Source organism: Tardiphaga sp. 172_B4_N1_3 (assembly GCF_052076035.1).
Lineage (GTDB): Bacteria > Pseudomonadota > Alphaproteobacteria > Rhizobiales > Xanthobacteraceae > Tardiphaga > Tardiphaga robiniae.
This window is the reverse complement of record NZ_CP197238.1, coordinates 3,358,068-3,470,446: the sequence shown is the minus strand read 5'-3', so window position 1 is coordinate 3,470,446 and position 112,379 is coordinate 3,358,068. Positions and strand designations below refer to the sequence as shown.

The 112,379-nt window shown below is 62.1% G+C and carries 110 protein-coding genes (1 of these 110 only partly in view); 70 read left to right on the top strand and 40 right to left on the bottom strand.

From position 1 onward, the window contains the following. The 3 genes from AB7783_RS16415 to AB7783_RS16405 form a co-directional block, all read right to left on the bottom strand. A protein-coding gene (locus AB7783_RS16415) for a hypothetical protein (RefSeq protein WP_439072814.1) crosses the window boundary here: on the bottom strand, window positions 1-48 show its 5' end (the start). The gene continues 312 nt to the left of window position 1, outside the view; only the first 48 of its 360 coding nucleotides appear in the window; it begins with the start codon at window positions 46-48; the stop codon falls past the left edge of the window. 395 nt (window positions 49-443) lie between these two features. Next, window positions 444-1,220: an SDR family oxidoreductase gene (locus AB7783_RS16410; protein ID WP_441278228.1), complete on the bottom strand. Its 777-nt coding sequence runs from the start codon at window positions 1,218-1,220 to the stop codon at window positions 444-446. Window positions 1,221-1,245: 25 nt separating this feature from the next. After that, a complete protein-coding gene (locus tag AB7783_RS16405) occupies window positions 1,246-1,944 on the bottom strand; it encodes a GntR family transcriptional regulator (protein ID WP_441278227.1) in 699 nt (232 codons plus the stop codon). Between the two features lie 181 nt (window positions 1,945-2,125). Between AB7783_RS16405 and AB7783_RS16400 the strand changes: the two genes are divergently transcribed. The 5 genes from AB7783_RS16400 to AB7783_RS16380 all read left to right on the top strand — a co-directional run bounded on the left by AB7783_RS16400 (window position 2,126) and on the right by AB7783_RS16380 (window position 8,827). After that, a complete protein-coding gene (locus AB7783_RS16400; protein WP_441278226.1) occupies window positions 2,126-3,382 on the top strand; it encodes an ABC transporter substrate-binding protein in 1,257 nt (418 codons plus the stop codon). A 121-nt stretch (window positions 3,383-3,503) separates the two neighbouring features. Next, window positions 3,504-4,382 carry a branched-chain amino acid ABC transporter permease gene (locus tag AB7783_RS16395; RefSeq protein ID WP_068734877.1) on the top strand — a complete coding sequence of 293 codons (879 nt, stop codon included), beginning with the start codon at window positions 3,504-3,506 and terminating at the stop codon, window positions 4,380-4,382. 10 nt (window positions 4,383-4,392) lie between these two features. After that, window positions 4,393-6,912 carry a branched-chain amino acid ABC transporter ATP-binding protein/permease gene (locus AB7783_RS16390; protein ID WP_441278225.1) on the top strand — a complete coding sequence of 840 codons (2,520 nt, stop codon included), beginning with the start codon at window positions 4,393-4,395 and terminating at the stop codon, window positions 6,910-6,912. A gap of 8 nt (window positions 6,913-6,920) precedes the next feature. Further along, entirely contained in the window at window positions 6,921-7,868 is a 948-nt protein-coding gene (locus AB7783_RS16385) for a 3-hydroxyacyl-CoA dehydrogenase (RefSeq protein WP_441278224.1), read from the top strand. 35 nt (window positions 7,869-7,903) lie between these two features. Beyond that, window positions 7,904-8,827, top strand: a complete 924-nt coding sequence (locus AB7783_RS16380) for a 3-keto-5-aminohexanoate cleavage protein (protein ID WP_068734883.1) — start codon at window positions 7,904-7,906, stop codon at window positions 8,825-8,827. Window positions 8,828-9,220: 393 nt separating this feature from the next. On the opposite strand, the gene AB7783_RS16375 is transcribed toward AB7783_RS16380, so the two are convergent. Both AB7783_RS16375 and AB7783_RS16370 read right to left on the bottom strand, forming a co-directional pair. Further along, complete coding sequence (locus tag AB7783_RS16375) at window positions 9,221-9,394, bottom strand: hypothetical protein (RefSeq protein WP_170849569.1); 174 nt, start codon at window positions 9,392-9,394, stop codon at window positions 9,221-9,223. Between the two features lie 281 nt (window positions 9,395-9,675). Continuing rightward, entirely contained in the window at window positions 9,676-10,704 is a 1,029-nt protein-coding gene (locus tag AB7783_RS16370) for a LacI family DNA-binding transcriptional regulator (RefSeq protein ID WP_439079979.1), read from the bottom strand. Between the two features lie 107 nt (window positions 10,705-10,811). Between AB7783_RS16370 and AB7783_RS16365 the strand changes: the two genes are divergently transcribed. The 6 genes from AB7783_RS16365 to AB7783_RS16340 are packed head-to-tail and all read left to right on the top strand — an operon-like array spanning window position 10,812 to window position 15,758. Continuing rightward, window positions 10,812-11,702 carry a dioxygenase family protein gene (locus AB7783_RS16365; protein ID WP_439078121.1) on the top strand — a complete coding sequence of 297 codons (891 nt, stop codon included), beginning with the start codon at window positions 10,812-10,814 and terminating at the stop codon, window positions 11,700-11,702. Window positions 11,703-11,709: 7 nt separating this feature from the next. After that, window positions 11,710-12,456: an SDR family NAD(P)-dependent oxidoreductase gene (locus tag AB7783_RS16360; RefSeq protein ID WP_441278223.1), complete on the top strand. Its 747-nt coding sequence runs from the start codon at window positions 11,710-11,712 to the stop codon at window positions 12,454-12,456. Window positions 12,457-12,475: 19 nt separating this feature from the next. Beyond that, a complete protein-coding gene (locus tag AB7783_RS16355; RefSeq protein ID WP_441279708.1) occupies window positions 12,476-13,360 on the top strand; it encodes a 3-keto-5-aminohexanoate cleavage protein in 885 nt (294 codons plus the stop codon). 20 nt (window positions 13,361-13,380) lie between these two features. Further along, window positions 13,381-14,400, top strand: coding sequence for a quinone oxidoreductase family protein (locus AB7783_RS16350; RefSeq protein ID WP_175366265.1), 1,020 nt, complete (start codon window positions 13,381-13,383; stop codon window positions 14,398-14,400). Window positions 14,401-14,404: 4 nt separating this feature from the next. Beyond that, window positions 14,405-14,755, top strand: a complete 351-nt coding sequence (locus AB7783_RS16345; protein ID WP_089265520.1) for a cupin domain-containing protein — start codon at window positions 14,405-14,407, stop codon at window positions 14,753-14,755. A gap of 34 nt (window positions 14,756-14,789) precedes the next feature. Continuing rightward, window positions 14,790-15,758, top strand: coding sequence for a Bug family tripartite tricarboxylate transporter substrate binding protein (locus tag AB7783_RS16340; RefSeq protein ID WP_175366263.1), 969 nt, complete (start codon window positions 14,790-14,792; stop codon window positions 15,756-15,758). Window positions 15,759-15,803: 45 nt separating this feature from the next. Here AB7783_RS16340 and AB7783_RS16335 read toward each other — a convergent pair whose 3' ends face one another. The 5 genes from AB7783_RS16335 to AB7783_RS16315 are packed head-to-tail and all read right to left on the bottom strand — an operon-like array spanning window position 15,804 to window position 20,877. Beyond that, window positions 15,804-16,778: a sugar ABC transporter substrate-binding protein gene (locus AB7783_RS16335; protein ID WP_441278222.1), complete on the bottom strand. Its 975-nt coding sequence runs from the start codon at window positions 16,776-16,778 to the stop codon at window positions 15,804-15,806. Between the two features lie 55 nt (window positions 16,779-16,833). Beyond that, entirely contained in the window at window positions 16,834-17,814 is a 981-nt protein-coding gene (locus AB7783_RS16330) for an ABC transporter permease (protein ID WP_441278221.1), read from the bottom strand. Beyond that, complete coding sequence (locus AB7783_RS16325; RefSeq protein WP_441278220.1) at window positions 17,811-18,788, bottom strand: ABC transporter permease; 978 nt, start codon at window positions 18,786-18,788, stop codon at window positions 17,811-17,813. The genes AB7783_RS16330 and AB7783_RS16325 overlap by 4 nt, the downstream gene beginning before the upstream one ends. Continuing rightward, on the bottom strand, window positions 18,785-20,356 hold the full coding sequence (locus AB7783_RS16320) for a sugar ABC transporter ATP-binding protein (protein ID WP_441279707.1): 1,572 nt from the start codon (window positions 20,354-20,356) through the stop codon (window positions 18,785-18,787). Before AB7783_RS16320 ends, AB7783_RS16325 begins: the two co-directional genes overlap by 4 nt. 56 nt (window positions 20,357-20,412) lie before the next feature. Further along, window positions 20,413-20,877, bottom strand: a complete 465-nt coding sequence (locus AB7783_RS16315; RefSeq protein ID WP_158550404.1) for a RidA family protein — start codon at window positions 20,875-20,877, stop codon at window positions 20,413-20,415. A gap of 165 nt (window positions 20,878-21,042) precedes the next feature. On the opposite strand from AB7783_RS16315, the gene AB7783_RS16310 reads away from it, so the two are divergent. Beyond that, complete coding sequence (locus AB7783_RS16310; protein ID WP_093756896.1) at window positions 21,043-21,561, top strand: MarR family winged helix-turn-helix transcriptional regulator; 519 nt, start codon at window positions 21,043-21,045, stop codon at window positions 21,559-21,561. Window positions 21,562-21,652: 91 nt separating this feature from the next. On the opposite strand, the gene AB7783_RS16305 is transcribed toward AB7783_RS16310, so the two are convergent. After that, window positions 21,653-22,804, bottom strand: a complete 1,152-nt coding sequence (locus AB7783_RS16305) for a LacI family DNA-binding transcriptional regulator (protein ID WP_441278219.1) — start codon at window positions 22,802-22,804, stop codon at window positions 21,653-21,655. 190 nt (window positions 22,805-22,994) lie between these two features. Between AB7783_RS16305 and AB7783_RS16300 the strand changes: the two genes are divergently transcribed. From AB7783_RS16300 to AB7783_RS16255, 10 genes are all read left to right on the top strand, one after another. Continuing rightward, window positions 22,995-24,074, top strand: coding sequence for a maleylacetate reductase (locus AB7783_RS16300; protein ID WP_441278218.1), 1,080 nt, complete (start codon window positions 22,995-22,997; stop codon window positions 24,072-24,074). Then, window positions 24,071-25,438 carry an amidohydrolase family protein gene (locus AB7783_RS16295; protein ID WP_093756893.1) on the top strand — a complete coding sequence of 456 codons (1,368 nt, stop codon included), beginning with the start codon at window positions 24,071-24,073 and terminating at the stop codon, window positions 25,436-25,438. The genes AB7783_RS16300 and AB7783_RS16295 overlap by 4 nt, the downstream gene beginning before the upstream one ends. Beyond that, window positions 25,435-26,352, top strand: coding sequence for an NAD(P)-dependent oxidoreductase (locus tag AB7783_RS16290; protein WP_441278217.1), 918 nt, complete (start codon window positions 25,435-25,437; stop codon window positions 26,350-26,352). Before AB7783_RS16295 ends, AB7783_RS16290 begins: the two co-directional genes overlap by 4 nt. A 9-nt stretch (window positions 26,353-26,361) precedes the next feature. Beyond that, window positions 26,362-27,246 carry an intradiol ring-cleavage dioxygenase gene (locus tag AB7783_RS16285; protein ID WP_441278216.1) on the top strand — a complete coding sequence of 295 codons (885 nt, stop codon included), beginning with the start codon at window positions 26,362-26,364 and terminating at the stop codon, window positions 27,244-27,246. Between the two features lie 59 nt (window positions 27,247-27,305). Continuing rightward, window positions 27,306-28,706 (top strand): FAD-linked oxidase C-terminal domain-containing protein, encoded by a 1,401-nt coding sequence (locus AB7783_RS16280; RefSeq protein WP_439064700.1) that lies wholly within the window; start codon window positions 27,306-27,308, stop codon window positions 28,704-28,706. After that, window positions 28,703-30,241, top strand: a complete 1,539-nt coding sequence (locus tag AB7783_RS16275) for a sugar ABC transporter ATP-binding protein (protein WP_441278215.1) — start codon at window positions 28,703-28,705, stop codon at window positions 30,239-30,241. The genes AB7783_RS16280 and AB7783_RS16275 overlap by 4 nt, the downstream gene beginning before the upstream one ends. Continuing rightward, window positions 30,234-31,184: an ABC transporter permease gene (locus tag AB7783_RS16270; protein ID WP_441278214.1), complete on the top strand. Its 951-nt coding sequence runs from the start codon at window positions 30,234-30,236 to the stop codon at window positions 31,182-31,184. The genes AB7783_RS16275 and AB7783_RS16270 overlap by 8 nt, the downstream gene beginning before the upstream one ends. Beyond that, entirely contained in the window at window positions 31,181-32,155 is a 975-nt protein-coding gene (locus tag AB7783_RS16265; RefSeq protein ID WP_089265507.1) for an ABC transporter permease, read from the top strand. Before AB7783_RS16270 ends, AB7783_RS16265 begins: the two co-directional genes overlap by 4 nt. Before the next feature lie 36 nt (window positions 32,156-32,191). Next, window positions 32,192-33,163 (top strand): sugar ABC transporter substrate-binding protein, encoded by a 972-nt coding sequence (locus tag AB7783_RS16260; RefSeq protein WP_441278213.1) that lies wholly within the window; start codon window positions 32,192-32,194, stop codon window positions 33,161-33,163. Window positions 33,164-33,228: 65 nt separating this feature from the next. After that, window positions 33,229-33,516 (top strand): YciI family protein, encoded by a 288-nt coding sequence (locus AB7783_RS16255; protein WP_441278212.1) that lies wholly within the window; start codon window positions 33,229-33,231, stop codon window positions 33,514-33,516. 150 nt (window positions 33,517-33,666) lie between these two features. On the opposite strand, the gene AB7783_RS16250 is transcribed toward AB7783_RS16255, so the two are convergent. Then, a complete protein-coding gene (locus AB7783_RS16250; RefSeq protein ID WP_120293265.1) occupies window positions 33,667-35,304 on the bottom strand; it encodes an isocitrate lyase in 1,638 nt (545 codons plus the stop codon). A 147-nt stretch (window positions 35,305-35,451) separates the two neighbouring features. On the opposite strand from AB7783_RS16250, the gene AB7783_RS16245 reads away from it, so the two are divergent. After that, a complete protein-coding gene (locus AB7783_RS16245) occupies window positions 35,452-36,891 on the top strand; it encodes a helix-turn-helix domain-containing protein (RefSeq protein WP_320445268.1) in 1,440 nt (479 codons plus the stop codon). A 6-nt stretch (window positions 36,892-36,897) separates the two neighbouring features. Here AB7783_RS16245 and AB7783_RS16240 read toward each other — a convergent pair whose 3' ends face one another. Then, window positions 36,898-38,397, bottom strand: a complete 1,500-nt coding sequence (locus AB7783_RS16240) for an ATP-binding protein (RefSeq protein ID WP_315843361.1) — start codon at window positions 38,395-38,397, stop codon at window positions 36,898-36,900. 385 nt (window positions 38,398-38,782) lie between these two features. Here AB7783_RS16240 and AB7783_RS16235 point away from each other — a divergent pair, with 385 nt between their 5' ends. From AB7783_RS16235 to soxA, 8 genes are read left to right on the top strand one after another with little or no spacing between them, the layout of a single operon-like run. Then, the gene (locus AB7783_RS16235) at window positions 38,783-39,232 is read left to right on the top strand and encodes a (2Fe-2S)-binding protein (RefSeq protein ID WP_093756882.1); all 450 of its coding nucleotides are present in this window, start codon (window positions 38,783-38,785) and stop codon (window positions 39,230-39,232) included. Window positions 39,233-39,243: 11 nt separating this feature from the next. Next, the gene (locus tag AB7783_RS16230; RefSeq protein ID WP_439059562.1) at window positions 39,244-41,418 is read left to right on the top strand and encodes a molybdopterin cofactor-binding domain-containing protein; all 2,175 of its coding nucleotides are present in this window, start codon (window positions 39,244-39,246) and stop codon (window positions 41,416-41,418) included. 43 nt (window positions 41,419-41,461) lie between these two features. Further along, entirely contained in the window at window positions 41,462-41,749 is a 288-nt protein-coding gene (locus AB7783_RS16225) for a c-type cytochrome (RefSeq protein WP_089265733.1), read from the top strand. A 1-nt stretch (window position 41,750) separates the two neighbouring features. Beyond that, window positions 41,751-43,031: an FCSD flavin-binding domain-containing protein gene (locus AB7783_RS16220; protein WP_441278211.1), complete on the top strand. Its 1,281-nt coding sequence runs from the start codon at window positions 41,751-41,753 to the stop codon at window positions 43,029-43,031. Window positions 43,032-43,065: 34 nt separating this feature from the next. Beyond that, the gene (gene soxX / locus AB7783_RS16215) at window positions 43,066-43,488 is read left to right on the top strand and encodes a sulfur oxidation c-type cytochrome SoxX (protein WP_244528001.1); all 423 of its coding nucleotides are present in this window, start codon (window positions 43,066-43,068) and stop codon (window positions 43,486-43,488) included. A 12-nt stretch (window positions 43,489-43,500) separates the two neighbouring features. Beyond that, on the top strand, window positions 43,501-43,977 hold the full coding sequence (locus AB7783_RS16210; RefSeq protein WP_441278210.1) for a SoxY-related AACIE arm protein: 477 nt from the start codon (window positions 43,501-43,503) through the stop codon (window positions 43,975-43,977). Further along, a complete protein-coding gene (soxZ, locus tag AB7783_RS16205; RefSeq protein WP_441278209.1) occupies window positions 43,977-44,297 on the top strand; it encodes a thiosulfate oxidation carrier complex protein SoxZ in 321 nt (106 codons plus the stop codon). The genes AB7783_RS16210 and soxZ overlap by 1 nt, the downstream gene beginning before the upstream one ends. Next, window positions 44,294-45,073, top strand: a complete 780-nt coding sequence (soxA, locus tag AB7783_RS16200; protein WP_441278208.1) for a sulfur oxidation c-type cytochrome SoxA — start codon at window positions 44,294-44,296, stop codon at window positions 45,071-45,073. The genes soxZ and soxA overlap by 4 nt, the downstream gene beginning before the upstream one ends. A gap of 38 nt (window positions 45,074-45,111) precedes the next feature. Here soxA and AB7783_RS16195 read toward each other — a convergent pair whose 3' ends face one another. Both AB7783_RS16195 and carA read right to left on the bottom strand, forming a co-directional pair. Beyond that, window positions 45,112-45,606 (bottom strand): PaaI family thioesterase, encoded by a 495-nt coding sequence (locus AB7783_RS16195; RefSeq protein WP_441278207.1) that lies wholly within the window; start codon window positions 45,604-45,606, stop codon window positions 45,112-45,114. 188 nt (window positions 45,607-45,794) lie between these two features. Continuing rightward, entirely contained in the window at window positions 45,795-46,985 is a 1,191-nt protein-coding gene (gene carA / locus AB7783_RS16190; protein WP_175366242.1) for a glutamine-hydrolyzing carbamoyl-phosphate synthase small subunit, read from the bottom strand. A gap of 424 nt (window positions 46,986-47,409) precedes the next feature. On the opposite strand from carA, the gene AB7783_RS16185 reads away from it, so the two are divergent. The 3 genes from AB7783_RS16185 to AB7783_RS16175 all read left to right on the top strand — a co-directional run bounded on the left by AB7783_RS16185 (window position 47,410) and on the right by AB7783_RS16175 (window position 50,809). Further along, window positions 47,410-48,921 carry a glycosyltransferase family 39 protein gene (locus AB7783_RS16185; RefSeq protein WP_441278206.1) on the top strand — a complete coding sequence of 504 codons (1,512 nt, stop codon included), beginning with the start codon at window positions 47,410-47,412 and terminating at the stop codon, window positions 48,919-48,921. Window positions 48,922-49,063: 142 nt separating this feature from the next. Further along, window positions 49,064-49,519: a GatB/YqeY domain-containing protein gene (locus AB7783_RS16180; protein ID WP_089265497.1), complete on the top strand. Its 456-nt coding sequence runs from the start codon at window positions 49,064-49,066 to the stop codon at window positions 49,517-49,519. Between the two features lie 117 nt (window positions 49,520-49,636). Further along, entirely contained in the window at window positions 49,637-50,809 is a 1,173-nt protein-coding gene (locus tag AB7783_RS16175; protein WP_441276790.1) for an IS481 family transposase, read from the top strand. Window positions 50,810-50,898: 89 nt separating this feature from the next. Here AB7783_RS16175 and AB7783_RS16170 read toward each other — a convergent pair whose 3' ends face one another. Then, window positions 50,899-51,249 carry an endonuclease domain-containing protein gene (locus AB7783_RS16170; protein ID WP_120293285.1) on the bottom strand — a complete coding sequence of 117 codons (351 nt, stop codon included), beginning with the start codon at window positions 51,247-51,249 and terminating at the stop codon, window positions 50,899-50,901. Window positions 51,250-51,338: 89 nt separating this feature from the next. Further along, a complete protein-coding gene (locus AB7783_RS16165) occupies window positions 51,339-52,967 on the bottom strand; it encodes a fatty-acid--CoA ligase (RefSeq protein WP_093756872.1) in 1,629 nt (542 codons plus the stop codon). 163 nt (window positions 52,968-53,130) lie between these two features. Between AB7783_RS16165 and AB7783_RS16160 the strand changes: the two genes are divergently transcribed. Next, window positions 53,131-54,126 carry an extensin family protein gene (locus tag AB7783_RS16160; RefSeq protein WP_441278205.1) on the top strand — a complete coding sequence of 332 codons (996 nt, stop codon included), beginning with the start codon at window positions 53,131-53,133 and terminating at the stop codon, window positions 54,124-54,126. A gap of 271 nt (window positions 54,127-54,397) precedes the next feature. Here AB7783_RS16160 and AB7783_RS16155 read toward each other — a convergent pair whose 3' ends face one another. After that, window positions 54,398-55,084: a L,D-transpeptidase gene (locus tag AB7783_RS16155; RefSeq protein ID WP_068734945.1), complete on the bottom strand. Its 687-nt coding sequence runs from the start codon at window positions 55,082-55,084 to the stop codon at window positions 54,398-54,400. A 443-nt stretch (window positions 55,085-55,527) separates the two neighbouring features. Between AB7783_RS16155 and AB7783_RS16150 the strand changes: the two genes are divergently transcribed. Further along, window positions 55,528-56,508: a magnesium transporter CorA family protein gene (locus tag AB7783_RS16150; protein WP_089265493.1), complete on the top strand. Its 981-nt coding sequence runs from the start codon at window positions 55,528-55,530 to the stop codon at window positions 56,506-56,508. A 1,107-nt stretch (window positions 56,509-57,615) separates the two neighbouring features. On the opposite strand, the gene AB7783_RS16145 is transcribed toward AB7783_RS16150, so the two are convergent. Both AB7783_RS16145 and pdxH read right to left on the bottom strand, forming a co-directional pair. Then, a complete protein-coding gene (locus AB7783_RS16145; protein WP_089265492.1) occupies window positions 57,616-58,335 on the bottom strand; it encodes an SDR family NAD(P)-dependent oxidoreductase in 720 nt (239 codons plus the stop codon). Between the two features lie 65 nt (window positions 58,336-58,400). Further along, window positions 58,401-59,051: a pyridoxamine 5'-phosphate oxidase gene (gene pdxH / locus AB7783_RS16140; RefSeq protein ID WP_441278204.1), complete on the bottom strand. Its 651-nt coding sequence runs from the start codon at window positions 59,049-59,051 to the stop codon at window positions 58,401-58,403. Window positions 59,052-59,173: 122 nt separating this feature from the next. Between pdxH and AB7783_RS16135 the strand changes: the two genes are divergently transcribed. The 3 genes from AB7783_RS16135 to AB7783_RS16125 all read left to right on the top strand — a co-directional run bounded on the left by AB7783_RS16135 (window position 59,174) and on the right by AB7783_RS16125 (window position 61,612). Then, window positions 59,174-59,587, top strand: coding sequence for an RT0821/Lpp0805 family surface protein (locus AB7783_RS16135; protein WP_441278203.1), 414 nt, complete (start codon window positions 59,174-59,176; stop codon window positions 59,585-59,587). A 140-nt stretch (window positions 59,588-59,727) separates the two neighbouring features. After that, window positions 59,728-60,702 carry a DnaJ C-terminal domain-containing protein gene (locus AB7783_RS16130; RefSeq protein WP_093756869.1) on the top strand — a complete coding sequence of 325 codons (975 nt, stop codon included), beginning with the start codon at window positions 59,728-59,730 and terminating at the stop codon, window positions 60,700-60,702. 202 nt (window positions 60,703-60,904) lie between these two features. Continuing rightward, window positions 60,905-61,612 (top strand): hypothetical protein, encoded by a 708-nt coding sequence (locus AB7783_RS16125; RefSeq protein WP_441278202.1) that lies wholly within the window; start codon window positions 60,905-60,907, stop codon window positions 61,610-61,612. A 97-nt stretch (window positions 61,613-61,709) separates the two neighbouring features. Here AB7783_RS16125 and AB7783_RS16120 read toward each other — a convergent pair whose 3' ends face one another. Beyond that, window positions 61,710-62,483: an anti-sigma factor family protein gene (locus tag AB7783_RS16120; RefSeq protein WP_441278201.1), complete on the bottom strand. Its 774-nt coding sequence runs from the start codon at window positions 62,481-62,483 to the stop codon at window positions 61,710-61,712. Window positions 62,484-62,501: 18 nt separating this feature from the next. Next, complete coding sequence (locus AB7783_RS16115; RefSeq protein ID WP_089265487.1) at window positions 62,502-62,990, bottom strand: RNA polymerase sigma factor; 489 nt, start codon at window positions 62,988-62,990, stop codon at window positions 62,502-62,504. Window positions 62,991-63,215: 225 nt separating this feature from the next. Between AB7783_RS16115 and fabI the strand changes: the two genes are divergently transcribed. The 4 genes from fabI (at window position 63,216) to AB7783_RS16095 (ending at window position 67,051) form a co-directional block, all read left to right on the top strand. Next, window positions 63,216-64,037, top strand: a complete 822-nt coding sequence (fabI, locus tag AB7783_RS16110) for an enoyl-ACP reductase FabI (RefSeq protein ID WP_093756866.1) — start codon at window positions 63,216-63,218, stop codon at window positions 64,035-64,037. Between the two features lie 11 nt (window positions 64,038-64,048). Beyond that, window positions 64,049-64,648 (top strand): histidine phosphatase family protein, encoded by a 600-nt coding sequence (locus tag AB7783_RS16105; RefSeq protein WP_439059550.1) that lies wholly within the window; start codon window positions 64,049-64,051, stop codon window positions 64,646-64,648. A 75-nt stretch (window positions 64,649-64,723) separates the two neighbouring features. Then, entirely contained in the window at window positions 64,724-65,809 is a 1,086-nt protein-coding gene (gene aroC, locus AB7783_RS16100; RefSeq protein WP_441278200.1) for a chorismate synthase, read from the top strand. A gap of 51 nt (window positions 65,810-65,860) precedes the next feature. Further along, window positions 65,861-67,051 (top strand): adenylate/guanylate cyclase domain-containing protein, encoded by a 1,191-nt coding sequence (locus AB7783_RS16095; protein ID WP_175368409.1) that lies wholly within the window; start codon window positions 65,861-65,863, stop codon window positions 67,049-67,051. Window positions 67,052-67,053: 2 nt separating this feature from the next. Here the strand turns inward: AB7783_RS16095 and AB7783_RS16090 are convergent, their stop codons facing one another. The 3 genes from AB7783_RS16090 to AB7783_RS16080 form a co-directional block, all read right to left on the bottom strand. Then, entirely contained in the window at window positions 67,054-67,809 is a 756-nt protein-coding gene (locus AB7783_RS16090) for a hypothetical protein (RefSeq protein ID WP_441278199.1), read from the bottom strand. 90 nt (window positions 67,810-67,899) lie between these two features. Beyond that, the gene (gene clpS / locus AB7783_RS16085; RefSeq protein ID WP_120291842.1) at window positions 67,900-68,211 is read right to left on the bottom strand and encodes an ATP-dependent Clp protease adapter ClpS; all 312 of its coding nucleotides are present in this window, start codon (window positions 68,209-68,211) and stop codon (window positions 67,900-67,902) included. 48 nt (window positions 68,212-68,259) lie between these two features. Further along, entirely contained in the window at window positions 68,260-69,576 is a 1,317-nt protein-coding gene (locus AB7783_RS16080) for a tetratricopeptide repeat protein (protein ID WP_441278198.1), read from the bottom strand. A 220-nt stretch (window positions 69,577-69,796) separates the two neighbouring features. Here AB7783_RS16080 and AB7783_RS16075 point away from each other — a divergent pair, with 220 nt between their 5' ends. Continuing rightward, window positions 69,797-70,642 (top strand): DUF1194 domain-containing protein, encoded by an 846-nt coding sequence (locus AB7783_RS16075; protein ID WP_092145074.1) that lies wholly within the window; start codon window positions 69,797-69,799, stop codon window positions 70,640-70,642. 6 nt (window positions 70,643-70,648) lie between these two features. On the opposite strand, the gene AB7783_RS16070 is transcribed toward AB7783_RS16075, so the two are convergent. The 5 genes from AB7783_RS16070 to AB7783_RS16050 all read right to left on the bottom strand — a co-directional run bounded on the left by AB7783_RS16070 (window position 70,649) and on the right by AB7783_RS16050 (window position 76,557). Continuing rightward, window positions 70,649-71,968, bottom strand: coding sequence for a cobyrinate a,c-diamide synthase (locus AB7783_RS16070; RefSeq protein ID WP_441278197.1), 1,320 nt, complete (start codon window positions 71,966-71,968; stop codon window positions 70,649-70,651). Further along, on the bottom strand, window positions 71,965-73,290 hold the full coding sequence (locus tag AB7783_RS16065; protein WP_441278196.1) for a type II toxin-antitoxin system HipA family toxin: 1,326 nt from the start codon (window positions 73,288-73,290) through the stop codon (window positions 71,965-71,967). Before AB7783_RS16065 ends, AB7783_RS16070 begins: the two co-directional genes overlap by 4 nt. Then, entirely contained in the window at window positions 73,290-73,541 is a 252-nt protein-coding gene (locus AB7783_RS16060; RefSeq protein WP_441278195.1) for a helix-turn-helix domain-containing protein, read from the bottom strand. Before AB7783_RS16060 ends, AB7783_RS16065 begins: the two co-directional genes overlap by 1 nt. Window positions 73,542-73,667: 126 nt before the next feature. After that, the gene (locus AB7783_RS16055) at window positions 73,668-75,212 is read right to left on the bottom strand and encodes an acyl-CoA synthetase (protein ID WP_441278194.1); all 1,545 of its coding nucleotides are present in this window, start codon (window positions 75,210-75,212) and stop codon (window positions 73,668-73,670) included. 172 nt (window positions 75,213-75,384) lie between these two features. Continuing rightward, window positions 75,385-76,557, bottom strand: coding sequence for an acetyl-CoA C-acetyltransferase (locus AB7783_RS16050; protein WP_441278193.1), 1,173 nt, complete (start codon window positions 76,555-76,557; stop codon window positions 75,385-75,387). A 131-nt stretch (window positions 76,558-76,688) separates the two neighbouring features. Here AB7783_RS16050 and AB7783_RS16045 point away from each other — a divergent pair, with 131 nt between their 5' ends. From AB7783_RS16045 to AB7783_RS16010, 8 genes are all read left to right on the top strand, one after another. Further along, on the top strand, window positions 76,689-77,354 hold the full coding sequence (locus AB7783_RS16045) for a TetR family transcriptional regulator (RefSeq protein WP_439087924.1): 666 nt from the start codon (window positions 76,689-76,691) through the stop codon (window positions 77,352-77,354). Window positions 77,355-77,584: 230 nt separating this feature from the next. Continuing rightward, entirely contained in the window at window positions 77,585-78,343 is a 759-nt protein-coding gene (locus AB7783_RS16040) for an SDR family NAD(P)-dependent oxidoreductase (RefSeq protein WP_231079680.1), read from the top strand. A gap of 207 nt (window positions 78,344-78,550) precedes the next feature. Then, a complete protein-coding gene (locus tag AB7783_RS16035; RefSeq protein WP_441278192.1) occupies window positions 78,551-79,357 on the top strand; it encodes an enoyl-CoA hydratase/isomerase family protein in 807 nt (268 codons plus the stop codon). A gap of 78 nt (window positions 79,358-79,435) precedes the next feature. Next, complete coding sequence (locus AB7783_RS16030) at window positions 79,436-81,310, top strand: AMP-binding protein (RefSeq protein ID WP_441278191.1); 1,875 nt, start codon at window positions 79,436-79,438, stop codon at window positions 81,308-81,310. Window positions 81,311-81,341: 31 nt separating this feature from the next. Further along, window positions 81,342-82,469, top strand: a complete 1,128-nt coding sequence (locus AB7783_RS16025) for an acyl-CoA dehydrogenase family protein (protein WP_441278190.1) — start codon at window positions 81,342-81,344, stop codon at window positions 82,467-82,469. Window positions 82,470-82,481: 12 nt separating this feature from the next. After that, window positions 82,482-83,726 carry an acyl-CoA dehydrogenase gene (locus AB7783_RS16020; protein WP_441278189.1) on the top strand — a complete coding sequence of 415 codons (1,245 nt, stop codon included), beginning with the start codon at window positions 82,482-82,484 and terminating at the stop codon, window positions 83,724-83,726. Window positions 83,727-83,789: 63 nt separating this feature from the next. Continuing rightward, window positions 83,790-85,031: an acyl-CoA dehydrogenase gene (locus AB7783_RS16015; protein ID WP_089265469.1), complete on the top strand. Its 1,242-nt coding sequence runs from the start codon at window positions 83,790-83,792 to the stop codon at window positions 85,029-85,031. A gap of 144 nt (window positions 85,032-85,175) precedes the next feature. Next, on the top strand, window positions 85,176-85,853 hold the full coding sequence (locus tag AB7783_RS16010; RefSeq protein ID WP_120291820.1) for a nitroreductase: 678 nt from the start codon (window positions 85,176-85,178) through the stop codon (window positions 85,851-85,853). Between the two features lie 195 nt (window positions 85,854-86,048). On the opposite strand, the gene AB7783_RS16005 is transcribed toward AB7783_RS16010, so the two are convergent. After that, window positions 86,049-86,855 carry an enoyl-CoA hydratase/isomerase family protein gene (locus AB7783_RS16005; protein ID WP_441278188.1) on the bottom strand — a complete coding sequence of 269 codons (807 nt, stop codon included), beginning with the start codon at window positions 86,853-86,855 and terminating at the stop codon, window positions 86,049-86,051. A 200-nt stretch (window positions 86,856-87,055) separates the two neighbouring features. On the opposite strand from AB7783_RS16005, the gene AB7783_RS16000 reads away from it, so the two are divergent. The 4 genes from AB7783_RS16000 to AB7783_RS15985 all read left to right on the top strand — a co-directional run bounded on the left by AB7783_RS16000 (window position 87,056) and on the right by AB7783_RS15985 (window position 89,724). Next, on the top strand, window positions 87,056-87,715 hold the full coding sequence (locus AB7783_RS16000) for a Crp/Fnr family transcriptional regulator (protein WP_089265467.1): 660 nt from the start codon (window positions 87,056-87,058) through the stop codon (window positions 87,713-87,715). Between the two features lie 15 nt (window positions 87,716-87,730). Beyond that, window positions 87,731-88,576, top strand: a complete 846-nt coding sequence (locus AB7783_RS15995) for a DUF6537 domain-containing protein (protein WP_441278187.1) — start codon at window positions 87,731-87,733, stop codon at window positions 88,574-88,576. A gap of 170 nt (window positions 88,577-88,746) precedes the next feature. Then, a complete protein-coding gene (locus tag AB7783_RS15990) occupies window positions 88,747-89,151 on the top strand; it encodes a DUF3307 domain-containing protein (protein WP_068735395.1) in 405 nt (134 codons plus the stop codon). Window positions 89,152-89,307: 156 nt separating this feature from the next. After that, on the top strand, window positions 89,308-89,724 hold the full coding sequence (locus AB7783_RS15985; protein ID WP_089265465.1) for a hypothetical protein: 417 nt from the start codon (window positions 89,308-89,310) through the stop codon (window positions 89,722-89,724). A gap of 11 nt (window positions 89,725-89,735) precedes the next feature. Here AB7783_RS15985 and AB7783_RS15980 read toward each other — a convergent pair whose 3' ends face one another. After that, the gene (locus tag AB7783_RS15980) at window positions 89,736-90,065 is read right to left on the bottom strand and encodes a YkgJ family cysteine cluster protein (RefSeq protein ID WP_441278186.1); all 330 of its coding nucleotides are present in this window, start codon (window positions 90,063-90,065) and stop codon (window positions 89,736-89,738) included. Between the two features lie 60 nt (window positions 90,066-90,125). Continuing rightward, a complete protein-coding gene (locus AB7783_RS15975; RefSeq protein WP_441278185.1) occupies window positions 90,126-90,824 on the bottom strand; it encodes a helix-turn-helix transcriptional regulator in 699 nt (232 codons plus the stop codon). A gap of 104 nt (window positions 90,825-90,928) precedes the next feature. On the opposite strand from AB7783_RS15975, the gene AB7783_RS15970 reads away from it, so the two are divergent. Together AB7783_RS15970 and AB7783_RS15965 are read left to right on the top strand one after the other, a co-directional pair. After that, complete coding sequence (locus AB7783_RS15970; RefSeq protein ID WP_093756851.1) at window positions 90,929-91,132, top strand: hypothetical protein; 204 nt, start codon at window positions 90,929-90,931, stop codon at window positions 91,130-91,132. A gap of 58 nt (window positions 91,133-91,190) precedes the next feature. Next, the gene (locus AB7783_RS15965) at window positions 91,191-91,916 is read left to right on the top strand and encodes a glutathione S-transferase family protein (RefSeq protein ID WP_441278184.1); all 726 of its coding nucleotides are present in this window, start codon (window positions 91,191-91,193) and stop codon (window positions 91,914-91,916) included. Between the two features lie 13 nt (window positions 91,917-91,929). Here the strand turns inward: AB7783_RS15965 and AB7783_RS15960 are convergent, their stop codons facing one another. Further along, window positions 91,930-92,556, bottom strand: coding sequence for a pyridoxamine 5'-phosphate oxidase family protein (locus tag AB7783_RS15960; protein ID WP_439072723.1), 627 nt, complete (start codon window positions 92,554-92,556; stop codon window positions 91,930-91,932). A gap of 124 nt (window positions 92,557-92,680) precedes the next feature. Here AB7783_RS15960 and AB7783_RS15955 point away from each other — a divergent pair, with 124 nt between their 5' ends. Continuing rightward, entirely contained in the window at window positions 92,681-93,580 is a 900-nt protein-coding gene (locus AB7783_RS15955) for a LysR family transcriptional regulator (RefSeq protein ID WP_441278183.1), read from the top strand. A gap of 6 nt (window positions 93,581-93,586) precedes the next feature. Here AB7783_RS15955 and AB7783_RS15950 read toward each other — a convergent pair whose 3' ends face one another. Then, the gene (locus tag AB7783_RS15950; protein ID WP_441278182.1) at window positions 93,587-94,006 is read right to left on the bottom strand and encodes a PaaI family thioesterase; all 420 of its coding nucleotides are present in this window, start codon (window positions 94,004-94,006) and stop codon (window positions 93,587-93,589) included. A 115-nt stretch (window positions 94,007-94,121) separates the two neighbouring features. After that, on the bottom strand, window positions 94,122-95,294 hold the full coding sequence (gene pobA / locus AB7783_RS15945; RefSeq protein ID WP_441278181.1) for a 4-hydroxybenzoate 3-monooxygenase: 1,173 nt from the start codon (window positions 95,292-95,294) through the stop codon (window positions 94,122-94,124). A gap of 206 nt (window positions 95,295-95,500) precedes the next feature. Here pobA and AB7783_RS15940 point away from each other — a divergent pair, with 206 nt between their 5' ends. The 10 genes from AB7783_RS15940 to AB7783_RS15895 all read left to right on the top strand — a co-directional run bounded on the left by AB7783_RS15940 (window position 95,501) and on the right by AB7783_RS15895 (window position 106,515). Further along, window positions 95,501-96,523, top strand: a complete 1,023-nt coding sequence (locus tag AB7783_RS15940) for a TRAP transporter substrate-binding protein (RefSeq protein ID WP_089265456.1) — start codon at window positions 95,501-95,503, stop codon at window positions 96,521-96,523. Between the two features lie 265 nt (window positions 96,524-96,788). Then, window positions 96,789-97,283, top strand: coding sequence for a TRAP transporter small permease (locus AB7783_RS15935; RefSeq protein ID WP_231081064.1), 495 nt, complete (start codon window positions 96,789-96,791; stop codon window positions 97,281-97,283). Window positions 97,284-97,288: 5 nt separating this feature from the next. Further along, the gene (locus AB7783_RS15930; protein WP_441278180.1) at window positions 97,289-98,599 is read left to right on the top strand and encodes a TRAP transporter large permease; all 1,311 of its coding nucleotides are present in this window, start codon (window positions 97,289-97,291) and stop codon (window positions 98,597-98,599) included. Window positions 98,600-98,603: 4 nt separating this feature from the next. Then, complete coding sequence (locus AB7783_RS15925) at window positions 98,604-99,068, top strand: DUF3237 domain-containing protein (protein ID WP_231079692.1); 465 nt, start codon at window positions 98,604-98,606, stop codon at window positions 99,066-99,068. Window positions 99,069-99,248: 180 nt separating this feature from the next. After that, entirely contained in the window at window positions 99,249-100,181 is a 933-nt protein-coding gene (locus AB7783_RS15920) for a cyclase family protein (protein WP_231079693.1), read from the top strand. 164 nt (window positions 100,182-100,345) lie between these two features. Next, on the top strand, window positions 100,346-101,137 hold the full coding sequence (locus AB7783_RS15915) for a crotonase/enoyl-CoA hydratase family protein (protein ID WP_441278179.1): 792 nt from the start codon (window positions 100,346-100,348) through the stop codon (window positions 101,135-101,137). Between the two features lie 65 nt (window positions 101,138-101,202). Beyond that, window positions 101,203-103,086, top strand: coding sequence for a feruloyl-CoA synthase (locus AB7783_RS15910; RefSeq protein ID WP_441278178.1), 1,884 nt, complete (start codon window positions 101,203-101,205; stop codon window positions 103,084-103,086). A gap of 48 nt (window positions 103,087-103,134) precedes the next feature. Next, the gene (locus tag AB7783_RS15905; protein ID WP_441278177.1) at window positions 103,135-103,896 is read left to right on the top strand and encodes an SDR family NAD(P)-dependent oxidoreductase; all 762 of its coding nucleotides are present in this window, start codon (window positions 103,135-103,137) and stop codon (window positions 103,894-103,896) included. Between the two features lie 129 nt (window positions 103,897-104,025). Then, window positions 104,026-105,174, top strand: coding sequence for an ABC transporter substrate-binding protein (locus tag AB7783_RS15900; RefSeq protein WP_441278176.1), 1,149 nt, complete (start codon window positions 104,026-104,028; stop codon window positions 105,172-105,174). A 192-nt stretch (window positions 105,175-105,366) separates the two neighbouring features. Beyond that, complete coding sequence (locus tag AB7783_RS15895; protein ID WP_441278175.1) at window positions 105,367-106,515, top strand: ABC transporter substrate-binding protein; 1,149 nt, start codon at window positions 105,367-105,369, stop codon at window positions 106,513-106,515. 65 nt (window positions 106,516-106,580) lie between these two features. Here the strand turns inward: AB7783_RS15895 and AB7783_RS15890 are convergent, their stop codons facing one another. From AB7783_RS15890 to AB7783_RS15880, 3 genes are read right to left on the bottom strand one after another with little or no spacing between them, the layout of a single operon-like run. Further along, on the bottom strand, window positions 106,581-107,312 hold the full coding sequence (locus AB7783_RS15890) for an ABC transporter ATP-binding protein (protein WP_441278174.1): 732 nt from the start codon (window positions 107,310-107,312) through the stop codon (window positions 106,581-106,583). Further along, window positions 107,309-109,084 (bottom strand): branched-chain amino acid ABC transporter ATP-binding protein/permease, encoded by a 1,776-nt coding sequence (locus AB7783_RS15885; protein ID WP_441278173.1) that lies wholly within the window; start codon window positions 109,082-109,084, stop codon window positions 107,309-107,311. Before AB7783_RS15885 ends, AB7783_RS15890 begins: the two co-directional genes overlap by 4 nt. 5 nt (window positions 109,085-109,089) lie before the next feature. Beyond that, window positions 109,090-110,130, bottom strand: coding sequence for a branched-chain amino acid ABC transporter permease (locus AB7783_RS15880; RefSeq protein ID WP_184511522.1), 1,041 nt, complete (start codon window positions 110,128-110,130; stop codon window positions 109,090-109,092). A gap of 184 nt (window positions 110,131-110,314) precedes the next feature. On the opposite strand from AB7783_RS15880, the gene AB7783_RS15875 reads away from it, so the two are divergent. Next, window positions 110,315-110,821 (top strand): MarR family winged helix-turn-helix transcriptional regulator, encoded by a 507-nt coding sequence (locus tag AB7783_RS15875; RefSeq protein WP_081421958.1) that lies wholly within the window; start codon window positions 110,315-110,317, stop codon window positions 110,819-110,821. A gap of 153 nt (window positions 110,822-110,974) precedes the next feature. On the opposite strand, the gene AB7783_RS15870 is transcribed toward AB7783_RS15875, so the two are convergent. After that, complete coding sequence (locus tag AB7783_RS15870) at window positions 110,975-112,255, bottom strand: glycerate kinase type-2 family protein (protein WP_441278172.1); 1,281 nt, start codon at window positions 112,253-112,255, stop codon at window positions 110,975-110,977. Between the last annotated feature and the right edge of the window lie 124 nt (window positions 112,256-112,379).

The following is a 112,379-nucleotide window of genomic DNA, read 5'->3' as shown; positions in this document are numbered from 1 at the left end:
CTGCCGGTGGTGCTGGTCGACGATATCCGCCCGCGGGCGGCCGGGCATTCGTTGTCCCGGCAAAACTCAGTCAACATTCGCAAATTGTTGGTATCGACGTTGGTAGCGTCTCGGATCAACCTAAAAAATCATGTGTCTTGTCAATATTATAGCTTTGCAATGCGGAGCCGCCCCTGGGCACCATCTCATTGAAGATATCTTTCCCTTCAATAAGTTAAACCCTATCAGTGCGTTGCGCTTGCCCGACTGCCTAACAAGGGTGCGCAACGATGCTGTTTCGGGCGGTACGTCCAATGAAGCGGAAAAGCTCGCGTTCTGCCTATTTCGTGCAGTGCGCTCCGGCCGACATAAAGCATCGGCTTCGCGGTGTCCGTACCTGACCCACTGCGAACTTAGTTTTGCAGTCTCGTCAGTTGGCTTGCTCGAGTCTTGAGCGTCGACGGCTAGCCCAGCATTTGGGTGTCGCCGCAGATCGAAATAGCCTGGCCCGAGATCGTGCGCCCGCGCGGGCTGGCCAGGAACAGGATCTGGTCGGCGATCTGCTCTGGCGTGACGTAATCCTTGATCGACGTATAGGAGAACGCCGTTTTCTCCATCTCCGCAAAGGAAATGCCGCGCTGCTGCGCCTTGGCTTCCAGCACGCGTCGCTGGCGATCGCCGGCGACGAGGCCAGGCAGGATCGCGTTGACGCGGATGTTGTCGGGGCCGAGCTCGATGGAGAGCGATTTCGTGAAGCCGATGACGCCCCATTTCGCTGCGGCATAGGGCGAGCGCATCGCGAAGCCCACGCGGCCAGCCGCCGAGGACAGGTTGACGATGGAGCCATTGCTGCTCTGGCGTAGCAGCGGCACGGCGAGGCGCGTGCAGTTGAATTGCCCGGTCAGGCAGATGTTCAGGCAGCGATCCCAGTCATCGGGGTGCATCTCTTCGACCTTGGCGGTCGGGCCTGCGACGCCGGCATTGTTGACGAGGACATCGAGGCCGCCGAGTTTGGCTGTTGCCTCATCGAACAGCCTTTGAACTGACGCACGATCAGCAACGTCGCAATGGGTCTGGGTGATTGTGGGATCACTCGCTGTGAGTGTGGCAAGAGCAGCCTGGTCCACATCGCAGACATGAACGCGTGCGCCTTCACCGGCAAAGGCGCGTGCGATGGCCAGGCCGATTCCGTTGGCGCCCGCGGTAACGATGACGCGCAAACCCTTGATGTTGAGATCCATGGTGGCTCCGGGGACTTTGTGAGGACTAGGCGGCGAGGCCGCCGCGCGACAGGATGAAATTGGCAGCGCTGGTGATATCGGCAGCGATCCCGACTTTGGCAGCTTCGGCATCACCGATCTCGATCGCCTTGCGAACGTCCGCATGAAACCGGATGGCTTCACCCTTGGCGAGACGATCGGGATTGCCGCGCAGATCGAGATTGATGACGGGGCCAGCCTTGAGCCAGAGCGCACGGATGATCTCGACCAGGATCGGCGACTGCGCGGCCTCGTAAACGGCAAAGTGAAACGTCTTGTTGAGTTCGACGGCGCGCGGCAGGTCGGGTGCCTTCATTTCGCTTTCTGCGCGCATGGCCGCTTCTGCGATCGCGATGGAAGCGAGATTGCTGTCGCCACGTAGTCGCGCTGCTTCTGCTGCGGCATGACCCTCGATAGCGATACGTACCTTCGTCAGATCGCGAAACTGCGTGGCCGACATCACGGGCACGCGCACGGCACGGTTTGCCGCGACTTCCAATGCCTTGTCGGCGACGAGTCGTGATACCGCCTCGCGCACCGGCATGATCGACACGCCGAGCACCTCGGCGGCCATACGCAATGACAGCTTTTCGCCAGGCGCGAGCCTGCCCGAGATGAGCAAATCCGCCAGTTGCGCGTAAGCGCGCTCGCCAAGCGTCTGGCGGTCGAGCGGCTCCACAAGGGTCAGCGCAGTCGGCAGGTTCAACGCAGTCTCCGGGTATCGTCGCGAAATTACAGGGAGGGACTCGACAAAGTCCGTGTCTTTTGCAACTCTAACTGTGATCACAGATCACGGCAAGCGGACAAAGCCCTCTCGACAGAAGAGTGCGGCGCCTGCCGGAGGGGAAACAGCCGCGCCGCGCGGCCGTATCAGGGAGACGAATCTGATGTCGAACACCAATCAATTCACCCGCCGCAGTCTGCTGAAGACCGCGGGTGGTCTCGCACTTGCTTCCGGCCTCTCTGCGCCATCGGTCCTGAGCGCGCAGACCTCCGACGTCATCCGCATCGGCCATCTCACGCCGCGTACCGGCTTTCTCGGCCCGCTCGGCGAATATGGCGTGATGGCCATCGATCTCGCTGTTGAGGAGATCAATGCCGCTGGCGGCATGATGGGGCGCAAGGTTGAACTGCTCAAGGAGGACTCGATCAATCCTCAGACGGCCTCGACCAAGGCGGAGCGCATGATCGAGCGCGACAAGGTCGCCTGTATCATCGGCGAAATTTCTTCGGCATCGTGTCTGACCATCGCGCAGGTCGCCACGCGCAACAAGACGCTGTTCATCAACACCGGCGGAAATTCCGATGCGCTACGCGGCAAGGACTGCCAGCGCTATATGTTCCACGTCGAGTCGCAGAACTCGATGTATGTAAAGACGGTCGGCCGCTCATTCCTGCGCGATGGTCTCGTGAAGGGCAAGAAGTGGTACTCGCTCACGGCCGACTATGCCTTCGGCCATGACCTTCTAAGCGTATCGAAGCGCTTCATGCAGGCCAATGGCGGTAATTTCGCTGGCGACGACCTGGTGCCCACCGACGCCACGGACTTTTCTGCCTATCTCCTCAAGATCCGCGAGGCCAAGCCTGATCTCGTGGTGATCAATCTTGCCGGCAACCAGATCACCAACTTTCTCAAGCAATATGCCGAATTCGGTCTGACTTTTCCGGTCGGCGGTTTCGGCTTCGACACGGCTCTGGCCTGGGCTGCAGGCAAGGGCAATTTCGTCGGCACCTGGCCTGTGGTCTGGCATCATCTGCTGGACACGCCCGGCAGCAAGGCCTTCGTCGCTGCCTTCACCAAGAAGTACAACAAGCCGCCGGAGAATCAGGCCTGGGGCGACTACATCGCCACGAAGATCGTGGCGCAGAGCATCAACGAGCTGAAATCGGCCGAGTCGCCGAAGATCATCGAGCATTTCGAGAAGGGCGCGAAGTTCGATCTGCTGAAGACACGTCCCGGCTACTTCCGCGCATCGGATCATCAGCTGATGCACGAAATGTATGCGGTGACGGCACTGCCTGCAGACAAGATCAAGAACCAGTGGGACATCTTCTCATCGAGCCCGGCCGTCCCGGGGCCGGATGAACCGCTCGAGGTGATTGCGTCCACCCCGGAAGAGAACGTCTGCAAATTCCCGAGCTAGTAACAATGTCGGCGTTTCGCCTTCGGGCGAGACGCCGACATTCTGCTCGCGAAGTTGCTTTCGTCTTGCCCTTCCGACCCCTGTCAGATGCGCGTCAGCGCGCGACTGCGGAGCCCATATCATGTCCGCCATGTTGCTCACCCAGCAGATCCTCAACGGACTGCTTGATGGTGTCTATTATCTTCTGATTGCGCTTGGCCTGTCGCTGATCTTTTCGCTCGGCGGCATCGTGAATCTCGCGCATGGCGCGTTCTATGCGATCGGCGCCTATCTTACCCTTGTCATTTCGCCCTATCTCGGCTTCGGCGGTGCATTCGTCGTGGCGCCCGTTGTCGTTGCGCTGCTCGGTGTTGTCATCGAGCGGACGTTGTTCCGGCGCTTCTATCGGTCAGATCCCATTCTCTCGCTGCTGCTGACTTTCGGGCTCGCGATGGTCGCCGAGCAGGCCTTGCGCATGATCTTCGGCGCGCCGCCTTTGTCTTATTCGATCCCGCCAGCGCTGCGCGGTCAGGTCGCGATCGGAAGCTTCATCTATTCGTTCTATCGCGTGGTGCTGCTCGGCATTGCCGTGGCCTGTGTGGTCGGGCTCTGGGTGCTGCTGCAGAAGACCTCATTCGGCCGCGTGGTCCGGGCTGGCGTTCAGAATCCTGACATGGTCGGAGCGCTCGGCATCTCGCTACAACCTTACATGTCGGTGGTGGCTGCGCTGGGTATTGGTCTTGCGGGACTCGCGGGCGTGTTGCTGGCGCCGATCTATTCGATCCATCCGGCGATGGGGCAGGAGATCATCACCCCCGCCTTCGTGGTGGTCGTGATCGGTGGCCTCGGCTCGTTCTGGGGCGTGGTAATCGCTGCGCTGCTGGTCGGATTGGTCAAGGGCGTCATGGTCGGCATCGGCTATTCGGCGGCGTCCACGGCGGCGATCTATTTGTTGATGCTTCTGGTGCTGCTGTTCCGGCCGCGCGGCTTGTTCGGCGAACGCATCATGCGGTTCGAGTAAGGCGATGCCAATGTTGAATCGTCTTCCCGTTCCATTGCTGATCGCGGGCGTCGGCTTGCTCATCCTGCCGCCGATCTTGCTGGCGCTCGGATTGACTGTGACGTCGGCGACGGAGATCGTCGTCTTCGCACTGGCCTGCATGGCCCTGAATATCCTGGTGGGGCACACCGGTCTCGTCTCGTTCGGTCATGGCGCCTGGTTCGGCCTCGCGGCCTATGCGGCAGCGCTGATCCAGCGCAACTGGATGCCGAATTCATTCGTCGGGCCGACGCTGCTTGCGCTTGTCGTGGTGGCCATCACGGCGGCTGCCTTTGGCTACCTGATCCTGCGCCGCCGCGGCGTGTATTTCTCGCTGCTGACGCTGGCGCTCGCGGCGATGCTCTACAGCGTCTCCTTCCGCTGGACTGACGTCACCGGTGGCGAGAACGGGCTTGGCGGCATCACCCGGCCGGCACTGCTTGGCTTCGACCTCGATGCGGGTGCGACCTATTATTGGTTCGTGGCGCTGATCGCGTTTCTCGTGCTGATCCTGCTGTGGCGCTTCCACAATTCCACGGTCGGTTCGGTGCTGGTGGCGATCCGCGAGAACGAACAGCGCGCGCGCTTCCTCGGCTATCCCACCAATCGCTACAAGCTCGCCGCCTTCGTGCTGTCGGCTACCATCACCGGGCTGGCCGGCATTCTGCTGCTCTACAAGAACCGTATGACGTCGGCGGATCCCATTTCGGTGGCGTTCTCTGGCGAGCTTCTGGCCATGGTCGTGATCGGCGGCATGCGCAGTTTCCTCGGGCCGGCGCTCGGTGCGCTGTTTTTCATTCTGTTTCGTGAGTTTCTCGGCATCTATTCCGAGAACTGGTTGTTCTGGTTCGGTCTCGTTTTCGTTGGCTTCATCATCTTCTCGCCTACCGGCCTAATCGGTATGGGCGAGCGGCTGATCGCGCCATTCCGCAAGAAAGTGGAAGAAGACGCGGCAATGTCGGCGCGGCGCATCGAAGTGCTACCACTGCCGGAGTTTTTGCGACCGAAGTCGTCAGTCGACGGAGCGGTACTCGCTGCCAGCCATATCGTGAAAAGTTTCGGTGGCATCAAGGCCGTGCAGGGCATCGATATCGCCATCGCCGATCGCACGCTGCATGCGCTGATCGGCCCGAACGGTGCCGGCAAGACCACGGCGTTCAATTTGCTGTCGGGTATGTACAAGCCGGATCAGGGAAGCGTGTCGCTGATGGGCATGCCGATCGCAGGCCATACACCGGAAGATATTGCAAGGGCCGGCATTGGGCGTTCGTTCCAGATTACCAACCTGTTTCCCGCGCTCAGTGTTGGCGAAAATATCCGCCTCGCGGTGCAAGCACGGCATCCGCGGCGCTTCGATCCCGTGACCAACGCGCTATCGATTAGCGCAATCAACGCGGAGACCGATGCGGTGATCCGCTATCTCGGCCTCGCTGGAATCGAGAAGGCAGAGGCAGGCATGCTGTCTTACGGCGGCCAACGCCTGCTCGATATGGGCGTCGCGCTGGCTACAGCGCCGCGCGTCCTGTTGCTTGACGAACCGCTTGCAGGCCTCGCTGCTGCCGAACGTGAACGTATCGGTGCGATCATCAAGCGCATCTCGACCGATTTACCGGTCCTGCTGGTCGAGCATGACATCGATCGGGTGTTCCAGCTGGCCGACCACGTCACCGTCATGAATGAGGGACGCGTATTGCTGGATGGCTCCGTCGAAGAGGCGCGGTCCAGCCCGAAGGTGCAGGAAGTCTATATCGGGTCGGGCACGACGGCTGTGGCTGCGCGCCCCCGCGAGACCGCGGCGGGGGCGAAGCCGCTGCTGACGGTGAAGAATGTCGATACGTTCTATGGCAAGAGCCATATTCTCAACGACGTCAATTTTACCCTGCACGAGAACGAGATCATCGCACTGCTCGGGCGCAATGGCGCGGGTAAGTCGACCTTGCTCAAGTCGTTGATCGGGATCGCGCCGGCATCGAATGGCTCTATTCAACTGGCAGGCAGCGAGTTGATCGGCCTGTCGTCTGCGGAAGCCGCGCGGCTCGGCATCGGCTACGTACCGCAGGGACGCGCCTTGTTCGCAGGCATGACCGTCGAGCAAAATCTCGAACTTGGTGGTCTCAAGCGGCAGACTGGCAATGGTGTGCATTGGACCCGCGAGCGCATCTACGACTATTTCCCCCGCATTCGTGAGCGTCTCGACAGTCCCGCCGACTATCTGTCAGGCGGCGAGCAGCAGATGGTGGCCGTGGCGCGCGCGTTGTCGGGCGACGTCCGCGTCTTGTTGCTGGATGAGCCATTCGAAGGATTGGCGCCCGCGGTCGTGGAGCAGTTGTTTGAAACCTTTGACCGGCTTCGCAAGGAAATTGCCATCATCATCGTCGACCATAATCTCGATCTGGCTTTGGCTTTGTCCGATTCGACGGTGGCGCTGGAACGGGGCAAGGTAATTCATCAGGGGCCGTCGAAGGCCCTGCGTGACGATCTCGATCTGCGCCGCAAGGTGCTGTGGCTGTGAGAACATCAATGACACTAAACAATCGACATGTAGCGATCGTCGGCGTTGGCTTGATCGGACGCGCCTGGGCCGCGATTTTCGCGCGCGCTGGATGGACCGTGCGGCTGACAGATCCGCATCGCCCGACGCTGGATGCTGCGCCCGGGCTTATTCGCGATGAACTGCATGCGCTCGCCCGCCACGGACTTGCCAATGACCCCGACGGCGCCGCCGCGTTCATCTCGATAGCGGAAAGTCTGGCCGATGCGGTGAAGAACGTTTCCTTCGTACAGGAGAATGGCCCGGAGAACGTCGATCAGAAGATCGCCATCTTTTCCGAGCTGGATCGTCTTGCGCCTCCGGATGCACTGCTCGCATCATCCACCTCGGCAATCGTCGCCTCTCGCTTCACGGAAGCGCTTCCGGGGCGCGCGCGCTGCCTCGTCGGTCATCCCGTCAACCCGCCGCATCTGGTGCCGCTGGTCGAACTATGCGGCGCATCCTGGACCTCGCAGGGGACTATCGACCGCGCGCGTGAAATCTATCGCGAGATTGGGCAGGTCCCCGTGACCGTCAACCGCGAGATCAACGGTTTTATCCTCAATCGGCTGCAGGGCGCCTTGCTGGCGGAAGCGTTCCGTCTGGTCGGCGAAGGCTATGTCTCCGCGGAGGATCTCGATCACACTGTGAAGGACGGTCTCGGTCTGCGCTGGTCGTTTCTGGGCCCGCTGGAGACCATCGAGCTCAATGCGCCCGGCGGCATCCCCGATTACTGCGCGCGCTACACCGGTTTCTACAAGGAGCTGGCCGCTGCATCGGCAGGGCCGGAGGTTTATCAAAGCCCGAATGTCGACCGGGTGATAGCGGCCTGGCCGCATCAGCCGTCGCCCGACCGAATTGCGGCGCTCACACAGCAACGAAACGAACGCCTCGCTGCGCTCGCGGCCCATAAGGCCGCGCAGGGCGAAAAATCCTGACTACACCATCTCTTAACAGCAAGACGGAGACTGACATGAGCCGCAAAGTCATCATCACCTGCGCCGTGACGGGCGCTATTCATACGCCCTCAATGTCCAAGGCATTGCCGGTGACGCCGCAGGAAATCGCCGACGCTGCCGTGGATGCGGCGGAAGCCGGCGCCGCCATCGTGCATCTGCATGCGCGCAACCCGAAGACCGGGCAACCCGATCAAAGTCCCGAAGCCTTTGCGCCGTTTCTGAAGATCATCAAGCAGCGCACCAATGCGGTGATCAATCTGACCACCGGCGGTGCGCCCACCATGACGGTGGATGAACGCGTACGGCCTGCCGCGGTCTACAAGCCGGAAGTGGCGTCGCTCAACATGGGCTCAATGAATTTCGGGTTCTTCGGGATGCTGAACCGCTTCAAGAAGTTCGAACATGATTGGGAATTGAAGCACCTGCAGAACAAGGACATCGTGTTCCGCAATACATTCCAGGACATTGAGTATGTGCTGAAGACGCTGGCGGAGACGGGCACGCGCTTCGAGTTCGAATGTTACGACACTGCGCATCTCTATAATCTGGCCTACTTCCTCGAACAGGGGCTGGTGAAGCCGCCGCTGTTCATCCAGACGGTGTTCGGTTTGCAGGGCGGTACAGGTGCACATCCCGAAGATGTGCTGCACATGAAGCGCACGGCGGATCGGTTGTTCGGCGACAAGTATGTCTGGTCGGTGCTCGGCGCCGGTCGCAATCAGCTGCCGATCGCGGCGATGGCCGCGGCCATGGGTGGCAATATCCGCGTCGGTCTGGAAGATTCGCTGTGGGCGGCGCCAGGTCGCATGGCCTCCTCGAATGCCGAGCAGGTCACGCTCGCGCGCAAGATCGTCGAAGGCTTGGGTCTTGAGATCGCGACCCCGGATGAAGCGCGCGAGATGCTTGATCTGAAGGGTGGAGACAAGCTGGAGGTCTAAGCTATCCCTGGAGGAGGCGGACAGTGCAAGAGATGTCCGCCTGCTCTGCTTTGGGGGAACCCTGCTGGCGAATGCCCGCTTCTGACACAAAGTCGACGTGATGCGTTACCGCTCCTGGCGCAAGGCGGACATTTGGCGCGCTGGACGTTGCGCGGATCGCATACTTTATCATTCATGAATTTGGCATTTCTCAACCAAATCTCTCCGTATGGTTCTGTTCACCATCCGCTTTAGGGAAGTAGCGAGCCGCATAAGAGATGCTGCGTCATGTTCGAAGATCAACTTCGACAAGGAGGCGTCAATGGCCCTTATCATTATGCCGTTTTTGGTGACCGCAGCGGCTGTCGGTATGTTTGTCCTGGCAACTGAGCGCACCAATGACAAACAATGCGGTTAGGCGCGCGGCTGGTCAGATTTAGAAATCTCCGGCTGATTGGAGAGCAACTGAACAGCTTCTGAGATCAACAAGGCTACATCGCTTAGATCCAGGCGTTGGGCCCGGCCTCGCATGATGTGCAGATCGTTTTTCAACAGGATAAGTTGAGCGCGGCGAGAAACATCGGGCATTTTACGTTCCCTAGCGTGGGAACCGCCCAGCTTCTTCATATGAAATGTGGAATAGCGCCGCATTACTGCAGATGAATGTTCAATGCATCTCATATGACGTCAGATCTGTCATGCAACTCGCTCCGGTCTGATCACTCGCTTGTTATCTTTTGGGCGTAGCCGCTTCTGGATTGGCCGAATTGATAAGGAAAGTCGGAGGGGTGTATGCGAGTCTGCCGTTGGTTCAAAGCGAGGGGCAAACCAGAATCACGCTGGCTCAATTAATCAGATCCAACGCTGGCTTATCGCGAGATCCTTGGTGGCTGTGTCGAGCGGCGCACGACGAGCAGGGGCGCTGTGACGACATAAGGCGCATCGCCGCGGACGCCTTCGATCAGGTCGAGCAGGAGTTGGCCGGTCTGTTCACCCATCTCGCGGTGGCTGATGCGGATCGTGGACAGCGGCGGATCCACCAGATCAACCAGCGGCATGTCGTTGTGACCGATCACTGACAGATCTTCTGGACATCGCCGGCCCGTTTCGCGCAACGCTTCATAGATGCCGAGCGCGAGGAGATCGTTGGCTGCGACGATGGCGGTGGCCTCAGGCTGTCGTGCGAGCAGTCTGAGTGCGGCAGCGCGTCCTGCCTCGCGCGTGAATGCTTCAGCCTCTTCGATGTCATTGTCGGCCGGCGCGAAACCGGCTTCGTGCATTGCCTCCAAGAAACCGCGGCGGCGAAGCGATCCGGTCGATAGCATTTGCGGGCCGGCGAGGTGGAGGATGTGGCGATGTCCAAGTTCGAGAAGATGCGCAACCGCGAGCCGCATGCCGGCCACATCGTCCGAGACCACCGAAGGCACACGCGCCTCAGCCTCCGCGCGATTGACAAGCACGACTGGGACTTTCCAACTCAGACAACGCTCGATCGAATTATCCTTGAGCGCGACATTCGCCAGCACGAGGCCATCCACGCGGCGCGCCACGAGCCGTTGAACGATGTCGTCGGTGCCCGTCCGTTGCGGTTGCGGGTCGGCGACAATCAGCGCGTAGCCGCGCGCCGATAGCACGTCTTCGAGGCCGCCGATGATCGGCGAGAAGACGGGGTTCGCGATGTCCGGGACGATGATGCCGACCATGTTCGAACGGCCACTGCGCAGACTCGCGGCCACCGTGTCCGGGCGGTAACCCAGCCGCTCCGCTGCTTCCAGAATCCGGCGCACGACCGGCTCGCCGATCCGTCCGCGGCGGGCAGGGTCGAGCGCGCGCGATACGGTGGAGGGGTGCACTCCCACCTCGCGCGCCACGTCTTTGATTGTCGTCATCCCTGCCACGATCTCCAAACTAGCTGGTGCGGTTGACTTGCGCAATCGATTGCACTAAATGTGCAATCGATTGCGCAGCGTGGACAGCCAAAAAATCGCAATGTGAGGGAGTGTCGATGATCATCACGCGTCAGGAGGATGTGACCGACGTTGTGCTTGCCGCGATGAGCGGTGCGCCGAACGAGCGGTTGCGCACGGTCATGGCCGCTTTCGTTCGTCATCTGCACGAATTTGCCCGCGAGGTCCGGCTGACCGAGGCGGAGTTCGAATTCGCCATCGATTTCCTCAACCGGATCGGCCAGACCACCAACGACAGCCATAACGAGGGCGTGTTGTTCAGCGATGCAGTCGGGCTCTCGACGTTGGTCTGCCTGTTGAACAACGGCCAGGACGGCGCGAGCGAGACCGCCGCAGCGTTGCTAGGGCCGTTCTGGCGGGCGAACGCTCCGCGTGTGGAGAATGGTGCCTCGATCTTGCGTTCGCCGACGCCCGGTGCGCCACTGTTCGTCGATTGCCGCATCACCGACGCACTGGGAGCGCCGCTCCCGGGTGTCAGCGTTGATGTCTGGCAGGCCTCGCCGTCGGGAATGTACGAAAACCAGGACGCGGGTCAGGCTGACATGAATTTGCGCGGCGTGTTTGAGACCGATGCGAATGGCCGCTTCGCGTTCCGCTCGGTCAAGCCTGCTGGCTATCCGGTGCCGACCCATGGTCCGACCGGGGAGATGCTGGCCGCGCAGCGCCGGCATCCGTTCCGGCCGGCGCATCTGCATGTGCTTGCCTTCAAGCCAGGCTTCAAGACGCTGATCACGCAGATCTTTGTCGATGACGACGAGCATCTGGAGAGCGACGTCGTATTCGGCGTGACGCGTGCGCTGATTGGCGATTTCCGCAAGGGCGAAGGCGCGTCGCCAGCGCCGGATGTCGCTGGCGAATGGTTCAGCCTCAACTACACATTCGTCATGGAGCCCGGCGAAGCCGTCCTCCCGCATCCTCCCATCAAGTGAGCTGTCGATGTCGGATATTCTCGCTAACAAGGTAGCCGTGGTGATCGGCGGTTCGGGCGGCATCGGCGCCGCAGCCGCGCAAGCTTTGGCAGCCGAAGGTGCCCGTGTCGTCGTGACCTGGCGCTCTGGCGAAGCAGCCGCCAACGCGTTGCTGGCCGGCCTTCCGGGCGAAGGCCATCTCGCCAGACGCGCGGTAATTGAAGATAGCGCAACGCTGACGGCGCTTGCCGGCGAGGTGGAGCGAGCGTTCGGCCGCTGCGATATTCTCGTCAACACCGCCGGCTACACCAAGCCGATCCCGATCGGCGATCTCGACGCGTTGACCGACGATTTCATCGACGACATGTTCAAGGTGAACTGGCGCGGCCAGTTCGCGGCCATCCGCGCCTTCGCGCCGCTCCTCAAGGCGAGCGGCGACGGGTTGATCGTCAACGTGTCGTCGATCGCGGGGCTGAATGGCGTCGGCTCCAATCTGGCTTACGCGGCGATCAAGGCCGGCATCGACACCATGACCAAGTCGCTCGCGCGGGCGTTGGCGCCGGCAGTGCGCGTGATGGCGGTGTCGCCGGGCGTGGTGGCCACTGACTTTGTGCCGGGCCGCGATGCGGCCGCGCTTGAAAAGGTCGCGGGAACCATTCCGCTCAAGCGTGTTGCGACGGCCGAGGATGTCGGCCGCGCAATTGCGGCCTGCGCCACCCACCTGACCTATTCCACCGGCTCGCTGATCGTCGTTGACGGCGGCCGAGCGTTATAAGGAGAGATTGATGCGCCCGATGCTCGACAAGATCGTCATCACTTGCGCCGTCACCGGCAATCTGACGCGGCCGGACCAGACCCCGCATCTGCCAATCACGCCGGAAGAAATCGCCGACGCCTGCCTCGGTGCCGCAGAAGCCGGCGCGGCAGTCGCGCATATCCATGTGCGCGAGCCCGGCACCGGTGCACCGTCGATGAAGCTCGAATATTATCAGGACGTCGTCGGACGCATTCGCGAGCGCAATCGCAACCTGATCCTGAATATCACCACCGGTCCCGGCGGTCGCTTCGTGCCTTCGCAGGACGATCCCAAGGTCGCCGCCGCTGGCACCACGCTGATGAACCCGGAAGAACGCGTCGCCCATATCACGGCGCTGAAGCCCGACATCTGCACGCTCGATCTCAATACCATGAATTCCGGCGGACAGGTGGTGATCAACACGCCCGGCAATGTGCGCCGCATGGCCAAGGTCATCCGCGAGGCGGGCGTGAAACCCGAGATCGAACTGTTCGATTCAGGCGATATCGCGCTGCTGCACGATCTCCTCGCCGACGGTACGCTCAGCGGCCCGGCGCTCACCTCCTTCGTGATGGGCGTGAAATACGGCTTCCAGCCGTCGCCGGAAACGGTGCTGTATGCGCGCGGTCTGCTGCCGCGGGATGCGCATTTCACGGCTATCGGCATCGGCCGCTCCACATTTCCCATGGTGGCGCAATCGGTGCTCGCCGGCGGTCATGCCCGCACCGGTCTGGAAGATGCGGTGATGCTCGGCCGCGGCGTACTGGCGTCGTCGAACGCCGTGATGGTGGACAAGGCACGCCGCATCATCGAAGAACTCGGCGCGCAGATCGCGACGCCTGCTGAAGCACGCGCGCTGTTCGATTTGCCGGGCGCCGCATAACACAGCATTCGAGGACTGAAATGACTGCAGCCGCCAAGACTTCCTCCAGCGTCACCGCAACATGCCTGCGGGTCGCCGCCAAGGCTGATCGCATCGAGAATGTGGCGCTCGGCATCGAGCAACGCACACTCGCCTGCGCCAGGTCAGGCGATGCGCTGGTCGAGATAAGGGCCGCCGCGATCAATCCGTCGGACGCCAAGGCGACGCTCGGTCTGATGCCGCATGCGGTCTTCCCCCGCACGCCCGGCCGTGACTTCGCCGGAGTCGTGATCGATGGGCCGACCGACCTGATCGGCAAGGAAGTATTCGGCTCGTCCGGCCAACTCGGGATCGGCCGCGACGGCACCCATGCCACGCATCTGGTGGTGGAAGCGTCTGCGCTGGTCGAGAAGCCGATCAATATCAGCCTCGCGGAGGCGGCCGGCATCGGCGTGCCATTTGTCACCGCGCAAGAAGGTTTTCGCCGCAGCGGCATGCCGAAGCCCGGCGAGACGGTGTTGATCCTCGGTCTGAACGGCAAGGTCGGTCAGGCGGCGACGCAGATCGCGTCATGGCAGGGCGCTCGCGTGATCGGCGTCGTCCGCAAGGACGAGCTATATGCTGGCCATGCCCATGGCGAGGTGACCGTCGTCGATTCCAGCCGCAATGACGTCGCCGCGACCGTGCGCGAACTCACCGGTGGCAAGGGCGCGGACATTGTCTACAACACAGTCGGCGAACCGTATTACGACGCCGGCACGAAATCGCTCGCGCATCTCGGCCGCCAGATCTTTATTGCCTCCACCAAGGCCACCGTGCCGTTCGATATCTTCGCCTTCTATCGCGGCAAGCACACCTTCTTCGGTGTCGACTCGCTGTCGCTGTCATCGCCGGAAGCCGGCGAGATACTGCGTGAATTGGTGCCGGGTTTCGCCAGCGGCGCATTGAAGCCGTTTCCGATTAAGCCGGACGCGATCTACCCGTTGGAGCGCGCTGCAGAGGCCTATGTCGCCGTGCTCGGCTCCTCGCGCGATCGTCTTGTTTTTCAGCCTAACGGGTGAAGCCATGCATGTTGTCCGCCTGAACGATGCCCCGCGCTACGAAGCCCCTGGCCACAATGACATGCGGATGTTCCGCCTGCAGGGCCGCGACGCCGGGCCGGGCGATGTGATGTGGCTCGGCATGAGCCAGATTCTGCCGGGCGGCGGCATTACGCCCTCGGCCTCGCCGGAGGAGAAGTTCTATGTCGTCCTCGAAGGCGAAGTAACCTTCGAGACGCCGGATGGCATCGCCACCCTCGGCATCTGGGATTCCTGCCGGATCGCGCCCAACGAGACGCGCGCGCTGCGCAACGAGACGAAACGACCGGCGGTGGTGTTGCTTGCAATGCCGCTGCCCAACACCGCGAGAGGCTGAAAGCCCGGCACTTGGTTCTTTAAGGGAGAAAATGATGGATCGCCGACACTTCATGATCGGCTCTGGCCTCGCCGCGACTGCGGCGCTGATGGGCAGCGGAGCCATTGCACAGACTTATCCGAACCAGCTCGTGCGTATTATCGTGCCGTTTTCGGGTGGCAGCCTCACCGACATCCTTGCCCGTTCGGTGGCCGAGAAGCTTGCTGCGAAGTGGAAGCAGCAAGTCATCGTCGAGAACAGGCCCGGCATCGCCGGTGTCAGCAGCGTCGCCAAAGGCCCGACCGATGGCTCGCAGATCATGCTGACCTCGAACGGCCACAGCGTGATCGGCGTGGTCAACAAGAACCTCAACTTCGATCCGATCAAGGATTTCGCTGCGATCAGCCGCGTCGGATCGACGCCGTCCATCCTGATCGTGCCGCCGGATGCGCCGTTCAAGACGCTGGCCGAACTGATCGCTGCGGCAAAGGCCAAGCCGGATTCGCTGAGCTACAGCTCTGCCGGCGTCGGTAGTTCCACCGGTATCGCCGCCGAACTGTTCAGGCATCTCACGCAGACCAAGATGGTGCTGATTCCGCATCGCGGACTGCCGGAATCCCAGATCAGCATCATGCGCGGCGACACCTCGGTTGCCTTCACTTTCTTCGGCGTCGGTGGCGACCTGATCCAGTCGGGAAAGTTGCGCGCATTGGCAGTCACCGGCAAGAGCCGCATGGCGCAACTGCCTGATGTACCAACCTTCGCCGAGGCAGGGCTCCCCGAATTCACCTACGATAGCTGGTTCGGCATGCTCGCCGCCGCGGCGGTGCCGAAACCCATCGTCAGCCAGATCGCGCGCGATCTCGCCGAGGCGCTCAGCGATCCGGCCCTGATCAAGCAGTTCGCCGCGCAGGGCGCCGACATCGCCAGCTCGACGCCAGAAGCGTTCGAGGCCGAATTGCGCGGCGATGCGGAGCGTTATGGCAAGCTCATCGCGATGTCGACGGACGGGGCGACAAAGTAAGAAGGCGGGCCTGCAGCACGCGACGCGTCTGCAGGCCCGTTAGCGCTACTTCGCGATATACGCGTCCGGCGTCGGGCAAGTCCGGTCCTTGTAGGGGACGAGCCAGGGCGCATAATTGGCCTTGGTGATGATCGCACCGGGGATCGTGATCTGCTTCGGCGCACTCTGGCCGCGAATGGCATTCAGGCCGACCGCGGTGGCGACGCAGCCGATCTTGAAGCCGTCGAACTCCGCGATTGCCAGCAGGCTGCCGGCCTTCACGGCTTCGACAGCCTCCGGCACGCCATTGATCGAGACCACCGCGACGTTCTTGCGGCCGGCTGCATTGAGTGCCTCGATGGCGCCAAGGGCGGACGCGTCGGCAGCGGCGATCACGCCGTCGATGGTGCTGAACTGCTGGATCAGGTTCTCCATCGTCTGCATGCCGAGCAGGCGCTGGAAGTTGGCGGGCTGCGAGGCCAGTACTTTGATATTCGGATAGTCCTTGGCCGCAGCGTCGAAGCCGCGCTTGCGCTCGTCGCCCGTGGTCGAGCCCTTGACGCCTTCGAGGATCACCACATTGCCCTTGCCGCCGAGGTGGTCGAACAGCGTCTTGGCAATGTCATAGCCGAGCTTGTAATCGTCCTGGCCGACAAAGGAGAGATAGGGAGCGTCGCCGCCGCGGTCATTGTAGTTGATGATCGGCAGGCCGGATTCGATCAGGCGCTTGATCGTCGGCAATTGCGCCTTGGCATCGATCGGCATGAACAGCATCAGATTGGGCTTGGTCACGCCGACGTCCTCGAGCTGCGACATGCCTTCGGTGATATTGTTCGGCTTGGTCGGCGTGTAATATTTGACCGTCGCGCGCATTTTCTCCGCCATCTGCGCGACGCCGGCGCGCACACCCTCGAAATGCGGGTCCACCTGGTTCTTCGTGAAGGCTGCAATCACTTCGCCATCGGCGCGCGCCGCCGAATTGAACAGGGTGCCGCAAATGACGGCGGCAAGAACGCATCGGATAGATCGGGTGGTTCGCATGATGGCCCCTCTGGTTGTGAATGACGAGACGTGTGGTGAACTGGTGATGCCGGGTCTATCCGCTCCCTGATCGGCGTCGGCTGATGACGAGATCCGCAATGATGGCGACCAGGACGACGGCGCCGTTGACGAAGGGATGCCAGGTCGCTGCAACATTCAGCAGATTGAGGCCGTTGACGATGATGGTGAGCAGGATGGCGCCAAGCACGGTGCCGACGATGTTGCCGTTGCCACCGAACAAGGATGTGCCGCCGACCAGAACTGCGGCGATAGCAGGAAGCAGCAACGGCTCGCCGATTCCGGGCTCGGCGGCATTGAGGCGTGCGAGATAGACGAGAGACGCGATGCCCGCCGTCAAGCCGCTGAGCACATAGAGCAGCAGCCGACGACGCTCGACCGGGACGCCGGACAGCAGCGCGGCGGTCTGGTTGGCGCCCATGAAATACGCCTCGCGGCCGAAGGTCGTGCGGTGCAGGAGGATGCTGCAGGCGAGACAGACCACAAGCGTGATCCAGATCGGCAGCGGAACGCCGAGGAAGAAGCCGGTGCCGAAATAGCGAAACGACATCGGCATGCCGTAGATCGTCTGCCCGGCCATGAACCAGTAGGCGATGCCCTGCGCCACCCACAGCATGCCGAAAGTCGCAAGGAAAGGCGGCAACTGCAGGCGGTTGATCATCAGCCCGTTAGCGTAACCGATCAGCGTGCCGGCGCCGATGGCGACCGCAACGCCGTACCACGGATTGCCGGTGGTCTTGATCGCGGCAGCGGCGAGACAGGCCGACAGCGTCAGATTGGCGCCCACCGACAGATCGAGCCCACCGCCGATGATGACGAGTGTGAGGCCGGACGCGATGAGAAACAGCAGGCTCGCCTGCCGCAGCATATTCAGCAGATTGCTCACCGACGCGAATCCCGGATCGACCGCGGTCAATGCGCCGGCGATCAGAACGATCAGCACGAACCGGCCGAGCAGGGCCGCAGCGTCGGGCGACAGGGACGATGGGCGGATATCGAGCGTTGCCGGGATCGTCATGCCGTACGCCTCACGAATTGCTTGCGCGCCTGGTCGATCAGCAACGCGAGGATGAGCAGGATGCCGATGCACACGACCTGCAGCGATGAGTCGATGGACAGAATGTTGAGTCCATTGCGCAGCACGGTGATGGCAAGCGCGCCGAGCACGGCACCGAACAGCCAGCCCTGTCCTTTTTCGAAGGAGGTGCCGCCGAGCACGACTGCGGCGATCGCCTCGAACTCCATGCCGATGCCGACGGTCGGATGCGCTGAATTGGTGCGTCCGATCAGCAACACCGCCGAAAGGCCGATGATCGTGCTGCCGAGCACATAGACGGCGAGGTGGACGAGATTGGCGCGAATGCCGGCGAGACGCAGCGCGTCCTTGTTGCCGCCGATGGCGATCACGTAGTTGCCGAGCCGAGTGCGATAGAGCAGTAGCCACAGCGCGGCATAAAGGGCGGCCGCGATCGCGATCGGCGTCGGAATGAACCAAAGCTGGGAGCGATAGAAGGTTTCAATGGCAGGCGTGAAACCGCCGACCGGATCTCCATTGGTGAGCACCAGCGCAATCCCCTGCATCAGCCCCATGGTGCCGAGGGTGACGACAAAGGCAGGGAGCGACAGATAGGCGATCAGGATGCCGTTGAGGGCCCCGAAGGCAATGCTCACCGCCAGCGTCGCCGTACAAGCGGCGAGCACGCCCCATCCGGCAAGAAGCGCCTCGGCGACGATGACGCCGCTCAGCCCGAGCAGAGCTCCGGCCGACAGGTCGAGGCCCTCGGTCATAATGATGAGCGTCATCGGCAGGGCGAGCATCAGCAGTAGCGAGGTCTGCAAGCCAACATTGATGAGGTTGGTCTGGGACACGAATCTCGGATTGACGATCGTGAACAGCACCAGCATCAGGATCAGCAGGAGGCCGGCGCCGGGGATTGCGCTGAGGAACTGGCCCATGCCGGACCTGCGCTGCAGCTGGATCGTCACGCTCATTGATGCACCGCCAGTTCGAGGATGGCCCGCTCGGTTAGCTGGTCACCGGCGAGATGCCCAACGATGCGATGGTCGCGCATGACATAGGCGCGGTCGCAGAGCTGGACGAGCTCCGGCAGTTCCGAACTGATGACGACGACACCGGCCCCGCCATCGACCAGTTGATCGATCAGGCGATAGATTTCGGCCTTGGCGCCGACATCGACACCGCGCGTCGGTTCGTCCAGCAGAAACAGTTTGGCTCCCGCGGCCAGCCATTTGGCCAGCACGACCTTCTGCTGATTACCGCCGCTGAGGGTGTGGACGCTCTGGCGCGTGCCATGGGCGGCAATGTCGAGCTGTGCGATCAGCCCGCGTGTGTCCCGCTCGGCTTTGGCCGGTGAGAACCAGCCGGAGGCGAAGCTGCGCCACAACGAGGCGACCGTCGCATTGTCGCGGACATCGAGTGGCAGCGCCAATCCCTCCCGTTTGCGATCTTCCGGGAGCAGGGCCATGCCCGCACGCACCCGTCTGTCCAGCGTGGCCGGCGTGCGCGATCCGAACAGAGCGATCTCGCCGCTCGCGATTGGATCCGCGCCGAACAAGGCGCGAACCACTTCGGTCCGGCCGGACCCAACGAGGCCGGCAAGCCCCACCACCTCGCCGGCGAGAATTTCGATGGAGATGTCCGACAGTTTGGCCGTGTTCACACCCCTGGCGAACAGGACAGGCTCGCCGGGCGGGCGCGGCGTCCGTGCGAGCTGCGATCCCGATGGTCGCCCGATCATCGCGCCGACCATCTCGGCCTGGCTTTTCTGATCGCGCAGCACGCTGGTCACGACGGCGCCGTCGCGCAGGATGGTGATGCGATCGCCGAGCATCTGCACCTCTTTCATGCGATGGGAGATGTAGACGATGGCGACGCGCTTCTCCGTCAATCGCGCGATAGTTTGAAACAGGCGATCTGATTCACGCTCGGAGATCGCCGCCGTCGGCTCGTCCATCACGAGCACCCGCGCGTTCTGTGAGAGCGCCTTGGCGATCTCCACCATCTGCTGCTGAGCCACGCCGAGATCGGCGGCGTATGCGTGGGTGTCGTAGTCGAGCCCGAGATCGTCGAGGATGATGCGTGCGGCTGCATGCATGGCCGCGGAATCGACGAGGCCGAAGCGACTGAATGCGGCTTCGCGACCGAGAAAGATGTTCTGTGCGATGTCCAGATACGGGATCAGCGAGAATTCCTGGAATATGACGGCGATACCAAGCGCGCTGGCATCGGCCGGGCGGGCGACGGCGACCCGCCGGCCCTCGATCTCGATATAGCCGCGATCGGCCGCATAGGCGCCGTACAGCGTCTTGATCAGCGTCGACTTTCCTGCGCCGTTCTGGCCGAGGATGACATGGACCTCACCGGCATAGACGTCGAGCGATACGTTCTTGAGCGCATGCACACCGGGAAAGGATTTGTCGATGCCGACCAGACGCAGCAGCGGTGCATCGGCCTCGCTTCCGGGCGCCCGCGACTCAGACCCCTTTGGGGTGTGCAGCGAGCGGTCCCCTTGCTCATCTTGATTTTCAGTGCCGTGCATCATTGTCGGCCTCGTTCGGCCCGATGACCCGGGGCCGGCGGGAGGTCACATCCGGTCTATTTTTGCACGGGAATGGCGGCGATCATGTCCAGCTCGACACGGGCGCCCTGGGTCGAGAGCTGGTTGATGCAGATGGTGGTGCTGGCCGGCGTCCAGTCGCCGAAATATTCCTTCATCACCTTCACCATACCGTCCTGGTCCCGGATGTCGGTCAGGTACTTCGTCACCTTGACGATGTCGGTCCAGGTCAGCCCTTCGTGATCCAGGATCGACTGGATCGTCTGCATGGCGCGGTGGGTCTGGTCCTCGATCGAATTCGGATGATCGTGCTCCTCCAGAACGTGGGGATGCTTGTGATAGAGCGGCGAGGGCGTTGCTCCGGAAATGAACAACATCCCGCAGGGCACTTCGACACGGATCGCTGGCGCATAAGGCATGTCCGGCTTCCGCTCCGGCATCGTCTGGATTTCCTTGACGTGCGGATTGGTGGGCGAGGTCGCAAAGGCCGGCTTGGCTGTCATGATCATTTCCTCGATGGCGGGCGTTGGTAAACCTCGTGACCTTCTCGCGAGGTGGCATCCGGTCAACCCGTCACGAAGCGTGAGGTCAAACTATCTTTGAGTCAAGATAAAATATCTTGGCGCAAAGATAGATGAATTTGCATATATTCGGTGCCCCGTGCCTATATGCTGATCAGCATGACTACCGATTCGATTGATGAGATCATTGCCGGCTGGAGCCGGCGGCGGCCCGACCTCGACGCCGGCCACCTCGACGTCGTCGGCCGGATTGTCCGGCTGTCCGTGCATATGCGCAGCGCCATCGAGCCCGCACTCGAGGAGCAGGGCTTCAATTGGGAATTGTTCGACCTGCTCCTGACGATCTACCGCCGCGAGGCCGATAGCAGTATCGGTGTTCGACCGACTGACCTCTATGCGGAGTGCCTGCTGTCGTCGGGCGGGCTCACCGCGCGGCTGCGGCGTGCCGAGCAGGACGGCTTCATCGTCAGGCGCCAGGATCCTGAAGATGGCCGCGGCGCGCGGATCACGCTTACGGCCAAGGGGCGCAATTCCGTCGACAAGGCGATTGCCCAGCACTTCAAGCTGTCCCGGTCGGTCGACGAGGTGCTGACAGCCAACGAACGTCAAACGCTCACGCGGCTGCTGCGGAAACTTCTGATTTCGGTCGAGAAGCCAGATCTGTAACGGATCGCGTCTGAGCGCCCCGTTCTCGGCAAACTCGGATCAGTCGCCGACACTTTTCCATGTCACCGCCGCAGCGTGCGTCAGGTTTGGCTTAGCTTTGTCGGTGCCGTATTCTGACTTCTCTTTTGGCCGCGTCAGAAAAATCTGACGAACGTGTCCTGGTCGGCAGCTTGATCGCGGCGACAGAATCCCGCGCAAGCAAAACCGGCTTCAGTACGATCCGATCGTTTTGAACCGGCGTTCCCTTGATCATCGCAATAAGAATGTGAGACGCCTGCGTTCCCAGTTCCGCAGTCGGTGTACTGATGGTCGTCAGCGCCGGTGCTATCGCATCCATGAACAGCATGTCGTTCATGCCGACCAGCGAGATGTTGCCGGGACATGAAATGCCTTTGTTTCTCAGGTGCCGAAGGCAGCCTACGGCCAGCATGTCGTTGCCAGCCACAATCGCCGTAATATTGGGGTTCTCCGTCAGCAAACGCTCGCAAGCGAACTCGCCTTCCTCGACCGTAAAGGCCTCACCGAAGACGGCAGTGGGCGCAACTCCGTCTTGAGCCAGGGCTTTGCAAGCGCGCCGGAAGCCGCGATAGCGGTGGTAACCCGTCGACACATTTTGCGGGCCGCCGACATGAGCAATTTGCCTGTGCCCGCACTCGGCGAGATGATGAACCGCCAGTTCCATTGCCTTCGCGTCGTCGACCCGGACGCTCGGAATGAATTCGCTTTCAGGATCGCGAAACACCGCGACGACTGGAATGTTCGCCTCGACGCAGGCTGCAATGCCGGGATCGTTTCGCTCGAAGGTCGCGACGATCAGCCCCTCGACGCCTTGCTGGATGAACCGTTCGATCAGCGCGGCCTGCCTGAGCGGATGGTTGTCGGTGTTGCCGACAATGGTGACGTATCCAATCTCGGCGAAACTGTCTTCGATCGCGCGGACAATCGGCGGATGCACGGGGTCACCCAGATTTGAAACGATGACGCCAACGGTACGAGAGCGCTGCGTGCGAAGCGCCGACGCCATCGCGTTCGCGCGATAACCGAGTTTCTTCGCGCAAGCCTCGACGCGCTCGATCATTTCTGGGGAGATCAGGTGGCGCTTCTCGGGATTGAGCCCGCGCGACACCGTTGACCAATGGACGCCAGCACACTTCGCGACATCAATGATTGTCTTACGCGACGACCGCTCCTGAAGCGCGGGTGACGTCTTCTTGGTGTTCTTGGTTTTTTTGGGCATCGCCATCCAGCCTGCTCGCGCGCGTCGTCGTATCCGCTAACGATCACGTGAGAATGCCTCATCTTGCACAAATTGACAAACGTGTGCAGAGTTTCTTGACAAACGTGTGCACGGGAATGATGGTAGCGAAAATCCGCTGCATGCCTTGGTGCAATGCAGCAGAAGCGCCCTAACGGCGTCGACGATCAGGGATGGAATGATGGAGAGCTTTGTCTATCAGGCGGCGCCCATGCGGGTCGTCTTCGGCTCGGGACGGCTGGCAGATCTGGCCGCCGAGCTCGACCGACTCGGCGTTAAGCGCGCACTCGTTCTGACGACAGACCAGCAGAAATCTCACGGCGAGCAGATTGCCGCCCTGATCGGTGACAGAGCGGCGGGCGTCTATGCCGGTGCGGTGATGCATACGCCGGTTGATGTGACCGAACTTGCGATGCAGCAGGTCAAGGCTCTGCAGGCCGACGGCATCGTCGCGGTGGGCGGTGGTTCAACCATCGGGCTAGGCAAGGCGATCGCGCTACGGACCGACCTGCCGCAAATCGTCGTACCGACCAGCTATGCCGGGTCCGAAATGACGCCGATCCTGGGTGAGACCCGCGAGGGACTGAAGACCACGCAATCGAGCCCGAAGATACTCCCCGAAACGGTCATCTACGACGTCGACCTGACACGCACATTGCCGCCTGCATTTGCCGTGACATCGGGCGTCAATGCAATCGCTCACGCTGTCGAAGCGCTCTATGCGCGCGATGCCAATCCGGTCGTGTCGTTGATGGCGGAAGAGGGCATTCGCCTGTTCGCCGGCGCGCTGCCGAAGCTCGCGGCTGGCGAGGACAACGCGGCGGCACGCGATGATGCCCTGCGCGCTGCCTGGTTGTGCGGCGCCTGTCTCGGCGCCGTCGGCATGGGGCTGCACCACAAGCTCTGCCATACGCTGGGCGGTACGTTCAATTTGCCACATGCCGAAACCCACACGGTGATCCTGCCGCATGCGATGGCCTATAATGCTCCCGCCGTGCCGGTTGCGGCGGCTCGCGTCGCGCGCGCGCTTGGCGCCGGACAGGCCGCGCAGGGACTGTTCGATCTTACGCAGGGACTTGGCGCCAAAGTCGCGCTGCGCGATCTGGGAATGCCGAAGGACGGCATAGAACGCGCCGCCGACCTTGCCGTCAGCAATGCCTACTGGAACCCGCGGCCTTTGGAACGCGATGCCATCCACGATCTGATCGCGCGGGCCTGGGCGGGCGAACCTCCGGTCGTAGCGGAGGCGTTGCGATGACGGCGACGCGCACGCTCATCAAATCCGCCACCATTCTGACAATGGACGACACGATCGGCGATCTCGCGCAAGCCGACCTGCTGGTTGATGGCGATCGCATCGTCGACATCCGGCCGGGCCTCGATGCCGGTGACGCGGAGATCGTCGATGGTCGTGGCCGCATCGTCATTCCGGGCCTTGTCAACGCGCATATGCATACGTGGCAGACCGCCTTGCGCGGCTTCTCCGCGAACTGGACGCTTCCCGAATATTTCCGCCGGATGCATGCGGGACTGGCCACGGTCTTTCGTCCCGAGGATATCCATATCGGCACGCTGATGGGCGCGCTGAACCAGATCAATTGCGGCACCACCACGCTGGTTGACTGGTGTCACAACAATCCAACGCCTGCGCACAGTGATAGCGCCGTCGCAGCGCTGAAAGAGAGCGGCATCCGTGCCGCCTTCTTCCACGGCTCGCCGAAACCGGAGGCGGCGCCGGGGCAGCCGCACTTCTCCGAGGTTCCGCATCCGCGCCGTGAGGTCGAGCGCTTCCTGGCAGGGGCGCTGTCTAACCGCAGCGACCGCGTCACCCTCGGGCTTGCGATTCTTGGTCCTCATTATTCGACCATGGATGTTGCCATCCATGATTTCGAATTGGCGCGTGAGTTCGATCTGATTGCCTCGATGCATCAGGGCGGAGGCCCGGCCAAGACGCCGGGTGGCTGGGCGAGACTGATTGCAGCCGGCCTCGTCGGTCCCGGCATCAACATCGTGCACGGCAACGATCTTCCCGACGATCTGCTGCGTCAGCTTGTCGATCTCGGCGTGTCGTTCTCGGTCACGCCGGAAAATGAAATGAATCAGGGCCACGGCTACCCGATCACCGGGCGGCTGTTGAAGCTGGGATCGCGGCCATCGCTCGGGGTCGATCTGGAATCCGTGCTGCCGGGCGACATGTTCAACGTCGGTCGCATCGCACTGTCGATGCAGCGCGCGCTGGACAATGCCGAGAGCCGGCAGGCCACGGGTGCCATTCCAGCGGTGACGACAATCACGACACGCGAGGCCTTGCGCTGGATCACCATCGAGGGCGCCCGCATGCTCGGGCGCGAAGACAGCATCGGCTCGCTCACGCCGGGCAAGAAGGCGGATCTGGTCGTCATTAATGCCACGGACCTGAATCTCTGGCCGGTCCATGATCCGGTTTCCACGGTCCTGATGCAGTCCAGCATCACCAATATCGAGGCGGTCATGATCGATGGCATCTGGCGCAAGCGAGGCGGACGCCTGCTGGCGGAGAACATCGACCACAAAAAGAATGAACTCGAGCGATCAGGCATGCGCATCGTCTCCGAGATCGAACGTCAGGAGAAAGCGGCATGACAACCCCGTCGAGAGATCAAGCTCAGGCCGTGGCCTGGATCGGCGTTGGCAAGATGGGCTTGCCGATCGCAGGCCGTATGGTGGAGGCCGGTATCCGCGTCACCGGTTACGACCCGGGCCAACAGCGCTTGGTGTTGGCACAGCAGCTTGGGCTTCAGACGGCCAACTCGGCCGCAGACGCCGCTGCAAACCACGCCATCATCTTCACATCGCTGCCCGACGATGCGGCGCTGCGTTCCGTGGTGCTCGGACCAGACGGCCTGCTGAACAAGCTGACACGTGGTGCGGTTCTGATCGAGACGAGCACGGTCAGCGCCGAAGTATCGGCTGAAGTTGGTGTTGCGGCAGAGGCGAGCGGCGTGGCCTATCTGCGCGCGCCGGTGTCCGGCAATGCAGCGATCGCGCATACCGGCGCGCTGACCTGCTTCGTGTCGGGGCCGCGCGATGCGTTCGATGCGGTTCAGCCGGTGCTGGCGACGTTCACCCGCGCGCAAACCTATCTCGGCGTGGCTGAAGAGGCGCGATTTGCCAAGCTCGCGGTCAATCTGATGATCGCGGTGTCTGCCGGAATGATGGCCGAAAGTCTCGCGCTGGCACGCAAGGGCGGCATCTCCTGGCCGGATATCCTCAAGGTCCTGGATGATAGTGCGGTCGCCTCGCCGATGGTCAAGTACAAGACGCCGCCACTGGCCACGCGCAACTTCGAGTCCACTTTCTCGTGCCGGCAGATGGCCAAGGATCTCGACCTCATCATCGGGGCCGGCCATCGCGTCGGCGTACCACTGCAACTTGCAGCGCAGGTGCGGGAAATCTACGGATCGCTTGTTGCACAGGGAGATGGCGAATCCGACTTCATCGCCACCGTGCGCCACGTCGAGCGACTGTCGGGTCTCGGCGAGCCGAAGCTTGGGTGAGGAGAGGCCATGCGGAATTTCAACGAGAACACTATTACCGACGCCGTACTGGATCGCATCACCGATGCCGGCCAGCCGCGGATCAGGCAGATCAGCGAAGCGCTGGTGCGCCATCTACACGCCTTCATCCGCGAGGTGCGGCCAACCCAGAGGGAATGGGAGCAGGGCATCGAATTCCTGACGCGCACCGGTCACATGTGCGACGATAAGCGCCAGGAGTTCATTCTGCTTTCGGATACGCTCGGGGTGTCGATGCTGGTCGATGCTATCAATCATGGTGCCGAGGATGGCGTGACGGACACGACCGTGCTCGGGCCGTTCTTCGTCCAGGCGGCCCCGGAGAAGAAGCTTGGCGAAGACATCTCCGGTGGCATGGAGGGCGATCCGATGATCGTGACGGGATCGGTCTCGACGCCGGATGGCAAGCCGATCGCAAATGCGACAATCGACGTCTGGCACTCCGACGACGACGGGTATTACGATGTTCAGCAGCTCGACAAGATCGGCGATCTGGCGATGCGTGCGCGGTTTCATGCCGATGCCGAGGGCCGTTTCCGGTTCTGGTCGATCAAGCCAGCGGCCTATCCGATCCCGCATGACGGGCCGGTCGGCGATATGCTCACGGCTCAGGGGCGTCATCCGTGGCGGCCCGCCCATGTTCACTTCATGATCTCGGCGCCTGGCTTCGAGCAACTGGTGACGCATGTGTTCGTCGCGGGCGACAAGTATCTCGACTCCGACGTCGTCTTCGGCGTCAAAGATACGCTCATTCGCGAATTCGCCCGCAAAGATGCCGGCGAAGCTCCCGACGGGCGCATGCAGGACACGCCTTACTATCATTTGAATTACGATTTCGGTTTGAAGCCAGACGCCAACAAGGCGCATGCTGTCTAGCTAACAATGCGCATCAAGGGCCGCAGAGCCTGAGCGCTGATATGGAAGGGGAGGATGCTATGGGAGCGCCAGTGAGCGCCGAGACGGCCGTGGTCCGTCTGAACGAGATCATTGGGGCGCGCGCGACGATCGCGCGCGGCGTGCTCGATGATCACGGCCGCAGCGAGGCCTATCACGCCAGTCGTCCACCGGATGTCGTGGTGTTTCCGGAGACCACGCAGGAAGTCGCTGAGATCGTGAAGCTCTGCGGCGAACTAGGCATGCCGGTCGTTCCATTCGGCGCGGGTACTTCACTCGAAGGCAATGCAGCATCGGTGGCTGGCGGCGTCTGTATCGATTTTGCGCGGATGAACCGCGTGCTCCGGGTGCATGACAAGGACCTCGACGTCGTCGTGCAGCCTGGCATCACCCGCAAGCAGCTCAACGCGCATCTGCGCGACACCGGATTGTTCTTTCCGATCGATCCCGGCGCCGATGCGTCGATCGGCGGCATGACCTCGACGCGCGCGTCCGGAACCATGGCCGTCCGCTACGGCACCATGAAGGATAATGTGCTGGCGCTCGAAGTCGTGCTGCCGGATGGGCGGGTGATCCGCACCAGCCAGCGAGCCCGCAAGTCATCGGCCGGTTACGATCTCACCCGGCTGTTCGTCGGCTCCGAAGGCACCCTCGGCGTCATCACTGAAATTACCCTGAAATTGCATCCATGGCCGCAGGCGATCTCGTCCGCTGTCTGCAGTTTCGGGCGGCTCGATCAAGCGATCGATGCCGCGATTGAAGTGATCCAGTCGGGCATTCCGGTCGCGCGGATGGAACTGCTGGATGAAGTCATGATGCGCGGCATAAATGGTTATTCCAAACTTGGCTATCGCGAGGCGCCGACGCTGTTCTTTGAATTCCACGGCACCGAGGCGAGCGTCGCGGAGCAGGCCGAACTGGCGGAGGCGATCGCTGCCGAACATGACGGCCAGGGCTTCCAATGGGCGCGGGCCGCCGAAGACCGGACGAAGCTGTGGCATGCCCGCGACAACACCCTCTATGCGGGTCTCAGCCTGAAGCCGGGCGCCAAGGCCATGATCACGGATGTCTGCGTGCCGATCTCACGGCTGACGGAATGTCTGACTGAAACCCGCCGCGATATCGATGCCAACGGACTGATCGCGCCCGTGGTGGGCCATGTCGGCGACGGGAATTTCCATCTGCTGATCCTGATCGACCAGGATAATGCCGACGAAGTCGCGCGCGCCAAGGCGCTGCATGCGCGGTTGGTGGCGAGGGCGATCGCGATGGAGGGCACCTGCACCGGCGAACACGGCATCGGTACCGGCAAGATTGGATTCCTCCAGGACGAGCTCGGCGACGCCGTCGATATCATGCGTGGCATCAAGGCGTCGATCGATCCGAAAGGCATGATGAACCCCGGCAAGATCTTCTTGCCCAATGCACCGGTGCTGGCATGACGCAACTTGCGCAGTCCAAGGCTGCCGTGTCGATCGTTCAAGCGGCGCCGCCGCTGTTCGAACTGCGCGGCATCTCCAAGGAATTCCCGGGAGTGAAGGCACTCGACGATGTGTCGTTCTCGGTCTGGCCAGGCGAGGTGCATATGCTGCTCGGCGAGAACGGAGCAGGCAAATCGAGCCTGATGAAAGTGCTGTGCGGGGCCTATCGCGCCGATCACGGCTCGTTCCACTACAACGGCGAGACAGTCGAGATCGCGTCGCCAGCCGATGCGCAGAAGCTCGGCATCGCCGTCATCTTCCAGGAATTTTCGCTGGTCCCTTATCTCGACATCGCGCAGAACATCTTCCTTGGACGCGAGCCGGCAGGACGTGTTCCCGGCACGATCGATCGCAAGAAAATTCTGGCCGATGCCAAGCGCGTGCTGGATTCGATTGGATTCGACATCGATCCGGCGATCCGGATCGAGAAGCTGGGCGTCGCCCAGCAGCAGATGGTGGAAATTGCGAAGGCCATCAGCCAGAACGCGCGAATTCTCGTGATGGATGAGCCGACGGCGGCGCTGTCCGATCGCGAGACGGAATTGCTGTTTGCACTGATCGCGCGGCTCAAGGCGGATGGCGTTGCCATCATCTACATCTCGCACCGCATGGCGGAGGTGTTCTCGCTCGGCGACCGCATTACGGTGCTGCGCGATGGGCGCCGTATCGATGAGGTGCAACCCGGGGCCGTGTCATCGGACGATCTGGTCCGGATGATGGTCGGTCGCAGCGTCGATATGAGCTATCCACGGACCTTCGCCCAGGCCCCCGGCAAGGTCATGCTCGAGGTGAAGGGTCTCTCCTCTGCCTCCGGCATTGCGGGCATCGACCTGGTGGTGCGGCAAGGCGAGATCGTCGGGCTGTGCGGGCTGGTCGGCTCGGGGCGCACCGAAGTGGTGCGGGCCATTTTCGGAGCCGACAGGGCGACCGCGGGACAGATCCTGTTCGACGGCCGGGAGAAATCCGGCGGTCCGGACGAAGCAGCCAGACTGGGGCTCGCGCTGATTCCGGAAAGCCGCAAGGCCGAAGGCCTGGCTCTGATCCGCTCCGTCGGAGACAACCTGATCGTTTCCGCGCTACGCAAGATCTTTCCGCGTGGCTTCTTCGATCAGGGGAAATCCAGGCAGGTTGCCAATGATCTGATCCGGCAGTTGAGGATCGCGACCCCATCGGACAAGCAGGCCGTGGGTCTTCTGTCCGGCGGCAACCAGCAGAAGGTCGTCATCGGGAAATGGCTGGCGGCCGGCGCCAAGCTGTTCATTTTCGACGAGCCGACACGCGGCATCGATGTCGGAGCCAAAGCCGAGATCTTCGCGCTCATCGACCGGCTGGTCGCGGATGGTGCCGCTGCGCTGATGATCTCGTCGGAGCAGGCGGAAATCTGCCACGTCTGCGATCGCGCCTATGTCATGTGCGACGGGCGGATCGCGGGTGAATTGGCTCGCCACGAACTGAGTGAGGAAAACATCGTGAAGCTGGGGATGCATCATGCGTGAACAAGCGATGGTATTGAACACCAATCCGCTTCAGCGGATTCCCGGCGTTGCCGTCATGCTGGTGCTGCTATGTGTCATCTTCAGCCTGATGACACCCGGCTTCCTGACGGTGCCGAATATTTCTAACGTGCTCGTCCAATCGACGATCTTGCTGATGCTGGCGCTGCCGATGACGCTGATCATCATGACTGAAGGTCTCGACCTGTCGATGGGCGCCGTCTTGACGCTGACCTCGCTGATCGTCGCCATCGTCGCTTTGGCCACAGGCTCGTTGCTGCTCGGCCTGCTTGCGGCTCTGGTCGTCGGGATCGTGTTCGGGACGATCAACGGCTGGCTGGTGGCCGTTGTCGGCATTCCCCCTTTTGTCGCCACGCTGGGCACACTCGGGATGGCGCAGGGGCTCTCGCTGATCGTCAGCGATGGCCAGAGCGTCGTCGGCATGCCGGCCGCCGTTCGTGGCGTCTATTCCGGGACGCTCGGCGGCGTCCCGCTTCCGATCGTGCTGGGACTGGGAAGCTACCTTGCCTTCCACGGATTGCTCTACCACACGCGTTTCGGGACTTACATTTTCGCGCTCGGCGGCAACCGTGAAGCGCTGAAATTCGCCGGTATCTCGGCACGTCGCTTGCTGATCCTCGTCTACGCGCTCGGCGGCGCCATGGTCGGTCTGGCTGGTCTCCTGATGACCGCGCGCATGAACTCCGGGCATCCGACCGCTGGCCTCGGTCTTGAGTTCGATGCCATTGCAGCGGTTGCCGTCGGCGGCACGTCGTTCGAGCGCGGCAATGGTTGGCTGCTCGGCACCTTGCTCGGCGTGGTCACCGTAGGCGTGTTGCGCAACGGATTGAATCTGCTGGCGCTGCCGTCTTCGATCCAGGTAGCAAGCGTCGGCTTGCTGGTGATTGCAGCATTGTTCGTCGATGGATTGCGGAGCCGATCATGACCGATATCTCAAAGCCGATCACAGGCGGCAGAATGTTGCTTTCCGACGAGATGATCCAGGTGTTCTATCGCCTGCTTGCCGCGTTTCTGATCTGTGCAGCGCTGACCATCCTGACCAACTCGTTCTTCAGTCTCGGCAACATCCTCAACGTCCTGCGCCAGGCGAGTCTGCTGTTCTTCATCGCGTCGGGCCTGACGCTGGTGGTGCTGACAGGCGGCCTCGATCTCTCGATTGGTGCCAATGTCGCTATTTCCGCCTGTATTGCCGGGACGGTGATTCATCAGACCGGCTCGCCGACCTTGGGGGTACTGACAGGCATCGGCGTCGGTGGCGCGGTGGGGATGCTCAACGGCGTGATGGTCACCGCGCTTCGAATCCCATCCTTCATTGCGACCTACGGGATGCTGTGGGTGCTGCACGGCATCACTTACTGGTACATGGGCGGAGAGACCATGCACGGCTTTCCGGCTGGCTTTCGTCAGATCGGCAGCGGCTATTTTCTCGGTCTTCCAATCCCGGTCTATCTGTTGCTGGTTTTCCTCGCCATCGGAACCATTTTCGCGCAGCGCACCACGTGGGGACAAGAAATCTATGCCATCGGCGCCAACCCGGTCGCCGCGCGATTGTCGGGCATTCCCGTCGCTCGCCGACTCCTGCTGGTCTACACAGTGTCGGGCGCAATGGCGGGGCTCGCCTCGATCATCTTTCTTGCGCGACTGAACTCTGCCGAAGCCGACATCGGAGAAAGCCTGACACTCCCGGCGATTGCCGCGGTTCTGATCGGGGGCACCTCGCTGTTCGGCGGCCTTGGAACGGTGTTCGGCACGTTCGTCGGCGCGCTCATTTTGACCCTGGTCCTCAATGGCATGAACCTGTTGTCGGTCAACGCGAGTTGGCAGCCGCTGGTGACCGGCGTCATCGTCATTCTGGCAGTATGGCTAGATATGAAAACACGGCGCCGTGCGGCGTAAGTGTTCGATCTTAAAAACAAAACGGAGGGAACGACTATGAAGAAAGCCTATGGCGCGCTTACTGCACTGCTTCTGACGACATCACTCTCGTCCCACGCGTTCGCTGACGGCGAGACGATCGCGGTGTTTACTAAAAACCAGACCAATCCGTATTTCCAGACCGTTCGAGTCGGGTCCGACGCAGCCGCCAAAGCGATGAAGGCAAAGACGCTGCATTACATCCCGACCAAGCCGGACAGCATTCCGGAGCAGCTCAGCCAGATTGAGGACGTGGTGGTGAAGAAGCCGTCGGCGATCGTCTTCATCCCGGTCGACTACAAGGCGATGGTCCCCGGTGTCGAGAAAATCAATGACGCAAAGATCCCGGTGGTCAACGTGACCGATCGTTCCGCCGGTGGCAAGTTTGTCGCCTTTGTCGGCGCCGATGACTACAGTCTGGGTCTGGAGACCGGGCGCTATCTGCTGAAGACGCTGGGCGGCAAGGGCAACTTTGTGATCATTGAGGGCGTCAAAGGATCCTTGACGAGCATCGACCGCGTCCGCGGCTTCAACGATGCCTTGAAGGAAAACCCGGGGGCCAAGCTGCTTGCGTCGCAGCCGGGCAATTATCAGCGGCTGCAGGCGCTCCAGGTCATGGAGAATCTCATGCAGTCGAATACCCAGATCGACGGCGTATTGGCCGCCAACGACGCAATGGCGATCGGCGCGATCGAGGCGCTCGACGGTGCCAATCGCAAGGCCCAGGTCATCGGCGTCAATGGCACCAAGGAGGCGATCGACGCGATCAAGTCCGGGAAATTGCTGGCGAGCGGCGACTACAATGGCTTCATGCAGGGATGCCTCGGCATGATGATCGCCATTCGTTCGCTGCGCAACGAGCCGGTGATCACTGAGATCGTTCTCAAGCCAACGGTGATCGGCAAGGAGAACTATCAGCCCTACGACGTGCCACTGGAATCGCGGACCTGTCCGAGCTGGGACGAGGCTGCGAAGCTCGGTACCAAATAACATCTATTGCCATCAGGACGTCCGCCGCAGGTCGGCGGCCGTCTTCTGCCTTTCAGGAGCTATGCATGCTGTTTGCCATCCATGCCGTCGATCATGCCGGCGCGCTCGACAAGCGTTTGTCTCACTACGAGGCCCACAAGGCCTTTTTGTCCGACACCTCGGCCTATGACGTGACGATCGTCATGTCCGGCCCGCTGACAGCCGATGACGGCCAGACCATGATTGGCAGTCTGTTTCTCGTCGAGGCCGCCGACCGCGCGGCGGTTGAGAAATTTCATCATGCCGATCCGTTCTTTGCCGCCGGCATCTGGCAAGCGGTCACGATCACTGGCTTCCTGCGCCGACAGGGTTAAGCGCAACGCCTTCCGGGGCTTTTATGGCGGCCCGCCATCCGGATAGCCTGTTGGTGAGACAGTCGTTCGGCGTTTGAACGCCGACAACGAAATCAGCCTGGGATCTGACAAGATCCCAGGCTGATTTTATGATGAGCTGAACCGTAACGATTAGCCGAACTGGTTCATCGTGTTGTGCGCGCCGCCCGCCTTCAGGGCCGCCTCACCGGCGAAGTATTCCTTGTGCTCGTCGCCGATGTCCGAACCTGCCATGTTCTGATGCTTCGCGCAGGCGATGCCTTGACGGATTTCCGCGCGCTGGACGTTCTTGACGTAGCCCAGCATGCCCTGTTCGCCAAAATACTCCTTGGCGAGGTTGTCGGTGGACAGCGCAGCCGTGTGATAGGTCGGCAGCGTGATCAGGTGATGGAAGATGCCGGCACGCTTGGCTGAATCAGCCTGGAATGTCCGGATGAGCTCGTCGGCTTCGACCGCCAGCGGCGTGCTGTCGTACTCCACCTTCATCAGTTCGGCACGGTTGTACTTGCTGACATCCTTGCCGGCTTCCTTCATCGCGTCATAGACCTGCCAACGGAAGTTGAGCGTCCAGTTGAACGACGGCGAGTTGTTGTAGGCCAGCTTCGCATTCGGGATCACCTCACGAACGCGATCGACCATCTTGGCGATCTGCTCGATGTTCGGCTTCTCGGTTTCGATCCACAAAAGGTCGGCGCCGTTCTGTAGCGAAGTGATGCAGTCGAGCACGCAGCGGTCCTGACCCGTGCCTTCGCGGAACTGGTACAGGTTGCTGGCCAGACGCTTCGGGCGCATCAGCTTTCCATTACGCGTAATGACGACGTCGCCGTTGCCGATCTTTGAAGCATCGATTTCTTCGCAATCAAGGAAGCTGTTGTACTGGTCGCCGATGTCACCCGGCTTGTGGCTGACAGCGATCTGCTGCGTCAGGCCAGCGCCGAGCGAGTCGGTGCGGGTGACGATGATGCCGTCTTCGACGCCCATTTCGAGGAAGGCGTGACGGCAGGCGCGGATCTTCGCGAGGAAGACTTCATGCGGCACGGTGACCTTGCCGTCCTGATGGCCGCACTGCTTCTCGTCCGAAACCTGATTCTCGATCTGCAGGGCGCAGGCACCAGCCTCGATCATCTTCTTGGCGAGCAGATAGGTTGCTTCCGCATTGCCGAAGCCGGCATCGATATCGGCGATGACGGGAACGACGTGGGTCTGGAAGTTGTCGATCTTGTTGATCAGTTCTTCTTCCTTTGCCTTGTCGCCAGCCTTGCGAGCGGCGTCGAGGCTGCGGAAGATGTCGTTGAGCTCGCGCGAGTCAGCCTGACGCAGGAAGGTGTAGAGCTCCTCGATCAGAGCCGGGACCGAAGTCTTCTCGTGCATCGACTGATCCGGCAGCGGGCCGAATTCCGAGCGCAGCGCCGCGATCATCCAGCCCGAGAGGTACAGGTAGGTGCGGTCGGTGGTGCCGAAATGCTTCTTGACCGAGATCAGCTTCTGCTGCGCGATAAAGCCATGCCAGCAGCCGAGCGACTGGGTGTACTTGGTGGTGTCTGCATCATAGGCGGCCATGTCGGCACGCATCAGCGATGCCGTGTAGCGTGCAACGTCGAGACCAGTCTTGAAGCGGTTCTGCAGGCGCATGCGTGCGACCGCTTCGGCGGTCACGCCGTTCCAGGTGTCCTTGGTCTTGAGCAGCGCCGACGCCGCCTCGACTTCGCTCCGATAGGAGCCGGTGCCGAGGATGGTCTGGTTGCTGATCCCGCGCGGCTGGAAGTTCATGGTCTTGATCCCTTTGGCTGACGAAAAACCTGTCCTTGGTTGTAAGCGCGGGATTGTCAGCCGCTAGACGGAACGCAGATAACTTGTCATACTTTACAAATATCGCGTGTAAGTCTGTAAGGTAATTACAAAATATTGGAGTGCGCAATGGCCGCCTCGGCAGGTCGATCGGTGTTCATGGGACCGCGAATCCGGCGGCTTCGGCGCGATTTGGGTCTGACTCAGGCCGATATGGCGGCCGATCTCGAGATTTCCGCGCCTTACGTCGCGCTGCTGGAGCGCAACCAGCGGCCGATGACGGCGGACATGCTGCTGCGCCTGGCGCGCACCTACACCATCGATCTGGCCGATCTCGCCGGCGATGGCGGCGCCGACAATACGGCGCGGATGCAGTCGATCCTGAAAGAGCCGATGTTTTCGGACATCGATATCCCCGCGCTCGAAATCAGCGATCTCGCGGTGAGCTATCCCGGCATGGCCGAGGCGTTCCTGCGCCTCTACACCGCCTATCGCGAGGAGCAGCTCGCGCTGGCGGATCGGCGCGCACCGGCGCTCACCGGTGGCGCGTCGTCTTCGGATAGCGAGGGCTATGATGCCAACGATCCCGTGGCCGAGGTCAGGCGGTTTCTGGCAGCTCGCCGCAACAATTTCGCTGTGATCGACGACGTGGCCGAACGTCTTGTGCAGGCGACGTCGGGGCCGAGCGGTTTCGTCGAGCGTCTCAAGACCCGGCATAAGCTGCAAGTGCGCTATCTACCGCCAGACGTCATGCTCGGCTCGGTCAGGCGACTGGATCTGCATCGCAAGCAATTGCTACTTGAGGATTCGCTCGATACCGCAAGCCTCCATTTCCAGTTGGCGCAGCAACTCGCCTATCTCGAAATGGAAAACGAGATCGGCACCGCGCTCGAAGACGGCCAGTTCACCACCAAGAGCGCTGAACTGCTGGCGCGCCGGGCGCTCGCGGGTTACGCCGCTGCGGCGCTGATCATGCCCTATGCGGCTTTCGCGCGCGCCGCCGAGACCCGTCGCTACGATCTCGAAGCACTGGCGCGCCAATTCGGTGCCAGCTTCGAACAGACCGCGCATCGCATCACGACCTTGCAGCGGCCGGGCGCCGAGAAAGTCCCGTTCTTCCTGATCCGCGTCGACCCCGCTGGCAACATCTCAAAGCTGCTCGACGGCGCCGGCTTTCCATTTGCCAAGCACGGCGGCGCGTGCCCGCTGTGGTCAGTGCATGACGTTTTCAAAACGCCGCGCCAGATCGTGACGCAATGGCTGGAATTGCCGGACGGACAGCGCTTCTTCTCGATTGCCCGTACCGTCACCGCCGGCGGTGGTGCTTACGGTGCACAACGTGTCGAGCGCGCCATCGCGATCGGTTGCGCGGCCGAATATGCGGGTCAGTTGATCTACACACGCGACGCGGCGGCGCCGCGCGCCGATGCGCCCACGCCGATCGGCGTCGCATGCCGTGTCTGTCATCGTCCAAGATGTGCTGCGCGCTCGGCGCTTCCGATCGGGCGCGAGTTGTTGCCCGATGATTTCAGGACGCTGAACGTTCCGTTTGGATTCTCGGCGGACTGAAACGGCTCAGGCCTGCTCGGCCGCAGCTTCCTCGGCATTGGGATCGCCGGGTGCCGTCGCCCAGGCCAGTTCGACGAGTGTCACGATGCGCCGACCGGCGCCATCGAGCTGACAGACGATAAGGCCTTGCTCCTCGATATAGTTGAGCAGGCGCTGTGCGCGGCGTAGCGAATGCGAGCCGTAGGCGCGGGCGATCGCGGCATTGCTCGGGCAGGGCCAGCCTTCCTTGGCGGCGCGGGCGATCATCATGAAAACGCCCTGCATATCCTCCGGCAGAATCGAGGCGCGGACCGAGACGTCTTGCCAGCCGTCATCGTTGGTCATGTCGGAGCCGAGCCCGGCGCGGGCGCGTGTCAGCATGCGGCGGAAGTCGTCGAGGTCCGGCACGGCGGCACCGAGGCCCTCGATGCGGCAGCGGACCACGAATTCCTGATAGAGCACGCCGACCACCCGGAAGCCTGCATCGGGCTCCGCCATCAGGGCCTGCAACACGCGGTCGACGCGCATGCGCCGCTCCGCCAGTTCCTCGGCGCTGATCGGCGTCTCCGCCACGTCCGGCCGAATTTCCAGCGCTGCGGACTTCGCCGCCATGAGCTGGCCAAGCAGATCCGGCGATGACGGTGCGCGGCGCTGCGGCCGGACCGGCTCCGGCGGGGGCGCTGCGAGAATCGTGGCGCGGACGTCGTCGAGTGTCGCTTCCGGCAGCGGCATCAGGCGTGGGGTCGCATTGCGCGGACTTGTTTCGGTGACGCCGATGCGCAGGCCCAGCGGACGACGGGAGAGGGCGGGACCCAGCGCCATGAACTGGCCACGCTCGAGGTCGCGGAAGGATTCGGCCTGCCGTCGCTCCATGCCGAGAAGATCGGCGGCGCGTGCCATATCGATGTCGAGGAAGGTGCGACCCATCAGGAAATTCGACGCTTCGGCCGCGACGTTCTTGGCGAGCTTCGCCAGTCGCTGTGTCGCGATGACGCCGGCAAGGCCGCGTTTGCGGCCGCGGCACATCAGGTTGGTCATGGCGCCGAGCGATAGCTTGCGGGCTTCGTCGGACACCTCGCCGGCAACGGCCGGGGCGAACAGCTGTGCCTCGTCCACCACCACGAGCATCGGATACCAATGGTCGCGAGGCGCGTCGAACAGCCCGCCCAGAAAGGCGGCGGCGCGGCGCATTTGATTCTCGGCATCCAGCCCTTCGAGATTGAGCACTGTGGAGACGCGGTGCATGCGCGCGCGCTCGCCGGCGACCTGCAACCCGCGTTCGGTATGCGCCTCGGCATCGATCACCAGATGACCGAATCGCTCCGCCAGCGAGACGAAATCGCCTTCAGGGTCGATAATGGTTTGTTGCACCCAAGGGGCGCTCTGTTCGAGCAGCCGGCGCAGCAGATGCGATTTTCCGGAACCCGAATTGCCCTGTACGAGCAGACGCGTCGCCAGCAGTTCCTCAAGGTCCAGAGCCGCCGGGGCGCCTGACGTCGTATGCCCCATCTCGATCGCAACGGTCATGTCTCGACTCAGGTCTCCTTGTAGAGAGGGCTTACCAACCCGGCCACAGCGCGTCGAGCGGCGCACGGCTATCATCCCGTGTTCCGCGCAACTCTCACCAAGTAAATCGCGACAGCGAATCGGCGATGTTCTGCACACGGCGGTGCCCGGTTTTGCCAATGGCAATCTCAGGCGGTTTCCTTGCATGATCGCATTGTGTTCGACCCGCGGTGATAGAGCGTCAGCAAACAGAAAATCCCGCGTGACGTAACTGTGACGTCCGCAAGGCAGGGACATCGCTGGAATCTTCGGGCGCCGCAGTCACCAAACATTTGATTTGGAATTCTTCCAGTTTCAGGGGAGGGTCACTGCAACGGCGATATGCGCCACGACCCGGGGAAATGCGATGGCAAGCCTCACGATCAATGGACGGACCTACGAGATCGATGCAGAACCGGACACGCCGTTGCTATGGGCGATCCGCGAAAATGCCGGGCTGACAGGGACAAAATACGGATGTGGCGTCGCCCAATGCGGCGCCTGCACCGTTCATGTCGATGGCCAGCAGGTCCGTTCCTGCAGCATGGCGCTCAGTGAGGCGATCGGAAAGCAGATCACGACGATCGAGGGCCTTGCGTCCGAGGGGGCCGTGCACAAGGTGCAGCAGGCCTGGATCGATCATGATGTGCCGCAATGTGGTTACTGCCAGAGCGGCATGATCATGGCAGTTGCAGCGCTGCTGGAGACAGTGCCGCAGCCGACCGATGAGGATATCGACCTCGCCATCACCAATATCTGCCGTTGCGGCACGTTCCAGCAGGTCCGTGAAGCGATTCACGCCGCTGCAAGCGCTTGAGGAAGATGGTCATGGGTCATGCTCCGCAACTCAATCGCCGTTCGTTTGTCCTGGGAACTGCTGCTATCGGCAGTGGCCTCGCGCTCGGTATTCCCTTTGGCGGGCCGACCGCAGTCTATGCGGCCGATGGTACGCCTGAGGTCAATGCCTGGGTGGTGATCCGGCCTGATGAGACCGTTGTCGTGCGTATCGCGCGGTCCGAGATGGGGCAGGGAACGCTCACGGGTCTGGCGCAATTGGTCGCAGAAGAACTTGAATGCGACTGGTCCAAGGTGACGACGGAATATCCTACGCCCGGGCAAAGTGTCGCACGCAAGCGCGTCTGGGGGGACTTTTCCACCGGCGGCAGCCGCGGCGTTCGCACTTCGCATGATTACGTCCGCAAAGGCGGCGCGGCTGCGCGCCTGATGCTGATCCAGGCGGCAGCCGATGAGTGGGCCGCGCCCGTGTCGGAATGTGCCACCAGCAAGGGCGTCATCACCCATGTCCCGTCGGGGCGCACCATCACTTACGGCAAGGTCGCGGAAGCGGCTGCTAAGCTGCAGCCGCCGACCGACGTCAAGCTGAAGGATCCCAAGGACTGGACCATCGCCGGCAAACCGCTGAAGCGGCTCGATACGGTCGAGAAAACCAACGGCAAGATGGTCTACGGCGCCGATATCAAGCTGCCGGGAATGCTCAATGCCGCGATCAAGGATTGCCCGGTGTTCGGCGGCACGCTGAAGAGCTTCGACGACAGCAAGATCCTTGGCATGAAAGGCGTCAAGAAGGTCGTGCGCGTCGGCGAAAGTGCCGTGGCTGTGGTCGCCGATACGTGGTGGCACGCCAAGTCGGCGCTGGAGGCGATGCCGGTCGTCTGGGACGATGGCAAGAACGCCAGCGTGTCCAGCGAGTCCATCGGCAAGTGGCTGCAGGAAGGCCTGGACGCTGCGCAGCCCGCTTTTGTCGGCAACAAGGCTGGCGATGTCAAAGCAGCGTTGGCGGGTGCTGCGAAGACGGTGGAAGCGGTCTACGCCTATCCCTATCAGAACCACGCCACCATGGAGCCGATGAACGCGACGGTGCTCTATACGGCGGAGAAGTGCGAGGTCTGGACCGGGACGCAGAACGGCGAAGCCGTGTTTGCGGCCGCAGTCGAAGCGTCAGGCCTGCCGAGCGACAAATGCGAGGTCTACAAGATCATGCCGGGCGGCGGCTTCGGTCGGCGCGGCATGACCGATTACGTCCGTCAGGCGGTGGCCATCGCCAAGCAGATGCCCGGCACGCCGATCAAGCTGATGTGGTCGCGCGAAGAAGATATGCTGCACGGCCGCTATCATCCGATTACGCAGAGCAAGCTGGTCGGCGCCTTCGATGCCGATAACAATCTGATCGGTTTGCACATGCGGATCTCAGGCCAGTCGATCCTGGCCAGTGTGCGTCCCGAGGGTATGCAGAACGGGATGGATCCCGTCACTTTCCAGGGTCTGAATGCCAGCGGTGAGGCAGCGATCGGCTACACCATTCCGAATTTGCTGATCGACCATTCCATGCGCAATCCGCATGTGCCGCCGGGCTTCTGGCGCGGCGTCAACGTCAACCAGAATGCGATCTATCTCGAAAGCTTCATGGACGAACTCGCGCATTCGGTCGGTCAGGACCCGCTCGAATTCCGTCGCAAGCTGATGACCAAGCATCCGAAGCATCTCGCGGTGCTCAATGCCGTCGCAGAGAGGATCGGCTGGACGACGCCGGCGCCGCAAGGCGTGTTCCGCGGCATCTGCCAGCATATGGGCTTCGGCAGTTATGTGGCGGCTGCAACGGAAATTTCGGTGACGGGCGGCAACAAGATCAAGATCCATCGCATCGTTGCCGCCACGGATCCTGGCTATGCAGTGAACCCTTGGCAAATCGATCGCCAGATCGCCGGCTCGTTCGTCTACGGCCTCTCGGCGCTGTTCTATGGCGAATGCACCGTGAAGGGTGGCCGCATCGAGCAGGAGAACTTCGACACCTATCAGTCGATGACCATGAAGGAGATGCCGAAGGTCGAGTCGATCCTGATGCCATCGGGCGGCTTCTGGGGCGGCGTCGGTGAGCCGACGATCTGCGTTGCGGCGCCGGCCGTGCTGAATGCCTATTTTGCTGCGACCGGCAAGCGCATCCGTTCCGTGCCGCTGAAGAATCACGACATCATCTTTGCGTAACCGACGCGTCGCCATGCTTGCTGCCCATCACTGGATTTCGCTCATGAAGACGTTGCGTACCTCACTTGCGATCGGGCTGATCGTCGCCTCCGCGGCGCCGGTCCGGGCTGCATCGGCACCGCCACCTGGAGCGGCCTCGTGCTCCGGCTGCCATGCGGCGACATCGCAGGCCATCCCGAACATCTATGGGCGCGATGCCGATGCGACGCGCTCTACATTGCTGGCCTTTCGCAATGGGTCGATGCCGGCCACAGTGATGACGCGGATCGCCAAGGGCTTCTCCGAAGACGAAATCGGGTCGATTGCGGCCTGGCTGGCAACGCAGAAATAGCATGACCCACAAAAATCATACCTCACGACGGGAATTTCTTCGCGCTGCCGCTGCCGCGACGGCATCCCTTGCGCTGGCATCGCCAAGCCTGGCGCAATCGCCTGCGCGGGTCGTTGTAATCGGCGGCGGCTTCGGTGGCGCCAGTTGCGCCCGCGCGCTTCGGCAGCTCGATCCGTCGCTGGATGTCACGCTGGTGACGGCCGATCGCCAATATGTCGCGTGCCCATTCAGTAATGAGGTCATCGCCGGCGACCGCGCCATTGAAGCCCAGCAATTCGCCTACGAGAAAACCGCTGCCGCCGGCATCAAAGTCGTCGCGCAAATGGCGCAGACGATCGACCCGCAGGCGCGCACGATCGGTCTCGCCGATGGATCGACGTTGCGCTACGACCGGCTGGTTCTGTCGCCCGGAATCGATCTGCGCTTCGACGCTCTTGCGGGCTATGACGAGGCTGCAGCGTCGCGCATGCCACATGCCTGGAAGGCGGGCGAACAGACGCTGCTGCTGCGACGCCAGTTGGAAGCGATGGACGATGGCGGCGTGGTTGCGATCGTCGTTCCCGCCAACCCCTTCAGGTGTCCTCCGGGCCCCTATGAGCGCGCGAGCCTGATCGCGCACTACCTCAAGACCCGAAAGCCGCGGTCGAAGCTGATCATTCTCGACTCGAAAGACGCGTTCTCGAAGCAGCGGCTGTTTCAGGCCGCGTGGCAGGAGCTGTATCCGGGATTGATCGAATGGGTCGCGCTGTCGCAGGGCGGCAAGGTCACGTCGGTCGATCCGGCGACCAATACGCTGGTGACAGATTTCGCGACGTATCACGTTCAGGTCGCCAATGTGATTCCGCCGCAGCGCGCAGGGCGCATCGCGGAGATTGCCGGCGTTACCGATAAATCCGGCTGGTGTCCGATCAATCCCGTCAGCCTCGAGTCCACGCAAGTGCCGAACATCCATGTGATCGGCGATGCCTGCATTGCCGGCGCCATGCCCAAATCCGCATTCTCGGCGAATGCGCAGGCGAAGACCTGTGCCGGGGCGATCGTGGCGTTGCTGGCGGGGGCGACGCCGACGTCGCCGAAGCTGATCAACACTTGCTACAGTCTGGTCGCGCCCGACTACGGCATTTCCATCGCGGGCGTCTACCAGCCCCGCAATGGCCTGTTTGCGGATATCGAAGGCGCGGGCGGTACGAGTCCGCTGGATGCGCCGCGTGATGTCCGGGCCCGTGAAGCGATCTATGCGCGATCGTGGTTCGAGACGATCGGAGCAGAGGTCTTTGGTTAGTCGTCGCCGCGCATCGACGCTGTTGTCGGCGAGCGTGGCGACGCTGCTGCTGACTGCTCCGGTCCGTGCGAGTGAACTTGTCCCTTATGCGGTGATTGGCGATGCGATTCCGCTGCCCCTGGCGGGCGCGGTCGGCGATGCGTCGGCGGGCAGGGCGATCGTCGTCAACCGCACATATACGTGTCTGCTCTGCCACAGCGGGCCATTTACCGAACAGAGATTCCAGGGCGATCTTGCGCCAAGCCTTGCCGGCACCGGCAGCCGCTGGTCGGAAGGCCAGTTGCGGCTGCGGCTGGTGGATGCCTCACGCCTCAATGCCGCGACCATCATGCCGTCCTATTATCGTGCAGATGGGTTACAGCGTGTCGGGGATGCATGGCTTGGCAAGCCGATCCTGTCGGCGCAACAAATCGAGGACGTCGTCGCTTACCTGACAACGCTGCAGAACCCATCATGACGAAAGCAATCCATGGCTGAGCCCGATCGAACGACGCGTCGCCAGTTCCTGGCGACCGCCGGCGGCGCAGCGCTCGGCGCGGTGTCGCTCGTGCATGTCGGCCCGGTCCATGCGACGCCGGACACCATGAAGGCAGCCATCCGCGATATCGTCAAGGGTGCCACAGTGCGCCCCGGCAAAGTGAAGCTCGACGTCCCGCCGCTGGTCGAGAACGGCAACACCGTGCCACTCACCGTCACGGTGACGAGCCCGATGAGTGATGCCGATCACGTGGTCAGCATCCATATCTTCAACGAGAAGAACCCGCAGCCCAATGTCGGCAACTTCTATATCTCCCCGCGCGCAGGCCGTGCGCAGATAGCGATGCGCATCCGGCTTGCCGATACGCAGACGCTCACGGCCATCGCGAAACTCTCCGATGGTTCGTTCTGGTCGGCGACCGCCGATGTCGTCGTCACGCTCGCGGCATGTACCGAGGAGGCAACCTGATGGCATCCGCGCTGATCAACGTTCCCGCCACGGCCAGGCGTGGCGATATCATCGAGATCAAGACGCTGATGTCCCACATCATGGAGACGGGCTTTCGCCATACCGTGACCGGTGAGGTTATCCCGCGCGACATCATCACCAATTTCACCTGCCGCTATAATGGCGATGAAGTGTTCCGGGCCGATCTGTTTCCCGCGTTCTCGGCCAATCCCTTCATCTCCTTCTTTACGATCGCCACGGAGAGCGGAAAATTCGAATTCCAGTGGATCGGCGACAACGGATTTCAGGAAACCGCGTCGGCCAGCATCACGGTCACATGAGGCGACTGCGCAATATCAGCCTGTCGTTGCTGGCAGCCGTCGCTTTCACGTCGCTCATCGAGGCGGCGGAGATCGCGCCGGGCGAGCGACTCTCCGGTGCCAGTTTCATGTCCGTCGAAACCCAGGCCATGCAGAACGACGCCACGGCCAATCCCGGCATGCTGTGGGTGCTGGATGGCGAGGCGCTATGGACCCGAAAGCCCGCCGCCGGCCGTGCTTGCGCGGATTGCCACGGTGATGCCAGCAGCATGCGCGGCGTCGCTGTGCGGTACCCGGCATTCGACGACAAGCTCAATCGCCCGGTCGATCTCGAACAGCGCGTCAATCTCTGCCGCGTCGATCATCAGCAATTGCCGCCGCTCGCCGATGAAAGCCGCGATCTGCTGGCGCTGACCGCATTGATCGGCCGGCAGTCACAGGGGATGCCGATCGAGACGGGCGCCGATTCACGTCTGCAGGCATTCATCGACAAAGGCCGCGACGCCTTCATGCGCCGGCAGGGGCAATTGAATCTGGCGTGCACGAACTGTCACGACGACAACTGGGACAAACGTCTCGCCGGCTCCGCGATCACGCAGGCCCATCCGACGGGCTATCCTGTCTATCGGCTGGAGTGGCAGGGGCTTGGCTCTCTGAAGCGGCGGCTGCGCAACTGCATGATCGGCGTGCGCACTCAACCCTACAGTGCCGACGCACCTGAGATGGTTGAGCTTGAACTCTACCTGATGTCGCGTGCGCGGGGCATGGCAAGCGAAACTCCCGCTGTCAGGCCGTGACGTATCGAATGTCTGTAAGGGTGCCCGCGGGCTCCAGTTCAGGTTGTTTCCTTCGGTATCTCGAACACCAAGCACGTCGTGGTGGCATGGGCGATGAGCCGCCCCTTGGAGTCCGTGATGCGCGCTTCCGTCGTCGCCGCGCGGCGGCCGACATTCAGCGTGCGGCCTTCGGTGCGCACAGTGCCGCTATCCTTGCTCATGCCGCGGATGAAGCTGATCTTGAATTCCAGCGTGGTGTAGCCGGTGCCAACGGGCAGCATCGAGTGCACAGCCAGTCCCATCGCCGAATCCAGCAGGATCGCCGCGTAGCCGCCATGTACCGAGCCGATCGGATTGTAGTGCCGGAAGCCGGGGACGCTGTGAAACACGACAACGCCAGGTTTTGCGGTCGAGTCGAACGGCTCGACATTCTCCATGATCGGCGGTTGCGGCAACTCGCCGGAGAAGATCTTGCGCACGAAATCGATCCCGGGCATCGACGCCATCAGGCTGGTGGGAACGACGTCGTAGCGGGGCGTAGGTGCGTCGGTCATGGCGCTTCCTTTATTTTTGATGACGATCATCATACAAAGCTGCAGGTGCGGATGCTAGCGCTTGCCGCAAGCCCTTCCACGTCATGCCCGGGCTTGACCCGGGCATCCACGCCTTCGCAGCCCTAAAACGTAGATGGCCGGGACAAGCCCGGCCATGACGTCTGAATTCTATCGATAAAGAAAGAAAGCTACGACGCCTTCTTCGCCCGCATCAGATCCGCGAACCGCTTGAACAAGTAGTGCGAGTCGCGCGGACCGGGGGAGGCCTCCGGGTGGTACTGAACCGAGAACACCGGCTTGCCGTCGAGCTGAATGCCACAATTGGATCCATCGAACAGCGAGATATGGGTCTGCGTCGCGCCCTTCGGCAATGTCGCTTCATCCACCGCGAAGCCGTGGTTCATCGAGGTGATTTCCACCTTGCCGGTGGTCTCGTCCTTGACCGGATGATTGGCGCCGTGATGGCCCTGATGCATCTTCTTGGTCTTGGCGCCCACCGCTAGGCCGAGCATCTGGTGACCGAGGCAGATGCCAAATGTGGGCACGCCGGAATCGATCACCTGCTTGATGACAGGCACGGCATATTTGCCGGTCTCGGCGGGATCGCCTGGGCCATTCGACAGGAACACACCGTCCGGCTTCAGCGCCATGATCTCTTCGGCCGAAGTCGTGGCTGGAACGACTGTGACCTTGCAGCCTTCGCCGGCCAGCAGGCGCAGAATGTTGCGCTTGATGCCGTAATCGATAGCGACGACGTTGAATTCAGGGTTGGTCTGGCGACCGAAACCCTTTTCCCATTCCCAGGGAGTCTCGTCCCACGTGAAGCGCTGGGCCGACGTCACCATCGGCACCAGGTCCATGCCTTCGAGACCCGGCCATTCGCGCGCTTCTTCCTTCAGGCCATGCAGGTCGAATTGGCCGTCCTTCGCATGCACAAGCACCGCATTGGGCATGCCCTTGTTGCGGATCAGCGCGGTCAGGGCGCGGGTGTCGATGCCGGAAATGCCGATGATGCCGCGCGCCTTCAGCCAGGCGTCGAGATGCCGGGAAGAGCGGTAATTCGACGGGTCGGTGATCGCCGAGCGCAGGATCACGCCGCGGGCGCCTGGCGTCGCCGCCATGTTCACCGTCTCGATATCCTCGTCGTTGGTGCCGACATTGCCGATATGCGGGAAGGTGAAGGTGATCAGCTGCCCGGCATAGGATGGATCGGTGAGGATTTCCTCATAACCGGTCATCGCCGTGTTGAAGCAGACTTCGCCCACGGCCTGGCCTTCCGCGCCGAGGCCGAAGCCCTCCAGCACGGTGCCATCGGCGAGCACGAGGAGCGCGGTCGGTTTGTGGTCCGGCCAGGCTGAAGATGTTTCTGAGGGGGTCATGAGGGGACTACATAGTCCGCGCATCCGCCGCCGTCAAAGCCGGAAAGGCCGGATTCACACGTCAACCATGGCCTGGCAGGGTTAGCAATCGGCGCTTTGCCCGATCAACGGGCCCGGACAGAGCTTCATTAAGGAATAACATCTTATCTGGCAGAATTGTGGTGTTCCGGTTGTCCGGCGAAACCTGCACGCCGATAGCGCGTAATTTGCAGAATGAGATGTAAAATCAACTAATTATAATTACGGATGCTTGCCGGAACTCACTTTCGCCGGTAGCAAGCTGCGACTTCCCGTATTTCCGGATATTTCAGTGCAGTTGGACCATTTCGCCAAGATGGCCGCGCGCTCGGCCATCGCGCCAGCGCGATGGCGCAGGCCTTTTCTGACCTTCCTCGATGGGATCGAGGCGGGCTGGACGATTCCTGTGCTGATCGTCGGCTTCGCGGGAATCTGGCTGCTGTTTCTGGTGATCGCCTATCAGAGCGGCGATCTACATGCGGACGCGCTGGAAACTTGGACGCTTGGCCGCGAATTCGCTTGGGGGAATCCCAAACATCCGCCCTTGATGGGCTGGGTCGCGCGGCTGTGGACGCTGGTTTTCCCGCTGACCGACTGGTCGTTCCAGTTGCTGTCGATGACCAATGCCGCGGTGGCGCTCTGGGCTGTCGATCTGATTGCACGCCGCTTCGTGCGCGGCGATTCGCGAGCCGTCGTGCTGCTGCTGCTGATGCTGCTTCCGGCCTACCAGTTCCATGCCCAGCGCTTCAACGCGAACACGGTGCTGCTCGCGGTCTGGCCGCTGGCGACCTATTGCTTCCTGCGCTCCTTTGAAACGCGCGCTATCGGCTGGGCTGCCGCCGCCGGCGTCCTGTCCGCGCTGGCGATGCTCGGCAAATATTATTCGATCTTCCTGATCGCCAGCTTCGCGCTGGCAGCGATCGTGCATCCGCAGCGGGCGGTCTATTTCAGGTCCTGGGCACCGTGGGTCTCGACACTTGCCGGGCTCATTGCCCTTGGGCCGCACATCCATTGGCTCGTGACGACCGGTGCTGCGCCGTTCGCCTATGCCATACAGGTTCACGGCGGCATCGACTTTGGTCAGTCACTCATCGAAGCCAGCATGTTTTTGCTCGGTCTCGCGGCGACGCTGGCGCTCCCGGCCATTGTCTGGGTTTTATCGGCCGAGCTGCGCCTGAAGTACTTTTCGGCCGATTTCCGTGCCATGGGTCCGGGGTTGTTGCTGCTGTTCTGGGTGTTCATCGGCACGGTGCTGCTGCCCGTTATGACTACCGTCACGCTTGGCACCGACATGCCTTCGCTATGGGCGCTCCAGGGTTTGTTCCTGCCTGCCGTTTTGATCGTTTGCGGCGCCCGCTTCACGCTCGAACGCCTGTATGTGGTCAATATGGTGGTGTTCGTCGCCGGCATCGCCATCATCGCAACCATTGTGGCTGCTCCGATCCATGCGATTTACCGCAATAGCATCAATCCTAACGAGCGGACTTACTATCGGCTGGCCGCTCAAGAGCTGACGGACCGGTGGCACCAGATGACAGGCCGGCCGATGCCGCGGATCAGTGGCGACGACGGGCTGGCATTCGCGACGGCCTTTTACAGCCCTGACCATCCCGTCTACAGCCGCCCGTTCCAGTTCCAGTACACTTGGGGCATGCCGCGCGCGACGACGCTGCAGAAGGGGTGGGCTTCGATGTGCTTTGCGACAGATAGCGATTGCCTGATGTGGATGGGCAAGGTCGCGATGCTCGAGCCGCGGCACGTCAGGTTTGATTTCGAGGTTCAGCCCCGGCTATGGGGCCAAGCCGGTATTCCGGCCACCATATCGGCGTTGATGGTTCTGCCGTACGTCGCTGGAGCCGGCGCGCCCGGGCCGCTGTCCGCAGGCGTGGAGGATTTCAGCTCCAGCCATCGGCAATAGGTTTGGGCAGTAGGTTCGAGCAACAGCTCCGGGCGGCGTCCCCGAGAATTGGCGGGTGCAGTTGTGCATACCCCTTAAAACGCTTAGATCGGGGCCAACCGAGTTCCGGCGCTGCGATTGGCGGCCGCAAGAGGAGACGCAGATGCTGCGCGATGACATCAACAACGCCGTCAAGGACGCCATGCGGGCCAAGGACGAGCGCAAGCTTTCGACGCTGCGCATGGTCAATTCGACCATCAAGAATGCCGATATCGAAGCGCGCGGCCAGAGCAAGCCGCCGCTGTCGGATGCCGACCTGCTGAGCCTGCTGCAGAAGATGATCAAGCAGCGCCAGGAATCTGTCGAGCTCTATGACAAGGGCGGCCGCGCCGAACTGGCGACCCAGGAGCGCGAGGAAATCGCGATCATCTCCGCCTATCTGCCGCAGCAGATGTCGGAGGACGAGACCAAGTCCGCCATCGCAGCCGAGATCGCAGCGACGGGTGCGGCCGGCATGAAAGATATGGGCAAGGTGATCGCCGCGCTGAAAGCGAAATATGCCGGCCAGATGGACTTCGGCAAGGCCAGCGGTCTGGTCAAGGCTGCGCTCAACGGCTGAGGCTCTCTTTAACCTCTCCCCGCCCTTTTGTTCAGTCCGGACAGATCGCTGACAGGTGTTCGGAGACATAGTTGACACATTCAGATTGGCTGGAGTCCTCCTTTTCAGGAGGTTTCCATGCCATGGCGCGAGGTGTCGGCAATGGATCAGCGGCGGGAGTTTGCCCTTTTGGCAATGCAGGAGGGCGTCAATCGGCGAGAACTGTGTCGGCGGTTCGGGATCAGCCCGCAGACCGGCTACAAATGGCTGGCGCGGGTCGAGGCCGGCGATGCGGAACTGGCCGATCGGTCGCGGCGACCGCTTGTCAGCCCACGACGCAGCAATACGGCAATCGAGACGCTGGTGCTTGCGGTGCGCGATGCCCATCCGGCCTGGGGCGCGCGCAAGATTGCGTACTGCCTGCAGCGTGACGGGATGACACCGCCGGCGATCTCCACCGTGCATGAGATCCTGCACCGCAACGGCCGCATTATCCTGCCGCCGGGCGGCGCAACACAGCCGCTGCAGCGCTTCGAGAAGGAGGCGCCCAACCAGCTATGGCAGATGGATTTCAAAGGGCGCATGCCGCTGGCCAACAACGCAGCATGCCATCCGCTCACCGTAATCGACGACCACTCGCGCTATGCACTTTGCATCCAGGCCTGCGCAAACGAACAGAGTGCAACCGTGCAGCAGCGGCTGATACAGACTTTCCGGCGCTATGGTCTGCCGGACGCGTTCTTCGTCGACAACGGCTCGCCTTGGGGCGACAGCGGCGGCTCGCGCTGGACTGCCCTGCGGGTCTGGTTGCTCAAGCTTGGCGTCGACACGATCTATGCAAGGCCGTTCCACCCGCAAAGCCGCGGCAAGAACGAACGCTTCCACCGTTCCCTCAAGGCCGAAGTATTCGCGGCACGCCGGTTCCGCGACTTTGCCGAACTACAGCGCGCTTTCGATACATGGCGCACCGTCTACAATCTGCAACGCCCCCACGAAGCACTCGGCATGGACGTTCCCGCTACCCGTTACAAACCCAGCACGCGGCCGATGCCCGACAAAATCGTCGAGGTCGAATATGCCAGCAATGACATCGTGCGCCGCGTCTCAGTCAATCCGCGCATCGACTTCAAGGGCCGGCGATGGCGCGTACCAAAAGCCTTTCGCGGCGAACGGCTGGCAATCCGCCCCTTGGACAGCGATGGCCACTACGGGATTTTCTTCGGCAGCCGGAAAGTCGCAGAAATCGACTTGACTGGCACAAAAAGTGTCAGTGATGTCTCCGAACAGGTGTCAACCATGTCTCCCGACTGAACAAATGCGCGGGGAGAGGTCGCGCGCACCTGGCGCGCGGGTGAGGGGCCAAGCACGCTGCTTCAACGCACGCAGTCTATCGGTTCGGATCAATCCGAGGTCTTGCGCAATTCCTCATCGATGAGCGACAGCACGCCTTCGATATTTGACAGCACATCGTTGTTCCAGAAGCGAAGCACGCAATAACCTTGCTCGCGCAGATATCGATCGCGCATGGCGTCCCGTTGCGACTCCAGATGCTGCCCGCCATCGACCTCGATAACGATCATCTTCTCCCGACAAACGAAGTCGCAGATATATCGCCCGATCGGCTCTTGGCGAATGAATTTGCAGCCGGCAATCTGCCTGTTGCGCAGACGATTCCACAGTTTCGTTTCGGCGTCGGTGGAGTTGGCGCGTAATTCGCGCGATCTGTTGGTGATGCGAATGTGGCCACGCATGTGCCATGCCCCTCACCCGACCGGCTTCGCCGGTCGACCTCTCCCCGCGAAGGGCGGGGAGAGGTTAGGAACGCTGTCGCTCTTGTCAGCTAAGCCGCCGCCGTCGGCAGGCTATACGTCTTGAACTGATCGCGCAGCGCGGTCTTCAGGATCTTGCCAGTGGCCGTGTGCGGGATAGCATCGACGAACACCACGTCATCCGGCATCCACCACTTGGCGATCTTGCCATCCATATATTTCAGGATGTCTTCGCGCGTGGCGGTCTGGTCCTGCTTGAGCTGCACGATCAGCAGCGGGCGCTCGTCCCACTTCGGATGATAGACGCCGATGACGGCGGCTTCCGCCACCTGCGGATGACCGACGGCAAGGTTTTCCAGATCGATCGACGAGATCCATTCGCCGCCGGACTTGATGACGTCCTTGGAGCGGTCGGTGATCCGCATATAGCCATGCGCGTCGATGGTCGCGACGTCGCCGGTGTCGAAATAGCCCTCCTCGTCGAGGATCTCGTCCTCGACACGGAAATAGGCTGATGATACCGACGGGCCGCGCACCTTGAGACGGCCGAAGGTCTTGCCGTCCCATGGCAGGTTCTTGCCGGCGTCGTCTGTGATCTTCATCTGGACGCCGAACGGCGGATAGCCCTGGGTCTGCAGGATATCCAGCCGCTCGTCGCCTTCGAGCTGGTCGAACGGCGGCTTCAACGCGGCCAGCGTGCCGATCGGGCTCATTTCGGTCATGCCCCAGGCATGACGTGCACCGATGCCCATGTCGACGAAGGCCTTGATCATCGAGCGCGGCATCGCCGAGCCGCCGCACACCACCATGCGCAGGTCGGGCAGTTTCAGATTGTTCTGCGACATGTAGTTGAGCAGCATCAGCCATACCGTCGGCACGCCCGCGGTATGCGTCACCCTCTCGGTGGAGAGCAATTCGTAGATCGAAGCGCCGTCCATCTTGGCGCCCGGCAGCACGAGCTTGGTGCCCATCGACGGCGCGGAGAACGCGATGCCCCAGCTATTGGCATGGAACAGCGGGACCACCGGCAGCATGGTGTCGGCGGCATTGGCGCCGAGCGAGTCACCGGTATTGGCCATCAGCGCGTGCATCACGTTGGAGCGGTGAGAATACAGCACGCCCTTCGGATCGCCTGTTGTTCCCGATGTGTAGCACATCGCCGCTGCGGTGTTCTCGTCGAACTCCTTCCATTTGAAGTTGCCGTCGACCTCAGCGATCCAGTCCTCATAGGCCACGGCGTTTTTCAGCGTGGTCTGCGGCATGTGCGCCTTGTCGGTGTAGATGATGTAGCGCTCCACTGATGGCAGCTGGTCGGCGAGTTTCTCGAGGATCGGGACGAAGGTGAGGTCGGTCATCACGATGCGATCTTGCGCATGGTTGATGATCCACGCGATCTGATCCGGGAATAGACGTGGATTGACGGTGTGGCAGATGGCGCCGATGCCCATGATGCCGTACCACGTTTCCAGGTGTCGCCACGTGTTCCACGCGATGGTGGCGACGCGGTCGCCCATCTTGATGCCCTCGCGGTCGAGACGCTGCGCGACCTTCAGGGCACGGGTACGAATTTCGGCGTAATTGGTGCGGTGGATGGGACCTTCGACTGATCTGGTCACGACCTCGCGCTCGCCGTGGACTTGGGCCGCATGATCGATGATCCGATGACACAGCAAAGGCCAGTCTTGCATCAAGCCACGCATTTGATCGTTCCTCCGTCTTGTGATTGGCGTGCCGGCTCCCCGATCGTTGCCGGGGAACTTCGACCCTGTTCTTGCTTTAGGTCTTGGCATGAAGTTTAGCGCGGGGAAAGCGGCCCGGAAATGGACTTTTGGCCTATCCGGCTGCGACCAAAGGACAATTGGGGTGGTTCTGGCGTTGCTGCTGGTTGCTGCGCCGGCGCAGGCCTATCTGACGACATCGCGTGTGCCGCTGCCAAAGCCTCGCCCGGCAGAAGCGCCGGCGATCGAGCCGGCGCAAAAGCCTGGTGAGGAGCCCACCAAATCCGAACAGTCCCCTGAGCCCGAGAAGCCCGCCGCCGAAGCGCGTCCGCCGGAGCCGCCGCCGCCTTCAGCCTGCCGCCTCGCGCTCACCGATGCCGTCGCCGTTGCGCCGAGCATTCCCGACATCAAGGGGCCAGGCGCCTGCGGTGGCCCCGACATGGTGCGGCTCGAGGCCGTAGTGCTGCCGGACAAGACGCGCGTGCCGCTGAAGCCGGCGGGAACGATGCGCTGCGCCATGGCCACGGCCGTGGCTGAATGGATCCGTACCGACATGGCGCCGCTCGCGACCAGCCTCGGTACGAAGCTTCTTGAGCTCGATAATTTCGACTCTTTCGATTGCCGTGGTCGCAACCGTGTCGTCGGGGCGAAACTGTCAGAGCATGGCCGCGCCAATGCGCTGGATGTGCGCGGGCTGAAACTCGCCAATGGCCGCTCGATCGCGCTCACCGAGCGTAACACGCCGCGCGAGCAGCGCGAGGCCGTGCTGCATTCAGTCTGTACGCGGTTCACCACCGTGCTGGGGCCGGGCTCCGACGGCTACCACGAGGATCATATCCATCTCGATATCGCCGAGCGGCGCGGCAACTACCGGATCTGCCAGTGGGACGTCTGGGACGAGTGGCCGCGCATCGCACCGCTGATGCCGGCCGTGCGTCCGGACGAAGCACCGCCGCGCGAAGTGGCGGAAGGCAAACCGGGGGAGGCGAAGCCTGTAGAGCCTGCTGCTGCTCAGCCAGCTGCGGAGCCCGAGCCGGAAGCTGCTGAAGCCGAGCCCGCGCCGGAGCAGCCCAAGCCGAAGCCAAAACCCAAGCCGAAGAAGCGCCGCGCGCCGCCATCGCCGTTCAGCTTTTTGCGGTGAGGGGACAGGAAGTCCACTTGTGAGGCTGAGTAATCTATCGATTGTCATCCCCGCGAAGGCGGGGATCCATAACCGCTATCGGGTGTAGTGGGGGTGGTCACGGTGCCGCATCTGCTGTGCTTCGTCAGTTCTCGGGAGTGTATGGATCCCCGCCTTCGCGGGGATGACACCGGTGTCTGGGGGGTAATCGCCGGGCAACCCGATATCCACCCAATAAAAAAAAGCGCCGGAAAAACCGGCGCTTTTTCTAATCAGATGAAACCTTGTCAGCTCAGTACGGCGTTCCGCCGCCGCCCTGCAGGGCCAACTTGGAATTATACGGCGAGTCGCCGGCCTTCGGCTCGAGCACGACGACCACAGCGCCGGGCTTGACGCGGCTATAGAGGTCGATGACGTCTTCGTTGGTCATGCGGATGCAGCCCGACGAGATCGAGGCGCCGATATATTCCGGCTGATTGGTGCCGTGAATGCGGAACAGCGTGTCCTTGTTGCCCTGATAGAGATAGAGGGCGCGGGCACCGAGCGGATTATCGACGCCGCCGGGCACCTGGGCCGGCAGGCCTTCGATGCGGGCGTGAATGTCCTTGGTCGGGGTCCACTTCGGCCATTCGGCCATGTTGCCGACGCGCGCGACGCCCGAGAAGGCCAGCGCTTCTTCGCCGACGGTCACGCCATAGCGGATCGCCTTGCCGCCGTCCTGGACGAAATAGAGATAGTGGTTGTCGGAATCGACCACGATCGAGCCCGGCGCTTCCTTGCGGTGGAAGTCGACGATGGCGCGGCGGAACGGCTCGGCGACGGCAACCTTGGCGTAACGTGCCTTGGCGAGCTGTGCCTTGTCATTCGGCTTGAGGCTGGCTTCCGGGGCGGCCTGGAATTGCGTTGCGGTCTGCATGCAGCCCGACAGCATCAGGCCGGCGGCGACAATCAATCCAAGCTTAATCTTGAGCGGCGACATGTCATTGTTCCAATTGCGTGAGGTCCGAATTCAGACAGGCTGGTGCAAGGAAACGCACCCAAAATAGCCTGCGAACGCCACGATTCCGTTAAAGCTACTATCGCTGAAATCCGCTGCAATTCCAGCGGTTAGATGCGCTGCGCATCATGCAGCGCACAACCTGTGTCATATTTGCCGCAGAATTTTCGACCCTCCGGCCAAATCCTGTGCAGAACCGCAACGCCTCGCGAAGCCGTGATGCGCGCGTGACAATTTTGTCAGATCGAGACCATGGAACGCGCGATCTTGCGGGAAAAATTCCCCGGGTTCGGGTGGGGTTGGCGCGCCGCACAAAGGCTGTCATGACGGCTGCATCCGCATCGGTCATGGTCGGTCGCCCCTGCCGATTCTGTCCGGATCGTCCGTATTGCAGTGTCCCGCCTTTTCAATGTCCCGGAGTTGCCATGCTCGCTGTCTTCACCCCTGCCGACCACGCCTTGAGAAAATCCGAGCCAACCGATCTCGAAGCGTTGCCGGACAATGCGGTGTGGATCGACATGGTGAAGCCGTCGCCAGCCGAAGACAAGGCGGTGGAGAAACTGGCGGGGGTGGAAATTCCGACCCGCGAAGACATGCAGGAGATCGAAATCTCCAGCCGTCTCTATATCGAGAACGGCGCCCGCTATATGACCGCGAGCTTGATGTGCGGCTCCGACACGGAGTCGCCGCGGATCACGGCGGTAACTTTCATCCTCACCCGGCAACGGCTGGTGACGGTGCGCTACGACACACCGCGTCCGTTCGCGTCCGTCGAACTGAAGCTTGGCCGCAACGCGCCGCCCGGCGCCAATGGTGAAACCATTCTGCTCGAACTGCTCGACGCGGTGATCGATCGGTGCGCCGACATTCTCGAACGCGTCGGCGCCGACGTCGATCAGGTCAGCCACGACATCTTCGAGCCGGATGAGTCGCTGCGGACCGGCCATGCCAAGCGTTATTCCGAAATTCTGATCACCATCGGTCGCAAGGGCGACCTGACCTCGAAAGTACGTGAAAGCCTCGTCTCGATCGGCCGCGTCGTCACCTTCATCACGGCGGAAGCCGAAGGCGTGAAGTGGTCGAAGGACATGCGCGCGCAGCTCAAGACCATGCAGCGCGACGTGGTGTCCCTGACCGATCACGCCTCCTATCTGTCGAACAAGATCACCTTCACGCTCGATGCGATGCTCGGTGTCGTCAATCTCGAACAGAACAACATCATCAAGCTGTTCTCGGTCATGGCCGTCGTGCTGATGCCGCCGACATTGATCGCCTCGGTCTATGGCATGAATTTCAAGGCGATGCCGGAACTGCAATGGGATGTCGGTTACCCCATGGCGCTGATCATGATGCTGTTCGCCGCGGTGCTGCCTTATATGTTCTTCAAGTGGAAGAAATGGCTGTAGGGCACGTAGGGCGGCACTAACCTCTCATTTGTCATTCCGGAATGCGTCACGCCGGCGAAGCCGGTGGGGTGCAGGCCCGGAATCCATAAGTTCGATCGTGGTTATGGATTCCGGGTTCGCGCAAGGGCGCGCCCCGGAATGACAAATGAGGGATAGCAGCGCCCAAACATTTTTTCCTGCATCCCTTGACAATATACCTATAAGGATTATCCTCCGCGCATCCCGTTCGCGAGGGGCGCTTCATGAGGCGTCTTGAAGTGGGACAGGATGCGGCGCCTGCGGGCGGGAGGGAGACGTTCCCTCACGCACTCGGGAGGCCTTGGGTCACCGTCCGGCCCCACTACGGGGGTCTGCCACTCATGCTGGCTGGACGTGGCATTGGTGAACGGCGGGAAACCGTCGGGATCAGCGGAGTGCGGAGCTCTGCGCCTTTGCCCGGAAGAACGGTCCCGGGGACAGAAATCGCCGCGGTGGCGCGCCGTGAGGCGTTGCGCGGTTGCAGCTTGCCGGCGTTCCGGCGGAGCGGATCGCGAAAATTACCACCATTTCGCGTCGTCAGGCGCGCTGCCACCCCTCATGTTTCAGGAGGGGACACCGCTTAGACAACCCCGAGCATGCGCTCGCGGGATCATAAAGGCGCGGGTGTCTGAATCTTTTTCCAACTATCAAAACGCATTCATGATGCGTGTTCGAAAAGCCCAATGATTATAGGCTTCGCGCGATTCCCGCCACAATTTATCCGGTAAAATTCGAGCGTTCCGCTGAACGGTTGCGCTAATGGTTGCTGTCATAACGCTGTCAGAAGCGATGAGGACAGCAATGGTTGACAAAACAGAAACATCGGGACGGAACGTCGTCGATCTCAGGTCCTATCAACAGGCGCGCATGGCCAACGGTCGGGCGCAGGCGATGTCTGCGCATACCTGCCGGCATTGTGGTGCCGGGTTGATGGACGGCGAATCCGAAGACGATTGTTCCAGCGCGGGGATCAGCGCGGCCGCGCCGATGCCGCGGAAATTTTACGCGGACTAGAAAATCCCGCGCTTTTCGAGGAGCGCCAGAATGGCGCGGTCCTCAGCATGACTATTCCCCACCCGTTACCGCTGATCAGACGTGCTGGCCGCCATTGATGTGGATCTCGGCGCCGTTCACGTATGAACTCGTTTCCGTACACAGCACATAGATGATCTTGGCGACTTCGTCGGGCGTGCCGAGCCGATGCAGCGGGATCTGCTGATCGACGATGGTCTGCGTGCCCGGCGAGAGGATCGAGGTGTCGATCTCGCCCGGCGCGATAGCGTTGACGCGGATGCCGAGGCGGCCGAAATCCGACGCCATTTCGCGGGTCAGCGACGCTAGCGCCGCTTTCGATGTGGCATAGGCCGCACCGGCAAACGGATGCACGCGCGAGCCGGCGATCGAGGTGACATTCACCACTGAGCCCTTCGCAGCCTTCAACTGCTCGATCAGCCCGCGGGCCATCATGATCGGTGCGAAGAAGTTGACGTTGAAGACATGGCTCCAGGTCGCGACGTCAGTATCGATCGAGCCCATGCGCGCGCCACCTTCGGCCTTCGGCGAGATGGCGGCATTGTTCACCAGCGCATGCAGCGCGCCGCCGTTCAGCCGTTCCTTGATGTCGTCGATGGCGCGGACGGTGTCGTCATGGTCGGCGAGGTCGACCTGGATGTGATCTTCGGGGCCGGCATCCCATGGGCAGACTTCCGGAAACGGATGCCGCGAACAGGTCAGCACACGCCAGCCGGCGCTTGAAAAGCGCATCACGGTGGCATGACCGATGCCGCGGCTTGCGCCGGTGAGCAGCATGGTGCGCTTGGGCGCGTTCGATCCTGGATGGCTCACGGGTCTGGTTCTCGTCTCGTTGTCGGCGCTCACGGATACAGTCTCACCTTGGTCCAGGACGTATCTGCTGCCGAGTTGTCGCGGCGGAATTCAATGCGGTCGTGCAAGCGGAACGGCCGGTCGTGCCAGAACTCGAAACGAACAGGCGTGATACGCCATCCGCTCCAACCTGGCGGGCGCGGAACGGCGCCGATCAGGTGCTTGGCGCCCTCCTTGGCGATGGCCTGTTCGAACGCAAAGCGGCTTTCCAGCGGCTGTGACTGTTTGCTCGCCCAGGCGCCGATCTGCGCCTGTTTGGGGCGGGTCGCAAAATACTCGTCGGCCTCGGCATCGGTCACGCGGGTGACGGGACCGCGAATGCGGACCTGCCGGCGCAGCGACTTCCAGTGAAACAGCAGCGCTGCCTTGGGATTGGCGGCGAGCTCCTGACCCTTCTGGCTGGCGATGTGGCTGTAGAACACGAAGCCGTCGGTGTCATAGCCCTTCATCAGCACCATGCGGACATCCGGCAGGCCGTCGGCGTCGACGGTGGCCAGCGCCATCGCGTTCGGATCGTTGGGCTCGGACGCCTTCGCCTCGGTAAACCACTCGGAAAACAGCGCAAATGGTTCCGCAGCGGCCGTAAAATCACCTGACGTTAACGGAGTTGAGTCTTTGATGGGGGAGGTCGTGTCGGTCATGTCCGGAGTTCCGCTTGCGTTGGCCTGTTGTAGAGAGCTCGCTGCTGCCCCTGCATAGGCAAGACCTATATAGGATACGGCAACGCATTGGCCTATCGGCCATCTACCCGCTCGGTGCGGCTTTGACAGCAATTCTTATCGGCAGCACCCTCGGTGGTTGCAGTATGGGCCGAAACGAGTCCGCGCTGGCCAGGATGGAGGGCGGCGATGTCACCGGCTCGATTTCGCCGGCATCGGTCCAGGCCGCCAATTACGAGCCCACGGAAGCCGATCTTGTCCTGACGCGCACGGCGGCCTCCGATGTGCTCACCAAGGGCAGCAAGGATTCCAGCCAGCCCTGGGAAAACCCGTCGACCGGCGCGCGCGGATCGGTGACGCCTCTGTCCAGTGCCTATGTCGCGGAAGGTCGCACCTGCAGGGATTTTCTGGCCAGCTATGTCAACGGCACCAGCGAAAGCTGGATGCAAGGTGCGGCCTGTAAGGGTGACCGCGGCAGCTGGGACGTGCATACGCTGAAGCCGTGGAAACGGAGCTAGTTTTCACCGGCGGGCCGCTTGCGGCCGAGTTGCAAAAATGACACGAAGTCACCAGATGAAGAAGCAGGCGGGCCCTGGCCCGCAAACCCAACATGCGGGCCGATTGCCCGCCTTTTAGTTACCTGAAGGAGAGACGACGGATGCGCGACCCCTATGAGGTCTTGGGGGTGCAGCGGGGCGCCAGCGCTGCGGCGATCAAGAGTGCCTATCGCAAGCTCGCCAAGAAGCATCATCCCGACAGCAACAAGGACGATCCGAAAGCCGCCGACCGGTTTTCGGAATTGAATGCGGCCAACGAGATCATCGGCGACGAGGACAAGCGCAAGCAGTTCGACCGTGGCGAGATCGATGCCGAGGGTAAAGCACGCTTCCAGGGATTTCCGGGCGGCGGCCGCGCCGGCGCGTCGCAGCGCGGCTTCGAGCACGCCTTTCGGGGCGGTCCCGGTGCGCAGCAGGGTTTTCCCGGCGGTGCCGGTGGCGGTTTCGAGGATATCCTCAACAGCATGTTCGGCGGCGCCAGCCCGCGCGGCGCGCGTCCCGGTGCGCAGGGCTTTGAGTTCGACACCGGCGGCTATGCCGGCGGGATGCCCGATCTGGATCTGAACGTCGCCATGACGGTGACGCTGGAAGAATCTGTGAAGGGCGCCGAGAAGCGCGTACGTCTGCCATCCGGCAAGGAATTGAACGTCAAGATACCGGCCGGCGTCACGTCGGGCCAGCAGATCCGGCTCCGCGGGCAGGGTGAAAGCGCGCCAGGACATCGTCCCGGCGATCTGATGATCACCGTCACCATCGCTCCCCACGCTCACTTCAAGGTGGATGGCAACGACCTGCGCGTCGATCTGCCGATCACGCTGTACGAAGCCGTGCTGGGGGCCAAGGTGCGCGCGCCGACACTCACCGGTGCCGTGGAGCTTTCAATTCCGAAGAACACGTCGAGCGGACGGGTGTTTCGCCTGAAGGGCAAGGGCCTGCCGCTGGCCGGCGGCGCCGCGGGTGATCTCTACTTCACCACAAGGATCATGTTGCCCGACGGCAACGATGCCGAGCTGGAAGCCCTGATGGAAAAGTGGCGAGACGGGCATCCGTATCATCCGCGGAGTGATTTGGGGTAACACCGACCTTTCGGTCGTCAGCGCGGGGCGCGAGGGTAGATGGGTAGAGCGAAGCGAAGCCCAACTTTCCACGCGCAAGTGGCCGATCCCGCGAGGACGTTCGCCCCGTTCGGTCGTCTTGAGCCTGTCGCGCCGATGGTATTAATTGCCGCTCATGGCCACTGCTCCGACGTTCAGACAGATAGTCCACGACACATGGAATATGACACGTGACGCGGTGTGCCGCGCACCGCATCTTGTTCTAATCACGCTGCTCGTTTTTGTTGGCGCAGAAGCATTCGGAAACGCGCTTCCCGCGTATAGCCCGGCGCTGCGCACGCTGGCCGACGTCATTCGGTGCATTCTCCTGGTGCCCGTTGATTTCGCTCTGTATCGCCTGCTTCTGCTAGCCGAGCCGCCGGGTGGTTATCGCTTCGATTTCGCATCGATACGCGTCCGCCGGTTTCTGGTCTGGAGCCTGGCGTTCGAATTGCTGACGGCGCCGGCGCTGTTTCTCGATACGGAGGCTGATTTCGGCGACGCGGGTTTAGTCGTCGCGGGTGCGGGGGTCGCTTACGTGGCTGCACTGATATACGTCGTGCTTCGACTGGCGTTGTTATTACCGGCGCTCGCTGCTGGACGAGACAACTTGTCCTGGCGGGATGCCTGGGCAGATAGCAGAGGACGCCTGTGGCGATTGATCAAGATCGTGCTGGGTGCGCTTCTGCCTGTGCTCGCGATTGCCGTACTTGCAAAGATCGCGGTCGGCTATATCGGTCTTGAAAGCGATGTCGCCGACATGTCGGACTGGCGTTTGTGGGGGCGTTCGATTTTCTACGGCGCGCTGGCAGTCGTGATGCAACTTCCATTGCTGGCGGCTGGCGCGATGTCGTTCAATTGGATAGGTGACCGCGTGAAACAGACCGCGTAGGATCGGTGGAGTGCCGGCGGGACAGCGGCAGAACGAAACCTATCACCTTCCGGATGCGAGATCGATGGGTTTCGCTGCGTTCTACCCATCCTACGGATTATCCCCCCGTCTTCTCCGTCTGATCGTAGATCTGGCGTGCGACCTGGTTGAGCCGGTCCTTGTCGGTCGGGCCTGACACGACATAGCCGACGCCCTTGTCGGCCCAGAACATGGCGCCGTCCTTGTCCTGCGCGGCATAGCGCATCTGGGTGGCGTCGGCTTTCGCCGCACGCGAAGTGTAGAGCGTGTAGCGCTCGCCCGACGGGCTCTCATACATGAAGAAGGCCGCAGGCGCTTCGGGGCCGGGCAGCAAGCGTCCGCCGACCAGCTTCAATCCGGCCGCATCGAGTTCGGGCGCCTTGATCTCGTAGCCGACGCGCTTCGACAGCCACTGCTGCAGGTGTGCACGTTCATTGGCTGCGACTTCGACCGGATGACGGACTTCGACCACATAGGTCCGGTGCGCACCGAGCGCGTCCACCGTGAAACTCCGGAATATCGACGGCGTGGTCGCTGCGCCGCGTGCGACCCAGCCCGCGCTGCCACCTGCAACGAAGGCGACGAGCGTTGCGGCGACGGCGCCGTAGATCCAGCGCCGCGGCTGCTGAACCAGTCGCTCGATTTCCAGCCGCTGCGGCACGGCTTCGTCGGCAATCGCATCGTAGCGGGCATGTAGCAACTCGGCCATCGCGCGCCATGATGCGACGCGCTCGGCATCGTCAGGATGTGTCGCGAGCCAGGCCTCGACATCGGTGCGGCGCTCGGCCGGCAATTCATTGTCGACGAAGGCGTGCAATTCGTCTTCGGTCACGGGAATGTTCGGTCCGGTCATTATCATCTTCCCTTTAAATCATTTGACCGCGCGCAGCGCCGGGCGCTCGCCGTCGAGATAGGCTTTGACATGGGCGCGGGCGCGGGCGAGGCGCGACATCACGGTGCCGATCGGCACACCCTGAATGTCGGCGACTTCGCGGTAGCTCAGGCCCTCGAGCATCACGAGCAGCAGCACCGAGCGCTGCTCTTCGACGAGGGCGGCGAGGGCGCGCGAGATGTCACGCCCTTCGGCTTCGGTCCCGCTGGCATCCGGATTGTTGTCGAACAGCTCGGTGAAGACTGGTTTGCGTGCCAGCGACCGCCGGCGGTTGCGGTTCAGATTGGTTAGGATCGTATAGAGCCAGCTTCTGAGGTCACCGCCGATGAACAACTTCTCCGAGCGCAGCGCGCGCACCAGCGTGTCCTGCACAAGGTCGTCGGCAATGTCGGTGTCACGCGCCAGCGCCCGCGCATAGCGGCGCAGCGCCGGAATCATGCTCTCAACGCTTTCGCGAAAGGCGCTCATGGGGCTCGTGCCATCCGTTGTAATCCTGACGGTATCTTGGGCGGCCCGCAATTGCGCCGCATCTATCATAACACCTTGGCGGACCGTCTATTCCGGCGTTAAGCCCGGACGGTAAACAGCCACATAACCGGGCTTTTGGGCTGTACCGGACGCAAGTGCTGGTGTACCCCCAAGGCCAGATCGGCATGGACTGCCAAGTTATCAGCCAAGCAAATAGGATGTGATATGAGTGAAGTTTCAGGCCTGATGAAGGGCAAGCGCGGCGTCATTCTCGGCGTGGCCAATAACCGTTCCATCGCCTGGGGCATTGCCAAGGCGTGCCAGGCGCAGGGCGCCGAGATCGCGCTGACCTATCAGGGCGATGCGCTGAAGAAGCGCGTGGAGCCGCTGGCGGCGGAACTGGGCGCGCTCGTGCTTGGTCATTGCGACGTCACGGATGCCGCGACCATCGATGCGGTGTTCGACGAGCTCAAGGCGAAGTGGGGCAAGATCGACTTCGTCGTCCATGCCATTGCGTTTTCCGACAAGAACGAGCTCGAGGGCCGCTATGTCGACACCACGGCGGAGAACTTCAGCAAGAGCATGCTCATCTCCTGCTATTCGCTGACCGCGGTTGCGCAGCGCGCCGAGAAACTAATGACCGACGGTGGTTCGATCATCACGCTGACTTATTACGGCGCCGAGAAGTGGATGCCGAACTACAACGTGATGGGCGTCGCCAAGGCCGCGCTCGAAGCCAGCGTGCGCTATCTGGCGGCTGACCTGGGCGAGAAGGGCATCCGCGTCAATGCGATCTCCGCCGGCCCGATCAAGACGCTGGCCTTCGCAGGGATTGCCGACTCCCGCTATCTGCTGAAATACAACGAGGTCAATGCGCCGCTGCGCAAGAACGTCTCGATCGACGAAGTCGGCCAGAGCTCGATGTATTTCCTGTCTGACCTGTCCTCTGGCGTCACCGGCGAAGTGCATCACGTCGATGCTGGCTATCACGTGCTCGGCACCAAGGTGCCGGATGCGCCGGATATCTCGATGGGCGGCAAGGACTGATCGCTTAGTCCATGCCGAAACCAACGATCTATTATATTCGCCACGGCCAGACCGAATGGAACGCCGCCGGTCGCTTTCAGGGCTCGAAGGACATTCCGCTCAACGATCTTGGTCGGGAGCAGGCAGCACATGCCGGCACCGTGCTGAAAGACCTGCTGGCACGGGACGGGCGCACCAGCGGCGGTGTCGCCTTCGTCTCCAGTCCGCTCGGCCGCGCGCGCAACACCATGGAACTGGTGCGCGGCAAGCTGGATCTGCCGCATGACGACTACGGCCTCGACGATCGTCTGCGTGAGATCGGCTTCGGCCACTGGGAAGGATTCACGCTGGCGGAGCAGGAAGCCGCACATCCCGAGATCTTTGCGGCGCGCTTGCGCGACAAATGGAGCCTGCCGGCGCCGGGCGGCGAGAGCTACGCTGAGGTGCAACTCCGGATGCGCGAATGGGTTGACGGCCTGACGGGCGATACTGTCGCGGTGGCGCATGGCGGCACGGCACGCGCTCTGATGGTGGCACTGGGCCTTGAGACTCCGGACGGCGTCAGTGAGCTGCCGATCCAGCAGGGCGCGGTCTACGTGTTCAACGCCGACGGGATGGACAAGTTTAGTTAAGCATTTCGGCTGACCGGGCGATTTGACCCCTCGGACGGCCCGCGTTACGACATCTGCTCAAGCAGCGAGCGCCCCATGTCCCACAACACCTTCGGCCACATGTTCCGCGTCACGACCTTTGGCGAGAGCCACGGGGTGGCGATCGGCTGCGTGGTCGATGGCTGTCCGCCGCTGATCCCGCTGGATGTGGCGGAGATCCAGGCCGATCTCGATCGCCGTCGTCCCGGCCAGTCGCGCTTCACCACGCAGCGGCAGGAAGCCGACGCGGTCAAGATCCTGTCCGGGGTCATGGCGCATCCGGAAACCGGTGTGCAGGTCACGACGGGGACGCCGATCGCGCTCTTGATCGAGAATACCGACCAGCGCTCGAAGGATTATTCTGACATCAAGGACAAGTTTCGGCCGGGCCATGCCGACTTCACCTATGAGGCCAAATACGGGTTGCGCGACTATCGCGGCGGTGGCCGTTCGTCTGCCCGCGAGACGGCGACGCGTGTTGCGGCCGGCGCGATCGCGCGCAAGATCGTGCCCGGAATGACGGTGCGTGCGGCGCTGGTGCAGATGGGACCGCACAAGATCGACCGCGGCAATTGGGATTGGGACGAGGTCGCCCGCAATCCATTCTTCTGTCCGGACAAGGACAAGGCTGCCTTCTTCGAAAGCTATCTCGACGGTATCCGGAAATCCGGCTCGTCGATCGGCGCGGTGATCGAGGTGGTCGCCGACGGCGTGCCCGCAGGTTTGGGCGCGCCCATTTACGCCAAGCTCGATGGCGATCTGGCAGCGGCGCTGATGAGCATCAATGCGGTGAAGGGTGTCGAGATCGGCGACGGTTTCGGTGCTGCGGAATTGTCCGGCGAGGACAATGCCGACGAGATGCGCATGACCAATCACGGCCCGTCATTTCTCTCAAACCATGCTGGCGGCATCCTCGGCGGCATTTCCACAGGCCAGCCGGTCGTGGCACGTTTTGCCGTGAAGCCGACTTCGTCGATCCTGTCGCCGCGCAAGACCGTCGATCGCGATGGCGCCGATACGGACATCCTGACCAAGGGCCGCCACGATCCCTGCGTTGGCATCCGCGCCGTGCCGGTGGCGGAAGCCATGGCCGCTTGTGTGCTCGCCGATCATTTCATTCGGCATCGCGGACAGGTCGGCTAGAGTAAGTGACTGACCGAAGCCCGCGTTCGCGCGAGTTTGAAAGTGCCAGCCGTGTTGCCCGACAAGCTCAGAGAGATCATCGACTGGCTCAGTGACGGTGCGCGATCCGCGCCGACGCCATCGCGCATGATGGCGGAATGTTGCGAACGGCTTGTCGCTGCGGGGCTGCCGCTATACCGCGTCGGCATCTTCATCCGCACCCTGCACCCGGAAATCTTCGGCAGAAATTTCATCTGGCGTCCGGAGACCGGGGTGGTCCTCAGCTCGGTTGATTTCGACATTCAGGAGGCGCCTGAATTCCTCAGCAGTCCGCTTGCGCTGGTCTTCCGTGAAGGTGTCGAGGTTCGCAGCCGACTTCATGAGCCATCAACCACACCCTTTCCTTTTTTCGACGATATGCGCGCCGAAGGCGTTACCGACTACATCGCGATCCCGCTCACCTTCGTCGACAACATGCTCCACGCATCAAGCTGGACCACGAAGCAGCCTGGCGGTTTTACGGACGAGCAGCTTGCTGCCTTGAAAACGGTGCTGCCGACATTGGCGCGGTTGATCGAGGTCATCGGCATACGACGAGTGACGGTGACACTGCTCGATACCTATGTGGGCAATCGCGCTGGCGGACGTATTCTCGGTGGTCAGATCCGACGGGGCCACACCGAGACCATGCGCGCAGCGATCTGGTTGTCGGATCTGCGCGGCTTTACGGCGCTGTCGGATCGATTGCCGCCGGAAAGCGTCGTCGAGATTCTCAACCTTTACTTCGATTGTCAGGTGCCTGCGATCCTCAAGCATGGCGGCGAAGTGCTCAAATTCATGGGCGATGGCCTGCTGGCCGTGTTTCCCATTGCTGAGGATGATACGGATCGTTCGATGGTTTGCGGTCATGCGCTGGAGGCCGCGCGTGAAGCCAGCGCTGCCGTTGAAGCGCTGCGCTGGTCGGATGCGGCAGGTGCCGAAGAGCGCTTTCGCTTCGGTCTGGCACTGCATGTCGGCAAGGTACTTTACGGCAATATCGGCGGCGGCAACCGGCTCGACTTCACCTGTATCGGCCCGGCGGTGAACCTCGCCGCACGTCTGGAGAAGATCGCGGGCAGGCTGCATCGTACAGTGGTCGCGTCGACCGCTTTTGCTGGTGCGACAGACGCCGACTGGGCCGATCTCGGTGAATTTCCCATCGCTGGCTTCGCCAAGGCCGAGCAGGTCTATGGATTGGGCGATGAAACCGCGGTCGCCGGCTGAGGTCAGTCGCCGCGCAGATGGGATTGCTTGAGGGCCGCGGTCAGGATCATCAGGGTCACCCAAAGCCGCAGCATCGCGAAGCTGAAGATAAAGACGAAGAAGATCAGGTTTCGGATGAAGGTGTTCGTCGTTGGCGCCTGCCCGTAGATCGCAATCGCGTTGCGAACGAGACCCTGGACAAAACCGAGGCCGAAATAGGCGGCGGTCAGGACCAGAAGGCCCACGCCGAGCCACGCGCGTCGCCTGGCGAATTCACGGCAAGCCGCGAAGAAACGAACCCTGTTGTCATGGCGTTCGACGCCGACGATCATCAGCAAGATCAGCGTGGCGATGGAGGCATTCCAGATCTTTCCGGCCGCTGTCGGCTGATCGAACGCCATGCCATCGATGCCGCCCATGAAGTTCAGGTCCAGCGGCGAGATCCCGAGCGATACAGAGATCATGCTTGCTACAAGCATCAGCGCGCCGATACGCACCAGAATGCGCAGCGATAGTCGGAATTCATCCTCGAACGTCATCGCTCCGAGATGGGTCTCGCCGTCGGCAAGCTCGATCGACCGCCGTGCGGTCACCAGAAACGCGAGAAGAACGGCAACCGTGGCGACGAAGATGGCCGGCAAGGCGATAACGCCACCGCTGAACGCGATCACGCGCATTCCCGCTGCCAGCACGAGCCAAGGCAGGCATTCGATGAAGCGCAAAGGCCCGAACGACAATTCCGGCCGGGATACATATTGCTTGCGGAGTGCAATCGACATCTGGCGAGCTTGCCACATGCCGCCCAACCTCGGATTGAGCCGATCGTTAAATTTTTATCGTCTTGAGGGCCAAAGCAGAAGCGCCACGTCCTATTCTTCTGGCTCGGTCGTGAACAGAAGCGGATAGCCCTTGGCGCGGCCGGCATCTGTCGCGCGGGTCGCCTTGGTCTCGGCGACGTCACGGGTGAACACGGCGACGACGCAGACGCCGCGTTGATGCGCCGTCATCATTACCTTGGCGGCTTGATCCTCGGACATGCGAAATTCCGCCTTCAGCACCCGCACGACGAACTCCCGCGGCGTGAAGTCATCATTGACGAGGATAACCTTGTACAATTTCGGCCGCTCGACCTTCGGCTTGGTCTTAGTCTTGGTCTGCGGGGCGGTGACACTCTCGGGCATGCACACTCATCCGGACGATCGCGCTCTGTGGCGGCGACGCGACGATGATCAGTCGGCCGGGCAATCCTTGAGGCGTTGCACGGCATCCTGATCGCCGCGCTGCACGGCCATTGGTTTCAGTTTACAGGCTCCGGGGACGTCGCGAAACCGCGGGTTCTGCGATAGTTTGAGATCGACCAATGCGGCAAGTGCGTCAGGCTCGCCAAGTTCCGCAGCCTGAATTGCCTCATACAGAACGATGTTGAGGGAAGAGATCTGAACCTGCGGATGGCCGGCCAGCAACCGCAGGGCCTTTAGCCGGGAGTCGTAGTCCCAAACCCCGGCAGTGATCAGCAAGTCGATCCCCTTTGACACGTCGCGTGGCACCAGCTTTCCATCGAGATAAAGCTCGCCGAGCAGGCCACTCGCGCTCGCTTGATGGCGCTGGCTTTGCAAGATCGATAATGCGCGCTTCGGATCGGCCGGGCCGCCTTCGCCATCGAGCAGCATCTGCGCCAGCTCGGTATCGCCTCCCAGATGATCGCGCGCAGCCTCTTCAAATAGTTTGCGGGCGCGCACGGGATCGTTGGGACGCGTGGCTTCAGCCAGCGCCGCCTTGGCGCCAAACGAGCCGCCTTGGGCGAGACGTGCGAGTAAATCCCGGCCGAGGGTCTGCTCGTCCGGCTGTGGGGATCGCGCGAGAAGCCGGGCAAGCCTGATCTGCTGGTCCGCACGGGTGACGTTCTCCGGCAGCGGCAACCGAAGCGCGCGCTCGGTCCAGTATCGTTCGGCCGAGGGGTCCCGCTTTACGATGCCGCCACGGCCATAGAGGATGGCGAGCCTGTTTACCGCTGACGGGTTGTCCAGTTCGGCTGCCTTGATCAGCGCGTGCTGTGCCTCGTCGCGCGCAATCAGTTGCGGGCGATCAAGATGATAGTCCCATGAATTGTGCGACTCATAGATTGCGTAATTTGCCTCGCTATCGTTTCGGGCTGCGGCCTCGCGCAACAGTGCGACCGCCTCGGCGCGCCGTTCATGCGGCAGCGATTGAGCGAAGGCCACCTTGTTGCGGACATCGTCCGGAGCTGCAGCGAATGCTTCGCTGCAGGCGGCCTGGCGCATCCGGTAACGCAGCTTCTCTTGTTGCTCGGGGAGGTATTCGGTGGCGTTCCGCAAAAGACGGCGGCATTCGTTGGCTGCGTTGGCGCCGAACGGCTGAATAGGTTCATCGTGTTCGGCGGCCCCTGTCTTGCGCTGTTCGGCAGGTGCTGAAACGAACAAAGCGATCGCTGCGCCGATGCAAGCGAGCAGTACGGCCCACACGATTGGGTGCCGCGTTGCGGGCTGGCGGCCACCGTTCATCGGCGCATTCAAGGCGGCACTCATGTCGGCCATTCCGGTCGGCAATGGTGGATGTGGCGTTGGCGACATCCTGCGCTAGCTTTGTCGCGCGAACGTGCAAACCGTTCAAATCCGGGGGCAGGCGCCCGTTAACTCTGCCGCAGCAGCAGAGCCGCCATGACCGGATTGTGAACATGCTTGCAGGTTCCTGCTTTGCGGCTCGTCATTTGCATGTCACCATTCGATTCTCAACGGGAGGGCCGCTATGCGCTGGTGTGTCTCGATTGGAGCGGTACTCGTCGCGGGAGCGATGGCCGGCGGCGACGTCGCGAGCATGGCGGCGACGGGCCCGAAAGCGCAGTTTGCCCAGAGCAAGCAGGACCCCGTAGTCGATGTCGAACTGGTGCTGGCGGTCGACGTCTCCTACTCGATGGATATGGACGAGCTGGCGATCCAGCGTGAAGGCTATGCCCAGGCCATCGTCTCCAAGGAATTTCTTACCGCGCTCAAAAGCGGCCCGACAGGCAAGATCGCGGTCACTTATTTCGAATGGGCGGCATCGTCAGACCAGAAGCTGATCATTCCCTGGCGTGTCATCGATGGTCCTGAATCCGCCGACGCGGTGGCATCCGAAATCATGAAGACACCGATCCGCCGGGCGTCAAGGACGTCGATCTCGGGCGCGATCTACTACGCCATGCCGCTGTTCGATGAAAATGCGCTGCACGGTCTGCGCCGGGTCATCGATATTTCGGGCGATGGGCCGAACAACAATGGAGGACCGGTGACGGTCGCGCGCGATGAGGCAGTCGCGAAAGGTATCGTCATCAACGGCCTGCCGATCATGGCCAAGGAACTGTCCTACTCGACCATGGATATCGAAAACCTCGATCTCTATTATGAGGACTGCGTGATCGGCGGCGCGGGTTCCTTCGTGGTGCCGATCAAGGAGCGCGACAAGTTCAAGGAAGCGATCCGCACCAAACTGGTGTTGGAAGTCGCAGGATTGATGCCCGAGCCGCGCGCGATTCCTGTCGCCAACACGACGAAGGAGCCCCGCGTCAACTGCCTGATCGGCGAGAAGATCTGGCAGGATCGCTGGGGGCGTTAGTTCCCGTTAGCCATCGACCCGCGCAATCGCGTGGAAAAATGTGCCGGTGACATGGCCGCGCCGTCCGCCGCGCTCTGCCATGGGTTCGGCCTGCGCGTTGCGGAGATCGACCAGCGGGTCGTCGCTGCCCGGATCAATCAGTGACGCATAGTGAAATTCATGGCCGCGGATGAGCGATCCCTTTGGTCCGATCGGACCGTCGGATAGCAATCGCGCCTCGCGATAGCCGAGATGCAAGCGCCGCTTGTGGAAACTCGTCGTGTGGCTGAGCAGCCCCGTCATCGCATGCCGGTTGCCGTCGGCATCCTCCAGGCCTTCACCGAGCACCATATAGCCGCCGCACTCGCCATGGACCGAACGTGTCTGTGCGAAGCGCACCAGCCCGTCGCGGAATTTTTGCGCCGAGGCAAGCGTCGCCACGTGAAGTTCGGGATAACCGCCTGGCAGCCAGCAGCTATCGCAATCGTCCGGGGGAGCTTCATTGGCTAGCGGGGAGAAGCGCAGGATCTCCGCGCCTGCGTTGCGCCAGCCATCGATCAGGTGCGGATAGATGAAAGTGAATGCGGCATCGACGGCAAGCGCAATGCGCTGACCAGGCGGTGGCAATGCTGGCGTGGCATTGAGCGTGGGCTCCCGCTCGATGGGGGCGGCCAGCGCGATGATGGCATCGAGATCGAGGTGCTTCTCCGCCATGTCGGCGAGTACGTCCATCCGCGTGGCAAGGTCGCCGTGTTCGCCAGCCTGGATGAGGCCGAGATGACGCTCTGGCAGCGCCAGTGCAGCATCCCGCGGAATGGCGCCGACGACGGGGATGCCGAGCGGCGCGATGGCGTCCGTGATAAGGCGGCGGTGGCGATCGCTGCCGACGCGGTTCAGGATCACACCGGCGACGCGGACGTCGGGACGATGACTGGCAAAGCCGCGCACCATAGCGGCGGCGGATTGCGATTGCGCGGTCACGTCGAGCACCAGCAGCACCGGTAGATTGAAGCGCGCGGCGATACTGGCGCTGCTACCGTCTCGGTCGGCGACGCCGGGCACGCCGTCGAACAGGCCCATGACGCCTTCGACCACCAGCAGATCGGCGGCATCGCTGACGCCAGCCATCAGCGCCTGCAGCAGCGAGGGCGGCATGGTCCAGCTATCGAGATTGATGCAGGGCGCGCCGGTGGCGACCGCGTGAAAGGCAGGGTCGATATAATCGGGCCCGGCCTTGGCCGCGCGCAGTACCATGCCGCGCCGCGCCAGTGCGGCGAGCAGGCCGAGCGTGACCGTGGTCTTGCCCGCGCCGGATCGCGCTGCGGAGACCAGCAGGCCGGCGGTCATGATGCAACCTGGCTGAGGCTTTTCTCGATCATCGTGATGCGATGTGTCATCGCTTCCGAGATCGATGCAACCAACTGTTCGGGGAAATCTGGAGGCAAGTCATCAATCGCCTGCTCTGCCTTCATCATCGTGTTTGCGACGATATCCTCGAAAGTGGAGCGCACGAGACTGGCACCGATGCCCGCCATCGCAGCGGATTGGACGAAGTGCCGCGGCATGACCTCCTCGACCTCGTAGTGACGGTTCTTGCCGATCGACATCGCCAGCTTGAAATTTTTCCTCTGGACCTGCCCATTGTCGAGGCTCGGCTGTGCGCTCAGCACATCGTAGAGCGGGGTCATGCGGAAGCGTCCACCTGGATTGAGGAAGATGCTGAAATTCTTGGCATGGCCGTCGGTGGCGCCGATCAGCCAGAACACGATGATGGCGCGGAGGAAATGCGAAAGGTCTGCTTCGACGGTGTCGCTGCCCTTGAGCAGGCCGAAGATCTCCGTCGTGCCGGGGCCGCCGTCGGACTGATATTTTCGCGTCGAGGGTATGGACAGCGATTGCAGGCAGTCCTCCTGAGGCAGGCGCAGCAGGCGCTTGTCGCGCGTCCAGAGCCGGTCGAAGCGTTCGACCACCAGCGTTCGCCGCCCGCCGAAATCAGCGATTTCCGTATGGGCTGACGGGATGCCGAGCGCTGACAGAAGTCTCAGGCAGAAATACTCGTTCTCGACACTGTCCGAGAGATCGACGCCGTTTGGGAGCCGGCCGATCTGCGGCTTCAGGATATGGGTGGTCGCCGTCGTGCCAATTGGTTTGTACCATCGGCCGTCTCGCTTCAGCAGCGCGGTCTTCTCCTGGGCTCCGGCGATAGAAATACGGAAGTTCTTATCCTCGCCGAGCCCGAGCGGGGCAGAAACGAGGTTGTTCAGGATGTCTGCGATATCGCCAGCATCGACAGGATGGCCGTCCACTTTGCCGGCCGGGTCGGGTGAGTGTTCGTCCGGAAGAAATTGCAACGCGCCGACGCAGTCGTGGCCGAGGGCGGCGAGCATGCTGTAGGTGTCGGTGCCTTCGGCGCCGACACGTTCGGCGACGCGCTTGCGGATTGCGTCGCCGTCCGGCAGCAGATTGTCGAAGACATTGAGGACCGCCGCGCCGACGTACTGATCTTCGCGCAGTGGAAGGGATAGCGAGATGGGAAAGGTCGAATCCCAATCCAGCCAGTCGCGCGCATAGCGGAAGTTGACGGCACCAGTTGCCTCGCGCCGGAGCGCGCCGACGAGCCTGCCGTTGACGAACACGTTCAGTGGAACGTGCTTCGGCGAACGCGCCATCAGAAAATGCTTTCGATGTCGGCGGCCTCGGTGGTCGTACGAGATCGCACAACCAGTTCGAGATTGAGCGCGGCGAGAGCCGCCATCAGCGTATTGAGTTGGACGGCGGGTTCGCCGGCTTCCAAACGGGAAACCGTTCCCTGCCGCAGATGCAGCTTCTGGCCGAGTTCCGTTTGTGTAAGGTAAGCTTGCTTTCTCGCCCGCCGCAAAATGGCGCCGAGCTGTTTTTCGTTGCGTGCGATCTGGTCCATGGAAAATCTCCCATGAAGTTTATACGCGGTCGCGTATAAAAGTACAATATACGCGATCGCGTATATTTCAATTTTATACGCAAATGCGTATAAAGAAGCTATATACGCGATCGCGTATAAGCCGCCTCACACTGTCGCTCTTTCTTTCTTCGGCCAGTACTTGTCCCGCAAATGGCGCTTCACCAGTTTGCCGGTCGGCGTACGCGGCAATTCCGGCTCGAAGTCGATGCTCTTGGGACATTTGATCGGCGACAGATGCTTGCGGCAGTACAAGATCAGTTCGGCTTCCAGCGCCTTGCCGGCGCGGTTCATGTCGTGCGGCTGCACCACGGCCTTGACCTCTTCGCCCATCTCCTCGTTCGGCACGCCGAACACCGCAACATCGGCGATGTCCGGATGGGTGATGAGAACGTCCTCGGTCTCCTGCGGATAGATGTTCACGCCACCGGAAATGATCATGTAGGACCTGCGGTCGGTGAGGTATAGGAAGCCTTCGTCATCGAGATAGCCGACATCGCCGAGGGTGGACCAGCCGCGCGCGTTATAGGCGCGCTTCGTCTTCTCGGGATCGTTGTGATAGCTGAACTGCGGCGTATCGGCGAAATACACCGTGCCGATTTCGCCGGTCGGCGCTTCCTGATCCTCCTCGTTGACGATCTTGACGCTGCCGACCACAGCCTTGCCAACGGTCCCGCGATGCGACAGCCACTGCTGCGAGTTCGAGACGGTGACGCCGTTGCCTTCGGAGCCCGCGTAATATTCGATCAGGATCGGTCCCCACCAGTCGATCATCCGCGCCTTGACGTCGACGGGGCAGGGGGCTGCGGCATGGATCGCGCCGTTCAATGAAGATACGTCGTATTTCAAACGGACTTCATCAGGCAGCTTCAGCATGCGGACAAACATGGTTGGCACCAGCTGCGACTGGGTGATCTTGTGCTTTTCGACAAGCTTGAGGAATTCCTCGGCGTCGAAATGCTCCATGATCACCGACGTGCCGCCGAGCGTGATCGCCATCATGTTGAAGCGCAGCGGAGCTGCGTGATACAGCGGCGCCGGTGACAGATAGATCGAGTCCGATGTCATGCCGCACATCTTTGCGCAGAGCAGCTTCAGGAACGGATTCGGCACGTCGATCGGATTGTTCTCCGAGGCGCGCTTGATGCCCTTGGGGCGGCCCGTCGTGCCCGACGAATACAGCATGTCGTAGCCGGCAACCTCGTCGGCAATCGGCGTGGCGGGCTGAGTGGCGAGGGCGGTATTCCAGTCGCGGAAACCGGGGCGCGAACCGTCGACGATATAGAACATTGGCTCCCCCGCGTTGGTAATCAGCGGCGCAACCACATCGGCGCATTTCTCGGAAGTGATGACGACCCGTGCGCCGCAGTCTTTCACGATATAGGCGATTTCGTCCTGCGTGAGGTAGCGGCTGATGGCCGTGTAATAGAGCCCGCTGCGCTGTGCGGCCCAGCAGATCTCCATGAAATCGAGCCGGTTCTCCATCAGTAGCGCAACATGATCGCCGGCCTTGAGTCCCAGCGAGCGAAACAACTGCGCGCCGCGGTTGGAGCGTTCGTCGAGTTCGCGATAGGTGAGCGCCTGACCTGAACCGGCCATGCGGTAGGCAATCTTGTCGGGATTCGTCTTCGCGTGAATCGACGGATGCGTCATGGAGAATTCCTTGGTGTTTCCTCGAAGACCGGCGGATTTTTCCGCTCGTGGTGTGGTTTAGTTTTCTATGGCCAGTCGCGGGCCCTCTCCCGTCTCGAACCCGCTTCGCGTGTTCGATCCACCCTCTCCCACGTCGCGCTGCTACGCAGCGCTAGGGGAGAGGGGAAGAAAATTACAATCGCTCCACGATCGTCACATTGGCCATGCCGCCGCCTTCGCACATGGTCTGCAGGCCATAGCGCTTCTTGTTCTGCTGCAGTGCGTGCACCAGCGTGGTCATCAGCTTGGTGCCGGAGCCGCCGAGCGGATGGCCGAGCGCGATGGCGCCGCCATTGACGTTGAGGCGCTTCGGGTCGGCGCCGGTGGCCTTCAGCCAGGCAGTGGGGATCGAGGCAAAGGCTTCGTTGACTTCGAACAGGTCGATGTCGTCGATCTTCATTCCGGCCTTTTCGAGCGCGCGCTTGGTGGCGGGCAGGGGCGCTTCCAGCATGATCACGGGATCGCCACCCATCATGGTCATATGGTGGATGCGCGCCAGTGGTTTGATGCCGAGTTGCTTGAGGCCCTTCTCGTTGACAACCATCACGCCCGACGCGCCATCGCAGATCTGGCTGGCGGATGCTGCGGTGAGCTTGCCGTTCTCGGCGATTAGCTTGACGCCCCTGATGCCGTCGAGCGTGGCGTCGAAGCGGATGCCCTCGTCGATGTGATGCGTATCCGTCGTGCCATCCGCGCGGGTAATCTGCAGCGGGATGATCTCGTCCTTGAAGCGGCCGGCTTCGGTCGCGGCAATGGCGCGCTGGTGGCTCTCATAGGCGTACAGGTCGAGTTCATCCTTAGTCAGACCGTATTTCGCGGCGACCATCTCGGCCCCGGTGAACTGATTGAACTGGATATTAGGATAGCGCGCTTCCATGCCGGGGCTCTTGTAGTGGCCCATGCCGGCCTTGGACGCGAGAATGCTCGGTGAGCCCATCGGCACGCGGGTCATGCTCTCGACGCCGGCGGCAATCACAATGTCCATGGAGCCGGCCATCACGGCCTGAGCGGCAAAATGCAGCGCCTGCTGCGACGATCCGCACTGGCGGTCGATCGAGGTGCCGGGCACGCTTTCCGGCAGCTTCGAGGCCAGCACGGCATTGCGCGCGACGTTCACCGCCTGCTCGCCGCCCTGACCAACGCAGCCCATGATGACGTCTTCAACCGAGGCGGGATCGACGCCGGTGCGCTCCACCAATGCGTTCAGGACCGAGGCTGCGAGATCGGCCGGATGCCAACCAGCCAGACGGCCGCCTTTGCGGCCACCAGCGGTGCGTGCAGCGGCGACGATATAGGCCTCGGCCATGGCGTTTCTCCCTTATTTGGCTCATTTTGATGGCTTGTTGGTGCGCGGGATTTAAGTGTCCGCGGAGAGTTTAGTCAATCGGTCAATTAACTCTTGAGTGCGGCCGATTGTTCGTATTATCTGCGCTCCGAATGGCACCGAATTTGAACCCCAGCACCTCTGTGAAAACCGCCGCTGCCCGTAATCCGACGGCCGACAAGCTGTTGCTCGCAGCGAGCGAACTGATGATTGCCAGCAACTCCATTGAGGTGTCGCTGAGCGAGATTGCGCAGCAGTCCGGGGTCAATGCGGCGCTGGTGAAATATCATTTCGGCAATAAGGACGGCCTGCTGCTGGCGCTGCTCGCGCGCGATGCCGCCACCGAGATGACCAATCTGGAATATCTGCTGGCGCAGCCGATCTCGGCCACTGCAAAACTGCGGCTGCACATCGCCGGCATCATCAAGGCCTATTATCAGTTCCCCTACATGAACCGGCTGATCCACTACTTGCTGCATGAGAGCAGCAACGAGGCGGCCGATGAAGTCTCGAAGTTCTTTGTGGGGCCGCTACTCGGCTTCCATCGCCGCCTGCTGGCCGAGGGACTTGAATCCGGCGAATTTCGCAAGGTCGATCCGGTGTTGTTCTACACCAGCCTGATCGGCGCCTGCGACAACCTGTTCTTCAGCCGTCATGCCATGTCGCGCGCCATTGGCGTCGGCCCGGTGACCGATGAAGTCTGCCGCGACTACGTCGCCCATATGGAAGCGATGCTGCTCGGCGGAATCCTCACAAACAAGAAGGCCGCCAAGGCCTGACATCACGAGCTCAGAAGAAACGGCCCAAGGAAAACTGCCAAGAAAATTCAAAAACGTCGGGAAACGCCCAAGGAACCAAATTCAAGAACCAAAAATAAGAAACGCCCAAGGATCAGTTTCAAGAACAACAACCAAGAAAACGCCCAAGGACCACTTCTTCTTCTTTTTCTTTTTCGTCGCGACCCAAAATTCAAGAAACGATCAGAAACGCCCAAGGAAAGGCATTATCGATGCAGTTGAAAGACGTAGCCGTATTCATCACCGGCGGTGGTTCGGGCCTCGGTGCCGCGACCGCGCGCGCGATGGCTGCCAAGGGCGCCAAGGTCGCCGTGTTCGATCGTGCGGCGGAAAATGCCGAGAAGGTCGCTGCCGAAGTGAAGGGCATCGCCACCGTCGGCGACGTCACCAGCGAGAATGACGTCAAGGCGGCGCTCGCCAAGGCAGCGGCTGCGCATGGTACCGCGCGCGTGCTGATGAACTGCGCCGGTATCGGCGGTTCGCAGCGCATCGTCGGCAAGCAGGGCGTTTATCCGCTCGAGAAGTTCACCAATGTCATCATGGTGAACTTGATCGGAACCTTCAACTGCCTGCGTCTGTTCGCCGAGCAGCTTGCCACCGCCGAACCGATCGGCGAGGAGCGCGGCGTCATCATCAACACCGCCAGCGTCGCCGCCTATGAAGGCCAGATCGGCCAGATCGCCTACTCCGCCTCGAAGGGGGGCGTTGTCGGCCTCACCCTGCCGGCCGCCCGCGATCTCGCCTCCAGCAAGATCCGCGTCAACACCATCGCGCCGGGCCTGTTCCTGACGCCGCTGCTGATGGGTCTCAACGAGGAAGCCCGCGCCAGCCTGGGCGCGCAGGTGCCGCATCCGGCCCGCCTCGGCGACGCCTCGGAATACGGCAACCTTGCCGTCCACATCGTCGAGAATCCGATGCTGAACGGCGAAACCATCCGCCTCGACGGCGCCATCCGTATGGCGCCGCGGTAGTACTTGTCTTCCCTTCTCCCCCAGCGCGGCGTAGCCGCGCGCCGCGGGAGAGGGTGCCTGAGCAAGCGAAGGCGGGAGAGGGCTCGTTGTGGCGCCCCTCTCCCAAGTGAGTTTGTTTCTAACTCCTGCGCTGCCCTCTCCCGCAAGGGGAGAGGGCGCGGCAATGAGCGTCGGCAAGGCGCCAACGAGTGAAACGGGAGAGCGCGTGTGTCTAATCCACTGCTGATCGAACACGACGATGGCGTGGACCGGGTGACGCTTAATCGTCCGGACAGTCTCAACGCGCTCGATCCCGTGCTGATCGACGCACTGAACGACTATTTCGAAAGCCTGCAGCGCAATCGCAAGACACGCGTGGTCATCCTCAAGGGCGCCGGCGCCAATTTCTGCGCCGGGCTCGATCTCAAACACGCAATGGCCGCGCGCTCCGGGCAGAATGCGCCGCGCACCGTCACCGAGTCGCTCGATTCTCAGCGCCGTATCGCGGATATCGTGATGCTGATGCGGCGTTGCCCGCAGCCGATCGTCGCGCTCGTACAAGGCGCCGCAGCCGGCGGCGGATTTGCGTTGGCGCTGGCCGCCGACATCCGCATCGCATCGAAGTCGGCGCGCATGAACTGCGCCTTCATCAAGCTCGGCCTCGGCGGCTGCGACATCGGCTCAAGCTATTTCCTGCCGCGTCTCGTCGGTGTCTCCGTCGCCTCTGAACTGATCCTCACCGGCCGCTTCATCCATGCCGATCGCGCGCTGGCTGTTGGGTTGGTGTCGGAAGTTGTCGACGACGGTCAACTCGAAGCCGCCGCTGCGCCTTATGTCAATGCGATGATGACGGCGTCGCCGGTTGGGCTGCGGCTGTCGAAGGAATGTATCAACATGTCCGTGGATGCCGGCTCCATCGAGGCCGTGATCGCCATGGAAGATCGCAATCAGGTGCTGTGCAGCCGCTCGGAGGACTTCGAGGAAGGCATTCGCGCATTCATCGAGAAACGAAAGCCGGTTTACGTCACACGTTGAAGCGTGATCTCACGCAACGAACACAGGGTCCGACAAACGAGACCATGGTTCGACAAGAACGGTTTTGGGAGAAACCACATGAACCCGCAGGCTGCCGCGGTGCTGACAAAGCCCGCCTTCCGCAAGATCCACTGGATGGAGCGCGACATCGATGTCGAGCGCCGCACGGATGGCGTCATCGTCATGAAGTCGCTGATACCGTTGATGCCCTATGAGACGCATCTGCCGGCGTCTCTGGCGAAGTGGGCCAAGGAACGTCCTGATCACACCTGGCTGGCGCAGCGCGCCGGTGCGGACCGTCAGTGGCGCAATCTCAGCTACGCCGAGGCCAAGCGCACGGTGGATTCGCTGACCCAGGCGCTGCTCGACATGGAGCTGGAGGCAGATCGCCCTATCGCAATTCTCTCGGGCAATTCCATCGAACACGCGCTGATGACCCAGGCTGCGATGCAGGCGCGCCATCCGGCCGCGCCGGTGTCGCCGGCCTATTCGCTGATGAGCCAGGACCACGCCAAGCTCAAATATCTGTTCGATCTGATCAAACCCGCCGTGGTGATGGTGCAGGATGGCCCCAGCTTCCAGAAGGCGCTCGATGCGCTGGATCTGACTGATATCAAGATCGTGCATGTGACGCGCGCGCCGGAAGGCATTGCGAGCATCGCTTATGCGGACATGGCTGCCACCAAGGTGACGCCTGCGGTTGATGCGTCGATCGCGCAGATCACGCCCGACACCGTCGGCAAGCTGCTGTTTACATCCGGCTCGACGGGCATGCCGAAAGCCGTGATCAACACGCAGCGGATGATGACGGCGAATGCCGCGATGATGATGCAGACGCGCCCGCGCGATCCGAACGCGCAGCCGCCGGTCTATCTCGACTGGATGCCGTGGAACCACACAATGGGCGGCAATGCGCTGTTCCACCCGCTGCTGATCGAAGGCGGCACGCTCTATATCGATGATGGCCGGCCGATGCCCGGGATGATCGACGAGACGCTGCGCAATCTGCGCGAGATCTCGCCGACCTACTACGCCAACGTTCCCGCCGGCTATGCGGCCATCGCCAGCGCGATGGAGAAAGACGATGCGCTGGCGCGCTCGTTCTTCAAGAACCTGAATCTGATGGCCTATGGCGGCGCGCGTCTCCCTGACGATCTCTACGACCGGATGCAGGCGCTGGCCGTGCGCGCCACCGGCGAGCGCATCGTGTTCTATACCGGTTGGGGCTGCACCGAGACGTCGCCGACCTCGACCGGCACTTATTGGGACACCGAGCGCGTCGGCCTGATCGGCCTGCCGTTCCCCGGCGTCGAACTCAAGATGGTGCCGGTGGATTCGAAATATGAATTGCGCTTGCGCGGCGTCAACGTGATGCCGGGCTACTATCGCCAGCCGGACCTCACCAAAGCGGCCTTCGACGAGGAAGGCTTCTACAAGATCGGCGACGCCGGCATTTTCGTCGACGACAATGACCCCGTGCAGGGCCTGATCTTCTCCGGCCGCGTGGTGGAGGACTTCAAGCTGACGACCGGCACCTTCGTGCATGTCGGCTCACTGCGCACCGATGTGATCGCGGCGGCGACGCCAGTGGTGCAGGACGCGCTGATCACGGGGCAGGATCGCCCCTATATCGGCGTGCTCGCCTGGCCCAACCTGCCGGCCTGCCGCATCCTGATCGGAGAGCCCGAGGCGACATTTGCCGATGTGGTGAAACATCCTGCGGTTCTTGCCTGTTTGAAGAAGGGGCTGCAGGCACATAATGCGTCGTGCGAAGGCGCCAGCAGCCGGCGCATTGCGCGCGCGATGTTCATGGTCGAGCCGGCGTCGATCGACGGCAACGAACTCACCGACAAGGGCTACATCAACCAGCGCGCCGGCCTCGAACGCCGCGCGGCACTGGTCGCCCAGCTTTACGCCGAGCACCCCGGCGAAGACGTCATCATCCTCAACTAGACTTTCATCGCTCAGAACAGAGTACACCGCCATGAACTTCGATTTCTCCGACGACCAGAAGCAGCTCCGCGATGAGGCCCGGCGTTTTCTCACCGAGAAGTGCCCGCCGAAGGCTGTGCGCGCCGTGATCGACGGCAAGGCGCCCTATGATCGCGAGCTCTGGAAGGGCTTGGCTGACATGGGCTTCCTCGGCGTCGCCATCCCGGAAGCCTTTGGCGGCTCGGGTGCCGGTCATCTCGAACTCTGCGTGATCGCCGAGGAAATGGGCCGCGCGCTGGCGCCGGTGCCGTTCTCGTCCACCGTGTATCTTGCCGCCGAAGCGCTGCTTCTGGCCGGCTCCGATGCGCAGAAGCAGAAGTGGCTGCCGGCGATTGCGCAGGGCAATGCCATCGGTACGCTGGCCCTGTTCGAAGGCTCTGGTAATCCGTTGCCAAAAGCGATCAAGCTCACCGCGGCCAACGGCGTACTGAACGGCACCAAGAAGCCGGTGGCCGATGGTGCCATCGCCGATTTCGCCATCGTCGCCGCGCGCACCGGTTCGACTGGCCGCGATACCGACATCGCGCTGTATCTTGTCGATCTCACCAGCGAGGGCGTCGAGGCCAAGGCACTGACATCCATCGATCCCTCGCGCAATCAGGCCGAGATCTCGTTCAAGAATGTCAAGGCTGAGCTGCTCGGCGCTGCGAATGAAGGCTGGAGCATCCTCTCGCAGGTGCTCGACCGCGCCGCGGTGTTGATCGGCTTCGAACAGGTCGGCGGTTCCGACCGCGCGCTGGAAATGGGCCGCGACTACGCGCTCGACCGCATTGCCTTCGGCCGCCAGATCGGCTCTTTCCAGGCTGTGAAGCACATGCTCGCGGACATGTATGTCTCCGCGACGCTGGCGCGCTCGAATTGCTATTACGGCGCCTGGGCGCTCTCGACCAACGCGTCCGAACTGCCGGAAGCCGCCGCTGCAGCACGCATCAGCGCGACGCAGGCATTCCAGCACTGCTCGAAGAACAACATCCAGGTTCATGGCGGCATGGGCTTCACCTGGGAGTTCGACTGCCACCTCTACTACCGCCGCTCCAACGCGGTGGCGGTTGGGCTCGGCTCGCTGTCCTATTGGGAAGACCAGTTGATCGAGCGCATGCGCCAGAAGAACGCGGCGTAAGGACCAATCGCGATGAATTTTGATGACACCCCGCAGGAGGCCGCGTTCCGCGCCGAGGCGAAAGCCTGGATCGCGGCCCATGCGCCGAAGCAATATGAAGACGAGCTGAAAAAGGCCGCGCTCGGTCGCATCCAGATCAAGAGCGCAAATATCCTTGAAGTCGCAAAAGCCTGGCAGAAGAAGAAGGCCGATGCCGGCTGGGCCGTACCGCACTGGCCGAAGGACTATGGGGGCCGCGGCGCATCGCCCATCGAGCGGGTGATCTGGCAGCAGGAAGAGGGCGTGTTCGGCAAGCTCGGCGCGCTCTTCATTATCGGTCACGGCATGTGCGGCCCGACCATGATGGCCTACGCCGCCGAGGAGCATAAGCGGCAGTATCTGCCGCCGCTGGCGTCCGGCGAGAAGATCTGGTGCCAGTTGTTCTCTGAACCCGCCGGCGGATCCGACGTCGCGGGTCTCCGCACCCGCGCGGAAAAGGACGGTGACGACTGGGTCATCAACGGTCAGAAGATCTGGACCTCCGGCGCGCACTACTCGGATTACGGCATCCTGATCACCCGCACCGACCCGACTGTGCCGAAGCACAAGGGTCTCACCATGTTCTTCCTGGACATGAAGAGCCCGGGCGTGGAGGTAAAGCCGATCAAGCAGGCCAACGGTCAGGCCGAGTTCAACGAGGTGTATTTCACCGACGTCCGGATTCCCGATGCGCAGCGCCTCGGCGCTGTGGGCGACGGCTGGAACGTGTCGCTGACCACGCTGATGAACGAACGCATGGCGATCGGCGCCAATGTCGCCACCGGCTTCCCGGAACTGTTTGAGTTCTGCAACAGCCTGATGCTCGACGCCGGTCCGGCCATCGACGATCCCGCGGTGCGCTCCAGGCTCGCCCACTGGGCGGTGCGCGCCAGCGGCCTCCGTTACACCAGCTTCCGCGCCATTTCGGCGCTGTCGCGCGGCGAACGGCCGGGCCCGGAAAACTCCATCGGCAAACTCGTCGCCGGCGCGATGCTGCAAGATGTCGCGACCTATGCGCTCGATCTGCAGGGGGCGACCGGCGTGCTGAACGGGCCGGAGGATGCGGAGGTCGCCGGCAAGTTCCAGGCGATGCTGCTGCGCTCGCCTGCGACGCGCGTCGAGGGCGGCACCGACGAGATTCTGCGCAACATCATCGCGGAACGTGTGCTCGGCCTGCCGGGCGACATCCGCGTCGACAAGGACGTGCCATTCAACAAGATTCCGACCAAGGGACGATAACTGGCGGACAGGGTGGCTCGCTGCCCTGGTCGCAGTTTTTCTTTTTCGTAGAGGACGACTGCCATGAATTTCGATGACACGCCGCAGGAAGCCGAATTCCGCGCTGTCGCGCGCAAGTGGATCGATGCGAACGCACCGAAGGAGCTGGAAGCTGAGCTGACCAAGCCGTCGGCCAAGCGCGCCTCTGAGAAGCGTGACGCGATGCTCGATGTCGCCAAGGCCTGGCAGAAGAAGAAGGCCGATGCCGGCTGGGCCTGTCTGCATTGGCCGAAGGAATATGGCGGCCGTGGGTCGACGCCGATCGAGCGCGTAATCTGGCAGCAGGAAGAGGGCGTCTATGACAAGCTCGCGCGGCCCTTCGCCATCGGGCAGGGCATGTGCGGCCCGACCGTGATGGCCTATGCCTCCGAAGACCAGAAGCGCAAATATCTGCCGCCGCTGGCCTCCGGCGAGAAAGTCTGGTGTCAGCTGTTCTCCGAGCCCGCCGGTGGTTCCGACGTCGCTGGCCTTCGTACCCGCGCGGAGAAGGATGGTGACGACTGGATCGTCAACGGCCAGAAGATCTGGACCTCCGGCGCGCATTACTCTGATTATGGCATCCTGATTACCCGCACTGACCCGAATGTGCCCAAGCACAAGGGTCTGACCATGTTCTTCCTCGACATGAAGAGTGAGGGCGTCGAGGTAAAGCCAATCAAGCAGGCCAATGGCATGCAGGAATTCAACGAGGTGTTCTTCACCAATGTAAGGATCCCGGATAGCCAGCGGCTCGGCGCCGTCGGTGACGGCTGGAACGTGTCGCTGACCACGCTGATGAATGAGCGTATGTCGATCGGCTCCCGCGTCGCCACGGGTTTCCCGGAGCTGTTCGAGTTCTGCAGCAACCTGATGCTGGAAGACGGCCTCGCCATCGACGATCCCAATGTGCGCTCCAAGCTCGCAAGCTGGGCGGTGAAGAATTCCGGCCTGAAATACACCAGCTACCGCTCGATCTCGGCGCTGTCGAAGGGCGAGCGTCCGGGTCCGGAGAACTCCATCGGCAAGCTGGTCTCCGGCATGATGATGCAGGACATCGCGATGTTCGCGGCCGACCTGCAGGGCGCCTCCGGAGCCCTGGTCGGCGCCGATGCGGAAGCTGCTGGCGAATTCCAGGCGACGATCCTCGGTTCGCCCTCGATGCGCATTGCCGGCGGCACCGACGAGATCCTGCGCAACATCATCGCCGAGCGCGTGCTCGGTCTGCCGGGCGACATCCGCGTCGACAAGGACGTGCCGTTCAACAAGGTCCCGACCAAGGGACGGTGATATCTCTGCCCTCATCCTGAGGAGCGTGCCACTTGGCACGCGTCTCGAAGGATGGCAACAAACTCAAGAGCCAAGCCAGCTCATGGTTCGAGACGGCGCCAATTGGCGCCTCCTCACCATGAGGGACCGAGCCAGGATGTTTCCATGACTGACGCCATCTCCACTCTCGAAACCCTTCTCGCCGGCCGCTACTCCTGTCGCGCCTACAAGACCGAGCAGGTGCCGCGCGCCATCATCGACCGCATTCTCAATGCCGCGCAGAAGACCGCGTCGTGGTGCAACAGCCAGCCGTGGCAGGTCACGATCACGTCGGGTGAAGCCACCAAGAAGTTTCGCGACGTGCTCTATCCTGTCGCGGCCGCGGGCACGCCGAATTCGGGCGACTTCCCGTTTCCGCGCGAATATCGCGGGGTCTATCTGGACCGCCGTCGCGAAAGCGGCTTCCAGCTTTACAACACACTGGGTATCGCGCGCGGCGACAAGACGGCCTATGCCGAGCAGGCGTTGCAGAACTTCAACTTCTTCGGCGCGCCGCATGTGGCGATCATCACGTCGGATGAAGCGCTCGGGGTCTATGGCGCAGTGGACTGCGGCGGCTATGTAAACAATTTCATGCTGGCTGCGCAGGCGCTCGGCCTCGCGACCGTGCCGCAGGCTGCGCTGGCGTTTCACTCGGCCGTGGTGCGCCAGCATTTCGGCATGAGCGACGACCGCCGCGTCGTTTGCGGCATTTCGTTCGGCTATCCGGACCGCGAGCACAAGGTCAACAGCTACCGAACGAACCGCGCGCAGTTAGGCGATGTGGCGACGTTTGTGGAGTGACTCTGCTCACTTCCCTCTCCCCCAGCGTAGCGAAGCTGCGCGCCGTGGGAGAGGGTGGATCGAACGCGAAGCGGTCGAGACGGGAGAGGGGCTGCCACGAGCTCCGAGCTTGGCTACCCCTCTCCCGCCGTCGCTTCGCTCAGGTACCCTCTCCCGCAAGGGGAGAGGGGAAGAAAAGTGCCACGGGCTTAACGTTTAAAACCTCGGCGCCCGTTTCTCCGCGAACGCCTTCGTGCCTTCCTTGATCTCATCGCCCCGCATGCTGTCCCGCGCGCGCTGATCGGCGGCAGCCTCGTCCAGTTCACCGCGGGCGAATTCGTTGATCGCCTGCTTCATGCCGCGCATGGCGATCGGGGCGTTGCCGGCCAGAATCATGGCGAGCTTGTCGACTTCCTCGTCCAGCGCCTCGGTCGGCACCATGGCGGTGAGGTAGCCGATCCGCAGCAGTTCGCTGGCTTCCAGCTTCTGCGCGGTGAGAAACAATCGCTTGGCGTTGTCGACCCCGAGCCGGCTCACATAGCGTTTGATGCCGCCCTTGTAATAATGCAGCCCGAGCCGGGCGGCCGGCATGAACATCTCGCAGGTGTTGACGCCGATGCGGAAGTCGCAGGCCAGTGCCAGGTCGGTGGAGCCGCCATAGACGCCGCCATTGAGCCGGCAGATCGTCGGGAGCGCCAGGTCCTCCAGCCGGTTTGCCACGGACTCAAAGGCCGATCCGGACGAACCTTCGGCCACGGGCTTGGGCGCGCTGGCAGCCCGTTCGGAGATCGCATTGAGATCGAAGCCGGCGCTGAAAGCGCGGCCGGTGCCGGTGAGCACTAGCACCCGGACGGCGCGATTCGCCTCTACGCGATCGAACAGCTGCATCAGGGTGTCCAGGTCGAGCTGGGACAGCCGGTTCAGCTTCTGGGGGCGGTTCAGGCGGATGGTGGCGCGGGGGCCGTCGATGGTCAGAATGGGGGGCGAGGACTGGTCAGATGCGGTTTCCGTCGTTTCCGACATGTTGTTCTCCTTTGGGATGCGAGCGACGGTGCCCGCACCGGCGGATCGCGTCAATCTGCGCACGACTCCGTGATTTTTGCGGGTCGCAACACGGGCTATTTTAACCAGATGGGCTATATTGCGGCTGCAAAGGCCCGGTCATTCGCGCTTCATAGTCGCGGAGGACGGTGCGGCCGTTCCTGGAAACCCGGTTTGCTCCCATGGATATGTCCTATCTCCATCACTTTGGCAGCGCCGCCGCCACGATCTTCGTGGTCGCGACCGCCACGATGCGGACGATGATTCCGCTGCGGGTGTTTGGCATCATGGCCAATGTCCTGCTAATCGCGATCTCGATCCCGACCCACAACTATCCGACCATGGCATTGCATGCGGTACTGCTGCCGCTCAACATCTACCGCCTGCGCCAGATGCTGCAATTGGTCCAGGATGTGAAAAAGTCGGTGAACTCGGACCTGTCGATGGAATGGCTGAAGCCGTTCATGACCAAGCGTCCCTGTAAGGCCGGTGAGGTGTTGTTTTACAAGGACGAGAAGGCCGAAGACATGTTCTACATCGTCAGTGGCCGTTATCGTCTCGTCGAATCCGGGATCGAATTGCCGGTCGGCGCCATTGTCGGTGAACTCGGCATGCTGTCGCCCTTGAACGAACGCACCCAGACGCTGGAATGTATCGAGCCCGGCATGGTGCTCAGCGTCAGCTACAGCCAGGTCGAAGAGCTCTACGTGCAGAATCCGGAATTCGGTTTCTTCTTCCTGCGTCTCGCCAGCGCGCGATTGTTCGAGAATATCGACAAGCTGGAAGCGCGTCTGATGAAGCAGGACGCGCCCGCATTGCCCATGGCGCCGCAGCACGCATAAGCATCAGGACGTCCCGTGGCAGGTTTCATCAACGTCATCCGCTCCACGCTCGCCGAGCTGGCGAACAGGAGCGAACCTGCAGCGCCGGTTTTGCCGGTGGGGCTGCCGGCTGCGGTGCGTCCTGTGGCGGAAGATGGCGTGGCCCTGTTGATCAACTATCAGAGCGCAGTTTACGCGCAGCTCTACAGCGACCGGCTGCGTCGCTTTGTCGGACGGCGCAACGTCAGCGACGAACTGTTTAGCGAGATTGCGCGGCTGCTCACGATGCGCATGAGCTATCACGATCCGATCCGCATCGCGCAGCTCAAGCTGCAGGAACCCGTGATGCCCGGCCGGCCGCCCGTCGTCGACAGGCGGCGTTTTCGCCTCGACGAGTTGGTGTCGGCATTGCCGGAGATCGTCGGCGATCCCCTGATGTGGGCGCTCGAGCGCATCTATTGTGCGCATCGCACGGTGCCGATCCGTTTCAGCAAGGCGAGCATCTGGGGCATCAAGCGCCTTGAGTTCGAATCCTGGCTGCGACGTTGGCGCCTGTTGTCGACGCGTTATGAAACCGAGCGCGTCTGGGTCGAACGCTGGCTGCACATGATTGATCGGGCACTGACCAAGCAGCCGGACGCGGCAATGGCCATCGTGCAGACGGCAACCATGATCGAAGGTTACGGCACGGGCTATCGGCAGGGCATGGCCGCCTGGCATCAGATCATCGACGGACTAGCCAAGCCGGCTTTCGATGGGACGCTGGTGATTGCCGACCTGGCGGACGCGATCACGCGTGCTCGTGCGGTGCCGCGCGATCCGAAAGGTGACCAATTACGCAAGGCGATCGGCGAGCTCCGGGCGCATGCCGTTCTGAACTAGCGAGAAAGTGGAGCGTGCGCAGTGTTTTCCCGTCCAGGCTGGCTCTGCAGGAAGCGGTGGGTTTTCGGTTCCGCGGCGTGCATTCCCGGTTTCGGAGTGTCATAAATAGGGCGAGTGATCGGGCCGGCTAAGCGGGCCAGCCTGTCGTGACCGGTGAGAGGGACGTCAGCTTGTTGTTTCCTGCAATGTCGTCGTCGATTGCTCTGGGCGGGCTCGTCGGGTGGATGCTCGTCCTCACCGTCAAGCACGTGATCGCTGATTTCCTGCTGCAAAACGCCTGGATGGCGATAGGCAAGGATCAACGGACCGGATGGGCGCTGCCGCTGCTGGCGCATTGCGCGATCCATGGCGTGCTGACGACGCTGTTCATTGCCGTTGTACAACCCAAGCTCTGGTTCCTGGGACTGGTCGACTTCGCGATCCACATCACCATCGATCGGCTCAAGGGCATCTGCGTATCGCATTTCGGTGTGACGCAGGGCCATCGCTGGTTCTGGTGGCTGATCGGCATCGATCAGGCGCTTCATCACCTGACCGACTTCTTCCTGGCCATCTTCATCGTCGCCAACAGCTGATGCGCGTTTGAACGCATCGAGTTCCAATGTGGCGGTAGCAGGGCACGGCTGCCACATTTCAAACTGTTACTCAAGAGTCGCACGCGGCCATTAAGGCTGTTGGTTAACCCTGCGTTAGGAAATTCAACCGCATCCTCATTAACGAGGAGAAACCCCATGCGGTCCAGCCGTCAAGCTTTTGAGAACGATTTTTGCCCCGTCGAGGAAGATCTGCTCGGTGCAATGTATCGTGCAAATGAAAATGGCCTGCCCCATCTCGTGGCCAGCGTTTCATCCGATGTCCGCGCGATGCTGGCTCTGTTCTGCTATCGCCGCAGCCATCTGCACGCTCTGGCGATCTCGATCGCATCGAGCTGCAGCGAGCGTGAGCTGATCGAATTCGGTGGCCGCGTTGGTTCCACGCTCTACGCGCTGTCACACGACACGGCCGTGGCGCGTCCTTCGGTGTCGGCCTATCACAACCGCAAGGCCATCACGCTGTCGACCAAGCCGCTCTCGACGCTGGCGCCGATGGATGATGATCTCGACGACGAGCTGGATGACAAGGAACTCGCTTACACCGTCACGGCGTGAGCTGACATCAACTACTCTGCGGCTGCCAGAATTGGCAGCCCGTGCCGGCGTCGCGCCATGGCGCATTCGGGATCGCCGGGCATGCAGGTCCGGCACACGTCCGGCCTCACAGCATAAATCCCGCAGGCTGTTGCCTCTCCAACCTTTCCGGTCAGCGCGCTGCAGCGGTCTCCGTCGCAGCGCATTCCCGATTCCCGATCGTTGACATATTTGGCCGGGATCAGATCGAGATCGGCATCGTCCTCGATGGTGAAACGCGGCCAGTTGCTGGAATACGAACAGCACGCACCACAGGCCTGGCACGGGCTGGCTTCGCTGATCGTGGTGGCATCGCTTGTCATGCCGCGGTTTATCCCGATCGGACCGGTTTCGCCAGCCGTGCAGATGCAGGCTCGGCTGTTTCAGGTATCCTGTGGCCGCTCCCAGCTCAGCGTCTTGCGCCATTTGCTGCGCAGCGTTTCGCGTCGCTCCGGATACTTCTCATCGAGAAAATGCGCCTCGATCGCGCGGTCGGTTCGAAAACTGCGGAAATCCTTGCGAAGCTCGCACCACGCCGCCAGCAGCCGCACGGCTTCCAGATAGCCCACCGCGATCGGCCAGACGATGCGCTCGCTGTCGCGACCGGCTTCGTCCCGGTAAAGCAGCCGGACCTTCTTACCCGCATGAATATGCGCGCGCATCTGCACCATATCCATGCTGTCGGCGGTGCCGCGGAAATGCGGCCGCGCGCGGCTCGCGGGTTCCAGCACGAAGGGGCGCAAGCGCTCGGGCACGGTGTCCGCGACCTTCGCAATGAGATCCTGTGCGGCCTTGGCCAATGCCGGATCGGCGTGCCCCATCACCCATTGCGCGCCGAGCACGGCGGCTTCGATCTCGTCGGGTGTCAGCATCAGCGGCGGCATGTCGAAGCCGCGTTCGAGGATATAGCCCATGCCGGCTTCGCCGCGGATCGGGACGCGTTGCGCCATCAGTGTCGCGATGTCGCGATAGATCGTGCGCTTGGACGTTTCCAGTTCGGCGGCAATGGCGTCCGCCGTCAGCGGCTTCCGCGTGCGCCGGAGTACCTGAATGATCTGAAACAGGCGGTCTGCGCGTCTCATCGTCGTCTCTCTGTCCGTGTTGGTCCGCTGTCGATGCTGACAGCATGTTGGCAGCAGGGGGCAGTCATACAGGGTCCAGGTTCAAACGAACGAAGGATTCTGCAATGACCGCTTTCGATAGCCTCGCCGTCTTTTCGCATGATGACCGGCTCTGGCGCATCCGGGCATGGCTGCTGGAACGCGCCATTCTCGCCCTGTCGGGAGACCTCCGCTGGGCCCTGATCGGGCTCGGCTGGCGCATGGTCTCCACCGCGGCGGTCCAGGCGCGCGCTTGGGTCGCCGGCGTCATCCGGCGTGACGGCTGCTGACACCACGGTGGCAGCAGCAACTGCCTAATCTCTTGTCCTTATCACTTGGAGAAACCACATGATCGTCCTTCACGGCGCAGGTGCAGGCTTTGGCCTGCCGGAAATCAGCCCTTTCGTTACCAAGACGGAAGTCCAGCTCAAGATGGCCGGCTTGCCCTATGGGAAGCAACCGGCACGGCCGCAGGATTCGCCGAAAGGGCAGATGCCCTATATCGATGACGGCGCTGAGTGCATTGCCGACTCCACCTTTATCCGCGCCTATATCGAACGCAAATATGACGTCGATTTCGATAGGGGTCTCGATCTCGCCCAGCGCGCTCAGGCCTGGGCGATCGAGCGGATGATCGAGCATCACCTCTACTGGTCGCTGGTCGGCGTGCGCTGGGTCGATGCCGATAATTTCGCCAAGGGACCGTCGCATTTCTTCGACGGCATTCCCGAAGCGCAGCGCGACGAGATTCGTGCATCCGCGCGCAAATCCGTCATTCAGAACCATCTGGCGAATGGCCTCGGCCGGCATCCTGCCGATGAGGCGCTGCAACTCGCGGATCGTTCGCTGATGGCGCTGTCGGTGCTGCTGGCCGGGAAGTCTCACTTGATGAGCAACCACCCGGCGGGTGTCGATGCGACCGCATTCGGCGTTCTGGCCGGGATCATGTCGCCGTTGTTTCCGTCACCCCTGCAGCGTCAGTTGCACCGCTACGGCAACCTCGTCACCTACGTGGATCGGATGATGGCAGAGTATTATCCCGAACACGTCTGGCAGTGCAGCGTCGCGGCGTGACGCTCTACTGCCCTCAATGCGGCGACGCTGAGTCCTTCAGCGTCGCTAGCTCGGCTTCCAGCTCCGCAATCCGCGCATCGCGCGCTGCCAAGACTGCGGCGACATCGGCGGCATCGAATTTCTGCGGGATATGCTGCGGACAATTGGTATCCCATGCAGCGATCGTGAACAGGATGACCTGCTCGGGCTTCGCACGATAACCTTGTGGCATCAGCGATCGCATCAAGGCCGGGTCGTCCTCGACCACCCGCGCGGTGCCCCAGAGCTTGACCCGGCGGCGATGCGCGTAATCCATGATGAAGATGTTGGCCTTTGGATTCTCGGCGAGATTGCCCTGGGTGATGTATTGCCGATTGCCGCTATAGTCCGCAAAGGCCAGCGTCTGCTTGTCGAGGATCTTCACGAAGCCCTTCGGTCCGCCGCGATGTTGCATATAAGGCTGGCCGTCAGCGCTGGCGGTAGCCAGAAAGAAGCTGTTCGCCTCGGCGAGAAACGCTGCGAGATTGTCGTCGATCTCGGTGCGCCAGCCGCCGTTTTCCTCGACATGCGCATAGCCGGAACGCGACCCCTTGCGGGTCTGGATCGCCTTGACGGTCGGCGTGAACGCAATGTCGCTGGAATAGGTGTGGATGTCTGACATGACTTACTCCCTGATTGGAGCTCGGAACGGGATACGTCTCCGCTAGCCCCAAAGTGGCTCTTTCCTCGCATAAGAACAATCATCGGAATTGACACTTCATTATTGCGGGATATGAAATGGTTCGATGGATCGCATCGAAGCCATGACCGTCTTCGTCGCCGTGGCGGACCTGCAGGGGTTCGCGCCCGCGGCCCGCAAGCTCGGACTCTCCGCGTCGGCGGTCACCCGCATGGTGGCGGCGCTGGAGGAGCGCCTTGGCGCCCGCCTGCTGCAGCGGACCACGCGCTCGGTGATGCTGACCGATGTCGGCGTGCGCTATCTGCAACGAGCGCGCCAGATTCTCGCGGATATCGAGGAAGCCGAGGGCTCCGCGCAGGCCGAACGCGCCAGGCCGACCGGGCGTCTGGTCGTCTCGGCGCCAGTCGGCTTCGGGCGGCTGCATGTGACGCCGCTGATCTCGGCCTATCTGCAGCGCTATCCCGATGTCTCGGGTGAATTGCGGCTGACCGATCGCATGGTAGGCCTGGTCGAGGACGGCATCGATGTCGCGGTGCGGATCGGCGATCTCGCCGATTCCAGCCTCGTGGCGCGCAACCTCGGCACCATGTCGCGCATCGTGGTGGCGTCGCCGGATTATCTGGCGCAGCGCGGCCAGCCGACGGCACCGGAGGATATCGCAAAGCACGACACGATCCAGTTCGGTTCGATCGCGTCCGCGCCGGAATGGCGCTTCGTGCGTGATGGCCGGGATGTTCGCATCACGCATACGCCGCGCTTCATCACCGACGTCGCCGATGCCGCCATCTGGCACGCCGAGCACGGTGGCGGCCTGACTCGCGTGCTGGCCTATCAGGCTGCGGAGGGGCTGGCGGCGGGACGGCTGAAGCGCGTGCTGACGAAGTTCGAGCCGCCGGTGGTGCCGATCCACATCGTCTATCCGACGTCGCGGTTGCTATCGGCTAAAGTGCGCGTCTTCATCGACCTCGCCGCCGAAACCTGCCAGTGGGATTTCAGCAAGCGATAGCCATCGCTACGTTTTTGGTGGCGCGACGCTGAACGTGCCGTTGGCCCGGGCGCACGGCTCGCCGTCTGCCGTGATTAGTGCCTGCGCAAAGCAGAGACGTTTGCCGGTCTTGATGACCTCGGTGTCGATCTGCAGCCATTGCCCGATCTGCGCGGAACCGAGAAAATCGGCGGACAGATTAACAGTCACCAACCGTGTGCCGCCGCCGAGTACATGGCCGCAACTCAGGCCCATCGCATTGTCGGCCAGCGCCGTGATCAGCCCGCCATGCGCCATGCCGCGCGAATTGGTATGCGCTTCAGCAATGCGGAGGCCGAGGATGACATTGGTCTCCGTCACCTTTGAATAGATCGGCTCCCACGGTGCGGCGAGGGGGCTCTTGCGATAGTGTGGCGCGAAGCCGTGGGGGATAGCGGTGTCGGTCATGGCGCATCCATCTGGATTGTGTGCGCCATAGAAACGAAAGCACACGCAAAGGACAGGCCAACAAAGTTTCAAACAACCTTTTCCGGCCGTTTAAAACAACGCGGCGCCTACGATCCTAATACGGCAGTCCCACATAATTTTCCGCCAGCGACGACGTCGCGACATCCGAATGTACGACATAATCCAGCTCGGCCTGCTGCAGCTTGGTGCCGAAACCGTCATTGTCGGGGAAGCGATGCATCATCGAGGTCATCCACCACGAGAAACGCACCGCTTTCCACACGCGCTTCAGCGCGATGGCCGAATAGAAGTCGAGACCGCTCGAGGATTTCTCATCGTAGAATTCGCGCAGCGCCATCGACAGGTAATGGACGTCAGAGGCCGCGAGGTTGAGACCCTTTGCGCCGGTCGGCGGCACGATGTGGGCGGCGTCGCCAGCGAGGAACAGCCTGCCGAAGCGCATCGGTTCCGCGACAAAACTACGCAGCGGCGCGATGCTTTTTTCCAGCGATGGGCCGGTGATGAGGCTTTCGGCGGCCTCCGTGTCGAGGCGACGGCGCAACTCGTCCCAGAACATGTCGTCGGTCCAGTTCTCGACTTTCTCGTCGAGGGAGCACTGGACGTAATATCGGCTGCGCGTCATCGAGCGCATCGAGCACAGCGCGAAGCCGCGTTGGTGATTGGTATAGATCAGCTCATGCGACACTGGCGGCGTATCCGAGAGCAGGCCGAGCCAGCCGAACGGATAGACGCGCTCGAAAGTCTGCATGGCGGACGCCGGAACGCTCTGGCGCGAGACGCCGTGGAACCCATCACAGCCGGCAATGAAATCGCAGGCGATCTCGTGGCTTACGCCGTCCTTGACGTAGCGGACGCGGGGGCTTGTGCCGTCGAAATCATGCAGCGAGACATTGTCGGCGTCATAGACCGTGGTCAGCCCTGCCTTGTCGCGGGCATCCATCAGGTCGCGGGTGACTTCCGTCTGGCCGTAGACGGTAACGCCCTTACCGCCGGATGCCTTCTTCAGGTCGAGGCGGTGGCGAATTCCGCCGAACAGAAGTTCGATCCCGTCATGGATCAGGCCTTCGTGATGCAGGCGCTCGGTAATCCCCAGCTTTTCCAAGAGGCCAACGGTGCCCTGTTCGAGCACGCCGGCGCGGATGCGGGCGAGGACATAGTCCCGATCCTTGCGCTCCAGAATAACGTTATCGATCCCATAGGCATGCAATAGTTGCCCTAGCAACATTCCAGCCGGACCAGCTCCAATGATGGCAACTTTTGTTCGCAACGCTTGCTCCCGCGGTTGATATAGGCTCTGTCGTCCGACTGAGTTGACAAGTCAAGCGGGGTCGCGACACTGGCTCCGCAACGCGTGCGATCACACCGCTTGCAACGATGATTATAACATATAACAATATTCGCAAAGGGCCATTCAAGGTCCGGTGAACAGGTTCGAGAGAACACGTCCAAACGGACGTAGAGGGAGAGACGTCGATGAAAAGGGCAATCTTTGCATTGCTGGCGGCTGGCTGTCTGACGACGGCAATGAGCCCGGCGCAGGCGCAAGACAAAACCGTCAATATGAAAGTATCGCTGTGGGTGCCGCCGGCGCATCCGCTGGTGCCGGCCACACAGGCCTGGGCGGCCGATATCGAGAAGGCCTCGGGCGGCAGCATCAAGATGTCGGTGTTCCCCTCCGAACAGCTCGGCAAGGCGTTCGACCATTACGACATGGCGCGCGATGGTATCGCCGATATCACTTATGTGAATCCCGGCTATCAGCCCGGCCGTTTCCCCATCGTGGCCGCAGGCCAGCTGCCTTTCGTGTTCTCGGACGGCAAGAAGGGCACCCTCGCGCTCAACGAGTGGTATCAGAAATATGCCAAGACCGAGATGAAGGACACGAAGCTGTGCTTCGCTTTTATCCACGATCCCGGATCGATCCACGGCAAGAAGAAGATCGTCGTGCCGTCAGACCTCAACGGCGTGAAGGTCCGCCCGGCGCAGAGCACCATCGGCGAAATGGTCAAGCTGTTCGGCGGCACCAATGTGCAGGCCTCGGCGCCGGAATCGCGCGATGCGATCGAACGCGGAGTTGCCGACGAGATCGCGTTCCCGTGGGGCTCGATCTTCCTGTTCGGCATCGACAAGGTGGTGAAGTATCACATCGACGTGCCGCTCTATTCGACGGTGTTCACCTACAACATCAACCTCGCCAAGTATAATTCCATGTCCGCAGCGCAGAAGAAGATCATCGATGATCACTGCACACCGGAATGGGCCTCCAAGGTCACCGATCCCTGGGTCGACTTCGAAGCCAATGGCCGCACCAAGATGAAGGCGCTTCCGGATCACGAAGTCTACAAGCTGACGCCCGAGCAGCTCGCCGAGTGGAAGAAGGGCGTTCAACCGCTCAACGCCGCCTGGGCTGCGGCCGTGAAGAAGGCCGGTGGTGACGCCGATGCCATCGACGCCGACCTCAAGGCGATGCTGAAGAAGCACGACGCGGGGCTGTAGCTTTCCGCCGAGTCCGTTGATCGCACGGACCTCTCACCACGTCATGGCCGGGCTTGACCCGGCCATCCACTTTCCTTCGCCACCCAGAAGATGAATGCCCGGGTCATCTAGTGAAGTTCGCTTCGCGCTGCCCGGGCATGACGATCGAGAGGGCGGAGGCTGGCTTCTCCTCTTGAGCATTGTGACATCGACGATGACCGCCACGTCCGAAATCTCCCAATCCAGCGCCCTCGGCATTCCGCCGGATCCGCCCCGCAAGAACGTGATGGATCGCTTCATCGATTCCATCGAATGGATCGCCGCGTTCTTTGTCGGCATCGTCGCGCTGAACACTTTCATCGCGGTGTTTATGCGAAAATTCTTTGCGGTCACGATCCCCGATTATTACAATATCGGCCAGTTCATGCTTGGCGTGCTGATCTTCTGGGGCATCGCCGCGACGTCCTATCGCGGCTCGCACATCACCGTCGATCTGGTCTGGGCCAATGCCACGCCGAAATATCAGCGCTGGATCGACGTGTTCGCAACCTTGGTGCTGCTGTTCGTCGTGACCGTGCAGACCTACACGCTGTTCGACAAGGTTGTGGATACTTATTCGAGCCACATCGTCACCATGGATCTGCAACTGCCGGTCTGGCCGTTCTTCCTGCTGTCATGGATCGGCGACGTTTCGGCGGTGCTGTTGATCGCGATCCGCACTTACAGGCTGATCTTCCATCCGGAAGAGATGCATGAACCCGAAATCAAGACGGCAGAGTAAATCGCATGGATCTCAGTAACGAAGCGGTTGCCGTCATCGGCTTTGTCTGCCTGTTCGTGTTGATGCTGTTGCGCGTGCCGGTTGGCATGGCGATGGGGCTCGTGGGCATCACGGGCTTCGGCTATCTCACTGGTTTTGCGCCAGCGCTGAAACTGGTCGGCCAGACTACCATGCGGACGGTGACGGACTATTCCTTTGGCGTGATCCCGATGTTCCTCCTGATGGGCGCCTTCGTTTCGGTGTCGGGTATCAGCCGTGAACTGTTTCGCGCGGCCAACACCTTTGTCGGCCACTGGAAGGGCGGATTGGGCATCGCGACCATCGCCGCCTGCGGCGGCTTTGCCGCGATCTCCGGTTCGTCGGTGGCGACGGCCGCGACATTCTCCGCCGTTGCCTATCCGGAAATGCGGCGTTTCAATTATCCGCAGAGCTTCGCCACGGGTGTCATCGCCGTGGGTGGCACGCTCGGCGCGATGCTGCCGCCGTCCACGGTATTGGCGGTTTACGGCATTATTACCCAGCAAGACATCGGCAAGCTGTTCATCGCCGGCATCGTGCCGGGCCTGCTCGCTATCGTCATGCACATGATCACCATTGCGATCATCGGCGTGGTCAAGCCGGGCTTCTTGCCGGCTGGCCCGAAAGCCTCGTGGCGCGAGCGCGCCGCGGCGATCCGCGATGTCTGGTCGCCATTGTTGCTGTTCGTCTTCGTGATTGGCGGCCTTTATGGCGGCTTCTTCATCCCGACCGAAGCCGGTGCGGTCGGCGCGGTCGGCGCCTTCATCATCGGCGTGCTGCGCGGCAAGCTGAACAAGGACGGCATCCTGCAGTCACTACTGCAAGCGACGCGGACCGCGGCCGCCGTGTTCACCGTGCTCATCGGTGCGCTGTGCTTTGGCTATTTTCTCACCATTACCCAGACCCCGCAGCACGTCACCGAGTTCCTCACCGGCCTCGGCATCGGCCCCTACGGCGTGCTGGCGCTGATCCTCCTGATGTATCTGGTGCTGGGCTGCCTGATGGATGCCATGGCCATGGTGATCCTCACCGTGCCGATCGTGTTTCCGGTGATCATGGCGCTTGGTTTCGATCCGATCTGGTTCGGCATCGTCATCGTCATGACCGTCGAGCTCGGCCTGATTCATCCGCCGGTCGGCATGAACGTGTTCGTCATCAAGAGTGTGATCAAGGACGTCAGCATGTCGACGATATTCAAAGGCGTGCTGCCATTCGTGGTTACCGACCTGATCCGTCTCGTGCTGCTGATCCTGTTCCCGCTGATTGCCACTTGGCTGCCGATGCGGATGATCGGGTGATGTTGTGACCACACCGCAGCTTGCGACGAAATATGTCTTCAGCCTGTCGATCAAGGTTGGCACGCCGATCGTGGCCGGTGATCTCGGATATGGCATCCGTCGCGTCATTCCGGTCCTTGGCGGCACTGTGCAGGGCGAGGGCATCAAGGGTACGATCCATTCGGGCGGCGCCGATTTTCAGATTATCCGTCCGGATGGCTTCACCGAGCTGGAAGCGAAATATACGTTCGAACTCGATGACGGCGCCGTGGTCTATATTGAGAATATCGGTGTCCGCTTCGGGCCGAAAGAAGCACTCGACCGCATCGCTCGGGGCGAGGCGGTCGATCCCGCGCTGATCTACTTCCGCTCGGTGCCGAAATTCGAGACAGGGCATCCCAGCTATCGGTGGCTGATGCAGAACCTGTTCATCGGCGTCGGCGCACGGCATCCCGATCGCGTCGAACTCGCGGTGCATCAGGTGCTGTAGGGCTCCATCCTCTCCGCTGTCATTGCGAGGAGCGAAGCGACGCGGCAATCCAGTTCTTGGCTTTCTGGATTTGTTTCGCTTCGCTCGCAATGGCGGAGGTGGCAGCTTACTTTCTCCGCAATTTCTGGTGTTAAATCTCCATCGACCGGCAAAAAGCCGGCGTTACACAGGGAGGCGACGATGCTGAGAGCTTGGGTGCTTGGATCTGCGATTTCGCTACTGATGGCTGTGCCTGCGCTGGCGCAGGACTGGACCAAATCGAAATGGGGGCCGAACGATGAGATCGGCGCCGCGAACTACATGAAGCCCGATCTGGTGAAGTCGGCCGCGCAGCTGGTGAAGACCGGCAAGACCTATGCACTCGGCATTCCGGTGGGCGCGGACACGCCGGCCTATCCGCCCCGCGGTTTCAAGATCACCGTGGTGCAGCCCGGTCAGGCCGGCAACCCCGGGCTCGGTCCCAATCACGCGACCTACAACGACGACATGCTCAACGGCTGGGTCGGCGTCGGCAGCCAGATGGACGGGCTCGGCCATCTCGGCGTCAATCACGTCTACTATAACGGCAACAAAATTGCAGACTTTGGTGATCCTACTGGCCTTAAGAAGCTCGGCATCGACAAGGTGCCGCCGCTCGTCACCCGTGGCGTGCTGCTGGACATGGCGGCCTACTACAAGACCGACGTGGTCAAGGAAGGCACTGCTTTCAATGTCAAGGAAATCGAGGAGGTCGCCAAGGCGCAGGGCGTTGAGATCAGGCAAGGCGACGTCGTGCTGTTCCACACGGGATGGCTCAGCCTGCTCGGCAAGGACGATAAACGCTACAATGCCGGCGAGCCCGGCCTTGGCGCCGAGGGCGCTAAGTATCTGACCAGCAAGGGTGTCGTCGCGGTCGGCGCCGATACCTGGGGCGTCGAGGTGCTGCCGTTCGAAACCGGCAATGTATTTGAAATCCACCAGATACTTCTGGCGATGAACGGGACTTACATCCTCGAAAACATGGATACGTCCGAACTGGCCAAGGACAAAGGCTACGAATTCCTGTTTGTGCTTGGTCAGCCCCGCTTCAAGGGCGGTGTACAGAGCATGATCAACCCGGTGGCGATCCGCTAGCCCCGGTAATAGAGGCGATCCGGTCTATCAGGCGAGACCGGATCGCTGTCGCACCAGAATACCTGACTTTATGCGGGACGAGATCAGCCTATTGCACCGCAAGATTGACTCATGCGCTATTCGTTATAAGATATAATTATTCTAGCTAGGACCTAATCGCGCTCATGAACCAAGCCGTCGCCGCTACCGCTGCCATGCTCCAGATCGAAACCCAAGGCCGCGTGCTGATCGTGGGCCTGAACCGTCCTGCCAAGCGCAACGCGCTGAACGATGGACTGATCCTGGACATCGAGCGTTGCTTCGCGTCGCTGCCCGAGGAAATCGGTGCCGTCGTCGTCCACGGCATCGGCGGGCATTTTTCCGCGGGTCTCGATCTGTCCGAACTCACCGAGCGCGACGCGACAGCCGGCTTGATGCATTCGCGGATGTGGCACCGGGTGTTCGATATCATCCAGCATTGCCGCGTGCCGGTGATTGCAGCGCTGCAGGGTGCGGTCATCGGTGGCGGCCTTGAACTGGCTTGCTCCGCGCATATTCGCGTTGCCGATCCCTCGGCCTATTACGCGCTGCCGGAAGGCAGTCGCGGTATCTTCGTCGGTGGTGGCGGCTCGATGCGTCTGCCGCGCCTGATCGGTGTGCACCGGATGGCCGACATGATGCTCACCGGCCGTGTTTACAAGGCGGAGGAAGGCATTGCGCTCGGCTTCGCCCAGTATCTGACGGAAGCCGGCGGCGCCTTGCCCAAGGCCGTCGAGCTTGCCGAGCGTGTCGCACAGAACGCGCCGTTGACAAATTTCGCCGTGCTGCAAGCCTTGCCGCTGATCGCCGAAGCCAGTCCGCAGACAGGCCTGATGCTCGAAGCGCTAATGGCCTCGGTGGCGCAGAGCGATCAGGAGGCAAAAAATCGCATCAGGGATTTTCTGGAGCGCAAGGCCGGCAAGGTGAAACCCGGCTAATCCGGCAAGACGACAACGAACAAAAATAAAAACAACAATCGGGACGAATACACAGGGCGGAAACAATGTCTGCAAGTGCCGACAAGATCGATCAGACCCAGCGGGCAGAGGCGGCGCATCCGTTGCGGCCGATATCCTATGGCGATCCCGCAGTCACCATCGAACGCCACGATAACGGCACCATCTATCTGCGTCCGACCAATGCCATCGGCGACTATCCGGACCGTGTCACCGACTATCTGCATCACTGGGCCAGGGAAGCGCCGGATCGCGTCTTCATGGCCGAGCGCGCCGAAGGCGGCGGCTGGCGCGAAATCACATACGCGCAGATGCTGGATGCGGCGCGCCACATCGCCTCGGCGCTGCTGTCGCGCGAGCTGTCCGCCGACAAGCCCATCGTCATTCTCTCCGGCAATTCGGTCGATCATGCACTGATCGCCTTCGGCGCGCTCTATGCTGGCATTCCCTACGCGCCGGTGTCGCCGGCCTATTCGCTGGTGTCGAAGGATTACGGCAAGCTCGGCTATCTCATGAAGCTGCTGACGCCGGGGCTGGTCTTCGTCGATGACGCCAATGCGTTCACGAACGCCATTCACTTCAATGTACCGGCCAACACCGAAGTCGTCGTTTCCACCGGCGCTCTGCCGGACCGGCGCGTGACCAAACTCTCCGATCTGCTCGTGACGCCGGAGGCCGCCAATCTCGACGCAGCGAACGCAGCCATCGGTCCCGATTCCATCGCGAAGTTTTTGCTGACCTCCGGCTCCACCGGCAATCCGAAGGCTGTGATCAACACCCAGCGCATGATGTGCGCCAACCAGATCATGCTGCGCGATACGCTGGCCTTCCTGAAGGACGAGCCGCCGGTGATCATCGACTGGCTGCCATGGAATCACACCTTTGGCGGTAATCATAATATCGGGCTGACGCTGTTCAATGGCGGTTCGATGTATCTCGACGACGGCAAGCCGACGCCCGCGGGTATCGAACAGACAATTCGTAATCTCCGCGAGATCTCGCCGACGGTCTATTTCAACGTCCCCAAAGGCTATGAATCGCTGCTGCCCTATCTGCGCGAAGATGCCGCGCTGCGTGAAAAATTCTTCGCGCGGCTGCACGCAATGTTCTTCTCCGGCGCAGCGCTGTCCGCCTATGTCTGGGACAGTCTTGACGAACTGTCGGTGCAAGCCACGGGCGTGCGCGTGCCTATGCTGACGGGTCTCGGCGCGACCGAGACCTCGCCCTTCTTCATGTGCGTCAATCCGGTGACCAGTCGCTCAGGCCATGTCGGCCTTCCGGTGCCGGGCAACGATGCCAAGCTGGTGCCGAACAACGGCAAGATGGAAGTGCGCGCTAAAGGGCCGAACATCACGCCGGGCTATTGGCGCGAGCCGGAACTGACCGCGAAGGCGTTCGACGAGGAAGGCTATTACATCTTCGGCGATGCGCTGAAGGCCGTCGATCCCGATGATCTCTCCGCCGGGTTTGATTTCGACGGCCGCATCTCCGAGGATTTCAAGCTCGGCAGCGGCACCTGGGTCAGTGTTGGCCCGCTGCGCGCGCGCTTCGTCGGCACCTGCGCGCCGCTGGTGCGCGATGTCGTCATCGCCGGCATCAACCGCGACGAACTCGCAGCTCTCGTTATTCTCGATCTCGATGGCTGCCGCGTGATCAATCCCGATCTTCCTGTGGGCGACCTCGCTGCGGCGGCCAATGATCCGATCATCCGCAACGCGTTTCGTGAGCGCCTCGCACGTTTCATGGCTGGCGCGACGGGGTCCTCCACGCGGATTGCCAAGGTGGTGCTGCTCGACACACCACTGTCCATCGATCGCGGCGAGGTCACGGACAAGGGCTCGGTCAATCAGCGCGCGGTGCTGGAGCATCGCGCCAGGTTGATCGACGATATCTATGGGAATCCGGAAGTCGCGAAAGTGATCGCGATCTAGTTGAAAGCCGCCAATGAACGGCAGAGAAATCGAACAGGGGAGGACATCATGCAATTGAAGAACCAGGCCGCTATCGTCACGGGTGGCGCTTCCGGTCTCGGCGCTGCGACCGCCCGCAGGCTCGCCGCGCAGGGCGCGAAAGTCACGCTGCTCGATCTCAACATCGCCCTCGCCGAAGCCGTCGCCAAGGAAATCGGCGGTGTTGCCATTTCCTGCGACGTGTCCGACGCCGCCTCCGCTGAAGCCGCGGTCGCCGCCGCCGCCAATGCGCACGGCCCGGCGCGTGTGCTGGTGAACTGCGCTGGCATCGGCGTCGCCAAGCGCGTGATCGGCCGCGATGGTCCGATGGCGCTCGGCGATTTCGACAAGGTCATTCGCGTCAACCTGATTGGCTCGTTCAATATGATCCGCCTGGCAACGGACCCGATGTCCAAGCTGGAGCCGCTGGAGACCGGCGAGCGCGGCGTGGTGATCTCGACAGCCTCGGTGGCGGCCTATGACGGCCAGATCGGCCAGTCCGCCTATTCGGCGTCCAAGGGCGGCATCGTCGGCATGACGCTGCCCATTGCCCGCGAGATGGCCCAGTTCGGCATCCGCGTGCTGACCATCGCGCCGGGCCTGTTCATGACGCCGCTTTTGGCGGGCCTGCCGCAGGAGGCGCAGGACAGTCTCGCCGCAGCGATCCCGTTCCCACGCCGGCTCGGCCATGCCGACGAATTCGCGTCTCTCGCACTGCACATGATCGATAATCCGTATCTGAACGGCGAGGTGGTCCGGCTCGACGCCTCGCTGCGCATGGCGCCACGTTAAGCCTGCGGCAAAGCATCAGTGCGCCAGCCCTTTACCGGTACGGGCGCACTGACCTAAAGAAGGGGCTGATAAGCCAGCCGAACTTTGATTTAGCTGACCATATAAAAAATGACCTTGAGGGAGAGACCCATGACCAAGCATCACTTGGCGATCGCGGCCGTTGCCGCTTCGCTGGCACTGGCCGGCCCGGCTGTTGCCCAGACCTCTGACATCACTATCGGCATCACCACGTCAACCACGGGCCCCGCGGCCGCGCTGGGCATTCCCGAACGCAACGCGCTGGAATTCGTGCCGAAGGAAATCGGCGGCGTGCCGCTTAAGATCATCGTGCTCGACGATGGCGGCGATCCGACCACCGCGACCACCAATGCTCGCCGGTTCATGACCGAATCCAAGGCCGACCTCATCATGGGCTCGGCGGTGACGCCAACCAGCATTGCGGTGTCCAATGTGGCCAACGAAGCCGGCATCCCGCATTTCGCGTTGTCGCCGCTGCCGATCACGCCGGAACGCGCCAAGTGGTCAGTGGCCATGCCCCAGCCCGTGCCAATCGTCGGCAAGGTGATGTACGACCACATGAAGTCCAAGGGCATCAAGACCATCGGCTATATCGGCTATTCCGATAGCTACGGCGATCTGTGGTTCAACGATCTCAAGACCCAGGCAGTGCCGATGGGTATCAACATCGCGGCGGAAGAGCGTTTTGCCCGTCCGGATACGTCGGTCACTGGTCAGGTGCTGAAACTGATCGCCGCCAATCCGGACGCGATCCTGGTCGGCGCCTCGGGCACCGCGGCCGCGCTGCCGCAGACCGAACTGCGTGACAAGGGCTACAAGGGCCTGATCTATCAGACCCACGGCGCCGCCTCGATGGACTTCATCCGCATCGCCGGCAAGGCCGCCGAGGGCGTGCTGATGGCCTCCGGCCCGGTGATGTATCCGGAAGGCCAAGCCGACACCGCGCTGACCAAGAAGCCCGGCATGACGCTCAATTCCGCCTATGAGGCCAAATATGGCCCCAACAGCCGCAGCCAGTTCGCCGGCCACTCCTATGACGCCTTCGAGGTGCTGAAGCGGGTGGTTCCGACGGCGCTGAAGACCGCCAAGCCCGGCACCCCCGAGTTCCGCGAGGCGATCCGGCAGGCGCTGCTCACCGAGCGTGAGATTGCCGCCACCCAGGGCGTATACAACTTCACGGAAAAGGATCGGTATGGTCTGGATGAGCGTTCGCGCATCTTGCTGACGGTGAAAGACGGCAAATACGTTCTCGCCCAGTAATGCAGATCTGACGGAGGGCAGGGGCGCGAAGCGCCTTTGCTTCGCCGGCATTTTTCGATAACAAGGCCGGCCCTCGCCAGAGGGTCGGCTTTTTGCTGTGCGCGAGCCTTCGCGCGGCCACAACCAGCGCCACGTCTGCCGGTATCGCTGCCGCTTTCGGCGCTCTCCGCTTCCACACGAGAAAGATAAGACATGTCTAAGCTTCATCTGGCGATCGCGGCTGTTGCCGTCTCGCTGGCGATTGCCACCCCGGCCGAAACCCAGACTGCCGACATCACCGTCGGCATCAGCATTTCCACCACGGGCCCCGCGGCCGCGCTGGGCGTGCCCGAGCGCAACGCGCTGGAATTCGTGCCCAAGGACATCGGCGGCGTGCCGTTGAAGCTGATTGTGCTCGACGACGGCGGCGATCCGTCCATCGCCACCACCAACGCGCGCCGGTTCGTGTCGGAATCCAAGGCCGACATCATGGTCGGCTCGTCGATCGTGCCGTCCTCGGTCGCCATGTCGGCGGTCGCCAACGAAGCCGGTGTGCCGCATTTCAGCCTGTCGCCGATGCCGTTTACGCCAGCGCGTGTGAAGTGGTCGGTGGATATGCCGCAGCCAGTCGAGATCGTCGGCAAGGTCATGTACGACCACATGAAGGTCCACGGCGTGAAGACCATCGGCTATGTCGGCTATTCGGACAGCTATGGCGACCTGTGGTTCAACGACCTCAAGGCGCAGACATCAGCGATGGGTATGTCCATCGTCGATGATGAGCGCTTCGCGCGTCCGGATACGTCGATCACCGGCCAGGCGCTGAAGCTGATTGCAGCTAATCCCGATGCCATCCTGATCGGCGCCGCCGGCACCGGTGCCGGCATGCCGCAGTCCGAACTGCGCGACCGCGGCTACAAGGGCCTGATCTATCAGACCCACGGCGCCGCCTCATCAGACTTCATCCGCATCGCCGGCAAGTCCGCCGAAGGTGTGCTGATGGCTGCTGGTCCCGTGATGTACCCGGAAGGCCAGCCGGACTCGGCGCTGACCAAGAAGCCCGGCCTTGAACTCAACGCAGCCTACGAGGCCAAATACGGCGCCAACAGCCGCAGCCAGTTCGCCGGTCATGCCTATGACGTATTCGAAGTGCTGAAGCGCGTCGTGCCCGTGGCGTTGAAGACCGCCAAGCCCGGCACCCCGGAATTCCGCGAAGCCATCCGCCAGGCGCTGATGAGCGAGAAGGAAATCGCCGCGACACAGGGCGTTTACAACTACACCGAACAGGACCGCAACGGCGTCGACGACCGTTCGCGGATCCTGCTGACGGTGAAGGACGGGAAGTACGTTCCGGCGAAGTAAGCCAGCACACCGCTCAAACGAAGGTCGGCTGTCGCGAGGCAGCCGGCTTTTTCATATGATCGAGATCAGATTGCGCTCGCGCCTTCGTGCTGAAAGCCAAGATAGCTCGCCACCACGCGTTGGTTGCTGGCGATGTCGCTGGCGGCGCCATCCAGGATGAACTCGCCGAGCTCCATCACATAAGCGCGGTCAGCGATCTTCAGTGCCGCCTGCGCATTCTGCTCGACCAGCAGCACCGAGACGCCGGCCGCCCTGAGCTCGCTGACGATGCGGAAAATGTCGGCGACGATGATCGGGGCGAGGCCGAGGCTTGGTTCGTCGAGCATCAGCAGCTTCGGCGCGCCCATCAGTGCGCGGCCCATGGCCAGCATCTGCTGTTCGCCGCCCGACAATGTGCCGGCGAGCTGCTTGCGGCGTTCCTTGAGGCGCGGGAACAGGGTGTAGACGTGCTCGAAAGATCGCGCGGCAGTCGCCTTGTCGATACGGAAGGCGCCGAGCAGCAGGTTGTCTTCCACATTCATCGTGGCGAACAATTCGCGATGTTCGGGGACGAGGCTCAGGCCCGCAGCGACGCGGTCCTCGATGTCGATCTTGGAGACGTCCTGTCCGGCGAATGCCACGCCACCCTTCAACGGCAGGATACCCATCACCGCATTGAGCAGCGTGGTTTTGCCGGCGCCATTGGCGCCAATGATCGTGACGATCTCGTCGGCGCGAACCTCGAGATTGACCGCACGCACGGCCTCGACCTTGCCATAGGCGACATGCGCATCAGAGACTTGTAGCAACGCGCTCATGCGACCGCTCCCAGATAGGCCTTGATGACGTCGGGATTGGTCTTGATGTCAGCCGGTGTGCCCTCGGCGATCTTGGTGCCGAAATCGAGCACTACGATGCGGTTGGCGAGATTCATGACGAAGCCCATGTCGTGTTCGACCAGCAGCACCGACATGCCGCCGTCGCGGAGCTGGCGCAGCAGCGTCGCGAGCTGTTGCTTTTCCATGTGGCGCAGGCCGGCGGCGGGCTCGTCGAGCAGCAGCAGCATCGGATCGACGCAGAGTGCGCGGGCGATCTCGACGATGCGCTGCTGGCCGAGCGACAAGGATCCTGCGAGCTGGTTCATCTGGTCGCCGAGACCGACACGTTCGATCTGCTTGGCAGCTTCCGCGAGCAGCTTCGCTTCGTCGGCGCGGTCGAGCCGCAGCATGCTGGCGATGGCACCCGAACGTCCGCGCAGATGCGCACCGAGGGCGACGTTTTCCAGCACAGTCATGTCGGGCACCAGCTTCACATGCTGGAAGGTACGGGCAATGCCGAGTTTGACGATCTCCTGCGGCGGCGCGCCGGACACACTCTTGCCGAGTACCGTGACCTTGCCGGCGGTCGCGGCCAGTACGCCGGTGATGAGGTTGAAGGTCGTACTCTTGCCGGCGCCGTTGGGGCCGATCAAAGCGACGATCTCGCGTGCCTGCACGTTGAACGATACGTCGTTGACGGCGACGACGCCGCCGAACTGCTTGCGTGCCTTGTCGACCTGCAGCAAGACGCCGGTGTCCGGACGGTGGTCGTTGCGGGCGGGCAGTGCATCGGCTGGCGTGGGGCGCTTGCGGCTGTCGCCAGCCGGGAGCCACGCGGTCAGCCACGGCCACATGCCGGTGGGTGCGAGCTGCAGCAGCGCCACGAGCAGGATGCCGAATACGACGGTTTCGAGCTGGCCACCGCCGCCGCCGAAGATCAGCGGCAGATAGCTCTGCAGGACTTCCTTGAGGATCACGACCACGGCCGTACCGAGCACACCGCCCCAGACATAGCCGGCGCCGCCGACCACCGCGATGAACAGATATTCGATACCGAGATGTGGTCCGAACGGCGTCGGATTCGCAGCGCGCTGGAAATGCGCATAGAGCCAGCCGGACAGGCCGGCGAGAACTGCTGCGTAGATGAAGACCAGGAGCTTCGCGCGCGCCGTCTGCACGCCGAAGGCTTCGGCGGCGATATGGCCACGACGCAGCGCGCGGATGGCGCGGCCGGTCCGCGAGTCCAGAAGGTTCATGGACAGCAGCGCGCAGATGATGACCGCGATCCAGATCGGGAAATAGATCGAGCCGGGATCCAGCATCTTCCACGTGCCGATCGACAGTGGCGGGATGCCCGAAATGCCGTCGTTACGGCCGAGGAATTCCAGCTTGCTGAACAGATAGAACAGGCTGATGCCCCAGGCGATGGTGCCGAGCGGAAGATAGTGGCCCGACAGACGCATGGTGATGATGCCGAGCAGTACCGCGGCGAGGCCCGAGACGATCAGCGACATCGGCAGCGTCAGCCACGGCGACATGCCATAGGCGGTGGTGAGATAGGCCGTCGTATAGGCGCCGAAACCGCAGAACGCCGCCTGGCCGAATGAGGTCAGGCCGCCGACGCCGGTGAGCAGCACGAGGCCCATGGCGACGAGCGCGGCGAGGCCGATATTGTCGAGCAGCACGATCCAGAATGGCGGCACGCCCGGCACGAAGGGGATCGCAGCCATCACCAGCGCGAAAACGAGAATGGGAAGGAGACGCTGTTGCATGGCGCTTAATCCTTCTCTTCTTCGACTTCAGGTGCGGCGAGCGAGCGCAGCACCAGAACCGGAAGGATCAGCGTGAAGACGATGACCTCTTTGTAGTTGCTCGCATAGAAGGACGAGAATGCCTCGACGCAGCCGACCAGGATCGCGGCCGCGGCGGTGAGCGGATAGCTGACGAGGCCGCCGATGATCGCGGCGACGAAGCCCTTCAGGCCGATCAGGAAGCCGGTGTCGTAATAGAGCGTGGTGATCGGGACGATCAGGATGCCCGAGATGGCGCCGATGACCGAGGCCAGCAGGAATGCGATCTGACCCGACAGTGAGGTGCGGATGCCGGCGAGGCGAGCACCGAGGCGGTTTACCGCCGTGGCGCGCAGCGCTTTGCCATAAAGCGTGTAGCCGAAGAACAGCCACAACCCGACGATCAGCGCGATGGTGATGCCATAGACGGCGATGCTCTGGCCGGTGAAGCGCAGTGCGCCGATGGTGATAGCGTCGGAGGAGATCGCTGGGCCGCGCTGGCCTTCGGCGCCGAAGAAGACGAGGCCGAAGCCCTGCAGCGCCAGGTGGCAGCCCACCGACGCGATCAGCAGCACCAGAACCGATGTGTGGGCGATCGGCTGGAACGCGATGCGATAGAGATAAAGGCCGATGGCGGCGACGATCAGCAGCGACAGCGCGATGTTGAGGGCGATATTCCCCGGCCGTCCACCCAGCGCCCACATCACGCCCCAGATCGCCAGCGGGAACACGATGTTGACCGCAATCGAGCGCAGTACGCGCTTGGCATGGAGCGCCTTGCGGAAGGTGAAGAGATCGAAGGCAAAGGCCACGACGCCCATGGCGACGGCGAGCTTGATGGTGCCCGGCATCTGGCCGGCCGAGAGGCTGGCATAGGTCAGCGCGCCGAAGGTGATGAATTCGCCCTGGGGGATCAGGATGATGCGTGTAACCGCAAAGACCAGCACCAGGGCCAGCCCGAGCAGCGCATAGATCGCGCCATTGGTGATGCCGTCCTGCAAAAGGAACAGCAAAATCGTCGTATTCAAAGCCGCGCGCTCCCCCACACTGTCTGGCGCGCCGGATACCACAGGCGCGGGACGATCAACAACGGCGGTTGAAACCCGCCGTCTATTTGATATACTTCATAACGATTATTGAACATAATCTCAAGGCCTGTCGCACGTCGACCGGTGTTTCATTCAAGCCGCCGGGTATCGCGGAAAGCGAGCGATGACTGTTTCAAAGATGACGTCTCAGGATCAAGCCAAGCAGGTTGCGCCCGTCGGGTTCGACGAGGAGGGCGGTGCGTTGCAGCTCGGCGAACTGTCCGAACTGCTGGGCTATTCGCTGAAACGTGCGCAGTTGAAGGTGTTTGAAGACTTCTTGCGCTGCATGGCGCCGCTGCAGCTGACGCCGGCGCAGTTCTCGGTGCTGCTGCTGCTAGATAAGAACCCGGGCCGCAACCAGACCGAAATCGCCAATACGCTCGGCATTCTCCGTCCGAATTTCGTTTCGCTGCTTGACGCTCTGGAGAGCCGCGACTTGCTGACGCGGATGCGCTCGCCGAGCGATCGCCGCTCCCACGTGCTGATGCTCACCGACAAGGGGCGTGCCACGCTGGCCCGTGCCAAGAAGCTGGTGGCGACGCGGCATGAAGCGCGGCTGATCGAGGTGCTGGGGCCGGCCGAGCACAAGGCGCTGCTGGGCATGATGGCGAAGATTGCACGGGAGTTCTAATTGTCATTCCGGGGTGCGATCTCGGCGTAGCCGAGAGTGCGAGCCCGGAATCTCGACATGTTCATCATTCCTGGATTCCCCGCTACTCCAAGTTGAGTGGCTGAGGTTCGCGAGCGCCAAGTGGCGCCCGCGCCCCGGAATGACAGTGTGTGGTTAGTCCACTAAAATTACCCTGACATCATTCACATTGGTCAGCGTCGGCCCGGTCTGCAGCAGATCGCCTGTCGCGGTGAAGAACGTCGTCGCGTCGTTATTCGCCAGCGTTGCCTTCGCATCGAGCTTCTGCGCGCGCATGGCCTCGAACGTACGTGCATCGATGACCGCGCCGGCGGGATCGCTGGCGCTGCCGGCGCCGCCATCGGCGCCGTCGGTGTCACCGGCGAGCGCGACGATGCCGGTGGTATCCTTGAAAGCATCGACCAGCGCCAGCGCGTATTCCTGGTTCGGGCCGCCGCGGCCGTTGCCCGTGACGGTCACCGTGAGTTCGCCGCCGGAGAGGATCGCGAGCTTCTTGCCGTCGGCCTTGGCCTTGAGCGCCAGCTTCGCATGCTCGGCGGCAACCTCGCGCGCTTCGCCTTCGAGATCGGCGCCGAGATCGACGATCTCATAGCCGGCGTCACTGGCCACCTTGATTGCAGCATCGAGTGACTCCCGCGGCCGCGCGATCAGCTTAAACCGTGCGCGCGCGAATGCCGGGTCGTTCGGCTTCACGCTTTCATTGGCCTCATCGCTGAGCGCCGCCCGTACCGCGTCATCGATGGCGAGATCGAATTTCGCGATGATGGCACGGGCATCGGCCAGCGTTGTTGTATCCGGCACCGTCGGTCCCGATGCGATCACGGCGGGATCGTCATGCGGCACGTCGGAAATCGCCAGCGACACGATCTCGGCCTTCTGCCCAGCGCGGGCAAGGCGGCCGCCCTTGATGCGGGAGAGATGCTTGCGCACGGTGTTGATCTCGCCGATTACCGCACCGGAGCGAAGTAGCGCGCGGTTGAGTTGCTGTTTCTGCTGGAAGGTGATGCCCGCCACCGGCGCGGTCCAGTTGGCCGAGCCGCCGCCGGAGATCAAGACCAGCAGGAGGTCGTCCGCGGTGGCTTCCGCTGCGAGCTTGAGGCTGTCGTCGGCACCCTTGAGGCCCGCTTCATCGGGCACGGGATGGCCGGCCTCGACCACACGGATGCGCTGTGTCGGCACGCCATGGCCATGGCGCGTGGTGGCGATGCCGGTGAGGCGCGCGGGATCGAGCTTCAGCGTGTCGAGATAGTGCTTTTCCGCGGCGGCAGCCATGGCGGCGGCGCCCTTGCCGGCGGCCAGGCAGATGATGCGGCCCTTCGGCGGCGCCGGCAGGTGGGCGCTGAGGATGACATCGGGATGGGCCGCAGCAACTGCGGCATCGAAAATTGCGCGGAGCAGGGGGCGTTTGTCGGTCATGTTCGGGGTTATGCCGCTCATTCGCGGAGGCGGCAAGCGCTTCCCCTCGCCCCCGGACGCGGCGCAGCCGCGACTGGTGGAAGAGGGTGGATCGAACCGCGGAGCGGTTCGAGGCGGGAGAGGG

Coding starts and splice junctions, on each gene's coding strand:
- AB7783_RS16285 (WP_441278216.1), top strand. CDS start 26,362: ATGCGGAATTTCAACGAGAACACTATTACCGACGCCGTACTGGATCGC.
- AB7783_RS16350 (WP_175366265.1), top strand. CDS start 13,381: ATGACTGCAGCCGCCAAGACTTCCTCCAGCGTCACCGCAACATGCCTG.
- AB7783_RS15950 (WP_441278182.1), bottom strand. CDS start 94,006: ATGACCGACACCGCTATCCCCCACGGCTTCGCGCCACACTATCGCAAG.
- AB7783_RS16225 (WP_089265733.1), top strand. CDS start 41,462: ATGAAGACGTTGCGTACCTCACTTGCGATCGGGCTGATCGTCGCCTCC.
- AB7783_RS16055 (WP_441278194.1), bottom strand. CDS start 75,212: ATGACGCATCCGTCGATTCACGCGAAGACGAATCCCGACAAGATTGCC.
- AB7783_RS16180 (WP_089265497.1), top strand. CDS start 49,064: ATGCTGCGCGATGACATCAACAACGCCGTCAAGGACGCCATGCGGGCC.
- soxZ (WP_441278209.1), top strand. CDS start 43,977: ATGGCATCCGCGCTGATCAACGTTCCCGCCACGGCCAGGCGTGGCGAT.
- AB7783_RS16345 (WP_089265520.1), top strand. CDS start 14,405: ATGCATGTTGTCCGCCTGAACGATGCCCCGCGCTACGAAGCCCCTGGC.
- AB7783_RS16400 (WP_441278226.1), top strand. CDS start 2,126: ATGTCGAACACCAATCAATTCACCCGCCGCAGTCTGCTGAAGACCGCG.
- AB7783_RS16040 (WP_231079680.1), top strand. CDS start 77,585: ATGCAGTTGAAAGACGTAGCCGTATTCATCACCGGCGGTGGTTCGGGC.
- soxA (WP_441278208.1), top strand. CDS start 44,294: ATGAGGCGACTGCGCAATATCAGCCTGTCGTTGCTGGCAGCCGTCGCT.
- AB7783_RS16105 (WP_439059550.1), top strand. CDS start 64,049: ATGCCGAAACCAACGATCTATTATATTCGCCACGGCCAGACCGAATGG.
- AB7783_RS15935 (WP_231081064.1), top strand. CDS start 96,789: ATGGATCGCTTCATCGATTCCATCGAATGGATCGCCGCGTTCTTTGTC.
- AB7783_RS16015 (WP_089265469.1), top strand. CDS start 83,790: ATGAATTTCGATGACACGCCGCAGGAAGCCGAATTCCGCGCTGTCGCG.
- AB7783_RS16115 (WP_089265487.1), bottom strand. CDS start 62,990: ATGAGCGCCTTTCGCGAAAGCGTTGAGAGCATGATTCCGGCGCTGCGC.
- aroC (WP_441278200.1), top strand. CDS start 64,724: ATGTCCCACAACACCTTCGGCCACATGTTCCGCGTCACGACCTTTGGC.
- fabI (WP_093756866.1), top strand. CDS start 63,216: ATGAGTGAAGTTTCAGGCCTGATGAAGGGCAAGCGCGGCGTCATTCTC.
- AB7783_RS15895 (WP_441278175.1), top strand. CDS start 105,367: ATGTCTAAGCTTCATCTGGCGATCGCGGCTGTTGCCGTCTCGCTGGCG.
- AB7783_RS16290 (WP_441278217.1), top strand. CDS start 25,435: ATGACAACCCCGTCGAGAGATCAAGCTCAGGCCGTGGCCTGGATCGGC.
- AB7783_RS16125 (WP_441278202.1), top strand. CDS start 60,905: ATGACACGTGACGCGGTGTGCCGCGCACCGCATCTTGTTCTAATCACG.
- AB7783_RS15905 (WP_441278177.1), top strand. CDS start 103,135: ATGCAATTGAAGAACCAGGCCGCTATCGTCACGGGTGGCGCTTCCGGT.
- AB7783_RS15960 (WP_439072723.1), bottom strand. CDS start 92,556: ATGTCAGACATCCACACCTATTCCAGCGACATTGCGTTCACGCCGACC.
- AB7783_RS16265 (WP_089265507.1), top strand. CDS start 31,181: ATGACCGATATCTCAAAGCCGATCACAGGCGGCAGAATGTTGCTTTCC.
- AB7783_RS15890 (WP_441278174.1), bottom strand. CDS start 107,312: ATGAGCGCGTTGCTACAAGTCTCTGATGCGCATGTCGCCTATGGCAAG.
- AB7783_RS15970 (WP_093756851.1), top strand. CDS start 90,929: ATGACCGCTTTCGATAGCCTCGCCGTCTTTTCGCATGATGACCGGCTC.
- AB7783_RS16155 (WP_068734945.1), bottom strand. CDS start 55,084: ATGTCGCCGCTCAAGATTAAGCTTGGATTGATTGTCGCCGCCGGCCTG.
- carA (WP_175366242.1), bottom strand. CDS start 46,985: ATGACCCCCTCAGAAACATCTTCAGCCTGGCCGGACCACAAACCGACC.
- AB7783_RS16385 (WP_441278224.1), top strand. CDS start 6,921: ATGACACTAAACAATCGACATGTAGCGATCGTCGGCGTTGGCTTGATC.
- AB7783_RS16010 (WP_120291820.1), top strand. CDS start 85,176: ATGACTGACGCCATCTCCACTCTCGAAACCCTTCTCGCCGGCCGCTAC.
- AB7783_RS16305 (WP_441278219.1), bottom strand. CDS start 22,804: ATGGCGATGCCCAAAAAAACCAAGAACACCAAGAAGACGTCACCCGCG.
- AB7783_RS16260 (WP_441278213.1), top strand. CDS start 32,192: ATGAAGAAAGCCTATGGCGCGCTTACTGCACTGCTTCTGACGACATCA.
- AB7783_RS16395 (WP_068734877.1), top strand. CDS start 3,504: ATGTCCGCCATGTTGCTCACCCAGCAGATCCTCAACGGACTGCTTGAT.
- AB7783_RS16330 (WP_441278221.1), bottom strand. CDS start 17,814: ATGACGATCCCGGCAACGCTCGATATCCGCCCATCGTCCCTGTCGCCC.
- AB7783_RS16005 (WP_441278188.1), bottom strand. CDS start 86,855: ATGTCGGAAACGACGGAAACCGCATCTGACCAGTCCTCGCCCCCCATT.
- AB7783_RS16175 (WP_441276790.1), top strand. CDS start 49,637: ATGCCATGGCGCGAGGTGTCGGCAATGGATCAGCGGCGGGAGTTTGCC.
- AB7783_RS15965 (WP_441278184.1), top strand. CDS start 91,191: ATGATCGTCCTTCACGGCGCAGGTGCAGGCTTTGGCCTGCCGGAAATC.
- AB7783_RS16070 (WP_441278197.1), bottom strand. CDS start 71,968: ATGACCGCCGGCCTGCTGGTCTCCGCAGCGCGATCCGGCGCGGGCAAG.
- AB7783_RS15985 (WP_089265465.1), top strand. CDS start 89,308: ATGCGGTCCAGCCGTCAAGCTTTTGAGAACGATTTTTGCCCCGTCGAG.
- AB7783_RS16300 (WP_441278218.1), top strand. CDS start 22,995: ATGATGGAGAGCTTTGTCTATCAGGCGGCGCCCATGCGGGTCGTCTTC.
- AB7783_RS16325 (WP_441278220.1), bottom strand. CDS start 18,788: ATGAGCGTGACGATCCAGCTGCAGCGCAGGTCCGGCATGGGCCAGTTC.
- AB7783_RS16390 (WP_441278225.1), top strand. CDS start 4,393: ATGTTGAATCGTCTTCCCGTTCCATTGCTGATCGCGGGCGTCGGCTTG.
- AB7783_RS15870 (WP_441278172.1), bottom strand. CDS start 112,255: ATGACCGACAAACGCCCCCTGCTCCGCGCAATTTTCGATGCCGCAGTT.
- AB7783_RS15900 (WP_441278176.1), top strand. CDS start 104,026: ATGACCAAGCATCACTTGGCGATCGCGGCCGTTGCCGCTTCGCTGGCA.
- AB7783_RS16080 (WP_441278198.1), bottom strand. CDS start 69,576: ATGAGTGCCGCCTTGAATGCGCCGATGAACGGTGGCCGCCAGCCCGCA.
- AB7783_RS16255 (WP_441278212.1), top strand. CDS start 33,229: ATGCTGTTTGCCATCCATGCCGTCGATCATGCCGGCGCGCTCGACAAG.
- AB7783_RS16170 (WP_120293285.1), bottom strand. CDS start 51,249: ATGCGTGGCCACATTCGCATCACCAACAGATCGCGCGAATTACGCGCC.
- AB7783_RS16270 (WP_441278214.1), top strand. CDS start 30,234: ATGCGTGAACAAGCGATGGTATTGAACACCAATCCGCTTCAGCGGATT.
- AB7783_RS15975 (WP_441278185.1), bottom strand. CDS start 90,824: ATGAGACGCGCAGACCGCCTGTTTCAGATCATTCAGGTACTCCGGCGC.
- AB7783_RS15915 (WP_441278179.1), top strand. CDS start 100,346: ATGAACCAAGCCGTCGCCGCTACCGCTGCCATGCTCCAGATCGAAACC.
- AB7783_RS16355 (WP_441279708.1), top strand. CDS start 12,476: ATGCTCGACAAGATCGTCATCACTTGCGCCGTCACCGGCAATCTGACG.
- AB7783_RS16000 (WP_089265467.1), top strand. CDS start 87,056: ATGGATATGTCCTATCTCCATCACTTTGGCAGCGCCGCCGCCACGATC.
- AB7783_RS15930 (WP_441278180.1), top strand. CDS start 97,289: ATGGATCTCAGTAACGAAGCGGTTGCCGTCATCGGCTTTGTCTGCCTG.
- AB7783_RS15875 (WP_081421958.1), top strand. CDS start 110,315: ATGACTGTTTCAAAGATGACGTCTCAGGATCAAGCCAAGCAGGTTGCG.
- AB7783_RS16280 (WP_439064700.1), top strand. CDS start 27,306: ATGGGAGCGCCAGTGAGCGCCGAGACGGCCGTGGTCCGTCTGAACGAG.
- AB7783_RS16150 (WP_089265493.1), top strand. CDS start 55,528: ATGCTCGCTGTCTTCACCCCTGCCGACCACGCCTTGAGAAAATCCGAG.
- AB7783_RS16365 (WP_439078121.1), top strand. CDS start 10,812: ATGATCATCACGCGTCAGGAGGATGTGACCGACGTTGTGCTTGCCGCG.
- AB7783_RS16050 (WP_441278193.1), bottom strand. CDS start 76,557: ATGGCCGAGGCCTATATCGTCGCCGCTGCACGCACCGCTGGTGGCCGC.
- AB7783_RS16375 (WP_170849569.1), bottom strand. CDS start 9,394: ATGCCCGATGTTTCTCGCCGCGCTCAACTTATCCTGTTGAAAAACGAT.
- AB7783_RS16195 (WP_441278207.1), bottom strand. CDS start 45,606: ATGACCGACGCACCTACGCCCCGCTACGACGTCGTTCCCACCAGCCTG.
- AB7783_RS16310 (WP_093756896.1), top strand. CDS start 21,043: ATGCTGATCAGCATGACTACCGATTCGATTGATGAGATCATTGCCGGC.
- AB7783_RS16090 (WP_441278199.1), bottom strand. CDS start 67,809: ATGTCGATTGCACTCCGCAAGCAATATGTATCCCGGCCGGAATTGTCG.
- AB7783_RS16220 (WP_441278211.1), top strand. CDS start 41,751: ATGACCCACAAAAATCATACCTCACGACGGGAATTTCTTCGCGCTGCC.
- AB7783_RS15955 (WP_441278183.1), top strand. CDS start 92,681: ATGGATCGCATCGAAGCCATGACCGTCTTCGTCGCCGTGGCGGACCTG.
- AB7783_RS16230 (WP_439059562.1), top strand. CDS start 39,244: ATGGGTCATGCTCCGCAACTCAATCGCCGTTCGTTTGTCCTGGGAACT.
- AB7783_RS16380 (WP_068734883.1), top strand. CDS start 7,904: ATGAGCCGCAAAGTCATCATCACCTGCGCCGTGACGGGCGCTATTCAT.
- AB7783_RS16340 (WP_175366263.1), top strand. CDS start 14,790: ATGGATCGCCGACACTTCATGATCGGCTCTGGCCTCGCCGCGACTGCG.
- AB7783_RS15910 (WP_441278178.1), top strand. CDS start 101,203: ATGTCTGCAAGTGCCGACAAGATCGATCAGACCCAGCGGGCAGAGGCG.
- AB7783_RS16275 (WP_441278215.1), top strand. CDS start 28,703: ATGACGCAACTTGCGCAGTCCAAGGCTGCCGTGTCGATCGTTCAAGCG.
- AB7783_RS16165 (WP_093756872.1), bottom strand. CDS start 52,967: ATGCGTGGCTTGATGCAAGACTGGCCTTTGCTGTGTCATCGGATCATC.
- AB7783_RS16065 (WP_441278196.1), bottom strand. CDS start 73,290: ATGGCGCGTTCGCCGAAGCACGTTCCACTGAACGTGTTCGTCAACGGC.
- AB7783_RS16130 (WP_093756869.1), top strand. CDS start 59,728: ATGCGCGACCCCTATGAGGTCTTGGGGGTGCAGCGGGGCGCCAGCGCT.
- AB7783_RS16120 (WP_441278201.1), bottom strand. CDS start 62,483: ATGACCGGACCGAACATTCCCGTGACCGAAGACGAATTGCACGCCTTC.
- AB7783_RS16335 (WP_441278222.1), bottom strand. CDS start 16,778: ATGCGAACCACCCGATCTATCCGATGCGTTCTTGCCGCCGTCATTTGC.
- AB7783_RS16320 (WP_441279707.1), bottom strand. CDS start 20,356: ATGCACGGCACTGAAAATCAAGATGAGCAAGGGGACCGCTCGCTGCAC.
- AB7783_RS16235 (WP_093756882.1), top strand. CDS start 38,783: ATGGCAAGCCTCACGATCAATGGACGGACCTACGAGATCGATGCAGAA.
- AB7783_RS16315 (WP_158550404.1), bottom strand. CDS start 20,877: ATGACAGCCAAGCCGGCCTTTGCGACCTCGCCCACCAATCCGCACGTC.
- AB7783_RS15920 (WP_231079693.1), top strand. CDS start 99,249: ATGCTGAGAGCTTGGGTGCTTGGATCTGCGATTTCGCTACTGATGGCT.
- AB7783_RS16060 (WP_441278195.1), bottom strand. CDS start 73,541: ATGGACCAGATCGCACGCAACGAAAAACAGCTCGGCGCCATTTTGCGG.
- AB7783_RS16145 (WP_089265492.1), bottom strand. CDS start 58,335: ATGCTGCTCACCGGCGCAAGCCGCGGCATCGGTCATGCCACCGTGATG.
- AB7783_RS16295 (WP_093756893.1), top strand. CDS start 24,071: ATGACGGCGACGCGCACGCTCATCAAATCCGCCACCATTCTGACAATG.
- AB7783_RS16410 (WP_441278228.1), bottom strand. CDS start 1,220: ATGGATCTCAACATCAAGGGTTTGCGCGTCATCGTTACCGCGGGCGCC.
- AB7783_RS15980 (WP_441278186.1), bottom strand. CDS start 90,065: ATGACAAGCGATGCCACCACGATCAGCGAAGCCAGCCCGTGCCAGGCC.
- clpS (WP_120291842.1), bottom strand. CDS start 68,211: ATGCCCGAGAGTGTCACCGCCCCGCAGACCAAGACTAAGACCAAGCCG.
- AB7783_RS16075 (WP_092145074.1), top strand. CDS start 69,797: ATGCGCTGGTGTGTCTCGATTGGAGCGGTACTCGTCGCGGGAGCGATG.
- AB7783_RS16210 (WP_441278210.1), top strand. CDS start 43,501: ATGGCTGAGCCCGATCGAACGACGCGTCGCCAGTTCCTGGCGACCGCC.
- AB7783_RS16240 (WP_315843361.1), bottom strand. CDS start 38,397: ATGACCGTTGCGATCGAGATGGGGCATACGACGTCAGGCGCCCCGGCG.
- AB7783_RS15885 (WP_441278173.1), bottom strand. CDS start 109,084: ATGCAACAGCGTCTCCTTCCCATTCTCGTTTTCGCGCTGGTGATGGCT.
- AB7783_RS16360 (WP_441278223.1), top strand. CDS start 11,710: ATGTCGGATATTCTCGCTAACAAGGTAGCCGTGGTGATCGGCGGTTCG.
- AB7783_RS16245 (WP_320445268.1), top strand. CDS start 35,452: ATGGCCGCCTCGGCAGGTCGATCGGTGTTCATGGGACCGCGAATCCGG.
- pdxH (WP_441278204.1), bottom strand. CDS start 59,051: ATGACCGACACGACCTCCCCCATCAAAGACTCAACTCCGTTAACGTCA.
- AB7783_RS16020 (WP_441278189.1), top strand. CDS start 82,482: ATGAATTTTGATGACACCCCGCAGGAGGCCGCGTTCCGCGCCGAGGCG.
- AB7783_RS16025 (WP_441278190.1), top strand. CDS start 81,342: ATGAACTTCGATTTCTCCGACGACCAGAAGCAGCTCCGCGATGAGGCC.
- AB7783_RS16045 (WP_439087924.1), top strand. CDS start 76,689: ATGGCACCGAATTTGAACCCCAGCACCTCTGTGAAAACCGCCGCTGCC.
- AB7783_RS16250 (WP_120293265.1), bottom strand. CDS start 35,304: ATGAACTTCCAGCCGCGCGGGATCAGCAACCAGACCATCCTCGGCACC.
- AB7783_RS15940 (WP_089265456.1), top strand. CDS start 95,501: ATGAAAAGGGCAATCTTTGCATTGCTGGCGGCTGGCTGTCTGACGACG.
- AB7783_RS16030 (WP_441278191.1), top strand. CDS start 79,436: ATGAACCCGCAGGCTGCCGCGGTGCTGACAAAGCCCGCCTTCCGCAAG.